This is a genomic window from Streptomyces sp. NPDC054872, assembly GCF_053610705.1.
Window position 1 is genome coordinate 456,409 of record NZ_JBSGYY010000001.1, and the last position, 97,217, is coordinate 553,625.

The 97,217-nt window shown below is 71.6% G+C and carries 53 protein-coding genes and 2 pseudogenes (1 of these 55 running past the window's edge); 21 read left to right on the plus strand and 34 right to left on the minus strand.

Going from position 1 to position 97,217, the window contains the following annotated elements; genetic code table 11:
- On the minus strand, window positions 1-31 hold the start of the coding sequence (locus ACWGIH_RS01910; RefSeq protein WP_453451796.1) for an adenylosuccinate lyase. It extends 539 nt beyond the left edge of the window; only the first 31 of its 570 coding nucleotides appear in the window; its start codon is at window positions 29-31; the stop codon falls past the left edge of the window.
- Between the two features lie 348 nt (window positions 32-379).
- Here ACWGIH_RS01910 and ACWGIH_RS01915 point away from each other — a divergent pair, with 348 nt between their 5' ends.
- From ACWGIH_RS01915 to pssA, 9 genes are all read left to right on the plus strand, one after another.
- Window positions 380-2,170 carry a 3-hydroxyacyl-CoA dehydrogenase family protein gene (locus tag ACWGIH_RS01915; protein WP_453451795.1) on the plus strand — a complete coding sequence of 597 codons (1,791 nt, stop codon included), beginning with the start codon at window positions 380-382 and terminating at the stop codon, window positions 2,168-2,170.
- Window positions 2,171-2,315: 145 nt separating this feature from the next.
- Window positions 2,316-3,125, plus strand: coding sequence for a TetR family transcriptional regulator (locus tag ACWGIH_RS01920; RefSeq protein ID WP_409060583.1), 810 nt, complete (start codon window positions 2,316-2,318; stop codon window positions 3,123-3,125).
- 407 nt (window positions 3,126-3,532) lie between these two features.
- Window positions 3,533-4,870 carry a crotonyl-CoA carboxylase/reductase gene (ccrA, locus tag ACWGIH_RS01925; RefSeq protein ID WP_453451794.1) on the plus strand — a complete coding sequence of 446 codons (1,338 nt, stop codon included), beginning with the start codon at window positions 3,533-3,535 and terminating at the stop codon, window positions 4,868-4,870.
- Window positions 4,871-4,887: 17 nt separating this feature from the next.
- The gene (locus ACWGIH_RS01930; protein WP_453451793.1) at window positions 4,888-6,915 is read left to right on the plus strand and encodes a protein meaA; all 2,028 of its coding nucleotides are present in this window, start codon (window positions 4,888-4,890) and stop codon (window positions 6,913-6,915) included.
- Complete coding sequence (locus ACWGIH_RS01935; protein WP_363209448.1) at window positions 6,912-7,877, plus strand: HpcH/HpaI aldolase/citrate lyase family protein; 966 nt, start codon at window positions 6,912-6,914, stop codon at window positions 7,875-7,877. Before ACWGIH_RS01930 ends, ACWGIH_RS01935 begins: the two co-directional genes overlap by 4 nt.
- A gap of 1 nt (window position 7,878) precedes the next feature.
- Window positions 7,879-8,403 carry a MaoC family dehydratase gene (locus ACWGIH_RS01940; RefSeq protein WP_453451792.1) on the plus strand — a complete coding sequence of 175 codons (525 nt, stop codon included), beginning with the start codon at window positions 7,879-7,881 and terminating at the stop codon, window positions 8,401-8,403.
- 2 nt (window positions 8,404-8,405) lie between these two features.
- Complete coding sequence (locus tag ACWGIH_RS01945; protein ID WP_453451791.1) at window positions 8,406-9,611, plus strand: acyl-CoA dehydrogenase family protein; 1,206 nt, start codon at window positions 8,406-8,408, stop codon at window positions 9,609-9,611.
- 169 nt (window positions 9,612-9,780) lie between these two features.
- Window positions 9,781-10,437, plus strand: coding sequence for a phosphatidylserine decarboxylase (locus ACWGIH_RS01950; RefSeq protein WP_367046333.1), 657 nt, complete (start codon window positions 9,781-9,783; stop codon window positions 10,435-10,437).
- Window positions 10,424-11,278, plus strand: a complete 855-nt coding sequence (gene pssA, locus ACWGIH_RS01955; protein ID WP_249586749.1) for a CDP-diacylglycerol--serine O-phosphatidyltransferase — start codon at window positions 10,424-10,426, stop codon at window positions 11,276-11,278. Before ACWGIH_RS01950 ends, pssA begins: the two co-directional genes overlap by 14 nt.
- 71 nt (window positions 11,279-11,349) lie before the next feature.
- On the opposite strand, the gene ACWGIH_RS01960 is transcribed toward pssA, so the two are convergent.
- The 5 genes from ACWGIH_RS01960 to ACWGIH_RS01980 all read right to left on the minus strand — a co-directional run bounded on the left by ACWGIH_RS01960 (window position 11,350) and on the right by ACWGIH_RS01980 (window position 16,234).
- Entirely contained in the window at window positions 11,350-12,615 is a 1,266-nt protein-coding gene (locus tag ACWGIH_RS01960; RefSeq protein ID WP_453451790.1) for an ABC transporter substrate-binding protein, read from the minus strand.
- Entirely contained in the window at window positions 12,612-13,658 is a 1,047-nt protein-coding gene (locus ACWGIH_RS01965) for a branched-chain amino acid ABC transporter permease (protein ID WP_453451807.1), read from the minus strand. The genes ACWGIH_RS01960 and ACWGIH_RS01965 overlap by 4 nt, the downstream gene beginning before the upstream one ends.
- A 61-nt stretch (window positions 13,659-13,719) precedes the next feature.
- Window positions 13,720-14,610: a branched-chain amino acid ABC transporter permease gene (locus ACWGIH_RS01970; protein ID WP_453451789.1), complete on the minus strand. Its 891-nt coding sequence runs from the start codon at window positions 14,608-14,610 to the stop codon at window positions 13,720-13,722.
- Window positions 14,607-15,425, minus strand: a complete 819-nt coding sequence (locus ACWGIH_RS01975) for an ABC transporter ATP-binding protein (RefSeq protein WP_453451806.1) — start codon at window positions 15,423-15,425, stop codon at window positions 14,607-14,609. The genes ACWGIH_RS01970 and ACWGIH_RS01975 overlap by 4 nt, the downstream gene beginning before the upstream one ends.
- Window positions 15,422-16,234, minus strand: coding sequence for an ABC transporter ATP-binding protein (locus ACWGIH_RS01980; protein WP_453451788.1), 813 nt, complete (start codon window positions 16,232-16,234; stop codon window positions 15,422-15,424). The genes ACWGIH_RS01975 and ACWGIH_RS01980 overlap by 4 nt, the downstream gene beginning before the upstream one ends.
- A 264-nt stretch (window positions 16,235-16,498) precedes the next feature.
- Here ACWGIH_RS01980 and ACWGIH_RS01985 point away from each other — a divergent pair, with 264 nt between their 5' ends.
- Window positions 16,499-17,698 carry a PucR family transcriptional regulator gene (locus ACWGIH_RS01985; protein WP_453451787.1) on the plus strand — a complete coding sequence of 400 codons (1,200 nt, stop codon included), beginning with the start codon at window positions 16,499-16,501 and terminating at the stop codon, window positions 17,696-17,698.
- Between the two features lie 195 nt (window positions 17,699-17,893).
- On the opposite strand, the gene ACWGIH_RS01990 is transcribed toward ACWGIH_RS01985, so the two are convergent.
- Entirely contained in the window at window positions 17,894-19,045 is a 1,152-nt protein-coding gene (locus ACWGIH_RS01990) for a glycerate kinase (RefSeq protein WP_453451786.1), read from the minus strand.
- Window positions 19,046-19,328: 283 nt separating this feature from the next.
- On the opposite strand from ACWGIH_RS01990, the gene ACWGIH_RS01995 reads away from it, so the two are divergent.
- Together ACWGIH_RS01995 and ACWGIH_RS02000 are read left to right on the plus strand one after the other, a co-directional pair.
- Window positions 19,329-20,390 (plus strand): ADP-ribosylglycohydrolase family protein, encoded by a 1,062-nt coding sequence (locus ACWGIH_RS01995; RefSeq protein ID WP_453451785.1) that lies wholly within the window; start codon window positions 19,329-19,331, stop codon window positions 20,388-20,390.
- A 62-nt stretch (window positions 20,391-20,452) separates the two neighbouring features.
- A complete protein-coding gene (locus ACWGIH_RS02000) occupies window positions 20,453-20,944 on the plus strand; it encodes an NUDIX domain-containing protein (RefSeq protein ID WP_453451784.1) in 492 nt (163 codons plus the stop codon).
- A gap of 46 nt (window positions 20,945-20,990) precedes the next feature.
- On the opposite strand, the gene ACWGIH_RS02005 is transcribed toward ACWGIH_RS02000, so the two are convergent.
- From ACWGIH_RS02005 to ACWGIH_RS02045, 9 genes are all read right to left on the minus strand, one after another.
- Window positions 20,991-21,494: a methylated-DNA--[protein]-cysteine S-methyltransferase gene (locus ACWGIH_RS02005; RefSeq protein ID WP_453451783.1), complete on the minus strand. Its 504-nt coding sequence runs from the start codon at window positions 21,492-21,494 to the stop codon at window positions 20,991-20,993.
- Window positions 21,495-21,519: 25 nt separating this feature from the next.
- Window positions 21,520-22,992: an AlkA N-terminal domain-containing protein gene (locus tag ACWGIH_RS02010; RefSeq protein ID WP_453451805.1), complete on the minus strand. Its 1,473-nt coding sequence runs from the start codon at window positions 22,990-22,992 to the stop codon at window positions 21,520-21,522.
- 152 nt (window positions 22,993-23,144) lie between these two features.
- Entirely contained in the window at window positions 23,145-24,473 is a 1,329-nt protein-coding gene (locus ACWGIH_RS02015; RefSeq protein WP_453451782.1) for a cation:proton antiporter, read from the minus strand.
- A 2-nt stretch (window positions 24,474-24,475) separates the two neighbouring features.
- Window positions 24,476-25,810 (minus strand): NAD(P)/FAD-dependent oxidoreductase, encoded by a 1,335-nt coding sequence (locus ACWGIH_RS02020; protein ID WP_453451781.1) that lies wholly within the window; start codon window positions 25,808-25,810, stop codon window positions 24,476-24,478.
- 228 nt (window positions 25,811-26,038) lie between these two features.
- Window positions 26,039-28,330 carry an MMPL family transporter gene (locus tag ACWGIH_RS02025; protein WP_453451804.1) on the minus strand — a complete coding sequence of 764 codons (2,292 nt, stop codon included), beginning with the start codon at window positions 28,328-28,330 and terminating at the stop codon, window positions 26,039-26,041.
- Between the two features lie 168 nt (window positions 28,331-28,498).
- A complete protein-coding gene (locus tag ACWGIH_RS02030; RefSeq protein ID WP_453451780.1) occupies window positions 28,499-29,986 on the minus strand; it encodes an AMP-binding protein in 1,488 nt (495 codons plus the stop codon).
- Between the two features lie 46 nt (window positions 29,987-30,032).
- Window positions 30,033-30,545: a flavin reductase family protein gene (locus tag ACWGIH_RS02035; protein WP_453451779.1), complete on the minus strand. Its 513-nt coding sequence runs from the start codon at window positions 30,543-30,545 to the stop codon at window positions 30,033-30,035.
- Window positions 30,546-30,581: 36 nt separating this feature from the next.
- Window positions 30,582-31,640, minus strand: a complete 1,059-nt coding sequence (locus ACWGIH_RS02040; RefSeq protein ID WP_453451778.1) for an LLM class flavin-dependent oxidoreductase — start codon at window positions 31,638-31,640, stop codon at window positions 30,582-30,584.
- A 267-nt stretch (window positions 31,641-31,907) separates the two neighbouring features.
- The gene (locus ACWGIH_RS02045) at window positions 31,908-34,778 is read right to left on the minus strand and encodes a helix-turn-helix transcriptional regulator (protein ID WP_453691578.1); all 2,871 of its coding nucleotides are present in this window, start codon (window positions 34,776-34,778) and stop codon (window positions 31,908-31,910) included.
- Window positions 34,779-35,195: 417 nt separating this feature from the next.
- Here ACWGIH_RS02045 and ACWGIH_RS02050 point away from each other — a divergent pair, with 417 nt between their 5' ends.
- Window positions 35,196-35,663 carry a DUF1579 family protein gene (locus tag ACWGIH_RS02050; RefSeq protein ID WP_453451777.1) on the plus strand — a complete coding sequence of 156 codons (468 nt, stop codon included), beginning with the start codon at window positions 35,196-35,198 and terminating at the stop codon, window positions 35,661-35,663.
- Between the two features lie 102 nt (window positions 35,664-35,765).
- Here ACWGIH_RS02050 and ACWGIH_RS02055 read toward each other — a convergent pair whose 3' ends face one another.
- The 5 genes from ACWGIH_RS02055 to ACWGIH_RS02075 form a co-directional block, all read right to left on the minus strand.
- Window positions 35,766-40,799 carry a type I polyketide synthase gene (locus tag ACWGIH_RS02055; RefSeq protein ID WP_453691582.1) on the minus strand — a complete coding sequence of 1,678 codons (5,034 nt, stop codon included), beginning with the start codon at window positions 40,797-40,799 and terminating at the stop codon, window positions 35,766-35,768.
- Window positions 40,796-52,681: an SDR family NAD(P)-dependent oxidoreductase gene (locus ACWGIH_RS02060; protein ID WP_453450690.1), complete on the minus strand. Its 11,886-nt coding sequence runs from the start codon at window positions 52,679-52,681 to the stop codon at window positions 40,796-40,798. Before ACWGIH_RS02060 ends, ACWGIH_RS02055 begins: the two co-directional genes overlap by 4 nt.
- 1 nt (window position 52,682) lies before the next feature.
- On the minus strand, window positions 52,683-59,255 hold the full coding sequence (locus ACWGIH_RS02065) for an SDR family NAD(P)-dependent oxidoreductase (protein ID WP_453691580.1): 6,573 nt from the start codon (window positions 59,253-59,255) through the stop codon (window positions 52,683-52,685).
- A 2-nt stretch (window positions 59,256-59,257) separates the two neighbouring features.
- On the minus strand, window positions 59,258-68,596 hold the full coding sequence (locus ACWGIH_RS02070; protein ID WP_453450688.1) for a type I polyketide synthase: 9,339 nt from the start codon (window positions 68,594-68,596) through the stop codon (window positions 59,258-59,260).
- A gap of 101 nt (window positions 68,597-68,697) precedes the next feature.
- A complete protein-coding gene (locus tag ACWGIH_RS02075; protein ID WP_453450687.1) occupies window positions 68,698-68,964 on the minus strand; it encodes an acyl carrier protein in 267 nt (88 codons plus the stop codon).
- A 315-nt stretch (window positions 68,965-69,279) separates the two neighbouring features.
- Between ACWGIH_RS02075 and ACWGIH_RS02080 the strand changes: the two are divergent.
- The 3 genes and pseudogenes from ACWGIH_RS02080 to ACWGIH_RS02090 form a co-directional block, all read left to right on the plus strand.
- Window positions 69,280-71,913: pseudogene (locus tag ACWGIH_RS02080) on the plus strand (type I polyketide synthase); the annotation flags it as partial.
- A 147-nt stretch (window positions 71,914-72,060) separates the two neighbouring features.
- Window positions 72,061-76,632, plus strand: a complete 4,572-nt coding sequence (locus tag ACWGIH_RS02085; protein WP_453450686.1) for an amino acid adenylation domain-containing protein — start codon at window positions 72,061-72,063, stop codon at window positions 76,630-76,632.
- A gap of 125 nt (window positions 76,633-76,757) precedes the next feature.
- Window positions 76,758-77,432 (plus strand): TetR/AcrR family transcriptional regulator, encoded by a 675-nt coding sequence (locus ACWGIH_RS02090; RefSeq protein ID WP_453450685.1) that lies wholly within the window; start codon window positions 76,758-76,760, stop codon window positions 77,430-77,432.
- Here the strand turns inward: ACWGIH_RS02090 and ACWGIH_RS02095 are convergent, their stop codons facing one another.
- The 9 genes from ACWGIH_RS02095 to ACWGIH_RS02135 form a co-directional block, all read right to left on the minus strand.
- Complete coding sequence (locus ACWGIH_RS02095) at window positions 77,433-78,290, minus strand: alpha/beta hydrolase (RefSeq protein ID WP_453450684.1); 858 nt, start codon at window positions 78,288-78,290, stop codon at window positions 77,433-77,435.
- Window positions 78,283-79,458, minus strand: coding sequence for an acyl-CoA dehydrogenase family protein (locus ACWGIH_RS02100; protein WP_453450683.1), 1,176 nt, complete (start codon window positions 79,456-79,458; stop codon window positions 78,283-78,285). Before ACWGIH_RS02100 ends, ACWGIH_RS02095 begins: the two co-directional genes overlap by 8 nt.
- 59 nt (window positions 79,459-79,517) lie before the next feature.
- Window positions 79,518-79,895, minus strand: coding sequence for an ectoine synthase (locus ACWGIH_RS02105; protein WP_451220941.1), 378 nt, complete (start codon window positions 79,893-79,895; stop codon window positions 79,518-79,520).
- Between the two features lie 49 nt (window positions 79,896-79,944).
- Window positions 79,945-81,201 carry a GDSL-type esterase/lipase family protein gene (locus tag ACWGIH_RS02110; RefSeq protein WP_453450682.1) on the minus strand — a complete coding sequence of 419 codons (1,257 nt, stop codon included), beginning with the start codon at window positions 81,199-81,201 and terminating at the stop codon, window positions 79,945-79,947.
- Window positions 81,202-81,427: 226 nt separating this feature from the next.
- A complete protein-coding gene (locus ACWGIH_RS02115; protein ID WP_453450692.1) occupies window positions 81,428-82,216 on the minus strand; it encodes a thioesterase II family protein in 789 nt (262 codons plus the stop codon).
- A 29-nt stretch (window positions 82,217-82,245) separates the two neighbouring features.
- On the minus strand, window positions 82,246-83,592 hold the full coding sequence (gene ccrA, locus ACWGIH_RS02120; RefSeq protein WP_453450681.1) for a crotonyl-CoA carboxylase/reductase: 1,347 nt from the start codon (window positions 83,590-83,592) through the stop codon (window positions 82,246-82,248).
- Window positions 83,589-86,051 (minus strand): beta-ketoacyl synthase N-terminal-like domain-containing protein, encoded by a 2,463-nt coding sequence (locus ACWGIH_RS02125; protein ID WP_453450680.1) that lies wholly within the window; start codon window positions 86,049-86,051, stop codon window positions 83,589-83,591. The genes ccrA (ACWGIH_RS02120) and ACWGIH_RS02125 overlap by 4 nt, the downstream gene beginning before the upstream one ends.
- Window positions 86,052-86,058: 7 nt before the next feature.
- On the minus strand, window positions 86,059-87,354 hold the full coding sequence (locus ACWGIH_RS02130) for an acyltransferase domain-containing protein (RefSeq protein WP_453450679.1): 1,296 nt from the start codon (window positions 87,352-87,354) through the stop codon (window positions 86,059-86,061).
- Between the two features lie 236 nt (window positions 87,355-87,590).
- Complete coding sequence (locus ACWGIH_RS02135; protein WP_453450678.1) at window positions 87,591-89,000, minus strand: phytoene desaturase family protein; 1,410 nt, start codon at window positions 88,998-89,000, stop codon at window positions 87,591-87,593.
- Between the two features lie 98 nt (window positions 89,001-89,098).
- Here ACWGIH_RS02135 and ACWGIH_RS02140 point away from each other — a divergent pair, with 98 nt between their 5' ends.
- Window positions 89,099-89,695, plus strand: a complete 597-nt coding sequence (locus tag ACWGIH_RS02140; protein WP_453450677.1) for a hypothetical protein — start codon at window positions 89,099-89,101, stop codon at window positions 89,693-89,695.
- Here ACWGIH_RS02140 and ACWGIH_RS02145 read toward each other — a convergent pair.
- Window positions 89,631-90,461 (minus strand): inositol monophosphatase family protein, encoded by an 831-nt coding sequence (locus ACWGIH_RS02145; RefSeq protein ID WP_453450676.1) that lies wholly within the window; start codon window positions 90,459-90,461, stop codon window positions 89,631-89,633. The two genes, ACWGIH_RS02140 and ACWGIH_RS02145, sit on opposite strands and share 65 nt — an antisense overlap.
- Window positions 90,462-90,770: 309 nt before the next feature.
- On the opposite strand from ACWGIH_RS02145, the gene ACWGIH_RS02150 reads away from it, so the two are divergent.
- Window positions 90,771-91,865, plus strand: a complete 1,095-nt coding sequence (locus ACWGIH_RS02150) for a baeRF3 domain-containing protein (RefSeq protein WP_453450675.1) — start codon at window positions 90,771-90,773, stop codon at window positions 91,863-91,865.
- Window positions 91,866-91,915: 50 nt separating this feature from the next.
- Window positions 91,916-92,593 (plus strand): hypothetical protein, encoded by a 678-nt coding sequence (locus tag ACWGIH_RS02155; RefSeq protein ID WP_453450674.1) that lies wholly within the window; start codon window positions 91,916-91,918, stop codon window positions 92,591-92,593.
- Between the two features lie 18 nt (window positions 92,594-92,611).
- Here the strand turns inward: ACWGIH_RS02155 and ACWGIH_RS02160 are convergent, their stop codons facing one another.
- Together ACWGIH_RS02160 and ACWGIH_RS02165 are read right to left on the minus strand one after the other, a co-directional pair.
- Window positions 92,612-93,874 carry an arginine deiminase gene (locus ACWGIH_RS02160; RefSeq protein ID WP_453450673.1) on the minus strand — a complete coding sequence of 421 codons (1,263 nt, stop codon included), beginning with the start codon at window positions 93,872-93,874 and terminating at the stop codon, window positions 92,612-92,614.
- Between the two features lie 41 nt (window positions 93,875-93,915).
- The gene (locus ACWGIH_RS02165) at window positions 93,916-95,373 is read right to left on the minus strand and encodes a basic amino acid/polyamine antiporter (RefSeq protein WP_453450672.1); all 1,458 of its coding nucleotides are present in this window, start codon (window positions 95,371-95,373) and stop codon (window positions 93,916-93,918) included.
- A gap of 188 nt (window positions 95,374-95,561) precedes the next feature.
- Between ACWGIH_RS02165 and ACWGIH_RS02170 the strand changes: the two genes are divergently transcribed.
- Window positions 95,562-96,617, plus strand: coding sequence for a lipoyl protein ligase domain-containing protein (locus ACWGIH_RS02170; RefSeq protein WP_453450671.1), 1,056 nt, complete (start codon window positions 95,562-95,564; stop codon window positions 96,615-96,617).
- Here the strand turns inward: ACWGIH_RS02170 and ACWGIH_RS02175 are convergent.
- Window positions 96,583-97,047, minus strand: a complete 465-nt coding sequence (locus ACWGIH_RS02175) for a DUF4232 domain-containing protein (RefSeq protein ID WP_453450691.1) — start codon at window positions 97,045-97,047, stop codon at window positions 96,583-96,585. The two genes, ACWGIH_RS02170 and ACWGIH_RS02175, sit on opposite strands and share 35 nt — an antisense overlap.
- Before the next feature lie 29 nt (window positions 97,048-97,076).
- On the opposite strand from ACWGIH_RS02175, the pseudogene ACWGIH_RS02180 reads away from it, so the two are divergent.
- Window positions 97,077-97,217: pseudogene (locus tag ACWGIH_RS02180) on the plus strand (IS5/IS1182 family transposase); the annotation flags it as partial.

The following is a 97,217-nucleotide window of genomic DNA, read 5'->3' on the forward strand; positions in this document are numbered from 1 at the left end:
GTTCCGTCACCGTGCGCAACTCCACGTCCATGACGGGGAGCCTATCCGCGATGTAGATCACAAACCCTGGGGACTGGCGCGCTCGTTACTCGCCGGTTAGTCTCAAGTGAGCGGGGCACACTCCCTGTCAGCAGTATCTGAACCTCGCAGCGGCCTGGTGACGCAGCCGGTGCGAGCGAGTGTTTGTCGGTTCGGTGCTTCGAGCACCTCAGCTCCACCCAGTACGACGTGGCTCCGGGACAGAGCCGGTCGACTCCTCACGGGCGTATGCGTGATGCCGCCCGGTCACGACACAGCAGCTCATCCTCCGTACGCCGCGCCGCCGTTGCCGCGCACCGCGTGCACCCCTCAGTCGTCACTCACTTCCTGGAGTCCACGCATGGACACTCCCCTGAACACCGTCGCCGTGATCGGTCTCGGCACCATGGGCACCGGCATCGCCGAAGTCCTGGCCCGCGCGGGACGCGAGGTCATCGGCATCGACATCAGCGAGGCCGCGGGCGCCCAGGCCGTCGCCTCCATCGAGTCGTCCACCGCGCGGGCCGTGCGCCGTGAGCAGCTCACCGAGGACGAGCGGCGTGACGCGCTCGCCCGCGTCCGCACCTTCACCGACCTGCAGGCCGCGGCCGACGCCGATCTGGTGATCGAGGTCGCCCCGGAGTCGTACGAGATCAAGCAGCAGATCATCCGCGAGCTCGACGGCGTCGTGCGGCCCGGGACGATCATCGCGACCGGCACGAACGCGCTGTCCGTGACCCGTCTGGCCGCCGAGTCGCAGCGCCCCGAGCGGGTTCTCGGCCTGCACTTCTTCAATCCGGCCCCGGCGATGAAGCTGGTCGAGGTCGTGTCGTCCGTGCTCACCGCGCCCGCGGCCGTCGCCTCCGTCACCGACCTCGCCCACGCGCTCGGCAAGGAGCCCGTCGCGGTCGGCGACCGGCCCGGGTTCGTCGCCGACGGCCTGCTGTTCGGCTACCTCAACCAGGCCGCCGCGATGTACGAGGCCAAGTACGCGTCGCGCGAGGACATCGACGCGGCGATGCGTCTGGGCTGCGGACTGCCGATGGGCCCCCTCGCCCTGCTCGACCTGATCGGCGTCGACACCGCCCGCACGGTCCTGGACGCGATGTACTCCGAGTCCCACGACCGCCTGCACGCACCCGCCCCGATCCTCAAGCAGCTCAGCGAGGCGGGCCTGACCGGACGCAAGGCGGGGCGTGGTTTCTACTCATACGACGAGGCCGCGGGGCCCGGCAGTTCGGTCGTCGTGCGGGACGCGCTGACCCCGCCGGAGGACGGGCGGCAGTCCGGCGGGCGCACCATCCGCTCGGTCGGCGTCGCGGGCTCCGGCACGATGGCCTCCGGGATCGCCGAGGTCTTCGCCAAGGCCGGCTACGACGTGGTGCTCGCCGCGCGCAGTGAGGAGAAGGCGGAGAAGGCCAAGTCCCGTATCGCCAAGTCGCTTTCGCGCTCCGTCGACAAGGGGCGGATGACGGCGGAGACCGCGGCCAAGACCCTGGACCGCATCACGCCGGCCGGTACGTACGACGCGTTCGCCGACGTCGATCTGGCCCTCGAGGCGGTCGCCGAGGACCTGGAGATCAAGCAGCAGCTGTTCGCGGCGTTCGACAAGGTCTGCAAGCCGGGCGCGATCCTGGCGACCACGACCTCGTCCCTGCCGGTCGTCGCGTGCGCCCGCGCCACCTCGCGCCCGGGCGACGTGATCGGCATGCACTTCTTCAACCCGGCTCCGGCGATGAAGCTGGTCGAGGTGGTCCGCACGGTCCTCACGGACGACGACGTGCACGCGACGGTCCGGCAGGTCTGCTCGACGATCAAGAAGCATCCGGTGGACTGCGGCGACCGCGCCGGTTTCATCGTGAACGCGCTCCTGTTCCCCTACCTCAACAACGCGATCAAGATGGTCCAGGAGCACTACGCGACGCTCGACGACATCGACGCCGCGATGAAGCTCGGCGGCGGCTACCCCATGGGGCCCTTCGAGCTCCTGGACGTCGTCGGCCTCGATGTCTCGCTCGCCATCGAGAAGGTCCTGCACCGCGAGTTCCGCGACCCGGGCCTGGCCCCCGCTCCCCTGCTCGAACACCTGGTGGCCGCGGGCTGCCTCGGCCGCAAGACCGGCCGCGGCTTCCGCGAATATGCCCGACGGTAGGCCGGAAGCGGACGGGAGCGCGCCCGACGGCGGACCGCGCACGGACTGGGGCGGGCTGCTCGAACCGTCGGGCGGCCCCGTCCCGCCGTCCCGCGGCCCCGTACCGCAGGAGCACTCGGCTGCGCATATGCAGTACGTTCGGGTCATGCCCAAGGCCGCCAAGTCCTCACGTACGCCCGCTACGCCCGACGCTCCGGAGAGCGCGGCGGGCAGCCGCGCCGCCGCCCAACGCCTCAAGATGCGCCGGGAGCTGGCGGCCGCCGCGATGGAACTCTTCGCGTCCAAGGGGTACGAGGCGACGACGGTCGACGAGATCGCCGCACAGGCCGGTGTCGCACGCCGGACCTTCTTCCGCCACTTCCGCTCCAAGGAAGAGGCGATCTTCCCGGACCACGACGACACGTTGATCCGGGCGGAGGCGGTCCTGAACGCCGCGCCGCCGCACGAGCACCCGCTCGACACGGTGTGCCGGGGCATCAAGGAAGTCATGAAGATGTACGCGGCGTCGCCCGCCGTGTCCGTCGAGCGCTACCGCCTGACGCGTGAGGTCCCCACGCTGCGCGAGCGCGAGATCGCCTCGGTGGCTCGCTACGAACGGCTCTTCACGCGCTATCTCCTGGGCCACTTCGACGAGCAGGCGCACCACGACGGGAACGACGACCCGCTCCTGGCGGAGGTCGCCGCCTCGGCCGTGGTGACGGCGCACAACCACGTCCTTCGCCGGTGGCTCCGCGCGGGCGGCCAGGGCGACGTGGAGACCCAGCTGGACCACGCCTTCGCCATCGTCCGCAGGACCTTCGGTTCGGGCATCGGGGCGGGGCGTGACACCACCACGGCTCCGGCGGCCTCGGTGAGCACCGGGGGCGATGTGCTGGTCACCGTGGCCCGGACGGACGCACCGCTCGACGAGATCATGCGGACGATCGAGAAGGCGCTGCGGGAGCGGGATTCCTAGATCCAGATCCCATTTTCCACCCTTTTGTCCTGGGCTTTTGAAGGGGCGCTACCCACGGGTAGCGCCCCTTTCGCCATGCCGCCACACCCCCTGACCTGCACTGATCGATCATCCATCAAAAATTGATGGCACTCAGTGTCTTGCTCACTGGCACGCGGTGTCATACGTTGATGTTGTCCGGGCGGCCGGCGTGCAGAGAACCTTCGTACGCCGGCTGTCCCCACAAGCCACGGCTCGTGCGCCCGGACGCCTGCGTCACAGGCAACCTCCCGCGCCACACCAAGCGCTGCCGAGCAACACCTTCGCCGAACCGACGGCACACCCTCACAAGCACCAGCAGCACCCGACGTAACCCTCAAGAGCGTGTTCCCCTCAAAGGGGGCACGAACTTCGCCGGAGGCATCACCGTGAAGGAAATCCTGGACGCGATCCAGTCGCCGGACTCCACGTCCGCCGACTTCGCCGCTCTTCCGCTCCCCGACTCGTACCGCGCGATCACCGTGCACAAGGACGAGACGGAGATGTTCGCCGGGCTCGAGACCCGCGACAAGGACCCCCGCAAGTCGATCCACCTGGACGACGTGCCGGTCCCCGAACTCGGCCCGGGCGAGGCCCTGGTGGCCGTCATGGCCTCCTCGGTCAACTACAACTCCGTGTGGACCTCGATCTTCGAGCCCGTCTCCACGTTCAGCTTCCTGGAGCGGTACGGCCGGCTGAGCGAGCTCACCAAGCGCCACGACCTGCCGTACCACATCATCGGCTCCGACCTGGCGGGCGTCGTGCTGCGCACCGGACCCGGCGTGAACGCCTGGAACCCGGGCGACGAGGTCGTCGCGCACTGTCTGAGCGTCGAGCTGGAGTCCTCCGACGGACACAACGACACGATGCTCGACCCCGAGCAGCGCATCTGGGGCTTCGAGACCAACTTCGGCGGGCTCGCCGAGATCGCCCTGGTCAAGTCCAACCAGCTCATGCCCAAGCCGGACCACCTGAGCTGGGAGGAGGCCGCTTCCCCCGGCCTGGTGAACTCCACCGCCTACCGCCAGCTGGTCTCGCGCAACGGCGCCGGGATGAAGCAGGGTGACAACGTGCTGATCTGGGGTGCGAGCGGCGGTCTTGGCTCGTACGCCACCCAGTTCGCCCTGGCCGGCGGCGCCAACCCCATCTGTGTCGTCTCCAGCCCCGAGAAGGCCGCCATCTGCGAGGCCATGGGCGCCGAGGCGGTCATCGACCGCAACGCCGAGGGCTACAAGTTCTGGAAGGACGAGCACAACCAGGACCCCAAGGAGTGGAAGCGCTTCGGCAAGCGCATCCGCGAGCTGACCGGCGGCGAGGACGTGGACATCGTCTTCGAGCACCCGGGCCGCGAGACCTTCGGCGCCTCGGTCTACGTCACCCGCAAGGGCGGCACGATCGTCACCTGCGCCTCGACGTCGGGCTACAACCACGAGTACGACAACCGCTACCTGTGGATGTCCCTGAAGAGGATCATCGGCTCGCACTTCGCGAACTACCGCGAGGCCTGGGAGGCCAACCGCCTCATCGCCAAGGGCAAGATCCACCCCACCCTCTCCCGCGTCTACTCCCTCGAGGACACCGGACAGGCCGCCTACGACGTGCACCGCAACCTCCACCAGGGCAAGGTCGGCGTCCTCGCCCTCGCGCCCCAGGAGGGTCTCGGCGTGCGCGACCCGGAGATGCGGGCCAAGCACATCGACGCGATCAACCGCTTCCGGAACGTCTGAGGGCTGAGGGTTCGCACATGACAGAGCGTCAGAAGGACCGGCCGTGGCTCATGCGGACCTATGCCGGCCACTCCACGGCCGAGGCGTCCAACGAGCTGTACCGGCGCAACCTCGCCAAGGGTCAGACGGGCCTCTCGGTCGCGTTCGACCTGCCCACGCAGACCGGCTACGACCCGGACCACATCCTCGCCCGCGGTGAGGTCGGCCGGGTCGGGGTCCCCGTCTCGCACGTCGGCGACATGCGACGGCTGTTCCAGGACATCCCCCTGGAACAGATGAACACCTCGATGACGATCAACGCCACGGCCATGTGGCTTCTGGCGCTCTATCAGGTGGTCGCGGAGGAGCAGGGCGTGGACATCACGCAGCTCCAGGGGACGACGCAGAACGACATCGTCAAGGAGTACCTCTCGCGCGGGACGCACGTCTTCCCGCCGGGGCCCTCCCTCCGCCTGACCACCGACATGATCACCTACACGGTGGCGCACATCCCCAAGTGGAACCCGATCAACATCTGCAGTTACCACCTGCAGGAGGCCGGGGCCACTCCGGTGCAGGAGATCGCGTACGCGATGTCCACGGCCGTCGCCGTGCTCGACGCCGTGCGCGACTCGGGGCAGGTCCCCGAGGAGAAGTTCGGTGACGTCGTCGCCCGTATCTCCTTCTTCGTGAACGCGGGCGTCCGCTTCGTCGAGGAGATGTGCAAGATGCGGGCGTTCGGCCGCATCTGGGACCGGATCACCCGCGAGCGGTACGGCATCACCAACCCCAAGCAGCGCCGGTTCCGCTACGGCGTGCAGGTCAACTCACTCGGCCTGACCGAGGCGCAGCCGGAGAACAACGTCCAGCGCATCGTCCTGGAGATGCTGGCCGTCACGCTCTCCAAGGACGCACGCGCGCGTGCCGTGCAGCTGCCCGCCTGGAACGAGGCCCTCGGCCTGCCGCGGCCGTGGGACCAGCAGTGGTCGCTGCGCATCCAGCAGGTGCTCGCCCTGGAGAGCGACCTCCTGGAGTACGAGGACATCTTCGAGGGCTCACACGTCATCGAGGCCAAGGTGGAGTCCCTCGTCGAGGAGTCGCTCGCCGAGATGGACCGCATCGAGCAGATGGGCGGCGCGATGGCCGCCGTCGAGTCCGGCTACCTGAAGTCGCAGCTGGTCTCCTCGCACGCCGAGCGCAGGGCACGCATCGAGTCGGGCGAGGAGAAGATCGTCGGCGTCAACGCCTACGAGTCGACCGAGCCGAACCCGCTCACCGCTGACCTGGACACCGCGATCATGACGGTGGACCCGGCGGTCGAGAACCGCGTGGTGAACGCCCTCAAGCACTGGCGCGACACCCGCTACCAGCCGCCGTTCAACCACCCGCGCCCCTGCAAGGCCCTGGAGCGCCTCAAGGAGGTCGCCGCGGGTACGGGCAACCTCATGGAGGCCACCCTGGAGTGCGCACGCGCCGGCGTGACGACCGGCGAGTGGTCCGGCGCCCTGCGGGAGGTCTTCGGGGAGTTCCGGGCGCCCACGGGCGTCTCCAGCGCTCCGGTGGCCGTCACCGCGGAGGCGGGCACGCCGCTCGCCCTCGTCCGCGACAAGGTCGCCAAGACCGCCGCCGACCTGGGCACCGGCAAGCTGCGCTTCCTGGTCGGCAAGCCGGGCCTGGACGGACACTCCAACGGGGCCGAGCAGATCGCGGTGCGTGCGCGTGACGCCGGCTTCGAGGTCGTCTACCAGGGCATCAGGCTCACGCCCGAGCAGATCGTGGACGCCGCGCTCGCCGAGGACGTGCACGCGGTGGGCCTCTCGATCCTCTCCGGCTCGCACGCGCAGCTCGTCCCGGACGTGCTCGTGCGCCTGCGTGACGCGGGCGCGCCCGACATCCCCGTCATCGCGGGCGGCATCATCCCCAACAGCGACGCCGAGGACCTGAAGGCGGCGGGTGTGGCCGCCGTCTTCACCCCCAAGGACTTCGGTATCACCGAGATCATCGGCCGTATCGTCGACGAGATCCGGAAAGCGAACAAGCTCGACCCACTGGAGGTCCCCGCATGACCGCGCCCATCAACCGCCTTCGCCCCCGCCGCTCGTGTCTGGCGGTACCGGGTTCGAACCCGCGCTTCCTGGAGAAGGCCCAGGGCCTCCCCGCCGACCAGGTCTTCCTCGACCTGGAGGACGCCTGCGCGCCGCTCGCCAAGCCCGAGGCCCGGCACACCATCGTCAAGTTCCTCAACGAGGGCGACTGGACGGGCAAGACGCGCGTCGTGCGCGTCAACGACTGGACGACCGAGTGGACGTACCGCGACGTCGTCACGGTCGTCGAGGGCGCGGGCCAGAACCTCGACTGCATCATGCTGCCGAAGGTGCAGACGGCGGACCAGGTCGTGGCGCTGGACTTCCTTCTGACGCAGATCGAGAAGACGATGGGCTTCGAGGTCGGCAAGATCGGCATCGAGGCGCAGATCGAGAACGCGCAGGGCCTGAACAACGTCAACGCGATCGCGCAGGCGTCCCCGCGCGTCGAGACGATCATCTTCGGCCCGGCCGACTTCATGGCCTCGATCAACATGAAGTCCCTGGTCGTCGGCGAGCAGCCGCCCGGTTACCCGGCCGACGCCTACCACTTCATCCTGATGAAGATCCTGATGGCGGCGCGCGCCAACAACCTCCAGGCGATCGACGGCCCCTACCTCCAGATCAAGAACGTGGACGGCTACCGCGAGGTCGCGAACCGCGCCGCCGCGCTCGGCTTCGACGGCAAGTGGGTCCTGCACCCCGGCCAGGTCGACGCCGCCAACGAGGTCTTCTCGCCCTCCCAGGAGGACTTCGACCACGCCGAGCTGATCCTCGACGCGTACGACTACTGCACCTCCGAGGCGGGCGGCAAGAAGGGCTCGGCGATGCTCGGCGACGAGATGATCGACGAGGCGAGCCGCAAGATGGCGCTCGTCATCTCCGGCAAGGGGCGCGCCGCGGGCATGACCCGTACCTCCAAGTTCGAGATCCCGGAGGCCTGACATGCAGTTCGGCCGCACCTACGAAGAGTTCACCGTCGGGGACGTCTACAAGCACTGGCCCGGAAAGACGGTCACGGAGTACGACGACCACCTCTTCTGCCTGCTGACGATGAACCACCACCCCCTCCACATGGACAGCAACTATGCGGAGAAGACGACCGACTTCGGGAAGAACGTCGTCGTGGGCAACTACATCTACTCGCTGCTTCTGGGCATGTCCGTGCCGGACGTCTCGGGCAAGGCGATCGCCAACCTGGAGGTCGAGTCGCTCAAGCACGTGGCGCCGACGTTCCACGGCGACACGATCTACGGCGAGACCACGGTCCTGGACAAGACTCCGTCGAAGTCCAAGTCGGACCGCGGGATCGTCCATGTGGAGACCAAGGGCTACAAGCAGGACGGCACGCTGGTCTGCGTGTTCCGCCGCAAGGTGATGGTCCCCACCGAGACGTACATCAAGGAGCGCGGTGGCGAGCAGCCCGGCCGCCCGGAGCTGCTCGCCCCCAAGAAGAGCCAGGAGAAGTAGCCATGAGCCGACTCGCGCAGACCGCAGGTCTCACCGACATCCAGCAGGAGATCCTGGCCACGGTCCGGGACTTCGTCGACAAGGAGATCATCCCGGTCGCCACGGAGCTGGAGCACCGTGACGAGTATCCGCAGCAGATCGTGGACGGTCTCAAGGAGTTGGGCCTCTTCGGGCTCATGATCCCTGAGGAGTACGGCGGTCTGGGCGAGTCGCTGCTCACGTACGCCCTGTGCGTCGAGGAAATAGCGCGTGGCTGGATGTCGGTCTCCGGCATCATCAACACCCACTTCATCGTCGCCTACATGCTCAAGCAGCACGGGACGCAGGAGCAGAAGGACACCTTCCTGCCGCGCATGGCGGCCGGCGAGGTGCGCGGCGCGTTCTCCATGTCGGAGCCCGCACTCGGCTCCGATGTGTCCGCGATCACGTCCAAGGGCGTCAAGGACGGCGACGAGTACGTCCTCAACGGTCAGAAGATGTGGCTCACCAACGGCGGAACGTCGACTCTGGTGGCCGTTCTGTGCCGGAGTGACGAAGGACACCCGGAGGGCACCGCCCCCCACAAGTCGATGACGACCTTCCTCGTCGAGAAGGAGCCCGGCTTCGGCGAGGTCCGTCCCGGCCTCACCATCCCGGGCAAGATCGACAAAATGGGTTACAAGGGGGTGGACACCACCGAACTCATCATGGATGGGCTGCGAATTCCAGCCAATCGTGTGCTCGGCGGGGCCACCGGCCGTGGGTTTTACCAAATGATGGACGGCGTCGAAGTCGGCCGTGTGAATGTTGCGGCTCGTGGTTGCGGTGTCGCGCAGCGTGCATTTGAGCTCGGCGTCTCTTATGCCCAGCAACGTCACACTTTCGGCAAGGCGATCGCCCAGCACCAGGCGATTCAGTTCAAGCTGGCCGAGATGGCTACCAAGGTCGAGGCCGCCCATGCGATGATGGTGAACGCAGCACGCAAAAAGGACTCGGGGGAACGAAACGACCTCGAAGCAGGAATGGCGAAGTACCTCGCGTCCGAATACTGCAAAGAAGTCGTAGAGGACGCGTTCCGGATCCATGGCGGTTACGGCTTCTCGAAGGAGTACGAGATCGAGCGTCTGTACCGTGAGGCCCCCATGCTGCTGATCGGCGAAGGTACCGCCGAGATCCAGAAAATGATCATTGGACGCCGACTGCTCGAAGAGTATCGATTCCAGGGCTAGATGCCCGATTTGGGGTGATTTCATCGAGAAGAAGGTCACACCCTGTCAACACTCTTCGGCCGTCGACTCCGCTTCCTGGCTTGCCCAGTTGTGGCTCGCAACCGATACCATCCGGAAAAAGCCGCCGTCCCCCGTTCATGCGCGGCATCATCCGCTACGAAGGTCATCCATGCCCCACAGCCAAACCTCTGCACCACGCGACAGCCTCGCTGGCGTACGCCTTGCGCGCGGAGCATCGCCGTGGCTCCTGCCGACTGTCGCCACCGCGGCACTCAGCCTGGTGCGCGCGCGTCGCTCCAAGGGCGCCGCGGCCGTAGCTGTACCCGTCACCGCTCTGGCGGCGGGCATGCTGTGGTTCTTCCGCGACCCCGAGCGCGACATCGCCCAGGGCCGGGTCATCTCCCCGGCCGACGGTGTGGTGCAGAGCATCATGCCGTGGAAGGACGGACGCACCCGCGTCGCGATCTTCATGAGCCCGCTGAACGTCCACGTCAACCGGGCGCCCCTCGCGGGCACGGTGACGTCCGTGGAGCACATCCCCGGCGGGTTCGTCCCGGCGTTCAACAAGGAGAGCGAGAACAACGAGCGCGTTGTCTGGCACTTCGACACCGAGCTCGGTGACATCGAGATGATCCAGATCGCGGGCGCGGTCGCGCGGCGCATCGTTCCTTACGTGCCCCAGGGCACGAAGGTGGAGCAGGGCGAACGGATCGGCCTGATCCGCTTCGGCTCCCGTGTCGACATCTACCTCCCCGAGGGTGTCGACGTGGACGTCGAGGTCGGTCAGAAGACCGTGGCTGGGGTGACTCGCATTGACCGTGGTTGATCCTGAGACACAGGCGGGCTGGGTGCCCGAGGCGGCCGAGGACGAGGCCGACGAGGAGATGCCTCTCTCACTCCGCCTCTCGATAGCGGACACCCTCACGCTCGGTAACGCCACGTGCGGGTTCATGGCGGTGTACTTCACCACCACCGGCATCCTCATCCCGCACCTCCAGGGCAGCAACGAAAGCGGCATGGCGCGGCACTCCGCCGCGACCGCCGTGATCCTGATGCTCTGCGCGGCCGTCTTCGACCTCTTCGACGGGCTCGTGGCGCGCAAGCTGCGGTCCTCGCCGATGGGCGCGGAACTCGACAACCTGTCGGACCTGATCAGCTTCGGTCTGGCCCCCGCGTACTTCGTGCTCGTCTACGGCATGGTCGCCGACGACGCGCACCAGAGAGTGGCCGCGGTCGGAGCGATCGTCGTGCTGTTGGCGGTGGTGCTGCGGCTCGCGCGGTTCAGCTGCGTGACCGTGAAGGACGGCACCTTCCAGGGCATGCCCTCGCCCTTCGGCGCGCTCACGGTCGTCTCGATCGTGCTCCTGGAGCTGCCCTTCGTGGCGACGCTCCTGGCGATCATCGGTACGGCGTGGCTCATGGTGAGCCGGGTCGAGTACCCCAAGCCGCGGGGTCCGCTCGCGGTGGCCATGCTCGCGTGGATCGTCGCGGCCATGGGGCTGCTCGCGGCCTGGGCGTTCGAGGCGCCCGGCGGCCAGCTGCTGCTGCAGACCGGCTGCGCGCTGCAGCTGGTGCTCGGCGCGGTCATCCCGCTGTTCGCCACGGCCCGCCGGGTGAACAACTTCCGGGACAACCGGCGCGAGGCGCGGGCGGCTCAGCTGCCGTAGCGGTTTCTGTACGTTGCCAGAAGGGGCCCGAACCAATTGGTTCGGGCCCCTTCTGGTTGTTCCGGCACTTCTCAGGCGCCGGGGGTGTATCCCTCGGCCGCTGCCGCCGCTTCCGGCTCCCTGGCCACCTTCATGCCGCCCGTCGCGCCCTTGTCGGGGCGCAGGATCACGCTCTCCTTCGAGGAGGGCGCCTTGGGGTCGCTGAAGTCCTGCGTGACGCCGAAGCCGGTGTCGTAGGAGTCGATGGTCAGGAGAGCCTTGTCGAGGCCCTCACGGGTGAGGTCCTTGCTCTCGCAGGCCTTCTTGAGTGCCTCTCCGAAGATGGACGCCGCGGTCCAGCCGGCCGTCACGCCGTTGTCCAGGGAGTCCTTGGGGTAGGCCGCCTTGTAGTCGCTGACCAGCTTCTTCGCCGCGGGGGTGTCCGCGCCGATCGGGAGGGTCGGTGAGGCCACGTAATAGTTCTTCGCCAGGGCCGGGCCCGCCTGCGTGCCCAGGAGCTGGGGTGCGAACGCCGAGTTGTTGCCGATGATCGGGACGTCGAACTTGCCCGCCGCCGCGACACCCACGAGCGAGGCCGCCTGGCGCGGACCCGCACTGATCACCACGGCCTTCACCCCGGCCTTCTTCAGGGCCGCGACCTGCGCCGTCATGTCGTTGTCGGTCGCCTTGATCTTCTGTTCCACGACGGTCAGGCCCGACTTCTTCGCCATGTACTGCGAGCCCTTCAGGGCGTTCTCGCCGTAGTCGCCCTCGAAGTAGACATGACCGAGCTTGTCGCCCTTCTTGAGGCCCTTCTCCTTCATCAGGAAGTCGATCGCGTTGATCGTCTCCAGGTCGTACGTCGAGCCCACGACCCGCACGTACGGACTGCCGAGGAGGTTCGCCGACCAGGCCTGCGGGAGCACGAGGCTCTTGTCCTTGTCGATCCGCTGCTTGACCGCCGCGACGAACGGCGAGCCGATGAACTGGGCGAAGCCGAGGACATCCGGTTCGAGCTCGGTGTAAGCGGCGACCGCCTTCTGCGGGTCGTAGCCGTGGTCGCGGACGGTCAGTTTCAGCTGGCGGCCGCAGATGCCGCCGTCGGCGTTCGTCTGCTTGACGTAGAGCTGCTGGGCCTGGGTGACGCTCTTGCCGAGGGTCGCGTAGACACCCGTCATGTCGGTGAGCACACCGAGCTCGATCGTCTTGGCGGAGACACCGACACCGGACTTGACCCCGCCCGCGCCCTCCTTGTCGCCCTCTTCGTCCCCCGCCTTGGAGCTGCAACCCGCCACTGCGAGCAGCGCGGCGAACGCCGTCGCCGTCGCGGTGGCCCTTTTCAACCTGCGTGAACTCATCGTTCCTCCCCTGGAGTTTGGCCGGACGTCGGCCTGGAGCGCCGGGCGGCAATGCTGGCCAGGCCGCCGGGCAGGAACAGCACCACCGCCACGACGGCGGCGCCGTACAGATACCGGGACGCCTCGCCCGGTGTGATCCCGCCACTGCCGGGGGCCGCGACCAGGGGCAGCGCGTCGCTGTACCGGGTCAGGAGCTGCGGCAGCAGGGACACCACGGCGGCACCGGCCACCGCGCCCGCGACCGAGCCGAGGCCACCGATGACGATCATGGCGAGGTATTCGAGGGACAGCGTCATGCCGAAGTAGTCCGGCACGGTGCGCTGGAAGACGAGGGCGAGCAGGACGCCCGCGAGGCCCGCGTACATCGACGAGAGGACGAAGACGCCGGCGCGGTAACGGGCGACCGGCACCCCGATGACACCTGCGGCGATGCGGTGGTCGCGGATGGCGTTCATGGCACGTCCGGGGCGTCCGCGCAGCACACCGCGGGCGAAGAGTCCGCAGCCGACGAGGAGGACGAGCCCCGCGTACCAGAGCTTCTCCGAGGCCCCGAACGGCACCGCCGCCACGACGAGCTCGCTGTCGTCGAAGGTGATGCCGAAGACGCTCAGGGGCGGCACGTCGCGTCCGTTGGAGCCGCCCGTCAGGTCATGGGCGTTGAAGAGCACGTGCTGCCCGATGAAGATCAGCGCGAGGGTCGCGATGCCGAGGTAGGCACCGCGCAGACGCCCCGCGATGGGGCTGAAGAGCCCGCCCGCGATCCCCGCGACGACGACGGCCAGGGCGGCGGCGATCCAGGTGGGGAGGCCGAGCCCGGTCAGGCCGTCCTCCCCGTCCCCGGCGAAGACGCAGTATCCGTACGCGCCGATCGCGAGGAAGAAGGCGTGGCCCATGGAGAGCTGGCCGGTCGCACCGGTGAGGAGGTTGAGGCCGATGGCGCCGATCGCGGCGGCCATGGCGAAGAGGCCGGCCTGGAGCCAGAAGCGGTCGAGATAGAAGGGCAGGGCGAGCAGGATCACGGCGCCCGCGAGCCACACGTACATGCGGGGGCGGGTCAGCCGCGTACGGCCTCGGGAGCGCAGCTCCCGTCCACGGGCCAGGACCTCAGACACGGGCGAGCTCCTTCGTGCCGAAGAGTCCGGCGGGCCGGATGAGGAGGATGACGGTCATCACGAGATAGGGCGCGAGGTCACCGAGACCCCGTCCCAGGAAGGTGAGCTCGCTCTGGTACCCGGTGGCGAGCGATTCGGTGACCCCGACGACAAGACCGCCGACGAGCGCGCCGGTGGTCGAGTCGAGGCCGCCCAGGATCGCGGCGGGGAACGCCTTCAGCGCGGCCAGCGAGGTGGCCCGTTCGAGCCCCGGCGTCGGGAAGACCGTGAGGAAGAGCGCCGCCACCGCGGCGAGGCCGCCCGCCACCGCCCACGCGCCGAGCGAGACCCGGCCCAGGCGCACGCCCATCAGGGCGGCGGTCTCCGGACTCTCGGCGGCGGCGCGCATCGCCACACCCCAGGAGGTGTAGCGGAAGGCGAGCAGGAACGTGGTGATGAGGAGCGCGGCGGCGACGAACGCGGCGATGCGCGTGTGGGCGATGGAGATCGACCCGATGGTGAGCACCGAGTCGCCCCAGGGGTCGCCGAGGGCGAGCACGTCGGTGCCGAGGCGGCGGGTGAGCTCGGTGGTGAGCAGGATGTCGACGCCGATCGTGACGATGGCGAGGACGCTGTGATCCGACCCGCGGTAGCGCCGCATCACGAGGAACTCGATGGCGGCGCCGACGACGGCGGCCCCCGCGATGCCGACGAGCACCGCCGGCCAGAAGCCGATGTCGTCGTGGAGGGACGCGATGAAGTAGCCGCCGGCCAGGAGCAGCGAGGCGTGCGCGAAGTTCACGACCTCGGTGGCCCGGAAGATGACGACGAAGCCGAGTGCGATGAGGGCGTACACGGACCCCATCGAGAGGCCGTTGAGCAGCAGCTCGACGAAGGTGTTCACGAGGTTGCCCCCTCCCCCAGGTAGGCGCGCACGACCGCGGGGTCGTTCTGTACGGCGGCCGGGGCGCCATCCGCTATGCGCCGGCCGAAGTCAAGTACGGTCACCGCGTCCGCGAGCCGCATCACCACCCCCATGTCGTGTTCCACCAGGACGATCGAGATTCCGAGGCTGTCGCGGACGCCGGCGATGACGGCGGCCGTGCGTTGCCGTTCGTCCGCGGTCATGCCCGCGACGGGCTCGTCGAGCAGGAGCAACCTGGGCTCCATGCACAAGGCGCGCGCCAGTTCCGCGAGTTTCTGCTGCCCGTACGGCAAGGAGCCCGCCGGGGCGTGCAGTTGCGGTTCGATGCCGACGAACGCGGCTATCTCCCGCACACGTTCGCGATGGACGCGCTCCTCGCGTGCCGCCGACGGGAGGCGCAGGCCCGCGGACAGGAACCCGGTGCGGGTCAGCCGGTGGCGGCCGAGCATCAGGCTGTCGGCGACCGTCGCGCGCGGCGGCAGGGCGAGGTTCTGGAAGATCCTTGCGACGCCGAGGTCGGCGATGCGGTGCGGAGGCATCGTCGTGAGGTCGTGCTCTCCGAAGCGGACGCTGCCGCCGGTGGCGCGGTACACGCCGGACAGGACGTTGAAGCAGGTGGACTTCCCCGCGCCGTTGGGCCCGATGACGGCGTGCACGGTGCCCGGCCTAACGGTGAAACTGATGGCGTCGAGGGCGGTGAGACCCGCGAAGCGGACGGTCAAGTCCCGCACTTCCAGGGCGGGTACGTCGTCGTCCGGCGGTGTCGCCTCGGCTGCCGAGTGGTCCTCGGTCATCGTCGGCCCGCCCATCGGCTCAGCATGGGATGCGCGCCGGCGCCGCGTGAGGCGTCGGCCGCGGCGGTCTCGTCGACCACGCCCAGGTAGCGGCGGCGTACCTCGTCGGACGCCGCCAACTCGTCCGCGTCGCCCGCCAGTGCCACCTCACCCACGTCGAGGACGTACGCCCGTGAGGCGAGGCGCAGTGCCAGCGCCGCGTTCTGTTCGACGAGGAGGACCGAGGTGCCCTGGCCGTTGATTTCCTGGATGGTGTCGGCGATGCGTGCCGCCATCAACGGGGCCAGGCCCAGGGAGGGTTCGTCCAGGAGCAGCAGCTTCGGTGAGGCCATCAGCGCCCTGCCCACCGCGAGCATCTGCTGCTCGCCGCCCGACAGGAGCCCGGCCCGCTGGCCCGCGCGCTCGGCGAGCACCGGGAAGAGCTCATGGACGCGGTCCAGGGCCCTGGCCTTCACGGTCCGGCTTCCGGTGGACCCGAGCGCGCCCGACCGGAGGTTGTCGGCGACGGTCATCCGGGCGAACACCCTTCTGCCCTCCGGCACTTGTGACACTCCGGCGGCGACCACCCGGTCCGCGTGCAGATTGTCGATGCGCCGCCCGCCGAAGTGGATGGAGCCGGTGGTGAGCGCCCCCCGGTGAAAGGCGAGCGTGCGTGAAATGGCGCGCAGGAGCGTCGACTTGCCCGCGCCGTTACCGCCGAGGACGGCGACCACGGCGCCGTCCGGTACTTCGAGCGACACCTGGCGCAGTGCGCGTACCGGTCCGTATCCGACCGACGCGTCCTCTACGACCAGTCCGGAACCACCCACCTGGGACCCCCTGTCCTTAGCCTGCCCTGTTCGTGTCGCTCGGCCGTCCGTACCGCTCGGCCCTCCGCGTGGCGCTCAGCCCAGCACCGCCGCGCCCGCCCGTCCACGGCCTGTGTCCGAATCGCTGCGGGTGACCAGCGGGACCGGCCGCCGGTTGTGCACGGGCACAACACCCCGTGTCAGGGGCCTGCCAGGGGTGGCCGAGCAGTGGCATCCTCCCCAGCACCAGGGCACGGCGGGCAGCGGTGACGGGGGTAGGAATCCATGAGCGGACGCAGGCCTCGGACTGGCCACGACTGGAAGGTGCTCGAGGAGGCGTGCGTGGCGCTCAAGCCCCGCATCCCCGATCTTGTGGACGAACACCTGCGGCAGCTCTTCGAACACTCCCCGGTGTACGCGCGGGTGCTGCCGTACGACCAGCAGTGGCGGGAGGCGGAGGACGCGATGCGCATCGGCATCGAGACCATCACCGCGCCGCGTGCGTCACCGCGCCGCGATCTGGAGTACGCGGAGGAGGCAGGCAGGCGCCGGGCCCAGCAGGGTCTTCCGCTCGACCTGGTGGTGCACTCGTACCGCAACGCGGGCTATCTGGTCTGGGACTCGCTGCTCGAAGGCACCGTGGGGCAGGACTCGGAGAAGCTCGCCGTCCTGATGCGGTCGGCGACGATGGTGTGGGCGGCGGTCGACGCGCAGGCGGCGGCAGCGTCCGAGGCGTACCGGGCGACGGAGATGGAGCTTCGGCGCCGGACCGACGAGCAGTTGCAGGCGCTGCTCGACGCGCTCCTGGAGGGGCAGTCCGCTCCCGGCCTCGCCGCGCAGGTGGCCGCGGGGCTCGATCTGCCGGAGCGCGGGCCGTACGCGGTGGTGGTGCTGCGCGCCGAGCGACGGGACGGGCGGGCCGCGTTCCACCGGCAGATCCAGCGGGCCGGGTTCCGTTTCGTCTGGCGGATGCGGACGGACCGGGAGGTGGGGGTGGTGGCGCTCGGCGCGGAGGAGGGTCTGGACGAGCTGACCGCCGCGCTCGACGGGCGGTGCCCCGGGCCCGGCGGCATCAGCCCCGTGGTGGCGGGGCTCTCCGAACTGGGTCACGCACGGCGGCTCGCCGAGCTGGCACTGCGTACGTGTCCGCCGGACGCGACCGGAATCGTACGGCTCGACCAACGGATGCCGACGGCGCTCGTGGTGAGCCAGCCGGAGCTGGCGGGGCGCCTCGTGTCGGACGTATTCGGGGAGGTGCTCGCGCTGGAACCGGCCGACCGGGCGGTGCTCCTGGAGACGCTGGACGCGTGGCTGATGTGCGAGGGGTCGGCGGGGCGGGCCGCGGGGCGCCTCTACTGCCACCGGAACACGGTCTTCAACCGCTTGCGACGCCTGGAACAGCTGACCTCGCGGTCGCTCGCGCGGCCACGGGACCTGATGGAGATGACGCTGGCCCTCGACGCGTATCGGCTGGCGCCTGGCTGAGGCGGAGATCCTGCCTCCGGTGGCGTTGCGCACCGTTGCTCGCCGGCTCCGCCGAGTGCGTCCTCAAACGCCGGGCGGGCTGAAACCCTTCAGCCCGTCCGGCGGTGCAAGGGCGCCCCGTCAGGGGCGCGGGGAACTGCGCGATCGGCGCCCACCGGCCCGCAGGTCCGTCACCGCGCCCCCCAGTGGGAACGCCTAGCTCAGGAAGTCCCGGGCGATGCCCTCCGCCACCGTCTCCAGGATGGGACCGGCCTCGGCGATGCACCGGGCGACATCCGGCTCCACGTCGGTGAGCGCGTAGGCCCGCCGGATACCCGCCTTGCCCAGCGCCTCCGCCGGGAGGGCCAGGCGGCCGCAGACGGCCACGACCTCGACTCCCGCCGCGCGGGCCGCCGCCGCGACGCCCGCGGGGGCCTTGCCGTGGAGGGTCTGCTCGTCCAGCGAGCCCTCCCCCGTGATCACCAGCGACGCCCGCGCGAGCGCCGGCGCGAAGCCGAGGACGTCCAGCATGACCTCGATCCCGGGGCGGAAGCTCGCGCCGAGCCCGACAAGGGCCCCGTAGCCGATGCCGCCCGCCGCCCCCGCTCCCGGGGACTCGGCGTGCTCCAGGGCGGCGGAACCCACCGACTCGGCGAGGACCTGCGCGAAGTGCGCGAGGGCCGCGTCCAGCTCGGCGACGTCCTCCGGGGTCGCGCCCTTCTGCGGGCCGTACACCGCCGGAGCGCCCTTCGGGCCGGTCAGCGGGTTGTCCACGTCGCTGGCAAGGACCAGGTCGACCGAGGCGAAGCGCTCGTCGAGCCCGGAGAGGTCCGCCGTGGCCAGCGTGGCGAGCGGGCCGCCGCCCGGGGCCACCGGCGCCCCTGCCGCGTCCAGGAAGACCGCGCCCAGCGCGGCCAGCATGCCGGCCCCGCCGTCCGTCGTCGCGCTGCCACCGACACCGAACACGATGGTCCGCGCGCCCGCGTCCAGCGCGGCGCGCAGCAGTTCCCCGGAGCCGTACGTCGTGGACGTGAGGGGTGCGAAGACTCCCTCGGGCAGCAGCTGGAGGCCGGACGCCTCCGCCATCTCCACCACCGCGGTGCCGTCCCGCAGCGCGTACGCCGCGGTGACCTCGTCGCCGAGCGGCCCCGTCACCCGTACCTCACGGCGCTCGAAACCGGCCGCGACCGCCGCGGCGACCGTGCCGTCGCCGCCGTCCGCCACCGGCAGGGCCTCGACCTCCACCCGTGGGGCGACGCGGCGAAGCCCGGCCGTCACCCGCTCCGCGACCTGCACGGCCGTGAGTGAGCCCTTGAACTTGTCCGCGGCGATGAGCACATGCCCCGCCGTCCCAGCAGCGTCCGCCACCTTGCATCCCCTTGCTTTCCGGGCCTTGCTCGCGTCAAGGCAGTCGCGCCGCTGCGACCATAACCGGAGGAGGGGCCGCCTGCCCATGGCCGTCCGCATATCGGAGCCCCGGACCCCTCCTCTAAATCGCCCTAAGTCGGTGGATAGCAGCCCATTGATGTCGTCGGAATGATCGATCAGTGCGGCCGGGGCGACTTCGAGAACCAGACAAACGTGTCACGCTCCGCGCCGAACCCGTCACATTGACCGCGCACAACCGCCCCGGATTCGGTAGACCGGACGCATGACCCCAGCACATACGGAACTCGCCGACCGTGTTCTCGGCGGCTGGCTCGGGCGGATCGCGGGCAACATGCTCGGCAAACCCATCGAGCGGGGTGACTACTGGACGCGCGAGCGCATCGAGCGCTATCTGCGGCAGGCCGACGCGCTGCCGCTCACCGACTATCTGCCCGAACCCCCTTCCTGGGTCGAGGAGTTCCAGCTGCGGCCCGAGTGGCGGCAGTGCGTGCGCGGCAAGGTGCACGGCAGCTGCCGTGACGACGACATCGACTACGCGATCCTCGGACTGCACCTCCTGGAGACGCACGGGTTCACGTTCAGCACCGAACAGGTCGGCGAGCTGTGGCTGCTTCGCCTGCCCTATCTGCAGACGTTCACCGCGGAGCGCGCCGCGTACCGGAATCTGGCCAACGGGCTCAAGCCGCCGCTCACCGCCACGTACGAGAACGCCTTCCAGGAGTGGATCGGCGCCCTCATCCGTGCCGACATCTTCGGCTGGACGAACCCCGGAGCACCGCGCCGCGCCGCCGCCCTCGCCCGCCGCGACGCCGTGCTCTCGCACACCGGCAACGGCGTCTACGGGGCGATGTGGGCGGCGGCGCTCGTCTCGGCGGCGTTCTCGGCCGCCTCCGCGCGCGCCGCGCTGGACGCGGCGTTCGGCGTGATCCCGTCCAGCTGCCGCCTCGCCCGTACGGTGCGCCGGGTCGTCACGCTCCACGAGGCCGGGCTCAGCTGGGAGGAGACGCTGGCCACCGCCGAGTCGGAGACCGCCGGACTCGGCTGGGTGCACGCCGTGCCCAACTCGGCCGTCCTGACCGCCGGACTCCTCTACGGCGACGGCGACTTCACCCGCACCATCGCCCTCACCGTGCGCGGCGGCCTCGACACCGACTCGAACGGCGCGACCGCGGGGTCCGTCGCGGGGGTGCTGTGCGGGGCCAAGGCCATCCCGGCGCAGTGGCGGGACCCCCTGGAGGACCGGGTGCGCAGCGCGGTGTTCGGCTTCGACGGGGTGCGCATCAGTGAACTTGCCGCACGGACGGTGGAGTTGGCGCAGGTGTAGGACGGGAGCGGCAGAGGTGGCACGGCGCGGGGCCGGGTCCGCGCCGCGTCTACCCTTTTCACGTGACCATTCAGGATTACGCCACGTACATCGCGGGCCTGCCCCGCGTCATCGCCGGGGCCGCCGCGCTCTTCCGGGACTCCGAGGGACGGGTGCTGCTCGTCGAGCCCAACTACCGGGAGGGGTGGGCCCTGCCCGGGGGCACCGTCGAGTCGGACGAGGGCGAGACACCGCGGCAGGGCGCACGCCGCGAGACCGCCGAGGAGATCGGTCTGGACGTCGAGCTGGGCGCGCTGCTCGCGGTGGACTGGGTGCCGGGTGTCGCGCGGCCCCCGCTGGTCGCCTACCTGTACGACGGCGGGGTGCTCGGCGACGATCGGCTGAAGTCGATCAGACTCCAGGAGGACGAGCTGCTCTCCTGGCGTCTGGTGGCCCGCGAGGACCTGCCCCGTTTCCTGCCGGGCGAGTTGGGGCTGCGGGTGCGGGCCGCGCTCGAGGCGCTCGACGCGGGGACGGGCACCGTGGAGCTGGAGAACGGGGTGCGGGTCGGCTGAACCATCCGGTCGCACTCCGCGGTCCGGCACGTCTCGGGGTGCGGAGTCAGAAGAGGGCGTCCTCCTTGCGTGGTGTGGTCGCGCCCTCGAAGGCCAGCAGCCGCTGCTTGCGGTCGAGTCCGCCGCCGTAGCCGGTCAGGGAGCCGCTCGTGCCGATCACCCGGTGGCAGGGCACGATGACCCCGATGGGGTTCTTGCCGTTGGCGAGGCCGACGGCGCGCGAGGCGTTGGGCTTGCCAAGGAGGGCCGCGAGCTCCCCGTACGTACGGGTCTCGCCGTACGGGATCAGTTGGAGCTGCTGCCAGACGGTGCGCTGGAACGGCGTGCCGTCCAGGCGCATGGGGAGGTCGAACTCCTTCAACTCGCCCGCGAAGTAGGCCTCCAACTGGCTGGTCGTCTCGCCGAACGGTCCTGCGTCGCGGTCGCCGAAGGTCTCCTCGGCCGGGCGGTGGCGCTGCTCCGTCATGTAGAGGCCGCTGAGGACCCCGTCGGTGGCCACGAGGGTCAGGGTGCCGTAGGGGCTGTCGATGAGTGTGTGCTGACGGTGCACGGGGCTTGTCCTCTCGGGCCGGCCTTCAGGCCGGGATGCGGTTGATGGGGTGGGCGTCGGTGGCCCAGAGGTACTGAACGGCGTACGCCCGCCAGGGGCGCCAGGCCGCGGCCCGCTCGGTCAGCGCGGCCGGGGTGTGCGGGAGGCCGAGCTCCTGTGCCGCGCGGCGGATCCCCAGGTCGGTGGGGAGGAACGCGTCGGGGTCGCCGAGCGCCCGCATGGCGATGACCTCGACGGTCCAGGGGCCGAAGCCGGGCAGTTCGGTGAGCCGGGCGCGGGCCTCCTCCCAGCCGCTCTCCACGCCGAGCCGCAGTGATCCGTCGGCGAGGTGACGTACGAGCGTGGTCAGGGTGGTGCGGCGGCTGCGCGGCAGCGCGAGTGCCTCCGGGTCGAGCGCGGCCAGGGACTCCGGCGCCGGGAAGAGGTGGGTGAGGCCGCCCTCGGGGTCGTCGATCGGCTCACCGTGCGCGGTGACCAGGCGGGCGGCGTGGGTGCGGGCGGCGGCGGTGGACACCTGCTGGCCCAGTACCGCGCGTACGGCGAACTCCGCCTCGTCGACCGTGCGCGGCACGCGGCGCCCCGGCGCCTTGGCCACCAGGGGTGCGAGGTGCGGGTCGGCGCTCAGCTGGGCGTCCACCGCGACCGGGTCCGCGTCCAGATCGAGCATGCGGCGGCAGCGGCTGATGGCGATCGTGAGGTCGCGCATGTCGGTGAGGCTGAGGCGGCAGGCGATGTGGTCCGGGGCGGGGGTGAGGGCGACGACCCCGTGGCCGTACGGGAGGCGGAGCGTGCGGCGGTACGCGCCGTCGCGCCACTCCTCGACGCCGGGTACGGCGGTGGCGATGAGGTGGCCGAAGAGGTTGTCGGGGTTGAGCGGGGCGCGGAAGGGGAGGCGGAGCGAGAGCGCTCCGGGGGCACAGACCCGGCTGGCGGCCTTGGGGGCGCGGTCCCTCAGCTCGCCCGGGGCGAGGGCGAAGACCTCGCGGACGGTGTCGTTGAAGGTGCGGATCGAGGCGAACCCGGCGGCGAAGGCGATCTCCGCCATGGGCAGCGAGGTCGTCTCGATGAGGAGGCGGGCCGTCTGGGCGCGCTGGGCCCTGGCCAGGGCGAGGGGGCCCGCGCCGAGTTCCGCGAGGAGCTGGCGTTCCACCTGGCGGGTGCTGTAGCCGAGGCGTCCTGCGAGGCCGGGGACACCCTCGCGGTCCACCACGCCGTCGCCGATGAGCCGCATCGCGCGGGCCACCAGGTCGGCGCGCTGATTCCACTCGGGGGATCCCGGGCTGCTGTCCGGCCGGCACCGCTTGCAGGCCCGGAACCCCGCCTGCTGGCAGGCTGCCGCGCTCGGATAGAAGCTCATGTTCTCGGGCTTCGGGGGGACCACGGGACAGCTGGGGCGGCAGTAGATACGGGTGGTGGTGACGGCGGTGTAGAACCAGCCGTCGAACCGGGCGTCCTTCGACTGCACCGCACGTACGCAGCGCTGGGCGTCGGAATGCATCGAGGGGAGCGGCGGAGAACTCGTGGTCATGCCTCAAGGATCGGGCATGGCGGGTGGGGGTGGCTGGCGAGAATCCGACATGGAGGTCGGGGCGGACGCGCGGTGGAGGCAGGGCGGGCCCCTCCCCTCGGGTCAGGGCGCCTCCTCTTGGGTCAGGGTGCTTCCTCCCTGGTCGGGACCGGGGTCATGTCGCGTTGGCGGAGGCGTTCCTCCGCCGTGTGTTCCACGTGCCCCATGGCCAGGCGCAGGAGGGGCGGTGCCATCAGGGAGGTCACGATGGCCACCAGAACGATGATCGTGTAGACCTCCTCGGTCAGGACGCCGAGCCGCAGGCCCGCCATCGCGACGATCACCTCGATGACACCGCGCGCGTTCATGCCCGCCCCGATCCCGATCGCCTCCCAGCGGCTGAGCCGGCCCGCGAGCGAGCCGATCAGCGCGCCCGCGAACTTTCCGGCGACGGCCACGAGGAGGACCACGACCGCCGACAGGAGGACCGTGGGGTCGGCGAGTGCGGACAGGTCCATGCGCAGGCCCGCCGTGGCGAAGAAGACGGGTGCGAGCACCGAGAGGACCACCGTCCGCAGGGGCGCGAGCGCGACCCCGTCCACGGCTCCGCTGGAGCGGATCAGGATGCCGCAGACGAACGCCCCGAACACCGCCTCCAGCCCCATCGCGTGGGTGGCGGACGCGGCCAGCAGGATGGCCACGACGACTCCGGCCGCCCGGACACCCGGCTCCTGTCCCTTGCCGAGCAGGGTGAGGAACTTCCGTACGACGGGTCTGCCGATGGTGGCGGCGAAGGCGATGACCAGCGTCAGGAAGGTCAGGGGAAGGCCCAGGTCGCCCACGGCGAGCCCGGTGGTGGCCATCGCGGACACCACGGAGAGCATGATCCAGCCGGCGACGTCGTCGACCACCCCCGCCGCCAGGATCAGCTGCCCGACGTTGCGGTGCAGGAGCTTCATGTCGAACAGCGTCTTGGCGATGACGGGGATGGCGCTGACGCTCATGGCCACGCCGAGGAAGAGCGCGAAGACCATGCGGTCGGTGGAGTCCGGCATGAGCTCGCCGGGCAAGGAGTAGCCGACGAGGACGCCGAGGCCGAGCGGGACGAGGAAGCCGGCCGCGCTGATCTGCGCGGCCACTCTGCCCCGCCGCCGCACCACCCCGAAGTCCAGTTCCACGCCCGTGAGACCGACGAGCAGGACCAGGCCCAACTGCGCGAACCCGTCGAGGAGATGGGCCTGGTTCACGTCGGAGGGGAACAGCCACCCGGACAGATCCGGCCAGAGCTGATGCAGCACCGAGGGGCCGACGAGCACGCCCGCGCAGAGCTCGCCCACGATGGACGGCATGCCCAGGCGGCGGGCGAGGCGGCCGAGCGCCAGGGCGAGCAGGAGCAGGAGGCTCACCTGGAGCAGCAGCAACACGAGTTGGTGCTGGCCGAGCGGTGCCACGAGGCCGGATGCGATCAGCATGCTCAGATGGTCGGAGCCGAGGCGCGGAGGCTGCCCAGGTAGGGGTGCCACAGGTGGGTGGGGTCGTCCTCCACGGTGGCCACGAACTCCCGCATCTCCCGCAGGATCTGCGGGTCCTCCTCCCACATGTCGCCCTGCAGCAGCTTGAGGACGCCGATGCGGTAGCGCGGGTCCTGCACGAAGGCGGCGAAGAGGACGTTGAGGCGGTAGTAGATGGAGATGAAGTCGTACCAGTTCTGGGCACCTTGGCGCTGCGCCTTCTCGTACTGCCGGAAGCGCTCGTGGGAGAAGTCGCCGGCCTCGAAGGCCGCGATGATGTCCTGCGACGCCAGGCGCGCGGTGTTGAGGGCGATGCTCACGCCGCTGGAGAAGATGGGGTCGACGAACCGCGCGGCATCGCCGATCATGACGAAGCGGTCGCCACAGATCTGCTTCAGGTGATAGCTGTAGTCACCCTCGGTCTTGAGCGGGCGAATACGCTCGGCCTTCTGGAGTTCCTCGTACAGGTCGGGGCGTGATTTCACGCAGTCCCAGAAAAACTTCTCGCGGTCGGTGTTCGCTTCCTTGAAGCGGTTCTTCTGGGTGACGACACCGAAGCTGGTGACGCTGTCGGTGATGGGGATCTGCCAGACCCACGAGTCATTGATCGGCAGAAAGTGCACGAAGATGTGGTCGATCTCTTCGGGGTCGATGGCGAGTGCCTTGCGGTCCACGCCCTCGAACCACGCGTGCACCGCGTACTGGTCGAAGATGGGGTCGGGTTCCTTCAGCTTCAGCTGGCGGCCGAGAAGCGTCTGGCGGCCGGTGGCGTCGACCAGCATGCGGCCGGTTATCGGGAATTCCTTGCCGCCCGCACGGCACATGACGGTGACGCCGTCCGGGTCGTCGAAGTCGGCGCGGGTCACGCGTACGCCCTGGAAGACCTTGGCGCCGAGGCTCTCGGCGTTCTTGAGCAGGATGAGGTCGAACTTCCCGCGGTCGACGTGGAAGGTGTACTCGCGGTCCACGCCGGGCTGGGCGCGCTCACCGAACCTGACCTGGGCGGTCCAGTCGTACGACATTCCGGTGAAGCCGTTGGTGGGGATCTCGCGGTCCTCGGCCGTTGTCCAGGCCGCCCCGTACTTGCGGGGGAATCCGGCGCGCTCGACCTCGGGCATCGCGCCGGTCTCCAGGAGCACCGCCGTGGTGGCCGGCACCAGGGATTCGCCCACGTGCGGGCGCGGGAAGTTCTCGCCCTCGATCACGGCCACCGAAAGACCGGCCTTGGCGAGGTAGGCGGCGGCCGAAGAACCGGCCGGTCCGCCGCCCACGATCAGGACGTCGAAATCCGCGTTCATAAAACCTGCTTCCATTCCCGGGATCGAAGGCGCACGGCCCTTATTCGACAACGCCTTGATCGTAGGATGGCGGCTTGGGGCCGTCAGCCCCTAACAGGCCTGCGAGCGCCCCTAACAGGTGGGCCCGCGCCCCTAATTGGCGGCCCTTTCCGTTAGGGGGAGGGCATGAAAAGCGCCCGCCCCCCGGGGGATGTGGGGCGGGCGCCGGCAAGGTGGGGGCGGTGCGGTCTATTCGCGTCCGCCGCCCGGTGAGGTGACCGCGGGCTCGGCGCGCGCGGGCTGCTGTGGCAGCTGCTCCAGCTTCCGCAGCTCGCGGCCCTCGACGTCGACGTCGGGCAGCAGGCGCTGCAGCGGACCGGGGAGCCACCAGCCCGCGCGGCCGAGGAGGCACATGACGGCGGGCAGCATGGCCATGCGGACGACGAACGCGTCGAAGAAGACGGCGGCCGCCAGTGCGTACCCCACGGCCTGGACCATGGTGGACTCGGCGAGCGTGAAGCCGCCGAAGACGCTCATCATGATGACCGCCGCGGCCGTCACCACACGGGCGTTGTATGAGAATCCGGCGACGACGGATTCCTTGGTGCCCGCCCCGTGGACGTACTCCTCGCGCATTCTGGTCACCAGGAAGACCTGGTAGTCCATGGCGAGTCCGAACACGACGCCGATCATGAAGATCGGCAGGAGGTTGACGGTGACGCCGAGGGAGCTCATGCCGAGGACGTCGGTGAGCCAGCCCCACTGGAAGACGGCGACGACCGCGCCGAACGTGGCGCCGACGCTGAGCAGGAAGCCGAGCGCGGCGGTGAGCGGGATCAGGACCGACCGGAACACGATCATGAGGAGCAGGAAGGCGAGCCCGACCACCAGGATCAGGTAGGGCACCAGGGCGTCCGAGAGCTTCTTGGACATGTCGATGTTGAGTGCCGTCTTGCCCGTGACCGCGACGTCCGCCCCGGTCTCGTCCTGGACCGCGCTGCCCTTGTCGCGGATGGCGTCCACGAGGTCGTTGGTGGACTCGGTGGTGGGGCCGCTGGTCGGCACCACGGTCAGCAGGGCGGTGTCGCCGGCCTTGTTCACGACGGCCTGGTCGACGGCTGCGACGTGCTCGAGTCCCTTGACGTCCTTGTACATCCGGTCCGCGACGGACTTGGCGTCGGTGCCTTCGGGGCTGTCGATGGCGACGAGCAGCGGGCCGTTGAAGCCGGGGCCGAAGCCGTCGCTGAGCAGGTCGTACGCCTCGCGCTGGGTGGTGTGCGCGGGTTCGGTGCCCTCGTCGGGCAGGCCCAGGCGCATGGAGAACGCGGGGATGGCGACGACGGCGAGGCCGACGAGGGTCACCAGGAGGACCGGCAGGGGGCGCCGGGCGACCAGGTTGCCGAAGCGCTTTCCGAGGGGCGGCGTGAAGCTGAACAGCGTGCCACCCGGCAGCACTTCGCCCTTGTCCCGCGTCGTCTCCGCCGCCGGTTCCCCCGCGGCCCGCTGTTCCGTCTTCTTCGCGGGGGCCCCCGCGCGCCGCCCCGCGATGGCCCTCTTGCCCGCGAAGCCCAGGACCGCGGGCAGCAGGGTGAGGGCCACACAGACGGTGATGGCGACGGACACCGCGGCCGAGAGCGCGATCTGTGTCAGCGGCGGCAGTTGCACCACGGAGAGGCCGCAGAGGGCGATGATCACGGTGAGGCCGGCGAACACCACGGCGGTGCCCGCTGTACCGACCGCGTGCCCGATGGCTTCCTCGGGTGTCCTTCCGGAACGCACCTCGTGGCGGTAGCGGAACATCACGAAGAGCGAGTAGTCGATGGCGAGCGCGAGACCGATCATGATCGCGAGGACCATGGCGTCCTCGGTCAGATCGATGAAGCCGGTCGCCGCGTAGATGGCGCAGACGCTGATGCCGAGGCCTACGAAGGCCAGGAGCAGGGGCAGTCCGGCGGCGACGAGCGAGCCGAAGGCGATGATGAGGGTCACCGCGGCGACCACCACGCCGACCATCTCGGTCAGACCGCTGCCCTGCGGCTTGATCGCGTCGCCGCCCATCTCGACCTTGAGGCCTGCGTCACGGGCGGGGTCGGGGGCCGCCTTGAGGGCGTCCCTGTCCTTCTCGGTGAGGTCGCCGGCCGGCACCTTGTAGCTGACCTGCGCGAAGGTGATGCGGCCGTCCTTGGAGACGAGATCGCTCGCGTAGTCGACCTTGGCGACATCGGGGGCGCGCTTGAGGGTGGCGACGGTCTCGTCGATCGCGGCCCTGGCCTCCGGCCCGTCCGTGAGCTTCTCGCCCGGCGGGGCGGCGAAGACGACGCGGGCCGTGGCCCCGTCGGCCGCTGCCTGCGGGAAGCGCTCGGCGAGCAGGTCGTTGGCCTTCTGCGACTCCGTACCAGGGACGCGGAACTCCTCCGAGGTCGGGCCGGACAGGGTGACGGCGCCGGTGACGGCGGCGACGAGCAGCCCCAGCCAGACGAGTGCAACCAGTTTCCGCCGCCGGAACGACAGGCGGCCCAGCCTGTAGAGGAAGGTAGACACAACACCCATCCATCGATAGCTAGTGAACAGTCATTTCGGAGCCTACTCTCGTAATTGGCGCCTGGTAAGGCGTTCGACAAGAAGAAATGGGATGTGACGCTACGTCATGAGTGCTTCAGCGCAGGCCGGTTCACCCGCCGCGGCGGGTGAACTGGGGGAAAGCCTTTGCTACGGAAGCTGGAGCAGCGCAGCCCTGTCGATCTTGCCGGTCGCGCCCCGGGGCAGCGCCTCCCGCTCGATGCGCAGGTCTTCGGGGATGGCGGCCCGCGTGAGCCGCTGCGCGCAGTACCGGCGCAGCTTCAGCACTCCCAGGCCGGCGCCGGGGACGGCGCGGACGAAGGCGCGCAGCCGGTGTCCCGCGAGCTCGTCCGGGACGGCGACGGCCCCGGCCTCCACCACGTCCGGATGGTCGAGCAGGACCTGCTCCACCTCTTGTACGTTGACGCGCGTGCCGCGCACCTTCACCTGGAAGTCGTTGCGTCCGACGAGGGTCAGGCACCCGTCGGCGTCGCGGTGCACGACGTCACCGCCCGCGAAGTACACACGCGGCACTCCGGTGGCGTCGTCACGGGTGACGAAGCCGCCGTTCGCCGTGCCGGCACCGAGGTAGCCGCGGCCCTGGAACGGTGTGCGGACGACGAGTTCACCCGTGCCCGCGCCGGAGAGCGGCAGCCCGTCCGCGCCGAGGACCAGCGCGTCGACGCCCGGCAGTGGGGTGCCCAGGGGCAGCGGCTCCCCCGCGCTCATGGCCGTGCGGTCCGCCTCGTACAGGAAGCTGTCGTTGGTCTCCGTGCAGCCGTACACGTTGCAGAAGCGGGCCTCGGGGAAGAGCTCCGGCATGGCGGCGAGCACCTTCGGCGGCATCGTGTCGCCGGTGAACAGGACGTGGCGCGGGGCGGCGAGGCGCGAAGGCGCGGTGGGCTCGGCGTCCTGGAGCAGCCGGTAGAGCATGGGCACGCCCTGCACGAGCCGGACGCCGTGCTCGGCGATCAGGTTCCGTAGATAGGTGCCGTCCCCGGCCCGGTCGGCGTCCACGCGCACGACGCTGCCGCCGGCGGCCAGGGTCGTCCACACCTCCAGGAGGGACAGGTCGAAGTTGAGCGGGGCATAGCTGAGCACCGGGGTGCCCGGCCCGATGCCGAAGCGCCGGGTGGCCCAGGCGATGAACGCCTCCACGCCGTCGCGGGGAAGGGGTACGACCTTCGGCACACCGGTCGACCCCGAGGTGGTGAGCATCAGACCCACACCGTCGGGCACGACCGGCTTGACGGCGTGTTCCGGCAGCGGCTCGACCTGCCGGGCCGTCACATCGCCCATGCGGCACGAGGGTTCGGGTGCGAGAATCCACTCCGCACCAGCCCGGCTCACGAGCTCGCCCAGGGTGTCCTCGCCCAGCTCCGCGGACGGCAGCAGCACCGGGCGGTTCTCGGCGAGGCAGGCGATGGTCAGCCCGACGGTCGCGGCCGAGGTCGGCGCGTACACGCAGACCGGGGCGTCGGCGGGGACGTGCGCGGCACGCAGCGCGCCCCCGAACGCCGCTGTCTGCGCGGCCAGTTCGCCGTACGTGACGGCACCGGCGTCGGTGATCAGCGCCGGGGCCGTCGGCGTACGCCCGGCATGCTCCTTGAAGGAGGCGAGGAAAGTGAGGGACGGCACGGTCGAGTCAGCCCAATCCGCTTGTTGGCCAAGGCACTTGCACGGGTCAGAAAGTGCCGTACCGGCTGTGTGCGAAGACGAGCGGCCGCTGGTCGCCGAGGGCGCCCGCGGAGACGACTTCACCGATGACGACGTGATGGTCACCGGCGTCGACGACGCGCGCGAGGGTGCAGTCGAGGTAGGCGGCGGCGTCGGCGAGGACGGGCGCACCGGTCCAGGCGGTGGTCAGCCGCTGGCCGGCGAACCGGTCCACACCGGTGGCGCAGAACTGGCGGGCGATCCGCTCCTGGCCGCTGCCGAGGATGCTCACGGCGAAGTGGCCCGCGGTCTCGATGGCCGGCCAGGTCCGTGACGTCCTGCTGATGCAGAACAGGACCAGGGGCGGTTCGAGCGAGACCGAGGTGAAGGAGTTGATCGACACGCCGGCCGGTCCTTCCGGCGTGTCGGTCGTCACCACGGTCACGCCCGTCGCGAGGTTGCGGAGCACGGAACGCAGGTGCGGTGGTGGCACGACGGGTGTCATCTGGCGCGATGCACCGCGCATGTCCGGCTGGGGCACGTACGTGGGTCCTCTCCTCGGCGGCGTGGGCCCGGCTCAGCCGAGCATCGGCCGCGTCTTCTCCGCGAAGAGGCGCAGGGTGCGCTCCATCATCGCGTACGGCTGTCCGCCGAAGTCGACCTGCCACAGGATGGTGTCCATGCCCAGGGCGCTCTGCATCTCGTCGATGCGTCGAGCGGCGGTCTCCGGTGAACCGATGATGCCGTTGCCGCCCGCGCCCTTGCCGCCGGCCTCGACGGACTTGGACAGGGCCTGGCTGTAGCCCTTGTAGTCGGGCGAGTCGACGGTCAGGACCGACTGGGCCGCTTCCTTCCAGACGTCGATGTACTCCTGGAGGTAGGGCTGGGCCGACTCCATGGCCTCCTCGTCGGTGTCCGCGAGGACCAGCGGCACGACCATGGCGGTCTGCGGCGTACGGCCGGTGTGGCCGTGGTGCTTCTCGAACTCCTCGCGGTAGGCGCTGACGAGGCCGTTGACGAACTGGAACGTCTCGGGCTGGGGGGACGCCGTCACGAGCAGGTTGTAGCCCTGCTCACCGGCCCAGCGGAAGCTGCTCTCCGACATCACGGCGCAGATCCACACCGGCGGGTGGGGGCGCTGGATGGAGGTGGGGTAGGAAGTGGCGTTCTCATAGCGGTAGTACGGGGTGTTCTCGGTGACGTTCTCCTGCGTCCACAGCCGGACCACGGAGTCGACCGTCGTACGGAAGCGCACGATGCTCTCGTCCATGCTCACGCCGAACGCGTCGAACTCGTAGGGCAGGAAGGCGCGGGCGAAGCCGACGTCCAGGCGGCCGCCGCTCATGACGTCGACCTGCGCGGCCTCGGCGGCGATCTGGATGGGGTGGTGGAAGGAGGCCTGGATGCCGCCGGTGAGCAGCCGGATGCGCTGTGTGCGGGCCGCGACGGCGGAGAGGAAGGCCAGGGGGCTCGGGCAGTAGCCGCCGGCGCTGTGCAGGTAGTGCTCGGTCATCTTGATGTGGGAGAAGCCCAGTTCGTCGCCGAGTTCCGCGACGCGCAGTACGTCGGCGAAGTACTCGGGAGCCGAGCGCACCTCCGGGCGGCAGTCGGGGAGCAGCGAGATGCCGTAGTTCATCGAACCCTCCTGGGGGCGCGGGTTGTCGGATCTGCGGGCCGGTACGTCGGAGGCGGCACAGCCGTGTCGCCGGCGGAAGCTCGGCTACGCCAGGCGAACCTATGCAGCGCTGGTGGTCCCGTCAGCCCCCTACCGGGGAATCAGGACCCCCTTAACTGCCATAGGCAGGCAGCACAGGGGGTTGGGGGGAAGCGGGGGCGGGTGGGGGTGCGTGGGAGAAGGTGGGGGAGCGTGGGAGGAGGTGGGGTGAGGTGGGGTGAGGTGGGGTCACTCTGCCGGGATGGCCGACTGCAGGGCGGGGCCGAGGTCGGAGCGCTGCTTGACCGACAGCTTGCGGTAGATGCGGGTCATGTGCTGCTCGACGGTGCTGACGGTGACGTACAGCTTCTCGGCTATCTGACGGTTCGTGTGGCCTTGACCGGCGAGGACCGCCACACGTTTCTCGGCGGCGCTCAGGACGGCGACGGTGGAGGTCTCCGGCGCGGCGGCAGGGCTGACGCCGGGGCGTTCGGCGCCCCCCGTCATGGGGACCAGCATGGCCTTGAGCGGTCCCGCACCGCACTGGTTGGCCAGCTTGAGGGCGCGCGCCGCGGTGACCTCCGCGTGGTCGTGCTCGCCGAGTGCCTTGTAGGCGTGCGACAGGCCGACGAGGGCCTGGGCCAACCCCAGGCGGTTGCCGACGTGCTGGGACCGCTTGGCGGCTTCCTTGAGGGGGGTGACGGCGGCCCGCGCGTCCTTGGTGGCCGCCCAGGCCCGCAGGGTCAGCCCCCAGGCCTCGTGCTGATCGGGCCCGAGCAGGCTCTGCTGTTCCTTCAGGAGGGCGACGGCCTGCTCCGTCTCCCCCAGGCAGAGGTGTGCGTGGGCGGCGCTGGTGCGCCAGGAGAAGACCGCCGGGCTGTCGAAGCGCCAGCGGGCGAGCGTTTCACCCACGCTGTTGAAGTCCCGCAAGGCCGCCTTGAACTGACTGGCCGCCAGGTAGTAGTGGCCGCGTGCGTTGAGGTAGGCGACGCCGAAGAGGGTCTGGGACGCGGCGGGGGGCATCTTCATCGTCAGATACGTGGCGGCCTTCTCGTAGTGGCCCATGGCGGTGGCCGTCTGGATGAGCAGGGAGAACGGCAGACCGATGACCACGCCCCAGCTCTCGGGCGCCACCAGGGCGAGGGCGGCCTGGGTGACCTGCGCGGATTCGGCGAGCTCGCCCCTGCGCAGGTGTACGGCCGCCTTGAGGGTCATGAACAACGCCCGCCACATCGGGGTGTGTTCGACGGTGGTGGCGCCGAGCAGGGAGTCGCACCAGGAGGCGGCCACGTCGAGGCGGTCGCCGAACACCATCGTCATGAGCGCCGATGTGACCGGCAGGAGCGTCTTGTCGTCGAGGTGCGTGGTGAGGAGGATCTGCTCGGCCTTCTGCACCGCCTCTTCCAGGTGGCCCTCGCGCAGCACGGCTTCGAGCATGGCCACCGTCTGGTGCTGCGGGGCCCACAGCGAGGAGGCGACCGTGGAGGAGGGGTGCGGCGGCTGTGCGGGGCGCCCCATGACCTCGTCGGCGAGACCGGGGAAGAAGTACGGCAGCCACAGCGCCGCCGAGTCGAGTTCGGGCAGCCCGTCATGGTGGCCGGTGGCCGCCTCGCCGTTGCGGCGTATGTCGCGCAGGGTGTCGAGGGCCTGGTCCAACTGGCCGTCCCACAACAGATAGTGGAAGGTGCGTACGGCGTCGTCACCGGTGAGCACACCCGCGGCGACGGCCTCGACGAGCTCCGGCAGATAGCGCTCGACGGCACCCGCGGGGTTGCTGCGCCACTCGGCGCTGATCAGCATGGAGGCGAGCCCGGCGCGCTCGGCGGGGTCACCGCAGGCGCGATGGGCACAGCGCAGATAGCGGACGGCGGCGCTCGACCGCCCTTCCGCCAGGGCTTGTTCGGCTGCGATGCGCAAGGTGGCCGCACACCAGGGCTGCTGTTCGCCGGAGGCCAGGATGTGCCTGGCGACGACGGAGGCGGCTTCGCCGGCCTCGTGCAGCAGGTGGGCGGCCTGTGTATGGAGTTTCTTGCGTTCACCGCCGCTCATGCTGCTGAGCACGGCGGAGCGCGCGGCGCCGTGGCGGAAGCGGCAGCCTTCCACGAGACCGGTGGAGCGCAGGACGTCGACGGCCTGGGCGAGCAGGGACAGATCGTGGCCGAGGAACCTGCCGAGCAGAGGGAGTGACGCCTGCTGGCCCAGGATGGCGATGCCCTGGGCCGTCTCCTGGACCAGGCGCGAGTCACTGCGGTGCAGCAGGTCGAGTACGGCTCGTCGGTGGGCGCTGCCCGCTGCGGGCAGCCCGGATATCAGGTCCGGCTTGGACTGGAAATCGTCGATGAGCGCCTTGACGATCAGCGGGTTGCCGCCGCTCATACGGTGGATGGGGCCGGCGAGGTGACCTGCCGTGCTCGGCAGGACCTCCCCCGCGATGGCGGCCGCGACCCCCGCTTCGCTCAGGAGCTCGACCGGTACGCGGGAGCAACCTGGGGAGCGCAGCAGCTCGGACCTGACGTCACGAGGGATCGGGGCGAGGAATTCCGCTTCGCTGAGGACGAGCAGGACCCGGGCCGAGTGGAGTCGGCGGGCCAGGTGGAGCAGGCACTGCAAGGAGGCGTCGTCCGCGAACTGGGCGTCGTCCACGAGGATGACGACGGGGCGGCTGCGGGCCAGGTCCCTGAGCGCCTCGCACACGACGCGTGAGAGCGACATGGTGCTACATCGTCCGCCGGGCGCGGCGCGGTCCGGCGCCAGGCCGTCGGATGTCTCCTTCATCCAGCCGACGATGGCTTCCTCGATGCTCGGCGCACAGGTTTCACAGGCCTGGAAGATCTGTTCGAGGACACCCAGGAACATGGACTGTTCGGCACGTGAGGCATTGGCGCTCAGAACGGCCGCGCCCCGGCTCTCCGCGTACTCCGCGAAGGTGTGCAACAACGTTGTCTTTCCACTGCTCAACGGCCCGCTCACCAAGGCGACCGAAAACTGCCCCGCCATACTCCGCTTCAGTAAGTGATGAAGTTCCATGAACGGAGCATCACGCTCGGTGAGCTCCAGCATCAATCCGGCTTGTCCCATGGCTCCCCCGTTCCTACGGCTTGGACACTTCTTGGCAGACATGACCGGCCGATGTGACAGTGGATGGAGACCAGCACCGTGACCTGAAGTCTGCCGTGTTGATCAAAAGCACTTCACTGCGAGTGACTAAGACCGAAGCCAGTTGTCGGTGTCGTCACTCAACCGAGAGCACAGTAGCATTTGGTTGACCAGTCACGGAACCCGCAATTTCGCTGCCACGCGCCCGGTGACAGATACCCCGAACTGCGCCTAATTACTGGCATCGACAACACTACTGATCGCGAGTGAAGCGGAATTCAACTTTCCTTTTGTTGCCCCGCCACCCCTCCCCCTACCCCGCGCCAACCCCCTACCGGAGCGCGGACACTTAGGGGTGACCTACGGGTATGGGGGGACACCGCCCACGACGGACACTCGCCGTACATCCCTGTCCTCCCTCACCCCTTCCGGAGTGGACTTATGGCCGACACGAGCGCGGGTTTCACCGGTGCGGTACCGGCGCCCGAGCAGATGCACGAGCTCGACTTCATGCTTGGCACAATGTCATGCATTCTCAATACCGGAACAAAGATCACCGGAGAGATCAAGCCAGTCCTGAGCGGCCACTATTACGAGTTTGAATTGACGGCGAACCGGACGAACGGTGAGCAGCTCAGCGGCAGATGGCTGCTCGGATGGAACTCCACCGACGCGGTGTTCACCAGCTACTACTACGACGACACGGGAATGCAGGGATTCTCCACCGCACCCGGCTGGCAAGACGGTGAGCTGCCCTTCCAGGGCCGCTACACACTCGCGGATTCACATGTCGAAGTACGCACCGTCTTTCGACGGGTCGACGAGGACAACTTTGTCATACATGAATCCATGCTCAAGAATGGCGAGTGGGTTCTGCTGGACACGCAGGACTGCCACCGCACGCGCTGAGCGTTCCGCTCCGGCGGCACAACGGGCTGTGACCGACCCCTGAGGGTCGGTCACAGCCCGTTGTCAGGAGGCAGGCCGCTCGACCGCGGCCCGCGCCGCGCCTCACGAAGCGCCGAACTCCCGGTCGATGAGGTCGAAGAGCTCGTCGTCGGTGGCGAGTTCGTCGGCGGCGGGCCCCTCGGCGGTCCGCGCACCGGGGAGCACGACCCGCTCCCCGCGCACCACACGCGCCAGTGCCTCCAGGCTTCCCGCGATCACCTGACGGTCGTCGCCCTCGCCGAGTCCGGCGACCGCGCGTTCCAGCTCACCGATCCGGGCCAGGACGGTGGGGCCGGCCGTGGCACCGCCGAGTTCGGCGTCGATGTGCCGGGCCAGGGCGTGCGCGGTCGGGTGGTCGTAGATCGCCGATGTGGGCAGGTGGAGCCCCGCGGTGCTGTTCAGGCGGTTGCGCAGCTGGACGCCGGCCAGTGAGTCGAAGCCCAGGTCGCGGAAGGGGCGCCGCGGGTCGATGGCGTCGGCGCCCGGGTGCTGGAGCACGGCTGCCGCCTGGGCGCGTACGAAGTCCAGGAGCGCCGTGGCCCGTTCGGCGGGCGCCAGCGCGGCGAGCCGGTCCTTCAGGGTGCCGGCGTCTGTGCCGTCGCCGTCGGGCCGGACCGCGGGGTGGGCCGCGCTCACCTCCGGCAGCGCGGCCAGGAGGGGGCGGCGCGGTTGTGCCGTGCCGGAGTAGCGGCGCCAGTCGATGTCGGCGACCATGGCGAGCGGTTCGTCCTGATCCAGGGCCCTGCGCAGCCCCGCGAGAGCGATGCCGGGCTCCATCAGGCGGACCCCGCCCTGCCGCAGCCAGTTGGTCGGCACGCCCTCGGCCATGCCTTTCCCGGCCCACGCGCCCCAGGCGATCGAGGTGGCGGGCAGTCCTTCGGCCCGGCGTGCGGCGGCGAGGGCGTCGAGGTGGGCGTTGGCGGCGACGTAGTTGCCCATGCCGAAGTTGGGCAGCAGGTTCGCGCAGGACGAGAAGAGCACGAAGGCCGTGAGGTCCCGGTCCCGGGTGAGGTCGTGGAGGTGGTCGGCGGAGGTGGCCTTCGCCCGTACGACGGTCTCCAGCTGCTCGGGGGTGAGGGTGGGAAGGAAGCTGTCGTCCACGACGCCGGCCGTGTGGAAGACCGCGGTGAGCGGCCGCTCCGCGGGGAGGGTGTCAAGGAGGGCCGCGAGCGCGCCGCGGTCGGCGGCATCGCAGGCGGCGACGGTCACTTCGGCGCCGAGTGCGTTCAGTTCGGCCGTCAGCTCGGCGGCGCCGGGGGCTTCGGGGCCACGGCGGCTGATGAGCAGCAGATGACCGGCGCCCGCACCGGCCAGCCAACGCGCGACGTGGGCGCCGAGCGCTCCGGTGCCACCGGTGACCAGGACGGTGCCGGAGCCACTGGGCTGCCAGGCCGGGGCCGCGGGCGTCTCTTCGGCGGGCGCGGGCCGTACGAGGCGTCGGGCGAGGATCCCCCGGGGGCGGACGGCCAGTTGGTCCTCGCCCTCGATGCCGGCCAGAACACGGCACAGGCGTTCCCGCGCGGTGGAGCTCACCTCCGGCGGCAGATCAGCCTCACCTCCCCAGCGCCGCGGGTCCTCCACGGCCAGTGCCTGGCCGAGGCCGAAGACCTGCGCCTGGACGGGACGTGGCGGCGCGTCGTGCGCTCCGGTCGTGACGGCGCCGCAGGTGAGCAGCCACAGCCGGGCGTCGGTACCGGCGTCGTCCAGGGCCTGGATGAGCGCGAGGGTGCCCGCGAGGCCGGCTGTCAGCGCCGGATACCGGGGGTGGGGGGTCTCGTCCAGGCCGAGGAGGGAGACGATGCCGACGGGGCGGGTGGCGCCGCCGTCGAGCGCCTCGCGGATGAGTGCGGCGAGCTCGTCACGGTCCGCCTTCCCCGTGGTCGCCGTGGTCCCCGCGCTCCCCGCGCTTCCCGTGGGGACGACGACAGTTTTCGGGTCTCCGCCTCGGTCGGCAAGGGCCTGGCGGCAGCCTTCGGCCCACGGGTGGTCGAGGCTCGCCTCGGAGACGATGACGAGCCAGGTGCCGGAGACGTCGGCGGGGGCTCCGTCGCCGCCGCGCTTCCGCGGCACGGTCTTCCAGCGGACCCGGTACTGGGACGCGTCGACGGTGACGTCCTCGCGACGGCCGCGCCACCAGGAGGACAGGGCGGGAAGGACGGGGGTGAGGGTGTCGGTGTCGAGGTCGAGGGTCTTGGCCAGGACGTCGGCGTTGCCCTGCTCCACGTCCGCCCAGAACTCCGCGTCGGCGAGGCTCACTTCGTCGGTCACGGCACCGGCACCGGTGCCAGTGCCGACGCCGGCCGTTGCGGTACGGGTGTCGAGCCAGTACTGCTGGTGCTGGAAGGGATAGGTGGGCAGGTCGACGGGTCGGGGGCTCGTGGGCCACCGCACGGATGTGCCGTGGGTCCAGGCCTGCGCCAGGCCGGTCAGGAACGTGCGGGGTTCCGGCTTGTCCGCCCGCAACAACGGCACGACCACGGTCTTCGGGTCACCGGCGCCCCATTCCGCCACGCATTCGGCAGCCGGTCCGGACAGGACAGCGCTGGGACCGACTTCCAGCAGAACGTTCGCCCCACCCTCGACCAGCCAGCGCACCCCATCGGCGAAACGCACCGCCTCACGGACATGCCGCACCCAGTACCCGGGGGAAGTGATCTCCTCGGCGGTGACCGGACGCCCGGTCACATTGCTCAGCAACGGGATACGCGGCGCCGACAACTCCACACCCGCCACCACCCGGCCGAACTCCTCCAACACCGGCTCGACGAGAACTGAATGGAAGGAGTTCGATATCTCGAGGCGACGCACCCGCCGACCCTGCCCACGCCACCACTCCCCGGCCCGCTCCAACGCATCCTCGGCACCGGACAGCACCACCGACCGCGGCCCGTTCACCGCGGCCACCTCGCCACTGGCACCAGCACCGGCACCGGCACCGGCACCGGCACCGGCACCGGCGGCCAGCCAATCCCGTACCTCCGCCTCACTCGCCTCGATCGCCATCATCCCGCCACGCGCGGGCAACCCGTCCATCAACCGCCCACGCGCGGCCACCAGACGGCACGCATCCTCCAGCGACAACACACCCGCCACATGAGCCGCCGCGAACTCGCCCACGGAATGCCCCATCACATAATCCGGGCACACCCCGAACGACTCCACCAACCGGAACAAACCCACCTCAAAGGCGAACAACCCCACCTGCGTGAAGACCGTCCGCCCCAAACCGTCGACCTCGCCGAACACCACATCCCGCAGCCGCACCCCCTCCACACCCAGATGCGCGTCCAGGTGCCCGCACGCCTCGTCGAAAGCCGACGCGAAGACAGGGAAGGCGTCATACAACTCTCGCCCCATGCCAGGTCGTTGAGCACCCTGTCCGGAAAAGAGCATGGCCGTACGTGCCGCGCCCTGTGCCACTCCGTCCACGACCGCGCCGCTCGTGTCACCGTCGGCCAACGCGGCGAGGCCCGTCGCCAGCTCCTGGTCGTCACCGGCCACCACCACCGCCCGATGCGCCAGAACCGCACGCCGCGCGAGACCCCTGCCCGCTTCCCGCGGGCTCAGCCCTTGTTCCGCCACCGCGTCGCGGACCTGTGCCGCCAGCCCTCGGAGGGCCCCCGGTTCGGCTGCCGACATCGGCACCGCCACCGGCACGGACCCGGGCGGCTCCGACTCATCCGGCTTGTCCAGCTCAGCCGGCCCCCGCGGCGCCTCCTCGACGATCACATGCGCGTTCGTGCCGCTGACCCCGAACGACGACACACCCGCCCGGCGCGCCCGCTCCCCCGTCGGCCACAGCTTGGCCTCGCGCAGCAATTCCACCCCGCCTTCGGACCAGTCCACGTACGGCGTGGGCTCGTCCACGTGCAGGGTCGCCGGCAGCGTCTCGTGCCGCAGCGCGAGCACCATCTTCATCACACCCGCCACGCCCGAGGCGGCGGCCGTGTGCCCCAGGTTGGTCTTCACCGAGCCCAGCCACAGTGGCCGGTCCTCCGCACGGCCCTGCCCGTACGTGGCCAACAGCCCCTGCGCCTCGATCGGATCCCCGAGCCGGGTCCCCGTACCGTGCGCCTCCACCGCGTCCACATCGGCGGACGAGAGGCCCGCGTTGGCCAACGCGGCCCGGATCACGCGCTGTTGAGACGGGCCGTTCGGTGAGGTCAGTGAACTGCTCGCGCCGTCCTGGTTCACGGCGGAGCCGCGTACGACAGCCAGGACACGGTGGCCGTTGCGGCGGGCGTCGGAGAGGCGCTCAAGCACCAACAACCCCGCGCCCTCGCCCCAGTTGGTGCCGTCGGCCGCCGCCGCGAACGCCTTCACCCTGCCGTCCGCCGCCAGAGCACGCTGCCGGGAGAACTCCACGAAGGCCACCGGTTGCGCCATCACCGAGACTCCGCCCGCCAGGGCGAGGGAGCACTCGCCTCGGCGCAGGGAGTGGCAGGCCGTGTGGAGGGCGACCAGCGAGGACGAGCAGGCCGTGTCGAGGCTGACGGCGGGGCCTTCGAGGCCGTACGTGTAGGCGACGCGGCCGGTGATGACGCTGGGCAGGTTGCCGGTGAGGGCGTACCCCTCCGCTTCCTCGGGGACGGAGGCAAGACCCTGGAGATATTCGGAGGGCGAGGCGCCCACGAAGACGCCGGTGTCGCTGCCCCGCAGCCCGAGCGGATCAAGACCCGACCGCTCGAACGCCTCCCACGCCACCTCCAACAGCAGCCGCTGCTGCGGATCCATCGCCAGCGCCTCACGCGGCGAGATCCCGAACAGACCGGCGTCAAAACCCGCCACGTCCCCCAGAAAGCCACCCACCCGCACGTACGACGTCCCCGCCCGCCCCGGATCAGGATCGTAGAGCCCCTCCACATCCCACCCCCGGTCCTCCGGGAACTCCTCCATCGCGTCTCGGCCCCCGGCCATCAACTCCCAGAGCTCTTCCGGGGATTCGACTCCTCCCGGATACCGGCAGGCCATCCCCACGATCGCCACCGGCTCACGAGGGGCCTCGGTGAGGCGGCGGTTCTGGCGGCGGAGGCGTTCGGACTCCTTGAGCGACGTACGCAGCGCTGCGACGAGTTCTTCGGTCGTTGCGGCCATCAGTGGCTCTCCTCATCGGCCGTAGCCATCTTGATCAGTTCGTCGACGTCGACCTCGTCGATCACGCCGTTGGTCGCCACTTCGTCCTCGTACGAGCCGGCGGAGGGTGCTGCGGCCGCGGCGGAGTCGGTCTTCTGGTCCGACAGGCGCAGCAGCGCGTCGAGCAGACCGGCGTCCCGCAGCCGGTCCAGGGGGATGGCCGTGAGCGCGCGGCGGATGTCGTCGTCGCGTTCCGGTGCCGTGCCACCGGGGGCCGGGGTCCGCGGGCCGTCGTCCCCGGTGAGCTCGGTGTGGATGCGCCGGGTCAGCGCGTTGGGGGTGGGGTGGTCGAAGACGAGGGTGGCGGGCAGGCGCAGGCCGGTGGCCGCGTTCAGGCGGTTGCGCAGTTCGACCGCGGTGAGCGAGTCGAGGCCCAGGTCCATCAGGCCGCCTTCGGGGTCGATGGTCTGCGGTGAAGGGTGGGACAGGACGGTGCCCAGGTGGGTACGGACCACGTCCAGGAGGAAGTGGTGCCGTTCCGACTCGGGGGTGGCGGTCAGCCGTCGCAGCAGGGAGTCGGAGCTTCCGGTGCCGGTGCCCGCGCTGCGCCGTGAGGAGGCGCGGACCAGGCCGCGCCAGATCGGCGGCAGCACACCGGAGTCGGCGAGTCCGCGCAGCCGTCCCATGTCCACGGGGGACGCGAGCAGGGCGGCCTGGTCGACGCGGCCGCCCGCGTCGAAGACGGCCATGCCCTGGTCGCCGGAGATCGGCAGGGCGCCGGTGCGGGCGATGCGGGCCAGGTCGGCCTCGTCCAGGTGCCCGCTCATGCCCGTGGCCTGGGCCCAGATGCCCCAGGCCAGGGAGAGCGCGGGCAGACCCTGGGCGCGGCGGTGGGCGGCCAGGGCGTCCAGGAACACGTTGGATGCCGCGTAGTTGGCCTGGCCGGGGGCGCCCATGGTGCCGGAGGCCGACGAGTACAGGACGAAGGCGGTGAGGTCGAGGTGCCGGGTGGCCTCATGGAGATTGACCGCGGCGTCCACCTTGGGACGCAGCACCCGCTCGAACTGCTCCGGCGTCAACGACCCGATCAACCCGTCGTCCAGCACACCCGCCGCATGCACCACACCCCGCAGCGGAAACTCCTCCGGAACAGCGGCGAGCAACTCGTCCAACGCCGCACGATCAGCCACATCACACGCCACCACACTCACCCGCGCACCCAGCCCCGAGAGCTCCTCCACCAGCTCCCTGGCACCCTCGGCCCGATCACCACGCCGACCGGCCAGGACCACATGCCGCACCCCGTGCTCCACCACCAGACGCCGCGCCACCAGACCACCCAGCACACCCGTGCCACCCGTGACCAGAACACTCCCGTCCCGATCCCAGCCACCCGGCATCCGCAACACCAACTTGCCCACATGCCGCGCCTGACTCATAAACCGCAACGCCTCAGGAGCCCGCCGCACATCCCACACCCGCACCGGCAAAGGACGCAGCACACCCGCCTCGAACAACCCCACGATCTCCGCCAGCATCTGGCCGATGCGCTCGGGGCCCGCCGTGATCAAGTCGCAGACGCGGTAGGCGACTCCGGGGTGTGCGGTGGCGACGGTGTCGGGGTCGCGGAGGTCGGTCTTGCCCATCTCGACGAAGCGGCCGCCGCGAGGCAGCAGCCTCAGGGACGCGTCCACGAACTCGCCCGCGAGCGAGTCCAGGACCACATCGACCCCGCGCCCATCGGTCGCGGCGAGGAACTTCTCCTCGAACTCCAACGACCGACTGGAAGCGATCTCGCCGTCCGCGAAGCCCAACTCCCGCAGTACGTCCCACTTCTTGGGACTCGCGGTCACGAGGGCCTTGGCTCCCCAGTGGTGTGCCAGTTGTACGGCGGCCATGCCGACCCCGCCGGTCGCCGCGTGCACCAGGACCGTCTCGCCCTCCCGCAGACCCGCCAGATCCGCCAACCCGTAGTACGCGGTGAGGAAGACGGTCGGCACGGAGGCGGCCTGCTCGAAGGTCCAGCCGTCGGGGATCCGGACGACGTAGTGGCGGTCTACCACCACGACGGGGCCGAAGCCGTTGGGCATGACGCCCATGACGCGGTCACCGACGGCGAGGCCCGTCACTCCGGGGCCCGTTTCCAGGACGACGCCCGCGCCTTCGGAGCCGAGGCCCTTCTGGTCGGGGACCATGCCGAGGCCCACGACGACGTCACGGAAGTTCATGCCCGCGGCGCGTACGGCAATGCGTACGGTGCCGGGCTCCAGTGGTGCCTCGGCGTCCGGGGCGGGCTGCAGCGCCAGGTCGTCGAACGTGCCGGTCGCTCCAGTGGTCTCCAGACGCCAGGCGGCTCCGGGCGGCGGCACGAGGGCTCCGTCGGCGCCGACGCGCGCGAGGCGCGGGACGAGTATCCGGTCGTCGCGCAGGGCGAGTTGGGCCTCGGACGTGGCGATGGCGGCGGGCAGGGCGGGGCCCCACGCGGCGCTGTCACCGTCGATGTCCAGGAGCGTGAACCGGCCGGGGTGCTCGGCCTGCGCGGAACGGATCAAGCCCCAGACGGGGGCCGCCGCAAGGTCGGGCACGTCGCTGTCGGCGCCGACGGCGACCGCGCCCCGGGTGACCACGACCAGCCGGCAGCCCTCAAGCCGCTCGTCATCGAGCCAGGCACGCACGGCCACCAGAAGCTGATCGAGAACGCCACGCACGCCGTCCGCGAGGCCGTCGCCGGTATCGGAGACCGTGCCTGTGACGGTGAGTACGGCCGTGTCCGGTATCGGGTTTCCGGCGTCGATCGCCTCCAGGAGTTCGGCCACCGAGCCGTGGTGGCGGGTGGGCACGGTGCCCGGGGTGGCGGCGGCGATCCGCAGTGGGTCGGGGCCGATGAGCGCCCAGGTACCGGAAGCCGGTGCCTCGGGGGCCTCCGTCGGGGCCCAGTCAAGTTCGAACAGCGAGTCGTTGGCGCCGTCGCCGGAGCCGCGCAGGTGCCCGGCCGAGACGGGACGGGCCATCATCGAGGCGGCGGAGAGCACGGGCTCACCGGCGGCGTCGACGGCGTGCAGGCTCACGGAGCCCTCGGCGGCCTTGGTGATCCGTACCCGCAGCGCTGCGGCGCCGGACGCGTGCAGGGAGACGCCGCTCCAGGCGAAGGGCAGCCAGGTGCCCTCCTTCGGCAGCAGACCGCCGAGGCCCAGGGTGTGCAGGGCCGCGTCCAGGAGCGCCGGGTGCAGTCCGAAGCGGGCGGCTCCGTCCCGCACCACGTCGGGCAGGGTGACCTCGGCGAAGAGGGTGTCGTCGGCGCGCCAGGCTGCGGTCAGGCCCTGGAAGGCGTCACCGTACCCGTGCCCGCGGTCCGCCAGTTCCGCGTACATGCCCTCCGCTTCGAGCGGCTCGGCGCCTACCGGGGGCCACACTCCGAGGCTCTCGAAGGCCGCGGCGTCGGCGGTGCGGTTGGCCGCGAGGAGGCCACTGGCGTGCCGCGTCCAGATGCCGCCGTCCTCGGGCCGGGAGTGCACGCCGACCTCCCTGCGGCCCGTCTCGTCGGCGGCGCTGACGGCGACCTGGAGGCGGACGCCGCCGCGCTCGGGCAGGACGAGCGGCGCCTCGAGTGTGAGTTCCTCGATGTGGCCGCAGCCGACCTCGTCGCCGGCGCGGATGGCGAGCTCGACGTACGCGGTGCCGGGCAGCAGCACCACACCGGCCGCCGCGTGGTCGGCGAGCCACGGATGGGTGCTCAACGAGAGCCGCCCGGTGAGCAACACCCGGTCGTCTTCGGCCTGTTCGACGGTCGCGCCGACCAGCGGGTGGCCTGGGGACGTCAGCCCCGCCGCAGAGACGTCGCCGTCCTGCGGGTCGGGATCCACCCAGTAGCGGTCACGCTGGAAGGCGTACGTGGGCAGCTCGACCCGCGGCGTGTCTGCCGGGTACAGGGTGCTCCAGTCGACGGGCACGCCCTGCGCCCAGGCCTGGGCCAGCGCGGTGCAGAAGCGGCGCAGGCCGCCCTCGTTGCGGCGCAGAGTGCCGAGGGCCACGGCCGACGCACCCGCCGCGTCGACGGTCTGCTCGATGCCGGGAAGGACGACGGGGTGTGTGCTGACCTCGATGAACACCTCGTGTCCCGCGGCCAGCAGGCTCCGTACGCCGCCCTCGAAGTCGACGGCCTCGCGCACATTGCGGTACCAGTACGCGGCGTTCAGTTCGCTGGTGTCGAGGAGCTCGCCGGAGACGGTGGAGCAGAACGGCACGTGCGACGTCTCGCCCTTGATGTCCGCCAGTTCGGCGAGGAGCGCGTCCCGGACCTGTTCGACCTGCGGCGAGTGCGAGGCGAAGGTCACCGGCACCACGCGGGCCTGGAGTCCGTCGGCGACACAGGCGGCCACCAGGTCCTCGACCGGGCCGGGCTCGCCGGAGATGACGGTGGACGAGGGGCCGTTGAACCCGGCCACCACAACCGCGTCGTCCTCGGTGCACCCCAACTGGGCTATTCGCTCCCGCACTTGATCGGCCGGAAGGCCCACGGAGGCCATGGCGCCCTTGCCGGTGAGAACCTCCGCGAGCAGCCTGCTGCGCAGCACGATCACGCGGGCGGCGTCTTCGAGGGACAGCGCCCTGGACACACACGCCGCGGCGACCTCCCCCTGCGAGTGACCGATCACCGCCGCCGGACGCACACCACACGCCTGCCACAACCGGGCCAACGACACCTGCACCGCGAACATCACCGGCTGCAACACATCGATCCGCTCCAGCCAGCCCTCCTCCTCACGCCCGAGAACCTCCACCACCGACCAACCCGTCAACGGCTCGATCACCTCGGCACACGCAGCCACCGACTCCGCGAACACCGGCGAACTCTCCAACAACTCCCGCGCCATACCCCGCCACTGCGACCCCTGCCCCGGAAACACGAACACGGGGCTGACCTCGCCGCGTGCGACGCCGTCCACGACGTTCTCCGCGGTGGTGTCGCCGTCGGCGATGGCGCTCAGGCCGGTGGCCAGTTCGTCCTGGTCGGCCGCGATGACCACGGCCCGGTGCGCGTGTGCGGTGCGGTGCGCGAGGGCGGCGCCGACGGATTCCACCGTGGGCGCCGTCCCGGACTCGGTGAGGAACGCGCCCAGGCGGGCGGCCTGGCCGCGCAGCCCGGCGACGCCCCGGCCGGAGACCGGGACGGCGGCGAAGCCGAGAGGGGCCTCGACGGGGGACACGGCCCGCTCGGCGGCGGCCGATCCCCGGGCGGTGGTCCGCTCGGGGGCGGCGGGCGCATCGCCCAGGATCAGGTGCGCGTTGGTGCCGCTCATGCCGAAGGAGGAGACGGCAGCGTTCCGCGGGCGGTCACCGCCCGGCCAGGCACGGGACTCGGTGAGCAGGCTGACCGCGCCCGACTCCCAGTCGACGTGCGGGGTCGGGTCGTCCGCGTACAGGGAAGGCGGCAGCGTCTCGTGGCGCAGCGCCATCACCATCTTGATGACCCCGGCGACACCCGCCGCGGCGGCGGCGTGCCCCATGTTCGACTTCACGGAGCCGAGCCACAGCGGGGCGTCGTCCGTGCGGGCCTGCCCGTAAGTGGCGAGCAGGGCCTGCGCCTCGATGGGGTCGCCGAGCTTGGTTCCGGTGCCGTGCGCCTCGACGGCGTCGACGTCGGCGGCCGTCAGGCCCGCGTCGGCGAGGGCCTGCCCGATGACCCGCTGCTGGGAGGGCCCGTTGGGGGCCGTCAGACCGTTGCTCGCGCCGTCCTGGTTGACGGCCGACCCGCGGATCACCGCGAGCACCGTATGCCCCTGGCTGCGGGCCCGTGAGAGACGCTCGACGAGGAGCATCCCCACGCCCTCCGCCCAACTCGTGCCGTCGGCGGCGGAGCTGAAGGAGCGGGCACGGCCGTCCGCGGAGAGGGCGCCCTGCCGGGAGAACTCGACGAAGGCGCCGGGCCCGGACAGCACATTGGTGCCGCCGGCCAGCGCGAGGTCGCACTCGCCCCGGCGCACCGCCTGGCAGGCCAGGTGCAGGGAGACGAGCGAGGACGAGCACGCCGTGTCCACGGTGACCGCGGGCCCCTCGAGGCCCAGGACGTAGGAGATGCGGCCGGATGCGACGCTCAGGGCGTTGCCCGTGATGGTGTAGCCCTCCAGGTCCTGCGGCACCTGGGTCAGACGGGAGAGGTACTCGGAGCCGCCCGCGCCGACGAACACGCCGGTGCGGGTCGCCTGGAGCGCCGCCGGGTCGAGCCCCGCCCGCTCCAGTGCCTCCCAGGAGACTTCGAGCAGGATGCGCTGCTGCGGGTCCATCGCCAGGGCCTCGCGCGGCGAGATCCCGAAGAACTCCGCGTCGAAGCCCGCCACGTCGTCGAGGAACCCCGCGCCCTTCGTGTAGAAGGTGCCGGGCCGCTCCGGGTCAGGGTCGTACAGACGGTCGAGGTCCCAGCCACGGTCCTGCGGCATGGGCGTGACGAGATCGGCGCCCTCGGCGATGCGCTCCCAGAACGCTTCCGGTGAGTCCGAGCCGCCGGGGAACCGGCAGGCCATGCCGACGATGACGATCGGGTCGTCGTCGGGCCCCGCCTCGCGCGCGGGGGCCAGTGCGGCGGCGACCGGCGTGCGCTGCCCGCCGGGGAGCTGCTCGTCCACGTAGCGGGCGAGCGCGGCCGGGCTCGGGTGGTCGAAGACGAGGGTCGCCGGGAGGCGCAGGCCGGTCGACGCGATGACGCGGTTGCGCAGCTCCACGGACATCAGGGAGTCGAAGCCGAGGTCCTTGAAGGCCTGCGCGGGGCCGACGGCCGTGGGGTCGGCGTGTCCGAGTACGGCACCGACATGGGCACGTATCAGCTCCAGGAGGACGCGCTTGCGCTCGTCCCCGGCGAGCCCGGCGATGCGGCTCGCCTGCGTTGCGCCCTCACCGCTCCCGCTTCCCGGGTCCGTGCGGTCCGCACGCCGCCGGGCGGCGTGGATCAGGCCGCGCCACAGGGGTGACACGGTGCCGTGCCCGGCCTCCTCGCGCAGTCGGGCGAGGTCGATGCGGGCGGCGAGCGGCGCCGGGTGCGCGCCGGCGCGGGCGGCGCCGAGGAGGGCGAGGGCCTGGGGCGTGCTCATGGGGCGCAGGCCGGTGCGGGCCAGCCGGGCCCGGCCGGGGGCGTCGAGCCGGGCGGTGATGCCACCCGCCTGCTCCCACTGCCCCCAGGCCACCGAGGTCGCCGGCAGTCCGCGGGCGCGGCGGTGGGCGGCGAGGGCGTCCAGGAAGGTGTTGGCGGCGGCGAACGCGGCTTGGCCCGGGCCCGCGAGCAGCCCTGCCGACGCGGAGAAGAGCACGAAGGCCGACAGGCCGAGACCGGCGGTGAGTTCGTGGAGGTGCCGTGCGCCGTCGGCCTTGGGGCGCAGCACCTCCGTGAGGCGCTCGGGGGTGAGCCCCGCGAGCAGTGCGTCGTCGAGGAGCCCGGCGGTGTGGATCACGGCGGTCGGCGGGTGTTCCGCGAGGAGCCGGGCGAGCGCATCGCGGTCGGCGACGTCGCAGGCGGCGACGGTCACTTCGGCACCGAGCGCGGTGAGTTCCGCGTCGAGCGCGGCGGCACCGGGAGCGTCGGCGCCCTGGCGCGAGACCAGCACGAGCCGTCGTACGCCATGGCCGCTCACCAGGTCCCGGGCCACGGCCGCTCCGAGTGCCCCGGTGCCCCCGGTGATCAGGACGGTGCTCTCGGGGTCCGGCGTGAAGGGCGGCGGCACGGTGTCGGGCTGCTGGGTCCTGGCGAGGCGCGGGACGAGCAAGGTGCCGTCGCGCAGGGCCAGTTCGGGCTCGTCCGCCGCGAGGGCCGCGGCCAGGTGCGCGGACCAGTCGGACCGGTCGGCTCCTTCGTCCTCGCTTGCGGCGTCGGGGTCCGCGTCGAGCAGCACGACGCGGCCCGGGTGCTCGGCCTGGATGCCGCGTACGAGGCCGGGGACCGCCGCCGCGGCGAGGACCGGCACGTCGCCCGCACCGCCGTCGGCCGCGGCCGCGACGGCACCGCGTGTGACGACGACGAGGCGCGGCCCCGGCTCGTCCGCCGGCTCAGACTCCGACTCGGCGTGCGATTCCGGTGCCGGTGGCTCCTGGGTGAGCCAGGTCTGCAAGGCCTGGAGCACGGCTCGCGCGGGGGTGTGCGGGTCGTCGTCGGCGGAGGCGGTCCCACAGCGCAGGACCACTGCGGGTGGTAATGGAGCGCCGGCCGCGCGGAGTTGGGGGAGGTCCGCGAAATCGACGTAGCCCGGCTCGCTGTCCGTCCTACGGTTCGGCCCGTCTCCCGGCTCGTCTTCGCGTTCAGGGTCGGGGACGTCGCCGGTCAGCGGCGTCCAGGTCACGTGGAACAGCGCGTCGGCGAGGTGACCACGGGCCGGGTCGACGCCCAGCTGATCGGGCGTGACGCGGCGCGCCACCAAGACGGGTACGGAGAGGACCGTACGGCCGCTCGGGTCCGTCAGGAGGAGGGACACGGTGTCATCGGCGGTACGGGTGATGCGTACGCGGACGTCGGCCGCCCCGGTCGCCAGCAGGGTCACGCCCTGCCAGACGAACGGCATCCGGGTGCCCTCGTCGCCGTCGGCCGGCATGCCGAGGTCGAGGGTGCGCAGGACGCGGTCGAGCAGCGCGGGGTGCAGCCCGAAGCGCTCGGCTTCGGCGCGCAGCTCGTCGGGGAGCCGGACTTCCGCGAAGGTCTCGGCGCCGCGCCGCCAGGCCCGCGCGTCCGCTTCGGTGCCGGGGACGGGCTCGGCTCCTGGCGGCGGCCAGGCGGTGAGTTCCCCGGCGGTGTCCACGGGCGCGGCTTCGCCCAGGATGCCGCCCGCGTGCCGCAGCCAGCCGCTGTCGCCCACCCGGGAGTGCACGGCGAACGCCCGGCGCCCTTGCGGGTCGGCGGCCTCGACGACCACCTGAAGTTGGACCTCGTCCGCCTCGGGCAGCACCAGCGGCGTCTCCAGGGTGAGCTCCTCGACGCAGGCGCACCCCACGGCGTCACCGGCACGCACCGCGAGCTCGACGTACACCGATCCCGACACCAGGGACTGCCCCGCGGGCGCGTGGCCGCCGAGCCAGGGCTGGGCCCGCAGGGACATACGGCCGCCGAGGACCGTTCCGCCCCCGTGGGCCAGCTCCACGGTCTCGCCGAGCAGGGGGTGGCCCGGGGATGAGGCCGGGGCGTGATGGAGCCAGAAGGGCTGGTGCTGGAAGGGGTAGGTGGGCAGGTCGACCGGGCGGGGGCGGGTGGGCCACTGCACCCGTGTGCCGTGGGTCCATGCCTGCCCCAGGCCGGTCAGGAACGTTCGGGGTTCCGGCTGGTCCGCCCGCAGCAACGGCACGACCGCGGCCTCGCGGTCTCCGGCGCCCCACTCGGCCACGCATTCGGTCGCGGGTCCGGACAGGACGGCGCTGGGGCCGACTTCGAGCAGGACCGTGGCCCCGTCCTCCACCAGGTAGCGCACCCCGTCGGCGAAGCGCACCGCCTCACGGACATGCCGCACCCAGTAGCCCGGGGAGGTGATCTCCTCGGCCGGCACCGGGCGCCCGGTCAGATTGCTCACCAGCGGAATACGCGGGGCGGACAACTCCACGCCCGCCGCCACACGGCCGAATTCCTCCAACACCGGCTCGATCAGCGAGGAGTGGAAGGCGTGGGATACGTCGAGGCGACGCACCCGCCGCCCCTGTCCGCGCCACCACTCCCCCGCCCGCTCCACCGCATCCTCGGCACCGGACAGCACCACCGACTGCGGCCCGTTCACCGCAGCCACCTCCACCCCGGCACCAGCACCAGCGGTGAGCCACTCCCGAGCCTCGGACTCGCTCGCCTCGACCGCCACCATCGCCCCACCCGCAGGCAGGCCGTCCATCAACCTGCCTCGTGCGGCGACCAGTTGGCACGCGTCCTCCAGCGACAGCACGCCCGCCACATGAGCCGCGGCGAACTCCCCCACCGAATGACCCATCACATAGTCCGGACGTACCCCGAAGGACTCGACCAGCCGGAACAACGCCACCTCAAAGGCGAACAACCCCGCCTGCGTGAACACCGTCCGACCCAAACCATCGACCTCACCGGACACCACGTCCCTCAGCCGCACCCCCTGCACACCCAGATGTGCGTCCAAGCGCCCACACACCTCGTCGAAGGCCTGCGCGAAGACCGGGAACGACTCACACAACTCGCGCCCCATACCCGCACGCTGGGCGCCCTGTCCGGAGAAGAGCAAAGCCGTACGCGCCCGAGCGGCCGTCACGCCCTCCGCGACCGAACCGCTCACATCACCCCGTGCGACGGCATCCAGCCCCGACGCCAGCTCCTGGTCGTCACCGGCCACCACCACCGCCCGGTGCGCCAGGCCTCCACGCCGCGCGAGTCCCTCCGCGACCATCGGCGCCGACAGCTTCCGTTCGGCCACCGCGTCACGCACGAGCCCCGCGAGGCCACGCAGCGCACCCGGTTCGGCACCCGACAACGGCACCACCACGGGCACGGAACCAGGCTGCTCCGACTGCTCCGACGCATCCGGCCCCGGGGTCTCCTGCGGCGCCTCCTCCAGGATCACGTGCGCGTTCGTGCCGCTGATCCCGAAGGAGGACACACCCGCCCGGCGTGTGCGCTCGCCGATCGGCCAGGCCCGTGCCTCTGTCAGCAGGCGGACGTCTCCCGCGGACCAGTCCACTTCCGGCGTCGGTTCGTCCACGTGCAGGGTCGGCGGCAGCGTCTCGTGCCGCAGCGCGAGCACCATCTTCATCACGCCCGCCGCTCCCGAGGCGGCGGCGGTGTGGCCCAGGTTGGTCTTCACCGAGCCCAGCCACAGCGGCCGGTCCTTCGCGCGCCCCTGCCCGTACGTGGCCAGCAGCCCCTGGGCCTCGATCGGATCCCCGAGCCGGGTCCCCGTACCGTGCGCCTCCACCGCGTCCACCTCGACCGGCGAAAGACCCGCGCTCGCCAACGCGGCCCGGATCACGCGCTGTTGCGACGGGCCGTTCGGCGCCGCGAGGCCGTTGCTGCGGCCGTCCTGGTTCACGGCGGAGCCGCGTACGACGGCCAGGACGCGGTGGCCGTTGCGACGCGCGTCCGAGAGGCGTTCCAGGACCAACAGGCCCGCTCCCTCGCCCCAGTTGGTGCCGTCCGCGGCCGCCGCGAACGCCTTCACCCTGCCGTCGGACGCCAGACCGCGCTGCCGGGAGAACTCGGTGAAGAGGGTGGGGGTGGCCATGACGCTGACGCCGCCGGCCAGGGCGAGGGAGCACTCGTTCTGCCGCAGGCCCTGGCACGCCATGTGCAGGGCGACGAGGGCGGAGGAACAGGCCGTGTCGAGGCTGACGGCGGGGCCTTCGAGGCCGTAGGTGTAGGCGACGCGGCCGGAGACCACGCTGGCGACGTTGCCGGTGAGGGCGTACCCCTCCAGGTGCTTCGGGACGTGGCCGAGGCTGCCCATGTACTCCGAGTTGGGTGCGCCGACGAAGACGCCGGTGTCGCTGCCCCGCATGCCCAACGGGTCGAGGCCCGCCCGCTCGAACGCCTCCCACGCGACCTCCAACAGCAGCCGCTGCTGCGGATCCATCGCCAGCGCCTCACGCGGCGAGATCCCGAACAGACCGGTGTCAAAGCCCGCCGCGTCCTTCAGGAAGCCGCCGACGCGCACGTACGACGTCCCCGCCCGCTCGGGGTCGGGGTCGTACAGGCCCTCCACGTCCCAGCCCCGGTCCCGCGGGAACTCCTCCATCGCGTCCCGGCTCCCGGCCATCAACTCCCAGAGGTCTTCCGGGGATTCGACCCCGCCCGGGTACCGGCAGGCCATCCCCACGATCGCCACCGGCTCCCGGTGGGCGGTCTCGGCGTCCTGGAGGCGGCGCCGGGTCTGGTGCAGTTCGGCGGTGACGCGCTTCAGGTAGTCGATGAGATTGCGTTCGTCAGTCATGTCACCGGTCCTGGTTCTGGCCGAGCTCGTTGTCGATGAAGTCGAGGACCTCGGCGGCCGTCGCCGACTCCAGCCGGGTCAGCACGGTGTCGGAGGTGGTGGCGTCGGAGGAGTCCCTGGCTGCCGTGCTGCCCGTCAGGGCGTGCTGCATGGCGGTGAGGCGCAGGGCGATGTCGTGGCGCAGTTCGTCGTCGGCCGGCAGCTCCGCGAGGGCGGCGTCGAGACGGCCGAGGTCCTCGTAGACCCGCGGTGTGGCCGATGTCGCGCCCGCCGGGGCGAGTTCGGTCAGGAGGTGGTCGGCGATGGCGGCGGGCGTGGGGTGGTCGAAGACGAGGGTGGCGGGCAGGCGCAGGCCGGTGGCCGCGTTGAGGCGGTTGCGCAGTTCGACCGCGGTGAGCGAGTCGAGGCCCAGCTCCTTGAACGGCTGCTCGGCGTCGATGTCCGTGGCGGAGTTCCTGCCGAGTACGGCGGCCGTGTGGTCGCGGACCAGACCCGCGAGGAGGCGGTGCCGTTCCGTCTCGGGGGTGTCGGCGAGGCGGCGTGCCAGTGAGCCGGAGTCGGCGGCGGTGCCGGCCGCGGGCCGGGCAGAGGCTCGTACGAGGCCGCGCCACAGCGAAGGAAGGACGCCCGAGTCGGCGAGTTCGCGCAGTCGCGCCAGGTCGACGCGGGCGGCGAGCAGCAGGGACCGGTCGACGGCGGATCCGACGTCGAACATGTCGAGGGCCAGGTCGGTCGGCATGGGCAGGACTCCGTCGCGGCCTAGCCTGGCCCGGCCCTCGCCGCCGATGTGGGCGGACATGCCGCTGACCTGCTCCCAGAACCCCCAGGCCAGGGAGACGGCGGGCAGGCCCTGGGCGCGGCGGTGGGCGGCGAGCGCGTCAAGGAACACGTTGGCCGCCGCGTAGTTGCCCTGGCCCGGCATGCCCATCACACCGGCTCCGGCGGAGAAGAGGACGAAGGCGGTGAGGTCGAGGTGCCGGGTGGCCTCATGGAGATTGACCGCGGCGTCCACCTTCGGACGCAGGACCCGCTCGAACTGCTCCGGCGTCAACGACCCGATCAGCCCGTCGTCCAGCACACCCGCCGCATGCACCACACCCCGCAGCGGAAACTCCTCCGGGACAGCGGCGAGCAACTCGTCCAACGCCGCACGATCAGCCACATCACACGCCACCACACTCACCCGCGCACCCAGCCCCGAAAGCTCCTCCACCAGCTCCCTGGCACCCTCGGCCCGATCACCACGCCGGCCGGCCAGGACCACGTGCCGCACCCCGTGCTCCACCACCAGACGCCGCGCCACCAGACCACCCAGCACACCCGTACCACCCGTGACCAGAACACTCCCGTCCCGATCCCAGCCACCCGGCATCCGCAACACCAACTTCCCCACATGCCGCGCCTGACTCATAAACCGCAACGCCTCAGGAGCCCGCCGCACATCCCACACCCGCACCGGCAAAGGACGCAGCACACCCGCCTCGAACAACCCCACGATCTCCGCCAGCGTGGCGCCCAGGCGGTCCGGGCCGGCGTCGCGGCCGTCGAAGGCGCGGTAGGTGACGCCGGGGTGGTCGGCGGCGACCTGCTCGGCGTCCCGGACATCGGTCTTGCCCATCTCGATGAAGCGGCCGCCGCGAGGCAGGAGCCTCAGGGACGCGTCCACGAACTCGCCCGCGAGCGAGTCCAGGACCACATCGACCCCGCGCCCATCGGTCACGGCGAGGAACTTCTCCTCGAACTCCAACGACCGACTGGAAGCGATCTCGCTCTCCTCGAAACCCAACTCCCTGAGCACGTCCCACTTTTGTGGGCCCGCAGTCACCAAGACGCGTGCGCCGAGGTGACGTGCCAACTGCACGGCGGCCATGCCGACCCCGCCGGTCGCCGCGTGCACCAGGACCGTCTCGCCCTCGCGCAGACCCGCCAGGTCCACCAGGCCGTAGTACGCCGTCAGGAAGGCGGCGGGGACGGAGGCGGCCTGTTCGAAGGTCCAGTCACCCGGCATACGGACGAGGAAGCGGCGGTCGACCACCACGACGGGGCTGAACGCGCCGGGCATCACGCCCATGACGCGGTCGCCGACGGTGAGGTCCGTGACATCGGGGCCGGTTTCCAGGACGACGCCCGCTGCCTCGCCGCCGATGCCCTCGTGGTCGGTGACCATGCCGAGGCCCACGACGACATCACGGAAGTTCATGCCCGCCGCGCGCACACCGAGCCGTACCTCGCCCGGCCGCAGCGGCGCGTGCGCCTCCGGGCGGGAGATCAGGGCGAGGTCGGCGAGGGTGCCGTGGCCGCCGGCCTCGACCCGCCAGTCCGTTCGGCCCGGCGGCGGCACGAGGCCCCCGTCGCTGCCGACGCGAGCGAGCCGAGGCAGCAGTATCTCGCCGCCGCGCCACGCCAGTTGAGGCTCGTCGGCATCGATGGCGCGGGCCAGGGCGGGCCTCGGCGCCCGGTCCTCGTCGGGGTCGGCGTCGATGAGCACGAACCGGCCGGGGTGCTCTGCCTGCGCGGAACGGATCAGGCCCCAGAGCGGGGCGGCCACCAGGTCGGTGACGCCGTCGTCGGCGGCGACCGCGATCGCGCCGCGTGTGAGCACGACGAGCCGGGTGTCCGCGAGACGGTCGTCGGCGAGCCAGCCCCGCAGGGTGCCGAGAACGTCGAGCAGCAGTCGGTGGACCTGCGCGGGGATGTCCTCGGCGTCGGGTGCGGCGCAGGTGATCACGGCGCCCCGCGGTGCCGGTTCCCCGGCGTCGAGGGCTGCCGTCAGTTCCGCGAGGTCCGTGTGCGTGCGTACGCGCGCGCCACCTGCCGTCAGGGTCTCCGCGGCGGCGAGCGGGTCGGTGCCGAGCACGGTCCACGCGGCTCCGAGGGAGGCGGCCGGGGGCGTCGTGTCGGGCGTCCAGTCGATCTCGAACAGGGCGTCCGCGGCGGGGTTCTGGTGGGCGCGCAGCTGTTGGGCGGAGACGGGGCGGGCGACCGAGGAGTCGATGTGCAGGACGGGACGCCCTGTGGGGTCGGCGACATCGACGCGGACGGTGCCCACGCCGCTCGGCGAGATGCGTACGCGCAGGTCGGTGGCGCCCGCGGCATGCAGACGTACGCCGTTCCAGGCGAACGGCAGCCACAGCCCGTCGGGGGCGGCACCACCCACGAGTGCGGCCTGCATGGCGGCGTCGAGAAGGGCGGGGTGGACGCCGAAGGCGGGGGCCTCGTCGCGGGCGCCCTCGGGGAGGCGCACCTCGGCGAGGACGTCGTCACCGAGCTTCCACAGGGCGGTCAGGCCCTGGAAGGTGTCGCCGTAGCCGTAGCCGCGCGCGGTCAACTCGGCGTATACGTCGCCGACTTCGAGCGGCTCGGCTCCGGCGGGCGGCCATACGCCGAGATCGGCGGAGGGAGCCTCGGTGGTGTCGCCGAGTACGCCCGTCGCGTGTCGCAGCCAGCCTCCCTCGCCTGTCCGGGAGTGCACCGAGAAGGCCCGGCGTCCCGCGTCGTCCGCGGGCTCCACCGCCACCTGGACCCGCACGTCGCCCGTCTCGGGCAGCACCATCGGGGCCTGCAGCGTCAGCTCCTCGACGCAGGCGCAGCCCGCTTCGTCGGCTGCCCGCAGGGCGAGTTCGATGTAGCCGGTGCCGGGCAGCAGGACCACACCGGCCGCCGCGTGGTCGGCGAGCCACGGATGGGTGCTCAGCGAGAGGCGCCCGGTGAGCAACACACGTCCCTCATCGGCCTGCTCGACGGCCGCACCGACGAGGGGGTGGCCGGTCGCGGTCACGCCGAGCGCGGCGGCGTCCGTGGCGCGGGCCCTGGTGCCGAGCCAGTAGCGGTCGTGCCGGAAGGCGTAGGTGGGGGCAGGCGCGGGGTCGACTCCCCGGAAGGGGGTCGTCCAGTCCACCGGGGTTCCCGCCACCCAGGCCGAGGCGAGCGAGGTGAAGAACTGACGCAGTCCGCCCTTGCCGGTGCGCAGGGTGCCGACGGCCGTGACCTCGGCGCCCAGGGCGTGGGCGGTCTCCTCGATGCCGATGGTGAGGACCGGGTGGGCGCTGTTCTCGACGAGGACACGGTGGCCGTCGCGCAGCAGACTGCGGACGGCGGCCTCGAACTCCACCGGCTCGCGGCCGTTGCGGTACCAGTACGCGGCGGTGAGCTCGCCCGGGTCCAGGAGGTCGCCGGTGACCGTGGAGTAGAAGGGAACGGTGACCGGGCCCGGCCTGATGTCGCCGAGGGCGGTGAGCAGTTCGTCGCGGATCTGCTCGACCTGCACGGAGTGCGAGGCGACGGACACGGGGATGACGCGGGCGCGGATCCCGTCGTCGACGCAGCCGGCGACCAGGGCGTCCACGGCGGCGCGGTCGCCGGACACCATGGTCTGACGGGGGGCGTTGCGGCCGGCGATCGCGATGTCGCCGGGCAGGCCCGCGAGTCGCTCGGTGACCCGCTCGGCGGTCAGCGACACGGTCGCCACCGCGCCCTTGCCCGTCAGCGCCCGGGCGAAAAGGCCGCTGCGTACGACGACGACGCGGGCGCCCTGTTCGACGGTCAGCGCTCCGGCCACACAGGCCGCGGCGACCTCTCCCTGGGAGTGGCCGACCACGGCGGCGGGCCGCACTCCGTGGGCCTCCCAGAGCCGGGCCAGGGCCACTTGAACGGCGAAGAGGACGGGCTGCAACAGGTCGATGCGTTCCTGCCAGCTCTCGTCGTCGCCCCGCAGCAGCTCCACCACCGACCAGCCGGTGAGCGCGCGCACAGTGCTGTCGCACTCCTCGACGGCCTCGGCGAACACCGGTGCCGTGTCGAGGAGTTCCCGCGCCATGCCCCGCCAGTGGGTGCCCTGGCCGGGGAAGACGAACGCGACCCTGGCGGCCCGGCCGCCCTGCGCGCGTGCGGTGCCGCGCACCACGTGGCGTGGGGTGCGTTCGTCGCCGAGCGAGCCGAGACCGGCGGCCAGCTCTTCGGGGTCGGCGGCGACGACCACGGCCCGGTGCGAGAGCGGGGTGCGCCGGGCGAGGGTGGCGCCGAGCCCGGGAAGGCCGTCGGCCTGGAGGGCGGCAACGTGCCCGGCTAGGCGTTCGCCCTGCCCGCTGAGGCCGTCGGCGCCGGCGCCCGAGACGACGTACGGCAGCGCTGCGGGCAGCGGCGGCAGCTCGGTCGTGGTGTCGTCCGCCGGGGCTTCGGCGGGTGCCTCTTCGAGGATGACGTGGGCGTTGGTGCCGCTGATGCCGAACGACGAGACGCCGGCGCGGCGCACCCCGTCGGCGCCGGACCAGGGGCGGGCCCGGTCGAGCAGGCGCACGGTGCCCGGCTCCCAGTCGACGTGCGGGGTCGGCTCGTCGGCGTGCAGGGTGGGCGGCAGCGTTCCGTGGCGCAGGGCCATCACCATCTTGATGACTCCGGCGACTCCGGCGGCGGCCTGGGCGTGCCCGATGTTGGACTTGATCGAGCCGAGCCACAGCGGCCGGTCCTTGGTGTGTGCCGTGCCGTACGTGGCCAGGAGGGCCTGCGCCTCGATGGGGTCGCCGAGTGTGGTGCCGGTGCCGTGCGCCTCGACCACGTCGACGTCGGCCGGGGTGAGGCCGGCGTCCGCGAGGGCCTGGCTCATCACGCGCTGCTGGGACGGCCCGTTCGGGGCGGTGAGGCCGTTGCTCGCGCCGTCCTGGTTGACGGCGGAGCCGCGGAGGACCGCGAGGACAGTGTGGCCGTGGCGGCGGGCGTCGGAGAGCCGCTCCAGGACGAGCAGGCCGACGCCCTCGCCGGGACCGAACCCGTCGGCCGCCGCCGAGAAGGCCTTGCTGCGGCCGTCGGTGGCCAGCGCCCGCTGCCGGGAGAACTCGATGAACTGGGCGGGCTGGGCCATCACGGTGGCGCCGCCCACCAGCGCCATGGTGCACTCGCCGCGCGCCAGGGCCCTTGCGCCCAGGTGCAGGGCGACCAGGGACGACGAGCAGGCGGTGTCGACGGTGAACGACGGGCCTTCGAGGCCCAGGACGTAGGAGAGCCGGCCGGAGACGACGCTGAGGGTGTTGCCGGTGACGGCGTAACCCTCCGCGTCGGGCGGCACGTCGGTGAGGTCGGGCAGGTAGCCGGAGTCGGATGCGCCGACGAAGACGCCGGTGCGGCTGCCGCGCAGCGTCCCCGCCTCGATGCCCGCGCGCTCCAGGGCTTCCCACGCGAGTTCGAGCAGGATGCGCTGCTGCGGGTCCATCGCCAGGGCCTCGCGCGGCGAGATCCCGAAGAACTCCGCGTCGAAGCCCGCCACGTCGTCGACGAAGCCGCCCGCGCGGCCGTACGTCTTGCCGGGGCGGTCGGGGTTGGGGTCGTAGAGGCCCTCGATGTCCCAGCCCCGGTCCCTTGGCAGGTCCCCGATGCCGTCGCCGCCCGCGGCGACGAGGTCCCACAGGGTGTCGGGGTCGGTGATGCCGCCGGGGAACCGGCAGGCCATGGAGACGACGGCGAGCGGTTCGCGGGCCGCGCCGACCTCATCGGCCAGTTCCTCGTTCAGGGTGCGCAGCCGCTGGTTCTCCGTCAGCGCGGAGCGCAGTGCCTCGACGATCTCCTCGGTTGATGCGGGCATCGTCAACTCCGTTCCTGGGGGCGGTGCGTGAGCCGGATGAGGTCGTCCAGGGTCATCTCCGCGATGGCGGCGGCTTCGTCGCGTCCACGGGGCGGTTCCGTGCCGTCGGGCGGCTGCGGGGTGTCCGCGGGCTCGGGGGCCAGACGGGTGTCGAGGAGGGCGGCGACGGCGGTCGGTGTCGGGTGGTCGAAGATGAGCGTGGCGGGCAGGCGCAGGCCGGTGGCGGTGTTGAGCCGGTTGCGCAGCTCGATGCCGGTGAGCGAGTCGAAGCCGATGCCCTTGAAGGGCTGCTCCGCGTCGACGCTCTGGGTCGCGGGGTACTGCAGGACGGCCGCGACCTGGGCGCACACCTCCTCCAGGAGTGCGTTCTCCCGCTGCGCCGGGGTGAGACCGGCGAGCCTGCGGACCAGGGCGGCCTCCGCGGTGGAGTCGTCGGCGGCTTCCGGTTCCCAGACGCGGCGCACCTCGGGCAGGTCGCCGATGAGCGGGCGGCGGCGTGCGGCACCGAAGACCTCCGCGAACCGCTCCCAGTCGTTGTCGGCCACGGTGATGAAGGTGTCGTCGTGGTCGAGGATCTGCCGCAGGGCCCGCATCGCGAGATCGGGGTCCATCAGGCGTACGCCGCGTTCGGCGAGGTGCTCGGCGGCGCCGCTCGACATGCCGGGCCCGTCCCAGGCGCTCCAGGCGACGGCGGTGGCGGGTGTGCCCTCGGCGCGCAACTCCTCGGCGAGCGCGTTGAGATACGCGTTGGCCGCGACATAGGCGCCCTGCTGGCCGCCGCCCCACACGCCCACGGTGGAGGAGAACAGCACGAACGCGTCCAGGGATGTCCGGTCGAGCAGCGTGCACAGGTTGCGGGCACCCTCCACCTTGGCGGCGAACACCTCCGCGTACTCCGCGAGTTCGGCCACGGACACGGTGTCCCGGGACCCCTTGAGGCCCGCCGTGTGGAACACCGACGTGATCGGGTGCGCGGCGGGGACGGCGGCGAGCACGGCCGCCAGTCCTTCGGGGTCCGCCACGTCGCAGGCGGTGATCGTCACCTGGGCGCCTAGCGCGGTGAGTTCGGCCGCCAAGTCGGCGGCGCCCGCCGCCGTGGGGCCGCTCCTGCTCAGGAGCAGCAGGTGTTCGGCGCCGTTGTGGGCCAGCCAGCGGGCGACCTGGGCGCCGATCCCGCCGGTGCCACCGGTGACCAGGGCGGTGCCGCGGGGATGCCAGCGGCGGGCGGGCGCACGCCCGGCGAGCGGGGCACGCACCAGGCGCCTGCGGTTCAACTGGTCTCCGCGCACCGCGAATTCGCTCTCGTCGCCGTCCGTGGCGAGCGCGGCGGCGAGAAGCCGCCCGGCCGTGTCGTCGGCTTCTTCGGGCAGGTCGATCTGGCCGCCCTTGCGCCGTGGGTTCTCCAGCAGCGCGACACGGCTGGTGCCGAGGACGTGCGCCTGCCGTGGGTGGGCCGGCGGGTCGGTCTCGTCGACGGAGACGGCTCGGGTGGTCGCCCACCACACGGGTGCGTCGCTCGCGAGGTCGTCGAGCGCCTGGAGCAGGGTGACCGCGGCGGCCGCGCCCGCGGTGAGCTCCTTGTGGCGGCGGTGCGCCCCCTCGTCCAGGGCGAGCAAGGAGAGCACCCCGGCGGGCTCGGCCTCCTCGGTGGCGGCGCGCAGCTGCTTGGCGAAGGCCTCCCGGTGGGCGTCGGCCGCGTCGAGGACCACCTGGCGTACGTCGGCTCCGTGGGCGCCGAGCTCCTCGGCGCATCGGCTCACCCAGGGGTGTTCCACACAGGCGGACGGCACCACGAGCAGCCAGGGGCCGCCCAGTTGGGGCGCTGCCGGTGCGGGCAGAGGCTGCCACTCGACGGTGTAACGCCAGGTTTCGAGCAGGGCATCCGCGTGGCGGTCGCGGCGCCAGGCCGAGAGCGCGGGCAGGGCCGCGGCCAGGGCCTGCGCGTCCTCGCCGTTCAGCCGCAGGGTGCCCGCGAGCTCGCCGGCGTCGGCGCGCTCCACGAGGTCCCAGAACTCGGCGTCGGCGGGGTCCGCCTGCGCGCCGGCCGGTGTCGCGGCGAGGTCGGGCAGGTCGACGCCCGTGGCGGGGGCGGGGGCCAGGGCACGCCAGTCGACGGACACGCCCCGCACCCAGGCCTGGGCGAGGGCCGTACGGAACCTGAACAGGCTGCCGTCCTTGCGGCGCAGGGTGCCCAGGGCCACGGCCGGTGACCCGACCTCGTCCACCGTCTGTTCGATGCCGGGGAGGACGACGGGGTGGGTGCTGATCTCGATGAACGTCTCGTGTCCCGCCGCCAGCAGGCTCCGTACGCCGCCCTCGAAGTTCACGGGCCTGCGGGCGTTCCGGTACCAGTACGCGGCGTTCAACTCCCCTGTGTCCAGGGCCTCTCCGGTCACGGTCGAGTAGAAGGGGATCTCCGCCCGGCCGCCCTGGATTCCGTCCAGTGCGTCGAGCAGGGTTCCTTGCAGCGTTTCGACCTGCGGCGAGTGGGACGCGTAGGTCACCGGCACGACGCGGGCCTGCAGCCCGTCGGCGACACAGGCGGCCACGAGCTCTTCCACTGCCGCTCGTTCACCTGAGATGACGGTGGACGAAGGGCCGTTGAACCCGGCGACCACGACCGCGTCGTTCCCGTCGAACCCCAACTGGGCAATCCGCTCACGCACTTGCTCTGCCGCAAGACCCACGGAGGCCATCGCCCCCTTGCCCGCGAGCTCCTTCGCCAGGATGCGGCTGCGCAGGACCATGACGCGGGCGGCGTCTTCGAGGGACAGTGCCCCGGACACACACGCCGCGGCGACCTCCCCCTGCGAGTGACCGATCACCGCCGCCGGACGCACACCACACGCCTGCCACAACCGGGCCAACGACACCTGCACCGCGAACATCACCGGCTGCAACACATCGATCCGCTCCAGCCAGCCCTCCTCCTCACGCCCGAGAACCTCCACCACCGACCAACCCGTCAACGGCTCGATCACCTCGGCACACGCAGCCACCGACTCCGCGAACACCGGCGAACTCTCCAACAACTCCCGCGCCATACCCCGCCACTGCGACCCCTGCCCCGGAAACACGAACACGGGGTCCGTGGCGGTGGAGCGGGCCGACCCGACGACGGTCCTGCGGGTCTCGCGCCCTCCGGCGACCGCGCCGAGCCCCTTGAGCAGCTCCTCACGCCGGTCGGCGAACAGCACGGCGCGGTGCGGTGCCGGGGGAAGGGCCGCGAGCGCGGAGCCGACACCGGCCATGGAGGCGCCGGGTTCGGCGAGCACGAATTCACTCAACTTCCTCGCCTTGTCCCGCAGTTCCTCGGCGGAGGCGGCGGAAAGGACGCACGGCGTGAGCGCCGCCGCGTCGCGGTACCAGTAGCCGCGGCGCTCCCACGGGTAGCCGGGCAGGCTCACCGTGCGTCCGCGTGCGGGAAGGCGAGCGGGCGGCTCGTATCCGCTGACGTAGAGCTCTGCCGCCGCGAGCGCCATCCTCCGTACGGGGTCGGGGTCGTCCGAGGTGTCCGGGTCCGGCGCCTCGGGGTGGACCGGGAGAGCGCCCGGCGGTACGGCCGCCGGGACCTCACCGGGGTCCGCGCCGCGCTCGGCCCAGGCCTGCGCGGCATCGGCAGGCGTCAGCCGGCCGGCTGCCCAGTCGGCGCTGATCTCTCCGGGGCCCTGCCCCGCGCCGCTGTGCGGGACGACGCCGAACGTCGCCCAGACGTGCGTGGCGGCGATGTGGTGCGCAAGGAGACCGCGTTCACCGATGGCCTCACTCGCCCGGTCCAGGGCGCGGGCATAGGCGGGGTGCTTCTCCAGGGCGGCGCGCACGGAGGCGTCCGGGGCCTGGGCGGCGTACCAGAAGGTGACGGATCGAGCCCCCTCCGCCGTGACGTGACCGGTGCGGAGGTTCGGTGCTTTCCGGCCCGCGGCGGCCGCTTCGAGCGCGGCGATCATCTCGTCGCGGTCCCCGACCACGGCGAGCCGGTGTTCCAGGAGGGAGCGGCGGTGGGCCGCCGTGAACACGAGCGCGTCGACGGCGTCCGCGTCGAGGCCCCGCAGGCGGTCCGCCATGCGGCGGGCGGCTTCGGGCAGGGCGGACGCGGTGGCGGCGGTGACGGGCAGGACGTAGGGGGCACCCGTCTCGGCGGGCGGGGCATCCGCTTCGGCGTACGTGGCACCCGTCTCCGCGGGGGCGGGGGCGGGGGCGGGCGCGGTCGCGAGTTGGGGCCGGGTCCGGGGTGCGGCCTCCACCAGGACGTGGGCGTTGCTGCCCGCGAGCCCGAAGGAGCTGACCCCGGCGCGTGCCGGGCGCTCGCGTGCCGGCCAGTCGCGCGGTGCGGTCGGCACGGAGAGGGGCATGGCGTCCCAGTCGACCCGGGTGGTGAGCCGGTTCAGGCGGTGCGGTGGGACGCTGCCGTGGTGCAGGGCGAGGACGACCTTCAGGAGTCCGGCGATGCCGGCGGCCGGGGCGAGGTGCCCGATGTTGGCCTTCACGGACCCGATGAGCAGTGGGTCGCCCTCTCCCCTGCCGGGGCCGAACGCCTCGGCGAGGGAACGGACTTCGATGGGGTCTCCGATGCGGGTGCCGGTGCCGTGGGCCTCCACGTAGTCGACCTCGTGCGGCTGCCAGCCCGCCCGGTCGAGCGCCTCGCGTACGACGGCCACCTGGGCGGCGCCGCTGGGTACGGTCAGACCTCCGCTCGCCCCGTCCTGGTTGATCGCGCTGGCCCGCAGCACGGAGTAGACGCGGTCACCGTCGCGCTCGGCGGCGGCCAGGGGCTTGAGGATGAGCGCGGCCGCGCCTTCGCCCCAGCCCAGGCCGTCGGCGTCGTCGTCGAAGGCCTTGCAGTGGCCGTCGGGGGCGAGGGCGCCGCCCTCGCCGTTCATGGCCACGAGCACGGTGGGCGCGGCGATCACATTGGCCCCGCCCACCACGGCGACCTCGCAGTCCCCGCCGAGCAGACCCTGACAGGCCAGGTGCACGGCGGTGAGGGATGCGGAGCAAGCGGTGTCGACGGCCATGCTCGGCCCCCGCAGCCCGAGGAAGTACGACAGCCGGCCTGGCGTCGCGGCGAAGGAGGTGCCGGTGCCGTAGTAGAGGTTCACGTCCGCCATGTCGCGGGTGAGCATCTGCTGGTAGTCGGCGGTCTCGAGCCCGACGTACACCCCGACGCGGGTCCCCTCCAGATCACGCGGGCGACACCCTCCGTCCTCCAGGGCTTCCCAGGCCACTTCGAGGAACAACCGCTGCTGCGGGTCGAGGGACTTGGCCTCGCGGGGCGAGATCCGGAAGAAGGGCGCGTCGAACCCGGCGATGTCGTCGAGATATCCGCCACGGGTGGGCAAGTCCCCGCCGACCTCATCCCATACGGGATCCTCGCGCCGCCGCGCGGGCAAGTTCCCGATGGCATGCCGCCCGTGGGCGAGAAGCCTCCAGTACTCGTCGGGAGTGGAAGCCCCGGGCAGCCGACAGGCGACACCGATCACGGCGATGGCGTCGTCGGCGGGGGTGGGGGTGGGGGTGGCGTCCGGTGCGGGCTCGGCGGCGTGGGCCGTCCCCGGCGTTATGGGCGCCCCCGGCGTTATGGGCGTCTCGAATACGTCGGCTTCCGGCCGCGTCTCAGCGACGGCGGGGCGCGCGGCACCGGCCGCCGGCGCGGTCTCGGCAACTGACGCGTCGTTGCGTTCGGCCTCCGCGGCTTCGTGCACCGCGGGCGTGGCGGTGGGGGCGGGGGCGGCGCGGGTCGTCCCGGGCGTCTCGACCACGTCGGCTTCCGGCCGCGTCTCAGCGACGGTGGCGCGCGCGGCACCGGCCGCCAACGCGGTCCCGGCTGCCGATGCGTCGTTGCGTTCGGCCGTCGCGGTTTCGTGCGCCGCGCGCGTGACGGTGCGGTCAGCGTCGGTGAGGGCGGCATCCGGTGCCGTCGCGACCACGTCGGCTTCCGACCGCGTTTCAGCGTCGGTGGGGGTCGCGACCCGGGCCGTCGGCACGCTCTCGGCGGCCGATGCGCCGTCGCGTTCGGCCGCCGCGACAACGTCCGGCGCGGGCGTGACGGTGCGGTCAGCGTCGGCGGGGGCGGCGTCCGGTGCCGTCGCGACATCGGCTTCCGGCCGCGTCTCAGCGACGGTGGCGCGCCCGGCACCGGCCGCCGGCGCGGTCTCGGCGGCCGATGCGTCGCTACGTCCGGCCGCCCCGGCTTCGTCCGCCGCGGGCGTGGCGGTGCTGTCGGCTTCGGTGCGGGCGGCTTCGATGGTGGCAGCAGCCGCCTCCGTCTCCAAGTACGCCGCCAAATCCTGCACCGTCGGGTGTTCGAAGACGATCGGTACCGGGAGGGCCACTCCGAACTGGGCCTGGAGCCTGGTCCGGAGTTCCGCGGCCGTCAGGGAGTCCAGGCCCTGTTCGAACAAGCCGCGTCGGCGCAACAGCCTCTGGTCCGGCGGCAGGTCGAGCACCGCACGGATCACTTCAGCCACACGGTCGGCGACGGTGACGCTCTGCTCGGACGGTGCCGACGGCGCCAGCGGTGCCGACGGTGCTGCCAAAGCCGGCGCGGGTTCGTTCAAGGGCGCGACCGTCTCCGGTCCCGGCTCCGCCGCGTCCAGGGGGCGCGTCTGCGGTGACGGGCCGTGGTCGCCCCGCTCGATGCCGGGCAGCCAGTGGCGGTCGCCGCCCCAGGTCGGCACGGGCAGGGTGCGGAACTGTCGCGGCCTGCCGGTGACCCGGTCCCAGTCGACGGGGACCCCGGCGACATGCAGCCTGGCCAGCGCCTTGTGCAGCGCCACCGGACCCCGCTCGGCGCGGTGCAGCGTGCCGGTGACGGGTGCGCGGCGGCCGGTGCGGCGCACCGCGTCCGTGAGGGGCCGTACGAGCATGGGGTGCGGGGCGATCTCGACCAGCGCGTAGTCACGTTCGCGGAGGAGCCGCTCGACCGCGGGCCACAGCTGCACCGGTTCCACGAGGTTGCGCCGCCAGTACGCGGCGTCGGGACGGAGCAGGTCGGTCGCGGGGTCGACGGTGGACAGCAGACGGGTGGTCGGCTCGGAGACGGACAGACCGGACTTGCCGAACCCGCCAGAGCCATCCGACCCGCCGAGCCCACCGGACAACGTCTCGTACAGCGCGTCCGCGCACCCGCTCAAGGCCGGGCTGTGCGCCGGGTACTCGCTGTTGAGCCGCTTGCAGCGCAGGCCCGCTGCCCGCAGCGCGGCCACGGCGTCGTCGAGGTCGGGTACGGGGCCCGAAACGACCGCCGAGTCGGGGCCGTTGACGAGGGCGACCACGACCTGGGGCCACGCCCCGCCGAGCAGTTCTCGCACCTCCTCGGCGCCGGCGGACACCGCGTACATGAAGCCGAGGCCCGCGGCCCGCGAGTGCAGGATGTCCGCCCGCTCGACCACCAGCCGGGTGGCGTCCCGCAGCGTGAGGCTGCCCGCGGCGTACGCGGCGGTGATCTCGCCGAGGCTCTGGCCGATCACGGCGGCGGGGGTCAGACCGCGTTCGGCGAGCCAGCGGGTCAGCGCGACCTGCACCGCGAAGATCGCGGGGTGGGCGCGGTCGGTGCGGTCGAGCCGGTCGTCGGTGGCCCGCAGCGTGTCGAGCAGCGACCAGCCCGCATGGGCGCGGATGAGCTCGTGGCACTCGTCGAGGGCGTCGCGCACGGTCGGGTCGGCGGCATGCAGGTCGAGGGCCATGTGGGGCCAGTGGCCGCTCTGCCCGGAGTAGACGAACACGGCGGGCGGCGGGTCGTCGGGGTCCTCGACGGTCCCGGCGCAGGCGTCCCGGGGAGGGTCGTCGGGGTCGACGAGCGTGTCGACGAGGTCCCTGCGGCCGGTGGCCACGGCCGCGAACCGGTGGGCGTCATGCGTACGGCGCGTGGCGGCGGACGCCGCGAGCTCGCCGAGGTCGTCCTCCCGCGCCACCTGCTCGCGAAGGCGTGCGACCTGCGTGGCGAGCCCCTCGGGAGTGGAGGCCGAGGCCAACAGGACGTAGGGCGCGGCGGGTTGAGGGGCAGCCGACGATTCGGCGGGAGCGGGCGCCGGGGCCAGCGCCGGGGCGCCCTCGGCGACCAGGTGCACATTGGTGCCGCTGAGCCCGAAGGCGCTGACGCCGACCCGCACCGGCACGTCCGCGCGGGCCACGTCGGTGGTCGTCAGGGGCACGGCGACACCCGCCGTGGCCCAGTCGAGCGCGGGGTTGAGGCTCTCGATGTGGGGCTGCGCGGGCACCCGGCCCGCGCGGATCACCCACAGGGCCTTGAGTAGCCCGCCGATGCCGGCGGCGGCGTCCATGTGCCCCATGACGGCCTTGAGGGAGCCGATGAGCAGCGCGCGGTCGCGCCGCCCCGCGCCGTACACCTCGCTGAGCGCCTCCAGTTCGATGAGGTCGCCGAGCGGGGTGCCGGTGCCGTGGGCCTCCACGTAGTCGACGTCGGCCGCGGTCGTGTCCGCCGCGGTCAGTGCGGCGCGCAGCACCGCGGACTGGGCCTCGCCGTTGGGCGCGGTCAGGCCCGCGCTGCCGCCGTCGTTGTTGACGGCCGAGCCGCGCAGCACGGCGTGGATGCGGTCGTGGTCGGCGAGCGCGTCCCGCAGCCGCTTGAGGACGACGATCCCGCAGCCGTCGCCGCGCACGAGCCCGTCGGCGCGCGCGTCGAAGGGCCGGCAGCTGCCGTTCGGCGAGATCGCCCCGACCTGGCTCATGAACACGCTGATGTCGGGGGTGATCTGGAGGTTCACGCCGCCGGCCAGGGCGGTGTCGCTCTCGCCCGCACGCAGGCTCTGGCAGGCCTGGTGCACCGCGAGCAGCGAGGAGGAGCAGGCGGAGCTGACGGTGGCGACGGGGCCGCGCAGGTCGAAGCTGTAGGCCAGGCGCCCCGCGGCGAAGCTCGCCTCGACGCCGCTGGCGTAGTGCTGGCCGATCCCGGCGGTGCCGAGGGTCTTGGCGTGCAGCAGCGTGTAGTCGTTGGAGAGCATGCCGACGAACACGGCGGTGCGGCTGCCCCGCCACTGGTCGAGGGGGCGTCCCGCGTCGGCCATGGCTTCCGCGCTCACTTCGAGGAGCAGCCGCTGCTGCGGGTCGACTCGTCCCGCCTCACGGGGCGAGATCCCGAAGTACGCGGCGTCGAACCGGTCGATGTCGTCGAGGAAACCCCCGACGTGGCTGACGACCGTGCCGGGCCGCTCGCGCCGTGGGTCGTGGATGGCGGCGCTCCACCGGTCCCGCGGGACCTCGGTCAGCGCGTCGGCACCCGATTCGAGCAGCTCACCGAGCGCTTCCAGGGTACGGACGCCCCCGGGGAAGCGGCATCCGAGACCTACGACGGCGATGGGTTCGGGAGACCGAACGCTCACCTCGTCTCCCTCCGTTGTCGTACTCCGATACGGGCACATCCCGTGCGTGCACGTGCAGAACAGCTGGGTCCTCGTACGAGCCCGCCGGGCTCCGCACCGCTTCAGGACGCCGGCGCCCCGGCCACGGTGTGCACCAGCGCGGTGATGGACCGCACATTCTTGAAGTTGGCTGCGTTGATCTTGTTGGCGGGAACGGCGACACCGAGCTCGTCGCGAATGAACTGCAGAAGAAGAAGCGTGTGGAGGGAGTTCATGATGCCCAGTTCGAAAAGCGGCGTCGTCTCGTCCAGTTCGGACTCGACATCTCCGTCCATGTGCTTGTTCTTGATATAGGTGAGGATCTTCTCTGTGATCTCGTCGCCGGGCATACTTCCTCCGCTGCTCGAATGGGGGCCCGCAGATTTCGGCGGTGTGGGACGGACAGACACGACAGAAGCCGATTCGAGGGTAGGAAACCGCCGTCGGGCCGTCATCCCCTAGATCGCGAGGTGATCCCCTAAAAGGCGGCGCGGCAGCGCCGAGGCGCGAGCTAGGGGGCGGTTAGGGGTGGCCCGGGCACGCTCTCCACTTCTACCGTTCCTTCGGCGGGATCCGGCCACGTGGCCGCGGGAGATCGATGACCGGCAGCCAGGGCGGAGCGACCCGAATCGACTTGGCGATGAATACAGGGGGCTGACGGTACGTTGGCGAATGAAGAGAAGCTGCGGCAATACCTGAAGAAGGTCACTGCCGATCTCCAGAATTCCCGCCGCCGCGTCCAGGAGCTCGAATCGCGCGCGGCCGAACCGATCGCCGTGGTCGGCATGGCCTGCCGATTCCCGGGGGGTGTGACGTCTCCCGAGGATCTGTGGCGGCTCGTCGACACGGGCTGTGACGCCATTTCTCCTTTTCCGGCGGATCGCGGCTGGGACATGGCGGGGTTGTACGCGCCCGATGCGGACGGCCTGGAGAAAGCGGGCACGTACGAGGGCGGATTCCTCGACGACGTCGCCGAATTCGACGCGGAGTTCTTCGGCATCGGCCCGCACGAGGCGCTCGCCCTCGACCCCCAGCATCGCCTGCTCCTGGAGACTTCCTGGGAGGCGCTGGAGCGGGCCGGCGTCGTACCGGAACGGCTGCGCGGCAGCAGGACCGGGATCTACGCGGGCCTGGTGTACGGCAACTACGGCCCGCACTCGCGCGAGAAGCCGCCCGCGGGCCTGGAACCGTATCTGGGCCTCGGTGGATCACCGAGCGCGGCCACCGGCCGGATCGCCTACACCCTGGGCCTCGAAGGACCGGCGGTCACGCTCGACACGGCCTGCTCCTCCTCGATGGTCGCGCTGCACACGGCGAGCCGGGCGCTGCGCGACGGAGACTGCACGCTGGCCCTGGCGGGCGGTGTCGCGGTGATGGCGACGCCGGACGCCTTCGAGGAGTTCGGGCGGCGGCACGGTCTCGCGCGCGACGGGCGCTGCAAGGCGTTCTCCGCGGAGGCCGACGGCATCGGCTTCTCCGAGGGCGTGGGCATCCTGGTCCTCGAACGGCTCTCGGACGCCGAGCGCAACGGCCGCGATGTCCTCGCCGTGCTGCTCGGCTCAGCGGTCGGGCAGGACGGGGCGACCAACGGCCTCACCGCGCCGAGCGGCACAGCCCAGCGGAACCTGCTGCGTCAGGCGCTCGCCGACGCCCGCCTCACCCCCGACCAGGTCGACGCCGTGGAGGCGCACGGCGTGGGCAGCGCCATGGGCGACCGCATCGAGGCGGGCGCCCTGCTCGAGGTGTACGGGCAGGGGCGGCCCGCCGACCGGCCGTTGTGGCTGGGCTCGGTGAAGACCAACATCGGCCATCCGCACGCCGCGAGCGGAGTGGCGGGCGTGATCAAGACGGTGCTCGCGCTGCGTCATGAGCGACTGCCCGGGAATCTGTACGCGGACCGGCCGAGCGAGGACCTGGACTGGGCGGCCGGCCCGCTGCGGCTCGTCGCCGAGACCCGGCCGTGGCCGCGTGACGCGGAACGGCCCCGGATCGCGGGGGTGTCGTCGTTCGGCATCAGCGGTACGAACGCCCATGTGCTCCTGGGCGAGGGGCCACTCCCCGAGCCACGCACCGACGCGGCGGCCCCCGAGCCTGTCGCCGTGCCGTGGGTGGTGTCGGCGCGGACCCCGGCGGCGCTGCGTGAGCAGGCCGCCCGGCTGCACGCTCATCTGGCCGACCGCCCCGAACTGCCGCCGCTGGACGTCGGTTTCACCCTGGCCTGCGCCCGGACCTCGTACGCGGAGCAGGCGGTGCTCGTCGCCTCCACCTCCGCCGAACTCATGGACCTGCTGCGCGCGGAAGCGCGTGACGAAGGGACCACGGACGCCAGGACCGCGCCCGGCGGGACGTTCTGTCTCGGTGGCGCCGCCGGCGCGGACAGCCGGCTTCTGCACGAGCGGTTCCCCGTCTTCGCACGGGCCTGGGACGAGGTCGGCAAGGCGCTCGACGGCAACGACACGGACGACTGCGCCGAGTTCGCGTTCACCGTCGCCCTGCACCGGCTCCTGGAGTCCTTCGGTCTGCGTCCGCGGGCGCTGACCGCGTGCTCGGGCGCCGGGGAAGCCGCCGCCGCGCACCTGAGCGGTGCGCTGTCCCTGACGGACGCGTGCACGCTCGCCGCCGCGCTCGCGGACAAGGCCGCGCTCGCCTCGACGGTGGAGGGTCTCACCTTCGCCGCACCGACGACCCCGCTCGTCGCGGCGGGAACGCAACAGCCGTGCACGGCCGACGAGTTGAGCACCCCGTCGCACTGGCTGGACCGCTCCACCCTCGGCGCCCCCGACCCCTCGTACACCTGCCTGGACTCCTCGCTCGCCGACCCCGCGGCCGTACTGCGGCTCCTGGCGGCGGCCCGGGCCGCGGGCTCCGCCATCGACTGGCAGGCCGCGTTCGAGGGCACCGGAGCGCGCCGCGTGGAGCTGCCCACGTACGCCTTCCAACGGCGCAGGTACTGGCTCGCGCCCCGGTCGACAGCCGGTGACGAGGGTGTGTGGGCGGCGCCGGACGTGCTGCCCGGCGCGCCCTCGGCACTGACGGACGAGGAGCGCGCGGAGCTGACGCGGCTTGTCGTCGAGGAGCCCGAGGCAGGGCGCGAGGCGGCGCTGGCCGCCGTGCTCGACCGGGTCGCCTTCCTGCTCGGGCGTGACGCCGTCGATCTGGCCGAACCCCGCAGGACCCGGCTCGCCGAGCTCGGCTTCGACTCGCTGCTCACCGTGCGCCTGCGGCACCGGCTGCACACCGACCTCGGCGTCGTCCTCGCCCTGAAGGATCTGCTCGGCGGCGACAGCGCCCTCGCCATCGCGGACCGCATCTGTGCGCAACTGGTCGCGCGAGGCCTGCTGGCGCCCCTCCAGAACGCGACGGAGGGCGACGTCGAAGTACTGAGCCTGTGACGGCCCGGCTCTCGCCCCCTCTTCCTGCCACCGCATCGCGTGAGGACTTCACCCATGGAGCATGAACTGCTCTCCGAACTGCACCGCCGAGGCATACGGCTCCGCCTGGCCGACGGCCGGCTCGACGTGCTCGCCCCCGCGGGCAGCCTCACGGACGGCCTGCGCGACAGGCTGCGCGCCGCGCGTGAAGAGCTGATCGAGCTCCTGGGCCGCGCCGATCACGGCGGACCCGCCGCGGCGATCGTGCCCCGGCCCGAGCAGCGGCACGAGCCGTTCCCGCTCACCGACATCCAGCACGCGTACTGGGTGGGCCGCAACCCCGCGATCGAGATGGGCGGCATCGCCACCCACGCCTACCTCGAGACCGCGACGGAAGACCTGGAAGTCGACCGTCTCGCCCGCGCCCTGCGCAAGGTCATCGACCGGCACGACATGCTGCGCGCGGTCATCGAACCCTCGGGCCTGCAGCGGGTGTTGCCCGAAGTGCCGGCGTACGAGATCCGTGTCGCGGACCTGCGCGGACTGTCCGAGGCCGAGCAGGAGGCGCATCTGGAGAGCGTGCGCGAGGAGATGGGCCACCAGGTGCTCCCGGCGGACCGCTGGCCGGTGTTCGACATCCGCGCGAGCCGCCTGGACGACCGGCGGCTGCGGATCCATCTGAGCCTGGACATGCTGATCATGGACGGCTTCAGCATGGACCTCCTCTTCCAGGAGTGGCGCCGCTTCTACGAGGACCCGCGCTGGATCCCCGAACCCCTCGAACTCTCCTACCGCGACTGCGTGATGGCGCAGCTGGAGGCCCGTGACGGGGCGGAGTACGCGCGCGCCGAGCGGTACTGGGCGGAGCGTCTCGACACGCTGCCGCCGGCTCCCGAGCTGCCGATGCTGCCCAGCAGGCCCGGCCGTGGGGCGGTGGAGTTCCGCCGCCGGCACTCCGTCGTGCCCAAGGAGCGGTGGGCGGCGATCAAGGAGGCCGCGCGGCGCCGGGGCGTCACGCCGTCGGCGGCCCTGGTGACGGCGTTCACCGACGTGCTGCGCTGCTGGTCCAAGGAGCCGGGTCACACCCTGAACCTCACGCTCTTCAACCGCCCTCCGCTGCATCCCCAGGTCGACGCCCTCGTGGGGGACTTCACCTCGGTGACGCTCCTGTCGACCGACTCGGAGCCGCGGGACACCTTCGCCGCCCGGGCCGGTGTGCTGCACCGGCGGCTGATCCAGGACCTCGAGCACCTCTCGTACAGCGGGGTCCAGGTGCTGCGCGAACGCGCGCGGCGGCAGGGCGGGATGCCGGGCGCGGCGATGCCCGTCGTCTTCACCAGCATGCTGGGGGCGTCGTCGGACGCCGGTCTCACCGGCGGCCTGAAGTTCCTCGGCGAGATCGTGAACGGCGTCAGCCAGACCCCGCAGGTGTGGCTCGACCACCAGGTCACCGAGGAGCACGGGGAGCTGCACCTCAACTGGGACGCCGCGGATGAGCTGTTCCCCGCGGGTCTCCTCGACGACATGTTCGCCGCCTACGAGGATCTGGTGGGCCGGCTCGGCAGCGACGAGGACCTGTGGGACGACCCCGGCCCCGCCGTCGCCCTTCCCGCCTGGCAGGAGCGCGAGCGGCTCGCCGCCAACGACACCGAGGCGCCGATTCCCGAGCGCACCTTGTGTTCCCTGGTGGAGGAGCAGGCCGAGCGGACGCCGGACGCCGACGCCGTGCTCGCCGCCGACGGCCGCTACACCTACGGCGAACTCCTGGGGCAGGAGCGCCGGCTCGCGCACCGCCTGGTCGATCTGGGCGCCCGTACGGACGAGTTGATCGCCGTCGTGATGCCCAAGTGCCGCGAGCAGGTCGCCGCGGCCATCGGCATCACCCGCTCCGGCGCCGCCTATCTGCCGCTCGACCCGCAGTGGCCGGCCGCTCGCCGCGCCCAGCTGTACGACCGCTGTTCGGTGCGCTTCGCGGTGACCACGCCCGAGTTGCGCGAGCGGCTCGACTGGCCGGCCGGCGTGCGGGTGGTGACCTTCGCCGACAGCGAGGTGCGTTCGGCTCCGATCACCCCGCCCGCCGTCGACCCGGCGCCCACCGACCTCGCGTACACCATCTTCACCTCGGGGTCCACGGGGCAGCCCAAGGGTGTGGTGATCGACCACCGGGGCGCGGCCAACACCGTGCAGGACATCAACCAGCGGTTCGGCGTCGGCCCGGACGACCGCGTCCTGTCCCTGTCCTCGCTCAGCTTCGACCTGTCCGTGTACGACGTCTTCGGCACCTTGGCCGCGGGCGCCGCCGTGGTCCTGCCCGCTCCGGAGGACGCCCACGACCCGGCGCACTGGACGGACCTGGTGCGGCGCCACGGCGTGACGGTCTGGAACTCGGTGCCCGCCCTCATGCAGGCGTGGACCGACAGCCTCAAGGACGACAACGAGTGCTTCCCCGAGGGGAGTTCGACGCTGCGGCTCGCCCTTCTGAGCGGCGACTGGATCCCGGTGGCCCTGCCCGACACCATCCGCGCGCACCACCCGCGCACCCGGGTGATCAGCCTGGGCGGCGCCACCGAGGCGTCGATCTGGTCGGTGTCGTACCCCATCGGCGAGGTGCCGGACGACTGGACCCGCATCCCGTACGGCAAGCCGCTCGCCCGGCAGACCCTGCACGTGTACGACGAGCGGCTCGAACCGTGCCCGGTGTGGGCCACCGGAGAGATCTACATCGGCGGCATCGGCGTCGCGAAGGGCTACTGGGGCGACGAGGAGAAGACCGCCGAGCGGTTCATCACCCACCCCCGGACCGGCGAACGCATCTACCGCACGGGCGACTTGGGCCGGTACCTGCCCGGCGGCGACATCGACTTCCTCGGCCGCGAGGACTCGCAGATCAAGCTGAACGGCTACCGCATCGAACTGGGTGAGATCGAGGCGACCCTGGCCCGGCAGGACGGCGTGGCCGAGGCGGTCGTCGGCATCGGCACCAATCCCACCACGGGCCGCGCCCAGCTCGTGGGGTACGTGGTGCCCGAATCGGGCGGCGCCGAGGATGGCGGCGCTTCGGACGAGGGCGAGCTGCTGCGGCAGGTCACCGAGCGGGCCGGGGAACGTCTGGAGCGCGAAAAGGCGGGACGCGCACAGGAGTTGCGCACAGAGGAGCGCACCCATGCCGCGGCGGATGCCCTGTGCCCTCTGGTGATCGCACGGTCCCTTGCCCGGCTCGGGTTCTTCCGCTCGGCCGGCGAAAGCGCCCGCTGCGAGGACATCGTGGCCTCCGGCATCAAGCCCGTCTACCGGGAGTTGATCGAGCGCCAGCTGGGCGAGCTCACGGCGCGCGGCCTGCTGCGGGCCGACGGCGCCAGCGGCGAGGGCGAGACGGCGTACCGCTGCGAGCGGCCCTTCGACGCCGACGCCCTGGACGCGGAGATCCGCCGCACCCTCGACGGCATGGACGTGGCCGGGCCGCACGGTGTGCTGCGCGAGTACTTCGCGCAGTGCGCCGAGCACCAAGTGGCCATGCTGCGGGGCGAGGTGAGCCCCCTGGAGTTCCTGATGCCCGACGGCGACTGGCGCGTGACGCGAGCCCTGTACGCGGACAACCCCGTGGCACAGGTGCAGAACCGCACCGTGGCGCAGGCCCTGCGGACGTTCGTGGACGCCTGGCCGGGCGCCGAACCGGTGCGGATCCTGGAGGTCGGCGCGGGCACCGGCGGGACCACCGAGCGGGTCCTGCCCGAGCTGCCCGCGGACCGGGTGCGTTACTGCTTCACCGACATCTCCAGCTACTTCACGTCGCGCGCGGAGCAGCAGTTCAAGCCCGCGCACCCCTTCCTCGAGCACCGCGTGTTCGACATCGACGCGGACCCCGCCGAGCAGGGCTTCGCCCCCGGCTGCGCGGACGTGATCCTGGCCGCCAACGTGCTGCACGACGCCAAGAGCATCGGACAGACGCTGACACGGCTGCGGGCACTGCTCTCGCCGGGCGGCCTGCTCGTCCTCCTGGAGAGCACCGTCAACATGCCTTCCGCGCTGATCACCGTCGGCCTGATCGAGGGCCTCGCCCAGGAACGCGCCACGGACGAGCGGCGGCTGCCACTGCTCTCGGTGGCGCAGTGGCGGGACCAGGTCGAGGCCGCCGGCTTCGACGGTTTCACCCCGCTCCCGGCCGACGGCGCACCGGACGACCTCTACATGCACGTACTGATCGCAGCGGCCCCGGGTGGCGCCACACCGGCCCTGGACGTGGAAGTCCTGCGCCGTGGGGTGGAGGAGTCGCTGCCGGAGTACATGGTGCCGCGGCACCTGCTGCTCATCGACCAGCTCCCGCTGAGCTCCAACGGCAAGGTCGACCGGAGCGCGCTGCCGCTGCCGTGGCAGGAGGCCGCCGCGGTGACGCGGGTGACGCCGCGTGACGCCGTCGAGCAGCGGTTGTTCGAGCTGTGGAGCGAGGCCCTGGGACGGACGGACTTCGGCGTCGAGGACAACTTCTTCGATCTGGGCGGGGACTCGCTGCATGTGGTGAGCATGCTGGGGCCGCTGCGCGAGGAGCTCGGGCTGCACCGCAGCGCCCAGGAGATCGTGGAGGCGCTCCTGGACCGGCCCACCATCGCGGCGCTCGCCGCCTCGGTGCCCGAATGGTCCCGCCCGTAGGGCTGTTCACCGGAAAAGCCCTGTTTCCCGGGCAGCGGGCAAGCCGGGGATGGCTGGCTATCATGACGGAAACCTGGGGCGCGCGCCCCGACAGGACCACGCCGCAGTCGCACCGGAGGTGACGCATGTCCTCGCTGTCGAAAGGAGGTCGTCGGCCAGCAGCCGACGCCGGCAGTCCGCCCTCCCCTCGCCCCTCGGGCCTGCGCGAGCGAAAAAAGGCCAGGACCCGTACGGCGATCCAGCGGGAGGCGCTGCGCCTGTTCCGGGAGCGGGGGTACAGCGTCACGACGGTCGAGCAGATCGCGGAGGCCGCCGAGGTCGCGCCGAGCACGGTCTTCCGGTACTTCACGACCAAAGAGGACCTGATCCGGCTCGATGACGACTACTCCCTGCTGACCAGGGCCTTCCACGCCCAGCCCGCGGAGCTGAGTCCGACCCGGGCGCTGCGCTTCGCCCTGCGGGAGATGTTCTCCGGGCAGTCGTCGGACGAGCTGGCGGAGCGGATGGAGCGCGAGATGCTCATCCTGTCGGTCCCGGAGCTGTGGGCGGCGAACCTGTCGAACATCACGTCGACGCTACCGAGACTGGCCTCGCTGATGGCGGAGCACACGGACCGCTCCCCCGACGACCCCGAGGTGCGCAGCCTCACCGGAGCGGTCTGCGGGGTGATCCTGATGGTGTGGCTCGACTGGGCCAAGGACCCGTCGATGGACGGCCCCGCCGTCCTCGACCAGGCCCTGGCCCATCTTGAGGCGGGCCTTCCCGTCTCTCCCGCGCCGTCCTCGTCCCCCGCGCCCTGACTAGGGCGCGGTGTCGGCCGCGGCCGGGCACCCGAGGGCGCGGCGGACATGGCCGCCGAGCAGGGTGATGGCTTCCGCGGGACGCCGTGCCAGACCGCCCCAGGCCAGGAACCCGTGGTCGAGTCCGTCCCCGTCGACCAGCGTGGTGGGCACGCCGGCCGAGCGCAGCCGTGCCGTGAACTCCCTTGTCTGACCGCGCAGGAAGTCGAATTCGCCCGTGGCGACCACCGTCGGCGGCAGCACGCTCAGATCGGGGGCGAGCAGCGGCGACACCTCCGGGGACGTGCGGTCGCAGTCGCCGACGTACAGCTCGATCATCCGGAGCAGGTCCTCGGGCAGCGCGCCGGACGGCGGCTCCGCGCGCAGGTCCACCGCCGGGTAGGCGAGCAGCAGCAGGGCGAGCGCCGGGCCGCCGGACGCGGCGAGGCGCAGGGCGGCGGCCAGGGCGATCTGCCCGCCGCCGCTCTCTCCCACCAGGCCGATGCGGCCGGAGTCCAGGCCGAGTTCGGCGGCATGGTGCGCGATCCACTCGACGGCGGCCACGGCGTCGTCGACGGCCGCCGGGTGGGGGTGTTCGGGCGGGCGGCGGTAGGCCACCGAGATGTACGCGGCGTCGCAGGCGCGGGTCAGGGAGCGGACGACCGGGTCGTACGAGTCGATGCCGCCGAGCGCCCAGCCGCCGCCGTGGAAGAAGATCAGGGCGGGCTGCGGTTCGGGGGCGCCGTGCGGCCGGTAGAGGCGGGCGGGCCGCCCGGCGACGGTGAGGTCACGGACCTCGGACACATCGGGCCGCGGCAGCTTGGACATCATCTGGTCGTGCCGGTCCCGCAGTTGGGTCACCGTGAGGGGCTCAGGCATGGGGTCGACTCCCGTCCGGGGCCGGCTCCTCGAGGCCCATCATGCTGGCGATCCTGTTGCGCTGGATGTCGGTGGTGCCGGAGTAGATGGTGCCTGCCATGGCGCTGCGCACGTCGTGCTCCAGGCCGTACTCGGTCATGTAGCCGTAGCCGCCGAAGATCTGGACGGCGTTGACGGCCGAGGACAGATTGCCCTCGCTGGCGAGGAGCTTGGCGATCGCGACGTCCACGGTGGCGTCCTCGTCCCGCTGCACCTTGACGGCCGCGTCGTACAGGGCGCGCCGGGCGGTGTCCACGGCCATGCGCATCTCCACCACGCGATGGGCGACGGACTGGTAGGAGCCGATGTGACGGCCGAACTGCCGGCGGCTCCTGACGTAGTCGACCGTGCGCTCCAGGCGGTGCTGCATCTCGCCCACGTTGACGGCGAAGGAGCAGAGCACCTCCCACTTCATCACGTGGTCGAAGATGGCGAAGCCGGAGCCGACGTCGCCGAGGACGTTGCGCGCGGGCACCCGGCAGTCGTCGAAGAACAGCTCGCCGAGCGGCGAGGAGCGCAGCCCCATCTTCTGCATGGGCCGGCCGATGGTGAGGCCGGGCCGGTCGCGTTCCACGACGACTGCGGTGATGCCGAAGGCTCCCGCGCCGGGATCGGTCTTCACATAGACGACGTACAGGTCGGCGACCGGGCCGTTCGTGACGAACGCCTTGTGGCCGTTGATGACGAGGTCGTCGCCGTCGTGCTCGGCCCGGGTGCGCAGGGCGAGCATGTCGGAGCCCGCTTCCGGCTCGGAGATGGCGTGGGCGCCGATCAGCTCGCCCGCGGCGGCGGCCGTGAGGACGTGTTCCTTGAGCGCGTCGGAGCCGAAGCGGTCGACGGGCAGGCAGGTGCTGATGAGGTGGGTGCAGGCGGAGAAGCTGAGCCCGGTGTCACGGCACCCCTCCCCCAGGCCCTCCAAGACGTGCATCGTGGTCGTCAGATCCTGGCCGAGCCCGCCCCAGGCCCCGTCGACCGGCAGGCCGAGCAGACCGGACTCGGCCAGGAGCCGCCACTGTTCGCGGGGGAACTCGCCGCCCGCGTCCCGTTCGAGATATCCGGCGCTCAGAGGTTTCCCGAGCCCCAGCGCCGCGTCGCGCAGCGCCCTCTGGTCCTCATTCCACTGAATCAACGGTGCATCCTCTTCCGCGAGCTCGAACGGGACCGGGCGGGCGTGGTGCGGCGGACGGGTCAGTACTGCGAGAAGCCGAACTCGTCCAGCCTGTGTGCCTCGTCGCCGCGCAGCGGCGGGTTGAACACGCTGATCAAATGCAGGTCCTCGTGGGCGTCGGCCACGAGGAAGTGCGCGTCGTGCTGGTCGAGTACGTAGAGCACCCCCGGCTCGAGCCGGTAGGTGACGGCGCCGTCCGCCGATGTGACCTCACCGTGGCCGCCGATGCAGTAGCACGCCTCCAGGTGCCGGCGGTACTGCAGCCGGGACTTGGTGCCCGCACGCACCGTGGTCTCGGCCACGGTGAAGCCCATCCCGTCCGTCTCCACGAGCAGACGGCGGCTGGTGCCGTTGCCCCACTCGACGGCTCTGACCTGTGAACTGTCCCGTATGAACAACGTTGCCTCTCCTCTCTGATTCTGTCTGGGTCCTACCGGGGCCGGCGCGTCACCGGAGGTGGGGGGCCACCGCGGCGGCCATGGCCCGGTATCCGGCGCCGTTGGGGTGCACTCCGTCCCCGCTGTCGAGGCGGGGGTCCATGCGCACCGGATCGGTGGGGTCGGCGAGGACGCGGTCGGAGTCGACCACGGCGGCGTAGCGGCGCTCCTGGAGCATCCACGCGTTGACCGCCATGCGGATCTTGTCGTGGTGCTCCTGGTACGACGGCGACGAACCGTACGGCGGCTTCGTGACGCCGATGACCGGCAGCTTGAACTCCTCGGCCTGGCGCAGCAGTTCACGGTGTCCGGCGATCACCTCGTCCGGGGTGACCTCGGGGGTCTCGCCGAGGCAGGGGTGATTCGCGTGGACCGTGATGTCGTTGCCGCCCAGCTGCACGACGAGTTTGCGTACGCCGGGCTGGGTCAGCGCGTCGCGGCGGAAGCGCTTGGTGGCCTTCTCGCCCAGGCAGAAGGTGTCGTTGAGGAGCCTGTTGCCGCTGATGCCGGTGTTGGCCACGGCGTGCGGGGTGCCCTGGGCGGCGAGGAGTTCGGCGAGGGCGTCGGGGTAGCGCTCGTCGCGGTCCATGGCCGAACCGAATCCGTCGGTGAGCGAGTCGCCGAAGCACATCACGGTGTACTGCCGGGCGGGCGCGACGACATCGACGGCCGCGAGGCAGTACATCGCCCCCGTGGTCTCGGTGAACGCGGCGGCACCCGTGTCGTCGCGGTGGTCTCCTCGCGCCCGGTGGCAGGTGCTCCCGGCCCACGGGTGGAAGGTGACGGGCCCGGTGGCGTCCTTGAAGTACAGGGTGACCGCGACCCGTTCGCGGGCCGCGACCGTCAGGTGCACCGCGTCGCTCGCCAGCGTGCCGCCGGGCTGCACCGTCACCGACGAAGCGCCGTCGAAGGTCAGCCGGCGCACGGTGCCGGGACGTAACTCGGCGCCGCCCGCGCTGAGCGCCACGGTGGCGCCGGCCAGCCGCATGGGCCGCGTGCCGAAGTGGTGGGAGAGCCGCACGCGCAGCGTCCGGCCGCCGAGGCTGGTGCGGGCGAGCTGGCGGACGCTGTGGTCGGCGAAGCCCTCCTTGGACCAGTTGGTGCCCATGCCGAGGCTGGGCGGTGTCATCGCGGTCGACCAGGTGGTCACCCAGTTCCGGGCTCCGCCCGGCCCCTCGGCGGCGCCCGCCGACGCCGCCGCCGTCAGGCCCGCGGCCGCCGTGGTGCCGATGAGGGCGAGCGCCCGACGCCTGGTGGTCTCCGTCATGCCTTGCTCCTTCCGCGCGCCGTGGCGCGCCCGTCCCGTGTGCGGGTCTCCACCACGGACCGGTATGCGGGCAAGGAAAGAAAGCAAGGGATTACGTCAATCGACCGCGGTACTTCAACCGTGAAATGGTGGCGCCCTGAATATGCGGAAACGCTAACGCGCACTTCGGTCGACCCATAACCCCTAACCGGCCCCTATTGCCCGGCGCTGGCCACCTAGAGGGCGGTCACCGGGAAGTGGGGTGCAGCGAGTCGGTGATGATTTCGACAATGTCGTCGCGGCATTCCTCGATGAAGAAGTGTCCGCCGGGAAAGACCCGCAGCGTGAAGCCGCCCGCGCTGTGGGCACGCCAGTCGCGCACTTCCGCCACGGTCGCCTTGGGGTCGCTCCCCCCGGTGAGCGCGGTGATCGGACAGGTCAGCGGCGGGCCGGGGGTGAAGGCGTAGGTCTCGGCCGCGCGATAGTCGCTGCGTACGGCGGGCAGCACGGTGGCGAGGAGCTCCGGGTCCGCCGCCAGGCGCTGATCGGTGCCGCCGACGGTGAGCAACTCCTGGACCAGGGCCGCGTCGTCGGCGAGGTGGACCCGCTCGTCACGGTGCCGCGACGGCGCCCGGCGGCCGGACACGAAGAGCCGCATGGGCCATGCCGTCATGGCGGCCTCGCAGCGGCGCGCCACCTCGAAGGCGAGGATCGCGCCCATGCTGTGCCCGAAGAAGGCGAACGGCCGGTCCAGGCTCGGCAGCAGCGCCTCGTAAATGCGGTCGGCGAGCCGGGGGATGTCGTCGACACAGGGTTCGCGATAGCGGTCCTGCCGTCCCGGATACTGCACCGCCAGCACGTGGATCGTGGGAGCGAGGGCTCGGGAGAGGGGGTGGAAATAGCTTGCGCTTCCGCCTGCGTGCGGGAAACAGACGAGTCGTACGGCCTGTTTCTCCGCTTGTTTTGCGAACTTGTTTCCGGTATTGATTCCGGCCCTGGTATCGGTATTGGTTCCGGCCTGTTGATACGACCTCACCCAGAGGTCGGAATGATCTGCCGGCCCGCTCATGCCCGCTGTGCCCCCGGGTTGTGCTGGAACAGGTTGATGCGGTCGAGCTTGCGGGCGCGGAGCTCGGGGTCGCGGACTCCCCGGCCCTCACGGTCGGCGAGGCAGAGCACGCCGACCTTGCCGTGGTGGGTGTTTCCCGCCACGTCGTAGGTGGCGTCGCCCGCTCCTTCGAGGGGGTAGGTCCGCGAGAGCACCGGATGGATCGCGCCGCTCGCGACGAGGTCGTTGGCGGACCAGGCCTCCTTGTAGTTCGCCATGTGCGACCCGATGATGCGCTTGACGTGCATCCACAGATGGCGGTTGTCGTAGGTGTGCTGGTAGCCGGTGGTCGACGCGCAGGTGACCACCTTTCCGCCGCGGGCGGCCACCATGACGCTGACCCCGAAGGTGTCCCGGCCGGGGTGCTCGATGACGATGTCCGGGTCGTCGCCCGCCAGGCTGCGGATGGCACTGCGAAAACGGCCCCACTCGCCGAGGCGTGCGCGGTCCTGCTCATCCCAGAAGGTGTAGTTGCCCGCGGACCGGTCGATGATCAGCTCCGCCCCCATCCCGCGGCACAGATCGGCCTTGGCCTGCGAGGACACGACGCAGATCGGGATGGCACCGCCGTTGAGGGCGAACTGTGTCGCGTAGGCGCCGACACCGCCGCCCGCGCCCCAGATCAGGACGCGCTCACCCTGCTTCATCCCCGCTCCGTGGTCGGACACCAGCTGGCGGTAGGCGGTCGAGAGCGCCACCCCGAGCGAGGCGGCCTCCTCCCAGGTGAGGTGGGCGGGCTTGGGCATCAGCTGGTTCGCCTTGACCAGCGAGACCTCCGCGAGGCCACCGAAGTTGGTCTCGTACCCCCAGACCTTCTGGCCGGGATCGAGCAGGGCGTCGTCGTGTCCGCCGGGAGTCTGCAGGTCCGGCTGGAGGCAGTGCACGACGACCTCGTCGCCGGGCTTCCACTCGTGGACGCCGGGCCCGGTGCGCAGCACGACTCCGGAGAGGTCGGAGCCGAGGATGTGGTACGGCAGGTCGTGGCGCGCGGCCTCCGGTGAGGTGCGGCCGAGCGTGCGCAGGAAACGGAAGGTGGGGACGGGCTCGAACAGCGCGGACCACACGGTGTTGTAGTTGATCGAACTGGCCATGGAGGCGACGAGCACCTCGCCGTGCCCGAGCTCCGGGGTGGCGACCTCCTGCACGTGGACCGTCTTGCGCGGGTCGCGGTCCGCGGCAGGGGTCCGGGCGATCTCCTTCTGCTCCGATGCGAGGACGACGGCGGCCCGGAAGGAGGCCGGGACCTCGCAGGCGGCGATGGCCTGCGGGTCGTCCGTGGCCGCGGCGTCGCGGAGTTGACTCATCGACTGGTCCTTGTCTTCCGGGTCGCCGGGCGGGGCGCGCCGTGGGCGGTACGGGCGAGGGTGATGACGGGTCCTGCTTCGCCGGGCGCCGGCCCCACGACGGCTTCGGCTCCGTCGGCTGTGGCGGTGTGCAACGCCCTGAGCACGCCGAGGATGCCGTCCGCGGCGAGGAAGGTGGCGCCCGTGTCGCCCGGGGTGGCGCCGCAGATGATGTCGGCCGGCGCGTGGGGCGTGGCGGGCCAGGCGGACGTGAGGCGGGCGAGGGGGGTGAGTCCGTGGGCGCGGGCGGTGGATTCCCGGCTCAGGGCGAGCAGGAAGGCCCCTTCGGCGACGCGCTGCGGGTCGAGGCCCATGAAGCGGGCGAACTCGGGGCGTCCGGTGGGGCTGACGCCGAGGACGAGCGCCATGTCGAGAACGCCGTGGGACAGCTGCCGGAGCGCGGTGTGCACGGCGGTGAGCCCGCTGGTGGCGCCGGTGTCCACCAGCATGGTGGAGCCGCCCAGGTCATGGCGGTTGGCGATACGGGCCGCGATGACGTTGGGCATGATCCCCGGCAGTGTGTCCTTCGTGGTCGCCTGGGTCCTGGACCTGATCTCGGCGAGGCAGTCGGCGAACGCCGTGCGGTCGGAACCTTCGAGGACCCGGTCCACCTCGGTGGCGTAGCAGCGCACGAGGTGGTCCATCGCGGACGGCGACGGTCCCGTGGTGGCCGCGACGACGCCGGAGGTGGCGCGCATCGGGGCCCACAACTCGCCGTGTTCGGCGACGAACAGGGCCGCCGCGCGCAGGGCCATGAGCTGGCTCGGGTCGGTGGCACGCACGGTGGGCGGCGGGAGGCGTACGTCTTGCAGCGGCGGCGCCGGATACGCGGCGCCGAACGTGCGCGGCCCCGGAAGGCGGCCCTCACGCACCAGTTGCTCCACTTCCGCGGGGCCGGGGTCCCCGGGCAGGTGCGCGCTCCAGGCAAGGAGCACCACCGGGTCGGCTTCGGGGTCCGGGGCGGGGCGGGGCCGTGGCGCGGGAGCGCGGTCGGCGACCAGCAGGTGGGCGTTCGTGCCGCCGAAGCCGAAGGAGGAGACACCCGCGACTCGGGGGCGGGCGCCCCCTTCGGGCCAGGGGATATCGGTGACGGGTATGCGCACACGGTCGTCGGCCGGCTCCGCGGATGCGCCCGCCGGCTGCGCCGCGCGCTCGGTGTAGCGGCGCTGTGCGGGGATCGCTCCGTGGCGCAGCGCCGTCAGGAGCTCGATGACCGAGATCACTCCGGCGCTCCAACCGGTGTGGCCGAGCAGGGACTTGTTGGAGCGGCACCAGACGCCGTCCGGGCCGGTGACCTCGGCGAGCGTGCGCACCTCCACCGCGTCGCCGACGGCCGTGCCCGTCCCATGCGCCACCACCCAGTCCACCGCGTCCGACGTCACGCCCGCGGTCCGCCGGGCGCGGTCGAGGCAGCGGCGCTGACCGGCCGGATTGGGGGCGTAGATCGCCGTGCCCCGGCCGTCCGAAGAACCGCCGAAGCCGAGGAGGACGCCGAGCACCGGGTCGCCGTCCGCACGGGCACGGTCCAGGCGCTTGAGCGCGACGATGCCCGCGCCGTCGGTGAAGAGGGTGCCGTCCGCCGCCTGATCGAACACGCGGACGTCCCCGGTGCGGCTCAGGCCGCGCAGTTTGGCGAAGCCGACGTTGTAGCGCGGCGTCACCGCCGAGACCCCGCCGCAGTAGGCGATGTCGCTGTCCCCGGCCAGCAGGCTCGTGATGCCCTGGCCGATCGCGTACAGGGCGGAGGAGCACGCGGTGTCGACCACGGCGAACTCGCAGTCGTCGGGCAGCAGTCCGGCCGCCGCGGCCCGCGCGACCCGGTCGGGCAGCGTGTCGCTCGGCCGTCCGCTCCCGTGGCCGTAGTGGCGTCCCAGCAGCCCGCACAGCCGCTCCTCGGCCTCGGCGCGGCGTGCGGAGTCGTCGGGGTGCAGGTGCCCGGCGGTGTGCCGGGCGACGGATGCGGTCAGGACCGCTTCGTCGGTGCGCTGTCCGACGACGGTGCTGCCGCCGACGTAGTAGGCGTAGCGGTCGGTGTCACGTGCGGTGACCGTGTCGCCTGCCTGGAGCAGGCAGTGCCGCAGCCAGAGCGGGTTCTGCCCGGCGGCCGCGAAGGCGCCGCTCGCGATCTCCGCCGCGAGCCTGGGGTGCGGCCGGAAGTCGTGCAGGAATCCCGAGGTGCGTACGTAACCGCGGTCCTCGGCCGCGGAATCCGCGGACCAGAAGTCGTCGAGGCGGTAGCGGTCCGCGGGCTCCTCGAACACGGGCCGGTCGCCGCACAGCAGCTTCCAGAACTCGTCCGGGTCGCAGGCGCCAGGCACCGCGATGCCCATCCCCACGACGGCGACCGCTTCGCCGTACGCGCCGTCGCCGTACGCACCTTCGCCGTACGCGCCTTCCTCATACGGACCGGTGGAGGTCATCACCGACTCACCGCTGCTGTTCGCGCCGCAGGCCGGTGACATACGCGGCCAGCTCGGCGACCGTGGCGTGGATCTCCGCGTTGGCGTCGTGGAACCTGTCCCCCAGGCCGTACTGCTGGAGCACGCGGTCCAGGAGCTCGGTCATCGTCAGGGAGTCGACGCCGAGGTCGGCCTGGAAGTCGGCGTCGTCGGTGACCACGTCCGCCGGGTACTCCAGCATCTCGGCGCACAGGGCGCGTACGTCTTCCAGGATCTCCGGATCGGCCTCGGAAGCCCCGGACTCGTCCGATGCATGGGCGGAAGGCTGCTGCTCGACGGACGGTGCGGCGTCGGGGGGCGCGAGGGGGCCGAGCCTGGCGGAGAGGTCACCGGTCACCATGGCCTCGCGCAGCGGCGCGACCGTGACCACCGAGGGCAGGAAACCGGACACGATGCGGGTGAGGACGTCCAGCGCGCCGCACTCCACGAACGTGGTGACGCCCTCGGCGTGCAGCGCGCGCACCGCGTCGTCGAACCGCACCGGCTCGGTCATGTCGGCCACCAGGAGACCGATGACGTCGTCGTCGGCGGTGAGGTGTCGGCCGAGGCTCTGGGAGTGGAAGAAGCCCTCGCGGGGCGCGGACATCGGTATGTCGCGCATCGCCGTGGCGTAGAGCGCGCCCGCTTCCGCGAGTTGCGGGACGTGGAAGAGGCCGGGGACGTGCAGCCGGGACGTGCGGATGCGGGCCTCGCGTGCCGCTTCCTGGAGCTTCACCAGGTCCGCGTCGGGGCCGCTGATCACCGTCTGGTGCGGGGAGTTGTGCGCCGAGACGGCCGACGTGCCGGCGTGCACCGAGGCCAGCAGCTTCTCGGCGCCCGCGGGGTCCGTGTTCACGGCCAGCATGCCGCCCGCGGGCGGCGGCGCCTTGCGCAGCGCCGCGTAGCGTTCGCAGACGGCCCTGACGGCGTCGGCCGGGGTGAGGACACCGGCGGCGGCCAGCGCCGCGACCTCGCCGTGGCTGTGTCCGATGACGTGATCGGGCGTGATGCCGTACCGGTCCTCCAGGAGCGTCGCCAGGGCGAGGGAGGTCGCGAGGATCGCCACGTCGAGGCGCTCCGGCTCGGATTCGAGCAGCTTCCCCAGCGCCGGGGCGTCCGGCGAGAACAACAGCGGCTGCACCGGCTTGAGTTGGTACTCCGCGGTGACGGCGTCGATCTCGGCCACCCGGGCCGAGATGCGGTCGGCGTCCGCGCCGATGCCGGCGAAGGCGCCCGGCAGGTACGAGCCCTGGCCGGGGAAGAGGAACGCCACCCGACTGGTCATGTCATCGCCCTTTCGTTGGGATGGCCCGGGCCTGCTCCGCCCGGACAGCGCGAGCCGACGCGGCTCTGTGTCCCCTGCGGAACCCGACACCACAAGCGAAAGCCCCGTATACGGCAACAACGCGAGCGTATGAGCGGGCGATCAGCGCGTCAGCCCCTAACAGGACGGCGCGCGCCCCTAATCGACCGTGGGCGGATCTCTAGGGGCCGGTACCGCGGCCACCCCTGGGGCGCATGTCAGGACGTGCGCAGCCTGCGCCAGACCGCCTTCGCCGCGTTGTGCCCCGACATGCCGTGCACGCCGGGTCCCGGGGGCGTCGCGGACGAGCAGATGAAGACGGCCGGGTGCGCGGTGCCGTACGGGAAGAGGGAGAGCTTGGGGCGCAGCAGCAGTTGGAGGCCGCTGGCGGCGCCGCAGGCGATGTCACCGCCCACGTAGTTGGCGTTGCGGGCGGCGATCACGGGCGGGCCCGCGGTGGCGCGGGCCAGGACGCGGTCGCGGAATCCGGGGGCGAAACGCTCCAGTTGGCGCTCGATGGCGTCGGTGAGGTCACCGTCCCAGCCGTGCGGCACGTGGCCGTACGCCCAGAAGACCTGCTTGCCCTCGGGTGCACGGGACGGGTCGACGAGACTGGGCTGCACGGTGATCAGGAACGGCGGGTCGGGCGCGCGGTTCTCACGCGCCGCGGCGTTCAGCGCGGCGCCGATCTCGGCGCTGCTGCCGCCGATCTGCACGGTGCCCGCCGACCGGGCCTCCTTCGCCGTCCACGGGACGGGGCCGTCGAGGGCGTAATCGATCTTGAAGACGCCCGCGCCGTAGCGGTAGCCCTCATAGCTGCGTCCCAGGCCCGCGATGCGGGCCAGCGCGGTGGGCGAGGTGTCGAAGACGTACGCGCGGGCCGGCGGCAGGTCGTCGAGCCGCTTGACCTCGTAGTCCGTGTGGACCGTGCCGCCGAGGTCCTTCAGATACGCGGTGAGCGCGTCCGAGATCGACTGCGAGCCGCCCCGCGCGACCGGCCAGCCGCGGGCGTGCGCGGACAGCGCGAAGACCATGCCGACGGCGCCCGTGGCGATCCCGCCGAGCGGCGCCATGACATGGGCGACGAGCCCGGAGAACAGGGCGCGGGCCCGGTCGTCGCGGAAGCGCCGCATCAGCCAGGTGGAGGGCGGCAGGCCCGCGAGGCCGAAGCGCGCGAGGGTCACGGGGTCGCGGGGCAGGGCCGTCGAGGGCAGCGCCATGAAGTCCCGCAGGATGTCGTCCCACTTGCTGACGAAGGGCTCGACGAGTCGTCTGTACGCCCCCGCGTCGCGCGGCCCGAACGAGGCGGCGGTCTCGGCGACGGAGCGGGCCAGCACGGCCGCGCTGCCGTCCGTGAAGGGGTGCGCCATCGGCAGCTGCGGCTGGAGCCACTCCAGGCCGTACCGGTCCAGGGGCATGGTGCGGAACACCGGCGAGTTGATGCCCAGCGGGTGCGCGGCGGAACAGGGGTCGTGCCGGAACCCGGGAAGCGTCAGCTCCTCGGTCCGCGCACCACCGCCGACGGTGCCCTTGGCCTCGAACACGGCCACCGAGAAGCCGCGGCGGGCCAGCTCGACGGCAGCGGTCAGACCGTTCGGTCCCGCCCCCACGATGACGGCATCAAGCATCGACGGCACCTTCGGACTCCTTTGTCAGCCGATGGCCTCTGCCGCCCAGGATAGGCCGGACCACCGACAGCGCCGCGGGCGCGGGTAGCCTCTGACGGGTGACGTATTGGTTCCGCCGCGCTGACGCGAACTCCGAGGAGTGGTTCGAGACAGGGCATGGCGGGATCGTCGTACGTCAGGCGTCCTTCCCCGGCCCGGCAGGACCGGCTTCCGTGGCGGCCTCGCGCGACGAACTGGCCTGGACGCGCGCCGAGTTCGGCTCGCTGGGAGCGCAGCTGTACGAGGTGAGATACGGCGCGCCTGCGAACGGTCCCGTCACCGCAGGGGAGCCGGTGTCCGAGGCGGAGTTCGAGTCCGCCTGGCAGCGGGCCCGGCACAGCAGGAACACGACGGCGCAGGAAACGGCGGGTCCGCTTCCCCGGGGCGCCCGCCTGACCGGCACGGTCAGCGAGCTGCCGTGGGGCCCGGGGCGGACCGGGCTCTTCGTGGACCTGGGGCTGCCGATCACCGGCTTCGTGGATCTGGGGCATCTCCCCCTCGGTCCCGAGGACTGGCCGCACGTCGGGACCGTCACGGAGTTCGAGGTCACCACCGTGCGGTTCGACTTCACGCGGCGCTCGGCCCCGCAGATCAGGCTGCGTCCGACAGCAACTCCACCACCCGGTCAACCGTGGCGGCGTCCCGCCCTGCCGTGAACGGCAGCGTGTTGCCGCCCTCTATGCGGAAGGGCTCACCCGAGAGGGTCCGATTGCTGCCGCCGGCCTCGGCCACGAGCAGCAGACCCGCCGCGTGATCCCAGGCGAGCTCCCAGGAGAAGGCGACCGCGTCCAGCTCTCCCCTGGCGATGGCCAGATACTCGAGCCCGGCCGAGCCGCAGGGCCGCGGTGCGACGCCCGCCACGCGCAGGCCGAGCAGTGCCTGCTTCTGCTCGGGCGTGGTGAAGTCCGGGTGCGAGGTCGCCACCTCGAGCACCTCGCCGGGTGAACCGGCCACGAGCCGCTCTCCGTCGAGCCAGGCGCCCTTGCCGCGCAGGGCGACCGCCATCTCGTCGAGCGCCGGGGCGTACGTCCAGGAGGCGATCACCTCGCCGCGCCACGCCAGGGCGATCAGCATGCAGAATCCGGGGTTGCCGTGCACGAACTGCCTCGTGCCGTCCACGGGGTCGACGATCCACACCGGTGCGTCGGTGCGTATCGCCTCGTACAGCGCGGGGTCCGCGTGCACCGCTTCTTCGCCCACGACCACGGAGCCGGGGAGCAGCGTGGTGAGTGCTTCCGTCAGCTGCTCCTCGGCGAGCCGGTCGGCCACCGTCACGAGGTCGTGCGGGCCGCTCTTCTGGACGACCTCGCCCTCGGCGAGCTGCCGGAATCGCGGCATGACCTCGGCCGCCGCGGCCTTGCGGAGGGCTTCTTCGACATCGGGGACGCCACGTACAAGAAAGTCTTCGATCGCTTCGATCATGCATCCATGAGAGCACGCCGGACTGACAATCCGTACGGCCCAGGGAAAGGGGGCATGGATTCGAGATGAATCCCGTGTGACCTGGCCCCTGGGCCCGTCCCCCGCCCCGGCCCTCCCACTCTCGGTGGGGCGATTCCCCTCGGTTCGCCGCGGCAGGAGGCCGAAGACGTACGCGAGGGCCTTCGCGCTGGCCGCAGCGGCTCCCCGGGGGACATGCCACGGCCAGCGAACCGACATATGGTGCATTTCATGGCGTAAACCCTCCTTGGAGGCTCCTCATCCGCCGCCCCGCCCCGAAAGGGTCACTCCATGCACCCCTCCCTCAACCCGGCCACACTGGCCGGGCTGCGCCGGCCGCGCCCCTACCCCGCCGTCACGGTCCTGCTGCCGACCCACCGCAAGGAGCCGGACAACGCCCAGGACCCCGTGCGGCTGCGCAATCTGGTCGCCGAGGCCAAGGAGCGCCTGAAGTCCGACCCGGCCGTGGCCAGGGAGCAGCGGACCGAGGTGGCCGCGCAGCTGGACCGGGCGGTGGCCGAGATCGACCTGGTGCACGCCGAGGACGGGCTCGCCGTCTTCGCGGCCCCCGGCGAGCACCAGGTGTGGTCGCTGGCCAGGACGGTGCCGTCGCGCGTGGTGCTCTCGGACACCTTCCTGACGCGTAACGTCGTGGCGGCGCAGGCCGCCGAGCGTCCGTACTGGGTCCTCGCCGTCTCGGCCGACCGCGTCTCGCTGTGGAGCGGCACCCCGGAGCGGGTCGTCGAGCACACGGCGGACGGCTTCCCGCTCACCCGGAGCCTCGACGACCCCGACGCCGAGCGCAAGGAGCGGATCGGCGACCTTCCGAGCACCTTCAGCGACGAGCACACCCGAAAATTCCTGCGCGCGGCCGACCATGCCGCGGCCGCCGTGCTCCACGCCCATCCGCGCCCCCTGTTCGTGGCCGGGGAGGCTCCCGCGCTCTCCCTCATCGACGACGTCGGCACGGTCGTCAAGGAGGCCACGCGGGTGCCCCACGGCGGCCTCGCGCACGGCCCCGCGGACGCGGTGTGGCAGGCGGCGCGCCCCTTCCTCGCCACCCGGGAGCGGGCCGAGTTCGACTCTGTGGTGCATGAGTTGGACGCGGCGCAAGGCCGTCGTCAGTACGCGGCGGGTCTCGACGAGGTCTGGCAGAACGTGACGACGGACCGGGTCCGCCTCCTCGCCGTGGAGGACACCTACCAGGCGACCGTGCGCGACGACGGAGGGCACCTCGTGCCGGCCGACGGTGACGACTTCGACGCGGTGGACGACGTGGTCGACGACATCGTCGAGCGGGCCCTGGACACCGGCGCGCAGGTCCGCTTCGTACCCGAGGGCACGCTCACCGGCCGCGGCCGGATCGCCTGCGCCCTGCGGTACTGACGTCAGCCCCACAACACCCAGCACAGCCCTCAGGGAAAGGACCGCAGCCGATGAACCCCCTGCCGCCCCGCGGGAAGCGGCGCCCCACGCGCCTCACCACCCGCCCCGCGCACCGCGGGCCCGTGGTGTCCGCCGCCCTCACGCTGGCCGCCACGGTGACGGCCGCCGCCGCGCTCGTCTCGTGCAGCACCGACAGCGACGCCCCGTCCGCCGAGGGCAGCAGGACGGTCAGCGAACGGCCGACCGAACCCGACGCGTCGTCGTTCTCGGAGAAGACCGCGTCGCCGCTGAAGTCACAGGCATCGGAGGCCGCCGAGTCCGCCCGCGCCTCGGCCTCCGAGGCGGAGGCCTCCGCCTCGGAGCGCGCCGACGAGTTCGAGGCGTCCGTGTCGGCGGACACGGAACGGGCCAACCAGGCCGCCGAGGACGCCCTGAAGGGCGTCGACGGACGGGGCAACGCGACGTCCGACGTCTCCATGACGGGCAAGCCCCGCTCCGAGACCGGCGGGGTGCTCGCCTCCGTGGTGACCTTCACCAACAGGACCGACAAGACGGCCGACTTCGCCGTGCGGGTCGACTTCGTCGACTCCTCGGGCAAGGTCGCGGAGACCCGCTACGTCGGCACGGAGAACCTCGAACCGGGCAAGCGGGCCCAGCGGTACGCCATCAGCCACGAGCCCCCGGAGCCGAAACTCTCCGCGAAGCTCGTCAAGGCCCAGCGGTACTGAGCCCGGTCGGCGGCCGGTTCAGAAGTCCACCGCGTCGCGGACGAGCGGGCACGTCATGCAGTGCCCGCCGCCGCGGCCGCGCCCTAGTTCGGCGCCGACGATGGTGATGACCTCGATCCCCGCCTTGCGCAGCAGCGTGTTGGTCTGGGTGTTGCGGTCGTAGGTGAAGACGACGCCCGGCTCCAGGGCGACGGCGTTGTTGCCGCTGTCCCACTGCTGCCGCTCGGAGGCGTAGACGTCCCCGCCCGTCTCGATGACGCGCAGCTCGGGCAGGCCGAGCGACTTGGCGACCACGTCGACGAACGTCCGCGAGCCCTCGTCCGTGATCTCGACGCCCGCCGCCTTGTCGCCGGGGCGCAGCGTGAAGGAGTGCACGGCGTCCATGATCTTCGGGTAGAGCGTGACGATGTCGCGGTCGGCGAAGGTGAAGACGGTGTCGAGGTGCATCGCGGACCGCAGCTTGGGCATGCCGGCGACGATGACCTGCTCGGCCGCGCCGTTCTCGAACAGCGCGGATGCGACCTGCGTGATGGCCTGGCGCGAGGTCCGCTCGCTCATGCCCATCAGGACGACGCCGTTGCCGACGGGCATGATGTCGCCGCCCTCGAACGTCGCCTGTCCCCAGTCGAGTTCGGGGTCGCCCCACCACACCGTGGCGCCGGTGAAGTCGGGGTGGAAGCGGTAGACGGCCTTCATCAGGAGCGTCTCGTCGTGCCGGGCCGGCCAGTACAGCGGGTTGAGCGTGACACCTCCGTACAGCCAGCACGTGGTGTCGCGGGTGTAGAGGGTGTTCGGCAGCGGCGGCATCAGGTATTCGCGTACGCCGGTGGATTCACGTACGAGGGCTGTATATCCGGAGCGGAACTCGTCCGGCAGGTCGGCGGTGGCCAGGCCGCCGATGAGGTACTCGGCGAGCTGCCGGGGCTGCAGCGTCTCCAGGAAGGCGCGGGTGTCGTCGATGAGGCCGAGGCCGACCTCGTTCGCGGTGATCTTGCGGTCGAGGAGCCAGGCCCTGGCCTCGGGGATCGCCACGGTCTGGGCGAGCAGGTCGTGCAGTTCGACGACCTCGACGCCGCGCTGCTGCAGCTTGATGACGAAGTCGGCGTGGTCGCGCTGGGCGTTCTCCACCCACATGACGTCGTCGAAGAGCAGGTCGTCGGCGTTGGTGGGGGTCAGCCTGCGGTGCGCGAGACCGGGCGCGCAGACCAGGACCTTGCGCAGCCTGCCGACCTCGGAGTGGACACCGAACGTCGGTGCGGCGGGATTGTCGTGGCTGGTCACGGTGCGCCTTTCGGTCGGTGGCAACAGGGGGCGGCGGTCGGTCAGAGTTCGATCCAGCCCGCCGCGAGGGCGATCACGCCCACGACGGCGCCCGCGATCGAGACGGCGCAGATGACGGCCTCGCGGGGGGAGAACAGGCGCCGGTTCTGTTCCCGCCGGGCCTTGACGAACAGGAGCGTCGCCGGGGCGTAAAGGATGAAGGAGACCAGGACGAACTTGAGCCCGGCGGCGTACAGCAGGAACGCCGTGTAGAGCGTGGCGATCACCGCGATCACCAGCTCCTTGCGGGTGCTGTGCCCGGCGACGTCCGCACGGCCGTACCCGAGGCCGATCCTGACGGCGAAACCGGCCGCGAGCAGGAACGGGATCAGGCTCAGCGCGCTGGTCAGGTCGAGCGCGAAGTTGAACGCGTCATCGGAGAACATCGTGACGACCAGGACCACCTGACTCAGCGCGGTGGTCATCAGGAGCGCGGGTACCGGCACGTCCTCGGAGGTGGCCTTGCGCAGGAAGCGGGGCATGTCGTCGTCCTTCGCGGCGACGAAGAGCACTTCCGCGGCCATCAGCGTCCAGGCGAGGTAGGCGCCGAGCACGGAGATGATGAGTCCGACGCTGACGAAGACCTTGCCCCAGGTGCCGACGGCCTCCTCCAGGACGCCCGCCATGGAGGGCTGGCGCAGCTCGGCGATCTCCGCCATCGGCATGATCCCGTACGACACGATGGTGACGGAGGCGAAGACGGCGAAGACGCTGAGGAAGCCCAGGATCGTGGCCCGGCCGACGTCCTCGCGGCGCTTGGCGTGCCGGGAGTAGACGCTCGCGCCCTCGACCCCGAGGAAGACGAAGACGGTGGCCAGCATGGTGCCGCGCACCTGGTTGAACAGCGATCCCGCGTAGTCGGCGCCGCCGAAGTTGTCCGCGAACACGGACGGCTCGAAGAAGAAGAGCGCCAGGATCACGAAGACGAGGATGGGCACGATCTTGGCGACGGTGACGACCCTGTTGATGGCCGCCGCCTCCTTGACCCCGCGGCGGATCAGCAGGAAGAACGCCCATAGGCCGAACGAGGAGAGCACCACGGCGAGCACGGTGTCGCCTTCGCCGAGGGCCGGCCAGATGGCGCCGACGGTCGACATGATGAGCACCCAGTAGGTGACGTTGCCGACGCACGCGCTGGCCCAGTAGCCGAAGGCGGAGAAGAAGCCGAGGTACTCGCCGAACCCGGCCTTCGCATAGGCGTAGACACCGGCGTCCAGGTCCGGTCTGCGGACGGCGAGGGCCTGGAAGACGAACGCGAGCATCAGCATGCCCGTACCGGCGATGGCCCAGGCGATCAGCGCGCCCGCGACTCCGGTCTCCTGGGCGAACCGCCGTGGCAGCGAGAAGACACCCGCGCCGACCATCGAGCCGACGACCATCGTCGTCAGCGTCATGAGGGTCAGCTTGACGGCAGGTGACGCGCCGGCCGTGGCCTGGTCACTCGTCTCTGCGTGGCTCATGGGCTCCCCGTCAGCTCCCGTCAGGGCCGGCGCCGAGGGACGACTGACCACCCTGTGCGGGAATCTATCCCTAGTGGGTCGAGTTGTCCTGATATGAAATCGCAGGCCCGCGGTGTTCGCGATTCGGCCGGCGTTCGCAAGGGAGTCAGGCCTGGTTCGCGATGGACCCGGGCCCGGAGGGAAACAGCGTGCACGGTGAGTACAAGGTCCCCGGCGGCAAGCTCGTCGTCGTGGACCTGGAGGTCGAGGACGGCGTGCTGCGGCACGTGCGGGTGGCGGGGGACTTCTTCCTGGAACCTGACGAGGCGTTCGACGCCCTGAGTCACGCCCTGGAGGGCGCCCCCGCCGACACCGACGCCGCGGGCCTTGCCGCCCGCATCGACGCGGCCCTTCCCGAGAACACCATCCTGTACGGGCTCACGTCGGAGGGAGTGGGCGTCGCCGTGCGCCGGGCCCTCGCGCACGCCACGGACTGGACCGACTACGACTGGCAGCTGATCCACGAGGCTCCGCAGTCCCCCGCCCTGCTCATGGCCCTGGACGAGGTGCTCACCGAGGAGGTCGCCGCAGGGCGCCGCCCGCCGACGCTGCGCGTGTGGGAGTGGGCGACCCCGGCGGTCGTCATCGGCAGCTTCCAGTCGCTGAGCAACGAAGTGGACCTGGCGGGCGCCGAACGGCACGGCATCGAGGTGGTACGCCGGATCAGTGGCGGCGGCGCCATGTTCTGCGAGCCGGGCAACGCCATCACGTACTCGCTCTCGGTCCCCGACTCCCTGGTACAGGGCCTGTCCTTCGCCGACAGCTACGCCTACCTGGACGACTGGGTGCTCGACGCCCTCGGCGACATGGGCATCAAGGCGTGGTACCAACCGCTCAACGACATCGCCACCGACGCCGGCAAGGTCGCGGGCGCCGCCCAGAAGCGGGTCGCCGGCGGGCACGGCGCCGTCCTGCACCACGTGACCATGTCGTACGACATCGACGCGGAGAAGATGGTCGAGGTGCTCCGCATCGGCCGCGAGAAGCTCTCGGACAAGGGCACGAAAAGCGCGAAGAAGCGCGTGGACCCGCTGCGCCGCCAGACGGGCCTGCCCCGCGAGGCAGTGATCGAGCGGATGCTCGACTCCTTCCGCACGCGGTACGGCCTGACCGCGGGCAAGGCCACGGACGAGGAGATGGACCGGGCGCGCGAGCTCGCCCGGACGAAGTTCAGCTCGCCGAAGTGGACGGCGCGGGTGCCGTAGTCCTGGTCCGGTTCGTCTCGTCCGCCTGGCTGCGCTGCCAGGCGGTCGTGCCGATGCGTCCGGTGTTGCCGAGGTCCATCCGGCCCTCCGGGGTCACGGTCCCGGGTCGGGTGCCCGGGGCCGGGGTGACCTTCAGATAGGTCCCGCTGACGGCGGTCGTCGTCGTGTCGGTGACGGTGTTGCGCCAGACGACCACGGTGTAGGCCGCCTCGCCCCGCTTGAGCGTGACCGAGTGGCGCGGGCCGGGGTCGTCGTCCCTCACCATGATGGGCTCGGTGCCTTCGAGGACCTGTACGTCGAGGGGTTCACGGTGCTCGTCGAGGACCCGCATCTTCGGGTACCCCTTCAGGCGGTAGCTGTCCATGCCGCAGTTGGTCAGGGTCACGCTCATCGCGCGCAGCCCCATGGCGGGGCTAAGACGCCATTTCAGTTGGCGTGATCTTGCGGCAGTCTGGGGTGATGACTGCTGCGCTTGTCGAGCGTATGGCGCCGGAAGACCTGTGGGCGTTGTTCCAGCGGGTGGTGCCGCCGGCGCCGGTTCGCCCGCAGGGTGGAGGCCATCGTCGACGAGGTGACCGCGAGGTGCTGGCCGCGATTATC

Bases quoted from the DNA above. Each gene is read 5' to 3' on its own strand.
- ACWGIH_RS02040 (WP_453451778.1), bottom strand. From the start codon at position 31,640: ATGAACTACGGCATCTCGCTGCTCCCCGACTGCCGCCCGGAGGTGCGC.
- ACWGIH_RS02165 (WP_453450672.1), bottom strand. From the start codon at position 95,373: ATGAGCCACGCAGAGACGAGTGACCAGGCCACGGCCGGCGCGTCACCT.
- ACWGIH_RS02015 (WP_453451782.1), bottom strand. From the start codon at position 24,473: ATGCTGATCGCATCCGGCCTCGTGGCACCGCTCGGCCAGCACCAACTC.
- ACWGIH_RS02020 (WP_453451781.1), bottom strand. From the start codon at position 25,810: ATGAACGCGGATTTCGACGTCCTGATCGTGGGCGGCGGACCGGCCGGT.
- ACWGIH_RS02075 (WP_453450687.1), bottom strand. From the start codon at position 68,964: ATGCCCGGCGACGAGATCACAGAGAAGATCCTCACCTATATCAAGAAC.
- ACWGIH_RS01935 (WP_363209448.1), top strand. From the start codon at position 6,912: ATGACCGCGCCCATCAACCGCCTTCGCCCCCGCCGCTCGTGTCTGGCG.
- ACWGIH_RS01965 (WP_453451807.1), bottom strand. From the start codon at position 13,658: ATGTACGTGTGGCTCGCGGGCGCCGTGATCCTGCTCGCCCTGCCCTTC.
- ACWGIH_RS02060 (WP_453450690.1), bottom strand. From the start codon at position 52,681: ATGACTGACGAACGCAATCTCATCGACTACCTGAAGCGCGTCACCGCC.
- ACWGIH_RS01945 (WP_453451791.1), top strand. From the start codon at position 8,406: ATGAGCCGACTCGCGCAGACCGCAGGTCTCACCGACATCCAGCAGGAG.
- ACWGIH_RS02045 (WP_453691578.1), bottom strand. From the start codon at position 34,778: ATGTCTGCCAAGAAGTGTCCAAGCCGTAGGAACGGGGGAGCCATGGGA.
- ACWGIH_RS01950 (WP_367046333.1), top strand. From the start codon at position 9,781: ATGCCCCACAGCCAAACCTCTGCACCACGCGACAGCCTCGCTGGCGTA.
- ACWGIH_RS02010 (WP_453451805.1), bottom strand. From the start codon at position 22,992: ATGCATTCCGACGCCCAGCGCTGCGTACGTGCGGTGCAGTCGAAGGAC.
- ACWGIH_RS01940 (WP_453451792.1), top strand. From the start codon at position 7,879: ATGCAGTTCGGCCGCACCTACGAAGAGTTCACCGTCGGGGACGTCTAC.
- ACWGIH_RS02090 (WP_453450685.1), top strand. From the start codon at position 76,758: ATGTCCTCGCTGTCGAAAGGAGGTCGTCGGCCAGCAGCCGACGCCGGC.
- ACWGIH_RS02145 (WP_453450676.1), bottom strand. From the start codon at position 90,461: ATGATCGAAGCGATCGAAGACTTTCTTGTACGTGGCGTCCCCGATGTC.
- ACWGIH_RS02085 (WP_453450686.1), top strand. From the start codon at position 72,061: ATGGAGCATGAACTGCTCTCCGAACTGCACCGCCGAGGCATACGGCTC.
- ACWGIH_RS01920 (WP_409060583.1), top strand. From the start codon at position 2,316: ATGCCCAAGGCCGCCAAGTCCTCACGTACGCCCGCTACGCCCGACGCT.
- ACWGIH_RS01995 (WP_453451785.1), top strand. From the start codon at position 19,329: ATGACCCCAGCACATACGGAACTCGCCGACCGTGTTCTCGGCGGCTGG.
- ACWGIH_RS01960 (WP_453451790.1), bottom strand. From the start codon at position 12,615: ATGAGTTCACGCAGGTTGAAAAGGGCCACCGCGACGGCGACGGCGTTC.
- ACWGIH_RS02065 (WP_453691580.1), bottom strand. From the start codon at position 59,255: ATGCCCGCATCAACCGAGGAGATCGTCGAGGCACTGCGCTCCGCGCTG.
- ACWGIH_RS02150 (WP_453450675.1), top strand. From the start codon at position 90,771: ATGCACCCCTCCCTCAACCCGGCCACACTGGCCGGGCTGCGCCGGCCG.
- ACWGIH_RS02050 (WP_453451777.1), top strand. From the start codon at position 35,196: ATGGCCGACACGAGCGCGGGTTTCACCGGTGCGGTACCGGCGCCCGAG.
- ACWGIH_RS02130 (WP_453450679.1), bottom strand. From the start codon at position 87,354: ATGACCAGTCGGGTGGCGTTCCTCTTCCCCGGCCAGGGCTCGTACCTG.
- ACWGIH_RS01975 (WP_453451806.1), bottom strand. From the start codon at position 15,425: ATGACCGAGGACCACTCGGCAGCCGAGGCGACACCGCCGGACGACGAC.
- ACWGIH_RS02110 (WP_453450682.1), bottom strand. From the start codon at position 81,201: ATGACGGAGACCACCAGGCGTCGGGCGCTCGCCCTCATCGGCACCACG.
- ACWGIH_RS02125 (WP_453450680.1), bottom strand. From the start codon at position 86,051: ATGACCTCCACCGGTCCGTATGAGGAAGGCGCGTACGGCGAAGGTGCG.
- ccrA (WP_453450681.1), bottom strand. From the start codon at position 83,592: ATGAGTCAACTCCGCGACGCCGCGGCCACGGACGACCCGCAGGCCATC.
- ACWGIH_RS01930 (WP_453451793.1), top strand. From the start codon at position 4,888: ATGACAGAGCGTCAGAAGGACCGGCCGTGGCTCATGCGGACCTATGCC.
- ACWGIH_RS02135 (WP_453450678.1), bottom strand. From the start codon at position 89,000: ATGCTTGATGCCGTCATCGTGGGGGCGGGACCGAACGGTCTGACCGCT.
- ACWGIH_RS01915 (WP_453451795.1), top strand. From the start codon at position 380: ATGGACACTCCCCTGAACACCGTCGCCGTGATCGGTCTCGGCACCATG.
- ACWGIH_RS01985 (WP_453451787.1), top strand. From the start codon at position 16,499: ATGAGCGGACGCAGGCCTCGGACTGGCCACGACTGGAAGGTGCTCGAG.
- ACWGIH_RS02155 (WP_453450674.1), top strand. From the start codon at position 91,916: ATGAACCCCCTGCCGCCCCGCGGGAAGCGGCGCCCCACGCGCCTCACC.
- ACWGIH_RS02095 (WP_453450684.1), bottom strand. From the start codon at position 78,290: ATGCCTGAGCCCCTCACGGTGACCCAACTGCGGGACCGGCACGACCAG.